We start from the raw sequence: 113508 nt of genomic DNA, 5'->3' as shown, positions 1-113508 counted from the left end.
CGATCGTCGTTGTGCCATAGATCTGCGCCACGCGGCTACCGTCCTTGAGCACGGCGTCATAGGCCCCAAGACGCATGGTGCCGCCCTTGTCGTCACTGACCTTGCGTTGCACCTTTTCGTTGCCTTGCACCCATTCCTTGAGGTGATAGACAACTGGCTCAAAGCGCCGCTTGCCCGCCTCGTGGTCGAATTCCTCTGATCCGGCATCCCTGAGGCCAGCCACATTGCGCGCGGCCTCAATCACCGCCATTTGCATGCCAAGACAAATGCCCAAATAGGGGATCTTGCGAGTTCGGGCGAATTCGGCAGCTTTGATCTTGCCTTCGGTGCCACGCTCACCAAAGCCGCCGGGCACCAGAATGGCATGAAAACCCTCAAGATGGGCGGCGGGGTCTTCGCGCTCGAAAATCTCGGCATCGACCCATTCCACGTTGACCTTGACCCGGTTAGCCATGCCGCCGTGAATGAGCGCCTCCTTGATCGACTTGTAGGCATCTTCCAATTGCACGTATTTGCCGACAATAGCGATATTTACTGCCCCATCGGTATTCTGGATACGGTCCACCACATCCAGCCACACCGTCAGGTCCGGTTTGGGCGCGGGGCTGATCTGAAACACGTCAAGCACCGCTTGATCCAGCCCTTCACGGTGATAGGCCAGCGGTGCCTCATAGATCGACTTGAGATCATAGGCCGCGACCACATGCTCTTTGCGGACGTTACAAAATAGTGCGATTTTCTCACGTTCCTTGTCCGGGATCGGCTGTTCCGAACGGCACACGAGAATGTCGGGCGCGATGCCGATGCTCTGGAGTTCCTTGACCGAGTGTTGCGTCGGTTTGGTCTTCAACTCGCCACTTGCCGCCAGATAGGGCAGAAGGGTGAGATGCATGAAAATACACTGTCCGCGCGGTCGGTCATGGCTGAACTGCCGGATCGCCTCAAAGAACGGCAGACCCTCGATATCGCCGACGGTGCCGCCGATCTCGCAGAGCATGAAATCGACCTCATCCTCGCCAGTGCTCAGGAATTCCTTGATTTCATTGGTGACATGCGGGACGACCTGTATCGTCTTGCCTAGATAATCGCCGCGGCGTTCTTTTTCCAGGACGTTCGAATAGATACGACCAGAGCTGACAGAGTCGCTGATCCGTGCCGGAACCCCGGTGAATCGCTCATAATGGCCAAGGTCGAGATCGGTCTCTGCGCCATCGTCGGTCACGAATACCTCGCCATGTTCAAACGGACTCATCGTGCCAGGATCAACATTGAGATAGGGGTCAAGTTTGCGCAATCGCACCGAAAACCCACGCGCCTGCAACAACGCCCCAAGGGCGGCCGAAGCCAGTCCCTTGCCAAGCGAAGACACAACGCCGCCCGTAATGAAAATATATCGTGCCATGCGCTGAGGCCCCCGTGTTTCTACGTGTTTGATGGTCGGTCAAAAACCCAGAGATGGCCTCAAAAGACCGCTCTGCCACGGGATTTAACCCTTACAGGATTCGCGAGGTTTGCGCAAGCCAACCGCTAGATGCTGTTGCGCGGCAATCTCCGCCCTCAAAGATTTGTGTCAGTCGGCAGTGGGCGTCAGCGGAGCCGTATCGCCGGATGGCGGCGGCAGGAGGCTGTCTGCATCCGGAAGTGCAGGCACAGACTGTTCTGTGGTGGGCGGTGAATCAGTCAACCGATCCAGCACCGAAACCCCAGCCGCGTTCTGTGCCGCAATGATGGTAAGTGTAATTGAGGTCACAATAAAGGATGCCGCGAGAATCCATGTCATCTTGCCCAGAGCCGTGGCCGCGGCGCGCCCCGTCATGGCCCCACCGCCACCGCCGCCCATCCCAAGTCCGCCGCCTTCGGAGCGTTGCAGCAGTACCACGCCAATCAGGGCGAGCGCCAAAAGAAGGTGGATGGTCAGGACGACATTTTCCATGGATCAGGGGGCCTACGCTTATGTCTCGATCTGCCGCTATCTATGCAATTCTGAGCCTGCCCGCAACCCGGCAATCGGCGCAGGTGCGTCTTATCATCATCATCGGCCATTTTGACGGATCGCTCAGCCGGTGGATCCCTCTCTCGTTCAGCGTGACGTGCCGCAGATGTCTGCATCCGTTCACAGCTTTGGACGAATTAGATGTTTCACCCGGCGCGTCCCCCCGCTATACCAACGCGCGGTTTGGACCAAATGCCGAGGGGTAAATCATGGCAAATGTCGTCGTCGTCGGGGCCCAATGGGGGGACGAGGGAAAAGGCAAGATCGTCGATTGGCTGAGTGAGCGCGCCGATGTGATCGCGCGGTTTCAGGGTGGCCATAACGCGGGCCATACCCTCGTGATCGACGGCAAGGTCTACAAGCTCAATGCGCTGCCCTCAGGCGTGGTGCGGGGCGGAAAGCTGAGCGTGATCGGCAATGGCGTGGTGCTGGACCCCTGGCATCTGATCAAGGAAATAGCGTCGATCCGCGAACTGGGTGTGACAATCACGCCGGAGACGTTGATGATCGCAGAGAATACACCCCTTATCCTGCCGATCCACGGCGAGTTGGACCGCGCCCGTGAAGAAGCCGCGAGCAAAGGCACCAAGATCGGCACAACCGGTCGCGGTATCGGGCCGGCCTATGAGGACAAGGTGGGTCGGCGGTCCGTTCGGGTGGCGGATCTGGCGGATGAGGCCACTTTGATCGCGCGGGTTGACCGCGCACTCCAACATCACGACCCGCTGCGTCGTGGTCTCGGGATCGCGCCGGTCGATCGCGAGGCCTTGATCGCGCAGCTCAAAGACATCGCACCGCAGATCCTTCCCTATGCCGCCCCCGTCTGGAGAGTGCTCAACGAGAACCGCCGCGCGGGCAAGCGTATCCTCTTCGAGGGGGCGCAGGGCGCGCTGTTGGATATTGATTTTGGCACCTATCCCTTTGTCACGTCATCCAATGTGATCGCCGGTCAGGCGGCCACGGGCGTGGGACTTGGACCGGGGGCGATTGATTACGTGCTGGGCATCGTCAAAGCCTATACGACGCGCGTGGGCGAGGGGCCGTTTCCAACCGAATTGCACGATGCGGATGGTCAGCGCCTTGGCGAGCGTGGGCATGAATTCGGCACGGTGACAGGACGCAAGCGGCGCTGCGGCTGGTTCGATGCCTGTCTTGTGCGTCAGACCTGCGTGACCTCGGGCGTCACCGGCATTGCGCTGACGAAGCTCGATGTGCTCGACGGGTTCGAGACGCTGAAAATCTGCGTCGGTTATGACCTCGACGGCACGCGGCTGGATTACCTGCCGACCGCCGCCGACCAACAGGCGCGCTGCACGCCCATTTACGAGGAACTGCCAGGTTGGTCGCAATCGACCGAGGGCGCGCGCAGTTGGGCCGACCTGCCCGCCGAGACGATCAAATACGTTCGTCGCGTTGAAGAGTTGATCGACTGCCCGGTTGCTCTACTTTCCACCTCACCCGAGCGCGAGGATACGATCCTCGTGACAGATCCTTTCGCGGATTGAGGAGACCCGATGCCACTCAGTTACAAGGCCCGGAAACGTTGGTCACTGGTCGTCTTGCTCATTGGCCTGCCAGCCTATGTGGTGGTAGCCGTGAGCCTAGTGAATTGGATGAACCGACCGTCGATCTGGGTGGAATTGCTGATCTATGTGGGGCTTGGCTTTCTTTGGATCGTGCCGCTCAAGCGCGTGTTCATCGGGGTGGGCCAGCCTGACCCAGACGCAGGCAAAGACTGAGCTTCGCCTTTCATCGTTCTGAAAATACTCAAAAAGACGGCGTCTGCCCCAGAGCAGGCGCCGTCTTTCTGATTTTAGCCGCGCATCCGCGCGCCATCCACGTCAAAGAGCGCTTCGGTGAGCATCGTCGCCCCATAACGCCGCCCGAGAATCCCGATCTCCGCACGCAAGCCTGGCTGCGCCTGTCCCGCAGGAATGAGCGCGAGTGCTATCGACTTGTCAGCGTGGTGCGAATAACCACCGGAGGTGCAGAACCCAGCCACCTCACCCGCGATCCAGACCGGTTCATAGCCGTTCACATCGGCATCCGTCGCCTCGACCTCAAAGGCCACCAGTTTGCGCGCGGCGCCCTTGGCACGTTCCGCTTCCGCCGCAGCGCGCCCGACGAAATCGGCGTTCTTGGTAAAGCTGATGAACCGGTCCATCCCGGTCTCGCCGGGGGTGTAATCGGGCGAGAATTCATTGAGCCAGGAGCCAAAGAAGCGATCCAGACGCAGCGACATCATCGCGCGCATGCCAAAGGGCTTCATCCCGTGGTTCTGTCCTTCGGCCCATAGCACATCCCAGAGCGCGCGCTGTGCCATCGGGTCGCAGAAAATCTCATATCCCAGATCGCCAGTGTAACTGACGCGCTGCACCAGGCAATCGGCCATGCCCACGGTCGCGTGTCGCACATCCATGAACCGCATCTCGCCCAGCGGATCGCGGGTGCAGGCCATCAGCACATCCCGTGCGCGTGGTCCTGCGATCTGAAACCCGTTGAGCCGATCCGAGACATTCTCGACCCTGACACCCTCTGCCTCGTTCTGCGCGAACCAGCGCATATGGACGGCTTGTGCACCGTAAGAGGCAGTGAGTTGGAAGCTCTCGTCATTGAGGCAAGACACCGTGAAATCGCCCCAGAGCCGCCCTTTGGGTGAGAGCATCGGGGTGAGCGAGAGACGACCCGGTTTGGGAATCCGCCCCGCCATGATCCGGTCGAGCCAGCCGCGTGCGTTAGGGCCGGAGACAAGGTACTTGCCAAAGTTATGCACCTCGTTGATGCCGACGGCCTCTCGCACGGCCTTGACCTCGCGGGCCGTGGCCTCCCATGCGTTGGAGCGGCGGAAGGATGGGGTCTCATAGCGCGGCTCGTCGCCGGTCGCGAAGTAATTGACCACCTCCAGCCCGTATTGCGCGCCCCAGACCGCGCCCATGCTGTCGAATACGTCGTACATGGGCGTCTGACGAAAGGGGCGGGCGGCGGGCAGCTCTTCGTTCGGGTAGCTGACGGAGAATCGTTTTTGATAGTTTTCAATGACTTTCGGGCGGGTATAGCCCGGCGTTATCCAGTCGCCAAAGCGGGCCACATCCATCGCGGTCACATCGCGTTCACATTCGCCCTCGATCATCCATTGCGCCAGCATCAGGCCCACACCGCCGCCTTGGGAAAATCCCGCCATGACGCCGCAGGCCGACCAATAGCCGCGCAAACCGGGAATGGGGCCAACCAGCGGATTGCCGTCGGGAGCAAAGGTGAACGGGCCGTGAATGACCGACTTGACGCCAGCCTGCTCCAGGACGGGGAACCGGCGGTAGGCAAATTCGATGCTGGCCTCGATTTTGTCGAGGTTGTCGGGCAAAAGCTCATGGCCAAAATCCCAAGGCGTGCCATCGACCGCCCAAGGTTTGCAGGGCTGCTCATAAAAGCCAATACAAAGTCCACGCCCCTCTTGGCGCAGATAGCTTTCGCCTGCCGGGTCCATGACGTGGGGGTGTTCGGTATCGCGACTGTAGATTTCGGGGATTTCGTCGGTAACGATATACTGATGTTCCATCGGGTGCAGCGGCAGGTAGACGCCCGCCATCGCCCCCACTTCGCGCGCCCAGAGACCGCCCGCGTTGACCACATGGTCCGTGTGGATCGTGCCCTTGTCCGTCACCACATCCCAGGTGCCATCTGCGCGTTGGTTGGTTCCGCGCACCATGCAATGCGTTTCGATCTGCGCGCCACCCATGCGCGCGGCCTTGGCATAGGCATGTGTGGTGCCGGACGGATCAAGATGGCCGTCAAGCGGATCGTAGAGCCCGCCCAGAATACCGTCGATATTGGTGACCGGGGCAATATTTGCGATCTCTTCGGGGGTCACGATATGGGTGTCGAGGCCCATGTAGCGATGCTTGGCGCGCTCGGCCAAGAGCATGTCGAACCGGTCGCGATTGTCCGCGAGCGTGACACCGCCGACATGGTGCAACCCGCAAGACATTCCGGTAATCTCTTCGAGTTCCTTGTAGAGGCGGATCGTATAGCCCTGAAGGGCAGCCATATTGGTGTCACCGTTGAGGGTGTGAAACCCGCCTGCGGCATGCCAAGTTGAGCCTGACGTTAATTCTGAGCGTTCCAGAAGCATCACATCGGACCAGCCGAGTTTGGTCAGGTGATAGAGCACGGAACAGCCGACGACACCGCCGCCGATCACGACCACACGGGTGCTGGTTTTCATTGAGAGCCTCCTGATGTTTTGCCAGAGCCTGCCCGCTACGCGTCAAAGATCATGTCTGTCAGCGACAAATTCTGACGTATTTGTGGTTCTGGTGCCCATTGAAACGTTGGCCATCGCGGTGTGGCGATTTTCAAAGAAAACTTGTGCCTCGTTTTATTACCGCGACAAAGTATGTCGGAAAATGGCATTCATCCGGAGCGGGGTCGCCGCAGTTTGTGCCGAAACTTGATCAAGGGACCCGCCATGAAGACCCATGCACAGGCCGTCGTGATCGGCGGCGGCGTTATCGGATGCTCGATTCTCTACCACCTGACCAAACTGGGTTGGACTGATGTCGTCCTGCTTGAACGCAACGAATTGACCAGCGGCAGCACATGGCATGCCGCCGCCAATATCCACGGGCTGCATGACAGCGCCAATATCAGCCGCCTGCAGCATTACACGATGAAGCTCTATAACGAGCTGGAGGCCGAGACCGGGCAAAGCTGTGGCGTGTTCCAGCCCGGCAGTCTCTACTTGGCGCAGACAGAGAATCGCGAGCATCAATTGCGACTTCAGGCGTCCAAGGCCAAGCTCTATGGCATGAACTTTCACGAGATTGGGCGGGATGAGGCCGAGCGGCTGCATCCGCTGGTGAATTTCGACGGCATCCGTTGCATTATGTACGAGCCGGATGGCGGCAATGTAGACCCGTCGGGTGTCACCAATGCCTATGCGGTGGGGGCGCGGCAGCGGGGTGCCGAAATTCATCGGTTCACGCCGGTGACGGGGACGGTGCCGCAACCGAACGGGTCTTGGATCGTTGAGACGCCCAAGGGCAATATCCATACACCGTGGGTGATCAATGCCGCCGGTCTCTGGGGGCGTGAGGTGGCCAAGCTGGCGGGGATCGAACTGCCGCTGCAACCGACCGAGCACCAGTATTTTGTGACCGAGATGATCGCTGAAATTGCCGGAATGGACCGGCGCTTGCCCTCGGTCGCGGATCGGGACGGGGAATATTACCTGCGACAAGAGGGCAAGGGCCTGCTGATCGGCGCCTATGAGCGCGATATGCGATTCTGGGCCGAAGAGGGCACGCCGCTTGATTTCGCGCATGATCTTTTCCCCGATGATCTGGAGCGGATCGAGGAAAACATGCTGCGTGCCATCGACCGGGTGCCGGTGGTGGGCACAGCGGGGATCAAGCGGGTGATCAACGGGCCGATGATCTGGTCGCCTGACAGCAACGTCATTCTTGGGCCGGTGCCCGAACTCAAGGGCTATTTCTGTTGCAACGGCATCATCCCCGGCTTTAGCCAATCGGCAGGCATGGGTTGGATGGTCGCCGAATGGCTGATCAACGGCGAGATGAAATACGACATGTTCGCCTGGGATGTTGCGCGCTTTGGCCTCTGGGCCAACAACCGCGATTTCGTCAAGGCCAAGGTGCGGGACCAATATGCGCATCGTTTCTCGATTCATTTCCCCAATGAAGAGCGCAGCGCCGGGCGTCCGCTGCGCACGCGGCCTGCTTATGAGATGCAAAAGGACATGGGCGCGGTCTTTGGTCTCAACTATGGTTGGGAACATCCGCTGTGGTTCTCGGATGCGCGCGGCACCGTGGATACCAACGGCTTTACCCGGCAGAATTGGTGGGCACCGGTGGGGTCGGAATGCAAGATGCTGCGCGAGCGGGCAGGGATTATCGACATTTCTAATTTCGCCAAGTACCGGGTCAAAGGGCCGGGGGCGGAGGATTGGCTGAACGCTGTCTTTGCAAACCGGATGCCCAAGGCGGTCGGGCGGTCATGCCTGACGCCGCTGATTGGCGTGCGGGGTGGAATCGCGGGGGATGCGACGGTGACGCGGCTTGCGGAGGATGAATTCTGGGTCATTTCCTCAGGCATGGCGGAACGCTATCACAAGCGGTTCTTTGATGCGGTGCCGTTGCCCGAGGGGACCACGTTTGAGAGCCTGACCGACATAGTCTGTGGTTTTAACGTGGCGGGGCCTCAATCGCGCGAGATGTTGCAACGGTTGACGAATGCCTCGCTGGCGACGGCGGATTTCCCGTTCATGGCAAGCCGCCGGATCGAGCTGGGCGGGGTCGCGTGCGTAGCCATTCGTGTGAGTTTCACCGGTGATCTAGGCTGGGAATTGCATTGCGCGGCTGAGGATCAGGCGCGGCTCTATGCGGCGCTGCTGGAAGCAGGGCGTGAGATAGGCGCGGGGCCAGTGGGCAGTCGGGCGCTGATGAGCCTGCGCATTGAGAAGGGTTATGGGTCCTGGAGTCGCGAATACAGCCCAGAGTACTGGCCGCAAGAAGCTGGGCTGGATGGTCTTTGCAAGATGGACAAAGCGTTCCTGAACAAGGCCGCGCTGCAGGAGGTGATCACGCAGGAGCCGCGCGAGCGACTGGTGATCCTGCATCTGAGTGAGGCGGATGTCACAGCGTCGAACGCGGATGCCACGGGCGGAGAGCCGATTTTCAAGGATGGCGTCGGTGTGGGCCGTGTGTCTTCGGGTGCCTACGGCTATTCCGTCGGCATGAGTCTCGCGCTTGGCTATGTCAAAGGGGGCGCAAGGCCTGGTGATGAGGTCGACGTCATGGTCTTGGGTCGACCGCACCGCGCGCGCATTCTGGATGCGGCTCCGTTTGATCCTGAGGGCACGCGCCTGCGCGCCTGAGGAGTCAGCCGTCGCCTTTGTCGGCGGCGGCCTCCTGGGCGGCCTTGAAGCGTTTAAGCTTGTCCAAAAGCAGTGCCCGCGCCTTGATATTGGCGCGGCGTACGCGAACAGCGGTCAAAAAAGCCTCTTCGGCCGTTTGCGAGGTGGCCCCGAGGATGTTTTGAATGTCGGTGATGATGGTCTCATCGCCCGTGGCCTCGATCGCCTTGATCACATCGCGTGCCAGTTCATCCGCCAGATCCTCGGTCACTCCCATGGGACAATCCTCAGCGCGTGTTCTCGGTCAGACGCCGTTTGACATAGGTGCTCACCGACCCGATCATCGTGTCCATATGCGGTTCCTTGAAGAAGTGATCCGCGCCGTCGACCTCTTGATGGGTGATGGTGATGCCATGCTGCTCATGCAGCTTGTTCACCAGCGTCTTGGTGTCCGCAGGCGGAGCAACCCTATCGTTGCTGCCATTGATAATCAGCCCGGAGGCCGGGCAGGGGGCAAGAAAGCTGAAATCATACATGTTGGCGGGCGGGCTGACCGAAATGAAGCCAGTGATTTCCGGCCGCCGCATCAAGAGTTGCATCCCGATCCATGCGCCAAAGGAAAAGCCCGCGACCCAACAATGTTTTGAATTGTTGTTCATTGATTGCAGGTAATCGAGCGCCGAAGCGGCATCGCTCAGCTCACCAACACCTTGATCATATTCGCCCTGACTGCGGCCTACGCCGCGGAAATTGAATCGCAACACGGTAAAGCCCATGTTGTAAAAGGCGTAATGCAGGTTATAGACAACCTTGTTGTTCATCGTGCCACCGAATTGTGGATGCGGATGCAGCACAATCGCAATGGGCGCGTCTTTTTCCTTTTGCGGGTGGTAGCGGCCTTCGAGCCGACCCTCGGGGCCGGGAAAGATAACCTCGGGCATGGGTTCCCTGTGTCCTCTTCATGGGTGAGTGCGATAATCTTGACGACTTCGCTCGGGCACCTTAGAACTGTTCTAAATTGTGATCCGGGCCAGGATGGCTCAGAGCGAGATAAGCCTTGCGCGGCGCAAGGTCAATCAGTTCGCGTAGGGGAAGATCAATGAAACTGAGCACAAAGGGGCGTTATGCCATGGTTGCACTGGTCGATATCGCCTTGCAACCGGCTGGGGCGGTCGTAACTCTAGGGGATGTTTCGCGACGGCAGGATATATCGCTGCCTTATCTAGAGCAGCTTTTTGTCAAACTTCGGCGCGCTGAACTTGTGACCTCGGTCCGGGGTCCGGGCGGCGGATATCGGTTGATGCGGCCTGCGTCGGAAATCCGGGTCTCGGATATTCTCGCGGCGGTGGATGAGACGATTGATGCGCTGCACAAGGGGGCAGGGGCCTCTGGTGGGGCGAGCGGATCGCGGGCGCAATCCATGGCCAATCGGTTGTGGGAAGGCCTGAGCGCACATGTCTATGTGTTTCTACACCAGACTCGTCTGAGCGATGTGGCGGGCAATTCGCTGGCCCCTTGTCCCGCCGTGCCGCACCTCTTTGCTGTGGTGGATGAGGATTGATTTCAAACCTGTGACGGCATTGCCGTCACAGACCCAGCGTATTTCACCAACAAGAATGGGCGATCATGCACAGGGTCTATCTCGATTACAATGCAACGGCTCCGCTGCGTCCCGAGGCGCGAGAGGCCATGATTGATGCCATGGAACTCCTCGGCAACCCCTCAAGTGTGCATGCTGAAGGACGTGCCGCCAAAGGGCTGGTGGAGCGTGCGCGTGCGCAGGTCGCGACAGCCTTTGGGGCCGATGGGGCGGATGTGATCTTTACGTCCGGAGCAACAGAAGCCGCGGCTCTTGCCTGTGCCGGGCGCACCCTGCACGGAAGTTTGGTCGAGCATGATGCGGTTGGCGCGTGGATCACTCCGGATTTGCCGGTGGATGCTGACGGGCGCGTCACCGTCCTTGATCCCGCGCAATCGGTGTTGCAATTGGCCAATTCTGAGACCGGCGTGGTCCAATCCCTGCCTGAGGGATTAGCGGTCAGCGACATGACCCAAGCCTTTGGGAGATTGCCCCTGGCCTTTAACTGGTCCGGCGCAGAAATGGCGCTTGTCTCCGCTCATAAGCTCGGGGGGCCAAAAGGGGTAGGCGCGTTGATCATCCGGCGTGGCACGGATCTGGCTGCGCAGATCCGCGGCGGAGGTCAGGAAATGGGCCGCAGAGCCGGTACTGAGAATGTAATCGGTATCGCCGGATTTGGCGCTGCGGCAGAGGCTTGCGGGCTTGATCTTGAAGACGGTCAATGGGCCCGGATTGAAAAACTTAGAAACATTCTAGAAAATACCATTGCAGAGTTTTCAAATGAGACTATTTTTGTCGGGAAAGCTGCCGCACGTTTGCCGAATACCAGTTGCTTTGTCACTCCGGGTTGGAAAGGCGAGACACAGGTCATGGCGATGGATCTAGCCGGATTTGCGATCTCTGCCGGGAGTGCATGTTCCAGTGGCAAGGTCAAATCCAGCCGGGTGCTGCGCGCGATGGGGTTTGACGAGGTCTTGGCGGGCTGCGCGATCCGCGTGTCGTTGGGGCCGCAGACGACAGAAGACGATATACTGCGCTTTGCCGAAGCTTGGCTGAAGCGACTGCAAAAGCATCGGGGCCGATTGGCCTGATACGGAAGGAGATGGGAATGGCTGCTTTGGATGACGTTCAGGTCAAGGACGGTGTTGATCGTGAAACCGTCGATGCGGTGCGCCAAGTTGGCGAAGCCTACAAGCATGGCTGGAACACCGATATCGAGATGGAATACGCGCCGCTTGGGTTGAACGAAGACATTGTTCGGCTGATCTCGTCCAAGAATGAAGAGCCCGAATGGATGACCGAGTGGCGGCTAGAAGCCTATCGTCGCTGGCTGACCAAGACCGAGCCGGAATGGGCCATGGTGGATTATCCCAAGATCGACTTTCAGGCGCAGTATTACTATGCGCGCCCCAAGTCGATGGAGGTAAAGCCCAAGTCGCTCGACGAGGTCGATCCCAAGTTGCTGGCCACCTATGAAAAGCTGGGTATTCCCCTGAAAGAGCAGATGATTCTTGCCGGAGTTGAAGGTGCTGAGGATGCGCCCGCCGAGGGCCGCAAAGTGGCGGTGGATGCGGTGTTCGACTCTGTGTCTGTTGGCACGACCTTTCAGGCGGAGCTGCGCCGCGCCGGGGTGATCTTCTGCTCGATCTCCGAGGCGATCCGCGAGCACCCCGAGTTGGTCAAGAAATACCTCGGATCCGTCGTGCCGGTCAGTGATAATTTCTACGCGACGCTGAATTCGGCGGTCTTTTCAGACGGTTCGTTTGTCTATGTGCCACCCGGCGTGCGCTGCCCGATGGAGCTAAGCACCTATTTCCGTATCAATGCCGAAAACACAGGCCAGTTCGAGCGGACGCTGATCATCGCCGACAAGGGCTCTTATGTGAGCTACCTCGAAGGCTGCACCGCGCCCAAGCGTGACGTGGCCCAGCTTCATGCCGCCGTGGTCGAGATCATCATCGAGGAAGACGCCGAGGTGAAATACTCCACGGTGCAAAACTGGTATCCGGGCGACGAGAACGGCAAGGGCGGGATCTACAACTTTGTAACCAAGCGTGCCGATTGCCGGGGCGACCGGGCCAAGGTGATGTGGACGCAGGTGGAAACCGGCAGCGCTGTCACATGGAAATACCCGTCCTGCATCCTGCGCGGCGATGACAGCCAGGGCGAATTCTATTCCATCGCCATCGCAAACAACTATCAGCAGGCCGATACCGGCACCAAGATGATCCATCTGGGCAAGAACACCCGCTCGCGCATCGTGTCCAAAGGGATCAGCGCAGGCCATGCGCAGAACACTTATCGCGGGCTGGTCAGCATGCACCCCAAGGCCAAGAACAGCCGCAACTATACGCAGTGCGACAGCCTGCTCATCGGCGATCAATGCGGGGCGCATACGGTGCCCTATATCGAGGTCAAGAACAACTCGAGCCGCGTCGAGCATGAGGCGACGACCTCGAAGGTGGACGACGACCAGATGTTCTATTGCCGTGCGCGTGGCATGGACGAGGAAGAGGCGGTGGCGCTCGTGGTCAACGGGTTCTGCAAGGACGTGTTGCAGGCGCTGCCGATGGAGTTTGCCATGGAGGCGCAGCAGTTGGTGGCGATTTCGCTGGAAGGAAGCGTGGGTTGACGCTCGCGTAAAGGACTTTTCGCCATGATCATCACCACCACCAACACCATCGAGGGCCGCAAGATCGTGGACTACCGCGGCATCGTCGTAGGAGAGGCGATCATGGGTGCCAATATCGTGCGCGATTTTTTTGCTCAGATCACCGATGTGGTCGGCGGTCGGTCTGACTCTTATGAGAGCAAGCTGCGCGAGGCGCGTGACGCGGCGTTGAGCGAGTTGGAAGAGCGCGCGGCAGGGCTTGGGGCCGATGCGGTGGTTGGCGTCGATCTCGATTATGAGGTGGTGGGCGACTCGATGCTGATGGTGTCGGCCAGTGGCACGGCGGTCGTGCTGGACTGATATGGCTGAGGCAGACACCATAGACAGGCCGGTTCTTACCCTGCCCGACGCCGAGGCTGCGCATCTGCGCGAGGTCTATGCGCGGGCAGACGTCATTCTCGAATATGGCTCCGGTGGATCGACCGTTGTCGCCGCCGAAATGCCAGGAAAGCGAGTCTTCTCGGTCGAGAGCGACGAAGAGTGGGCGAAGATGATGCGCGGGTGGTTCGCACAGAATCCACCCGCAAAGGACACGAACGTCGACGTTCTCTGGTCGGACATCGGTCCAACCAAGGAATGGGGATTCCCTCGGAATGCGAGCGGCTGGCGGCGCTATGCGCGCTACCCCCTCAAGGTCTGGGGCCTGCCAGAGTTTGTTCAGCCTGATGTGGTCTTGGTTGATGGTCGTTTTCGCACTGGCTGCGCTTTGGCAGCAGCACTAAGCACCACGAGACCGATCACGGTCCTGTTCGACGATTACACGCCGCGCAAGCACTATCACCGGGTTGAGGATCTGATTGGCGCCCCTCGACGGATTATCGGTCGAATGGCCGAATTCGAGGTAGAGCCGATGGTCCTCAAGCCCGAGATCTTGTTGACAATTATAGAGATGATGACACGGCCCTGATGCCGCCACGACATAGAGAAGGATGATAAAAATGTTGGAAATCAAAAACCTGCACGTCGATCTTGAAGAAGAGGACAAGACCATCCTCAAGGGTGTGAACCTGACCGTCGAGGCTGGCAAGGTGCATGCGATCATGGGGCCGAACGGCTCTGGCAAATCCACATTATCCTATGTTCTCTCGGGGCGCGATGGTTACAAGGTGACCCAAGGCAGCGCCACGCTCTCTGGCGTTGACTTGCTTGATATGGAGCCAGAAGAGCGCGCGGCGGCAGGGTTGTTTCTCGCATTCCAGTATCCGGTGGAAATCCCCGGCGTGGGCAACATGACCTTCTTGCGCACCGCCGTGAATGCGCAGCGCAAGGCGCGTGGCGAGGACGAGATGAGTGCAGCAGATTTCCTCAAACTTGTGCGGGAAAAGGCCAAAACCCTGCAGATCGACGCCGAGATGCTGAAACGCCCCGTCAATGTAGGCTTTTCCGGTGGTGAGAAAAAGCGAAATGAAATTCTCCAGATGGCCATGCTGGAGCCCAAGATGTGCATCTTGGACGAGACTGACTCGGGCTTGGATGTGGATGCGATGAAGCTGGTGGCGGACGGGGTGAACGCTCTGCGGGATGCCGGACGCGGTTTCCTTGTCATTACGCACTACCAGCGTCTGCTTGACCACATCAAACCGGACGTAGTTCACATCATGTCTGATGGCCGGATCATCAAGACAGGTGGCCCGGACCTCGCCCTTGAGGTAGAGCAGAACGGGTACGCCGACATTCTGTCGGAGGGCGTGTAATGGCTGCGCCGCAAGCAAAGCAGGACGTGGTTGAGGCGCGATTGAGTGCGTTGACCCTGCCGGAGGGGGGCAAGTGGATCACAACAGCCCGTGAGGCCGCTTTGCGGCGGTTGAGAACATTGGGATTGCCGGACCGCCGTGACGAATATTGGAAATTCACCCGACCCGACACACTGGTGCAAGCCAATGCGCCGGAAGCCGCCTTGTTACAAGGGGCCGAGGAACCAGAGGGTTTTGACGCGGTCAATCGCCTGAAACTGGTGTTTGTGGATGGGGTGTTCGATCCCAAGGCAAGTGATGATCTGGCACTCGACGGCGTGCGGATCGAGCGACTAAGTGAGGCTGCAAAAACCGATATCCATTGGGCGCGCGACCTCTATGGCGTTCTGGAAGAGCGCGGACAGAGCCCCGTTCCCCGTTCCCTCGCGGCATTCAACACGGCCTTTGCAAGTGATGGGATGCTGATCCATGTAACGGGTCGTCCGAGCAAGGCTATAAATCTGATTTATATCCATAAATCAAAGACTTCAGACGCGGTATTGCACCATGTGATCAAGCTGGAGACCGGAGCTGAGCTGACCATTCTTGAGAGTGGTCCGGCGGCGGCGCGGCTCAACAAGGTCATGGAAGTCGAGATCGCGGATGAGGCGACATTTCACCACATTTGCACCCAAGGCCGAGATCACGAGCGGCGCGCGGTCACGCATCTTTTTGCCCGGCTGGCGGCGCAGAGCACGTTCAAATCCTTTACCATGACAGCCAATGGAAAGATGACACGCAATGAATGCGTGATCGAACTGACCGGCGATGACGCTGTGGCCCATGTGGCGGGCGCTGCTATGGGGGATGGTGATTTTCATCAGGATGACACGGTGTTCGTCACCCATGATGCGCTGCGGTGTGAGAGCCGTCAGGTGTTCAAGAAAGTCTTGCGCAAGGGCGCGACCGGCGTATTTCAGGGTAAGATTCTGGTCAAACCGGGCGCGCAGAAAACCGATGGATATCAGATCAGCCAGGCGCTTTTGCTGGATGAGGACAGTCAGTTTCTAGCTAAACCAGAGCTGGAAATCTATGCTGACGATGTGGCCTGTTCGCATGGCTCGACCTCGGGCGCAATTGACGAGGACGCGCTCTATTATCTGCGTGCGAGGGGGATTCCAAAGTCATTGGCGACGGACCTGCTGACATTGTCGTTCTTGGCTGAAGCTGTTGAGGAAATCGAAGACGAGACCCTGCGTGAGGAAATCAACGGTCAGCTGGCTGGCTGGCTGGAGCGCAGGCGCCGCTGATGCCGGTCACAACAGACCTCGTCGCCACCTATCGCGGTCCACGCCGGGTGGTGCGGCGCTTGCTCGCCATGGGACCGCGTGAGGATCGCGCGCTGGTGATCTTGATCGCGGCCTGCGTTGTTGTGTTCGTTGCACAATGGCCGCGGCTGGCGCGCGAGGCACATTTCACAGGGCAGGAGTTGAACCCCATGTTGGGGGGTGCGTTGCTGGCGTGGATCTTCTTTGCGCCGCTCATTTTCTATGCTTTGGCGCTGATATGCCATGGCATTGCGCGGCTGTTTGGCGGTCGCGGTTCGGCCTATGATGCGCGGGTTGCGCTTTTCTGGGCGTTTCTGGCGGCAAGTCCTCTCATTCTTTTGCATGGGCTCGTGGCAGGATTTGTCGGGCCAGGACCGGGATTGCAGGCTGTTGGTCTCTTGTGGTTGCTGGTGTTCTTGTGGTTTTGGATGTCGGGTATGATCGAGGCGGGATGGAGCAAGGCATGACCCAGGCGCAATTCAAGGCGCTCTTGATAGAAACCCTGTTTCGCCCGCGTGACGCTGCGCGGGCGCTGATGGGTTTCGGGCTCCCGCAAAAGATCTTGTGGATGGCTTTGGTGCTGATGTCTGTGCTGAATGCCATCGTCTATTCCGTATCGTTGCGCCTCTCGCCTCCGACGGATCCCACCGCCGTGACGATCATGCCGCCTGCGTTCCATTCCCCCCTGCTCTTTACGCTTTTCTTGTTTGGGGCGCTCGCCATCACCGTATTTGCTCTGTTCTGGGTGGGTCGATCGCTTGGCGGCAAGGCGCGGATGGAGGATGTGCTGGTCTTGATCTGCTGGTTGCAGGTGCTGCGACTGATCCTGCAAATGGCGGTCGCCGTTCTTGTTTTGACTGTGCCTTCGGCTGCGGTTCTGTTGATCTTTCTGTCTTCAATCTGGGGGATCTACATTCTGATCGGCTTTGTCGATACCGCGCATCGCTATGATAACATGCTGAAATCTGCTGGTGTGATTGTACTCTCCATCGCCGCGATGGCGGTAGGATTGACCATTCTGCTAAGCTTTATCGGCGTGGCTGCAATGGGAGGAGCATGATATGCTCGATGTTGAAAAAATTCGTGCCGACTTCCCAATCCTTGGACGAGAAGTGAACGGCAAGCCATTGGTTTATCTCGACAATGGAGCATCTGCCCAAAAACCGCAGGTTGTCATAGATGCCGTCACCAAGGCGTATTCGATGGAATATGCCAATGTGCATCGCGGGCTACACTATCTGAGCAACCTCGCAACCGAGAAATACGAGGCGGTTCGTGGTATCGTCGCACGGTTTCTGGGTGTCGCGGATGAGGATCAGATCATTTTCAATTCTGGCACCACCGAGGGCATCAATATGGTCGCCTATGGTTGGGCCATGCCGCGGATGCAGCCCGGCGACGAGATTATTCTCAGCATTATGGAACATCACGCCAATATCGTGCCTTGGCATTTTCTGCGGGAACGGCAGGGGGTGGTGCTCAAATGGGTGGATGTGGATGCGCGCGGGGGACTTGATCCACAAAAGGTCATTGATGCCATCACGCCAAGAACAAAACTGATTGCAATTACACATCTTTCCAATGTGTTGGGGACCAAAGTTGATGTGAAGGCGATTTGCGATGCGGCGCATGCCCATGGCGTGCCGGTGCTCGTCGATGGCTCTCAGGCAGCGGTGCACATGCCCGTCAACCTCGATGAGATGGGCTGTGATTTCTATGCGATTACGGGCCACAAGCTCTATGGGCCGTCGGGCTCTGGCGCGATCTATGTGCACAAGGATCGTATGGCTGAAATGCGTCCCTTCATGGGGGGCGGTGACATGATCCGCGAGGTGACGCGCGACAGCGTGACCTATAACGATCCACCGATGAAGTTCGAGGCGGGAACGCCCGGTATCGTGCAGACCATCGGGCTTGGCGTGGCGCTTGAGTATATGATGGGCGTTGGGATGCATGCGATCAGCGCTCACGAGGATGATCTGAGCCGATATGCTCAAGAGCGCCTTGCGGGGCTCAACTGGATCAACGTCCAGGGTAGCATGCCGGACAAGGCCGCGATCTTCTCCTTCACAATGCAAGGGGCTGCGCATGCCCATGATATATCGACCATACTCGACAAGAAGGGGGTGGCTGTCCGTGCCGGCCAGCATTGTACAGGGCCACTGATGGAGCATCTTGGCGTGACAGCCACCTGCCGGGCCTCTTTTGCCATGTACAACACACGCGCCGAGGTCGACGTGTTGATCGAGGCGCTCGAACTGGCGCATGAGCTATTTGGCTGATTTTGCGATTGCGGGGCAGATCATGCCCCGCTATACCACCGCGCAAGTGGACCCATAGCTCAGCTGGATAGAGCGCTGCCCTCCGAAGGCAGAGGCCAGAGGTTCGAATCCTCTTGGGTCCGCCAGATCAAATCACCTCAAATCTCAACGAAACGGACCTTGCCGATATAAGGTAGGTTTCTATTTCGTTGTGCGTAATCAATGCCATAGCCGACGACAAACTCATCTGGGATTTCAAACCCGATCCAATCAGCGTGAATATCCGCTTCGCGGCGAGAAGGTTTGTCCAAGAGCGCGATGGTGCGGAGTTTGTGCGGTCTTCGGCTCTGGAGGAGGTGCAACACATGAAAGAGCGTGTGGCCCGTATCGACGATATCCTCGACCACCAGCACATCACGTGCTTCAATGTCACCTCGTAAGTCTTTGAGAATACGCACCTCTCTACTGCTTTCCATTGAATTTCCATAGGAGGATGTTTCGACGAAATCGACCTCTACCGGCAAATCCAGCTCTCGCACCAGATCGGCGATGAAGATGAAAGACCCGCGCAGCAGACCCACGACCACCAGTTTCTGCGTTCCCGCGAATTCTGCCTCGATCTCATGCGAAAGCGCCTCGATTCGGGCGGCTATGCTCTTGGCAGAAATCAGTTTATCGATAACATAGGCTTGCTGTGGCATGCGACCCTCTTGCACTTCTGGTCTTAGTCTAGGAAAAAGCGCGCCACTGTCACGCGGAAACCGGGGCCCAAATGCCATCACATTCAGAAAAACGTATTCTAAGCTACTCGGCCGATCAGATGTATGCCCTGGTTGCAGATGTGGCCAGCTACCCTCAGTTTCTGCCCTGGACCGCTGCGGCGCGCATCCGCAGCGTGCGGCCGCAAGATGATGGATCAGAAGTTATGGAAGCGGATTTGGTTATTAGTTTCAAGGTGTTCCGGGAGAAATTTGGTAGCCGAGTCGTGCTGTGGCCGCAAGATCGGCGGATCGAAACAGAGTATCTGGAGGGGCCGTTTCAACATATGCGCTCGAACTGGCAGTTTCGTGACGTGAAAGACGGTTGCGAGGTCAGTTTTGACGTTGATTTTGCGTTCAAGAACAGGTTGTTGCAGTCCGCGGCTGATCTATTTTTCTATGAGGCGATGAAGCGGATCGTGCGGGCCTTTGAGCAGCGGGCGGACGCGCTCTACGACAAAACATGAGGATTGAGGTCCAAGTTATTGAGATAAATAACTTAAGAGTAACTTTAAGGCGTGATCCCTCGCTCTTTCTCGGACCGTTTTGCGGCCTAAAGGGCCAAAATCGAGCGTTTCCGTGACTGTGTGACGCCCGGTCCTCGCGAGACCAAAGCAAACGCGACCTTCGGGCTTCTGCTCGGAACCGCCGGGGCCTGCGATTCCGGTAATCGAGAGTGCCAGTTGGGCCGCGCTATGGGAGAGGGCGCCTTCGGCCATTTCGCGTGCGACCTGTTCGGAGACGGCACCATAGGCCTCTAGCGTGGTTTGCGAGACATCCAGCATCTCTATTTTTGATATATTTGAATATGTTACAAAGCCACGTTCAACCACTGCGGATGAGCCGGGGATTTCAGTCAAAGCCGCTGCGACCATACCACCCGTACAGCTTTCGGCGGTGGTGATCATCAGGCCACGCTGTTGGGCTCGGTCGAGAATATCCTGTGCAATCAAAGCCCTAAGACCCCATGATAAAAGCCTGCGGCGAGCATGACGCAGAGTGCGGCGGCGAGGCCGGCGAGGATGTCGTCAAGCATCACGCCCAAGGCATCGTTGCGACGGTCGGCCCAGCCGATGGGGCCAAGTTTGGTGATGTCAAAGAAACGGAAGGCGAGGAAGGAAAAAAGAAAGCCGGGCCAAAGGCTTAGGAGATCCGCCCCAGCATGGGAGGCGCCAAGGGAGACCGGAAGGAACGCCAACCATTGACCTGCAACCTCGTCAATAACGATCTCCGATGGATCGTGGTTCAATTTTCCCTTTGTTTCCAGCGCAGTAGCCCACCATCCTATCAAGAAGGCGAGAATGACCCCTCCTGCAACGAACAGTGGGCCGCCTACAAGATGTAGAGCGAGTGCCACAGGCAAGGCCGCCAGTGATCCCCATGTTCCCGGTGCGGGACGCAGATGGCCAATGTAGAAAAACGTGCAAATCAAGTGGGTTAGGCGCATGTCTTGACCAATGTTACAACGGCTTGGGCGGCGATGCCTTCTTCGCGACCGGTGAAGCCCAAACGTTCGGATGTGGTCGCCTTGACGGAAATTCGGTCACTGGCGACCCCGGTGATCTCGGAGAGAGTGGCCTGCATCGCGGTGGCATGCGGGGTGATCTTGGGGTGCTCACAGACAAGAGTGACGTCTATATTATTGATTTTAAATCCACATTCATCAGCCAATGCAACGGCATGGCGTAGAAAGATGTGACTTTCTGCACCCTTCCATTGGGGGTCGCTTGGTGGGAAGTGACGACCGATATCGCCCTGCGCCAGACCACCATATATGGCGTCTGTGAGAGCATGAAGCCCCACATCCGCGTCAGAATGGCCTTGAAGCCCGCGGTCATGCGGAACCGGGACACCGCAGAGCATGCAATGGTCGCCGGGGCCGAAGCGGTGAACGTCGAATCCTGAACCGACTCTTATATCCATTTGATTTCCAAGTATTTTCTCTGCACGTGCAAAGTCGTGCGGGTGGGTGATCTTGAGATTATCCTCATGGCCCGCGACGATAGCAACCTTGAGTCCGGCGGCGCGCGCGACGGCTACGTCGTCTGCGGCATCCCCGTCGTAGGTGCGATGCGCGTCAAGTATGGCGGTGAATTCAAAGGCTTGCGGTGTTTGCGCCCGGTAAAGGCCGGTGCGGTCGCGGGTTCCGGTCACATATCCGTCCGCGCCGGTCCAGAGAGCATCGGTGATGGCGAGGGCCGGGGCCAGTCCGGGGGTTTCCGAGTGGCGCAATGTGTCCACCATGTACGTTATGTACGCGGCTTTTGTACAGCATCGCGCAACGTCGTGGATCAGCACATAGTCGGGCGGATTTGAGGCCAGCGCCTCTAACCCGTTTCTGACCGATTGCGTGCGGGTGTCGCCCCCGGTTGTGATGAAAATCCGTGGGTCCGGAGCGAGATGATGCAGATCGTCGGGATGAAGAACGACCACAATGCGGTCGATCCCTTGGGCCGCATGAAAGGCGTCGAGGGTCCAGTCAATGACGCGGCGGCCCAGAAGGGGCTGCCACTGTTTGGGGCTGTCCCCGCCGGCGCGAGTGCCCCGGCCTGCGGCGACGATGAGGGCGGCGGTTGTCATGCCTCTTGATTAGGCCGGGTTTTTGCCAAGCGCAATGGCTGAGCATACGCCTAAAAAATAGGCGACGACACGATGGGTGGCTGTTATTTAGGCCGCCAATCATTGTTTGAGGCAGAGTTCACAGGTAGAACTTCGGAATTGCACAAGGATTAGGCAGGGCATGCTGAGGATCGCGGACAGGCAGATTGCAACGCCGGTGTTTCTGGCCCCGATGGCGGGAATCACGGACCTGCCGTTTCGGACGGTGGTCGCGGGATTCGGAGCCGGTCTGGTGGTGAGCGAAATGGTCGCGAGTCAGGAGATGGTGCAGGCCAAACCCTCGGCACGCGGCAAGGCGGAGCTTGGGTTCGGGATCGAGAACACGTCGGTACAATTGGCGGGCTGTGACGCGCATTGGATGGCGGAAGCGGCGCGGGTCGTGGCGGATCAAGGTGCGCGGATCATCGACATCAATATGGGTTGCCCGGCCAAGAAGGTTGTGAGCGCTGCTGGGGCAGGGGCCTCTGGGTCGGCGCTGATGCGGGATATCGATCACGCGCTGCGGTTGATTGAGGCGGTGGTCGGGGCGGTCGATGTGCCGGTGACGCTCAAGACCCGTTTGGGATGGGATGAAGGCTGCTTGAATGCGGCGGAGCTGGCGAAGCGGGCAGAGGCGGCGGGTGTGGCGATGATCACGGTGCATGGGCGCACGCGGTGCCAGTTCTACCGCGGCGCGGCGGATTGGGCGATGATTTCAGATATTGTGCAGGCCGTTAACATTCCGGTCATCGCGAACGGCGATATTGTGGGAGTTGCAACGGCGCGCAGGGCCATGGCGCAATCGAATGCTGCGGGTGTGATGATTGGCCGGGGCGCGCGCGGGCGACCTTGGCTACTGGCGGAAGTTGCGGCGGCGATGGGGCATGGGACGGCCCCAGAGGTGCCGCGCGGTGCAGCGCTGGCGGATCTGGTGGCCGGGCATTACGAGGCGATGTTGGGCTTTTACGGCCGCGATTTGGGTTTGCGCGTCGCGCGCAAGCACCTCGGCTGGTATATGGAGGCGGCGGGCAGCGAACCGGAGATGCGCCGCGCGGTGTTGACGGCGGATCAGGCCAGCGTCGTTCTGGGCCTTTTGCCCGAGGCGATGGCAGCGGAGCCTGCTGCGCAAAGCGAAGACTGCGCTTCGAGGGCGGCGGCATGAGCATCGAGGACGCGTTCTGGATCTCGTTGCCGGTCCCGGCCCTGTTGCTCGATCATCAGGATCGGATCGTCGGGATCAATCCGGCGGCGGAAGGCTTTATGATGTCGTCGTCACGGGCGCTTGCGGGACAGCCGGTCTGGGACAAGCTGGCGGTCAATGCGCCGCTGGAAGAGGCGTTTGAACGGGCGCGGGTCAATGGCGCGCCGCTCTTTGTCAATGATGTGGATGTGGGCACCGGCGAGCGCGCGCCGATGCAGTGTAATTTGCAGGTGGCACCCTTGGCGGGCAGTCCGGGGCATATGATCATGCTGATCAGCCCGCGCGAGTTGGCTGGGCGCATGGTGCAGAACAGCAGCGTCAAGGCGGCGGCGAAATCCGCGATCGGCATGGCGGAAATGCTGGCGCATGAGATCAAGAACCCCCTTGCGGGGATCACCGGGGCGGCGCAGCTCTTGTCGATGACGCTGGGACCAGAGGATCTCGAACTGACCGATCTCATCGTGAGCGAGAGTCGCCGGATCGTGAGTCTGCTGGAGCGGGTCGAGCAGTTTGGCAATATCAGCGCACCCTCCATGCGCCCGGTCAATGTGCATGATGTGCTGGACCGGGCGCGGCGCTCTGCGATGCTGGGCTTTGCCGCGCATATGGCGCTGGTCGAGGATTATGACCCGTCGCTGCCGATGGCGCTCTGTGATGGGGATCAGTTGTTGCAGGTGGTGCTGAACCTCTTGAAGAATGCGGCCGAGGCGGCACGCGGGCGGCCCGGAACGATCCGGCTGCATACCTATTACGAGCAATCGCTGCGGGTGCGGCGGGGTGAGGGGGAGGGTAAGGCGCTGCCCCTTCAGATCGAGATCATCGACGATGGTCCCGGCCTGCCACCGGAGATTGCCGATCAGGTGTTTGACCCCTTTGTTTCGGGACGAGAGAACGGAACCGGATTGGGATTGGCGCTCGCGGCCAAGATCATTTCGGACCATGACGGATGGATCTCGGTCAATTCCGTGCCCGGGCGCACGGTGTTTCGCATCTCGTTGCAACGGGCAGCGGATGAACCCAAGGAGGCTTGACGATGGATGGCACGGTATTGGTCGCCGATGACGACCGCACGATCCGAACGGTTCTGACGCAGGCGCTGACACGGGCGGGATGCCGGGTGCATGCCACGTCGAGCCTGACGACGCTGATGCGGTGGATTGGCGAGGGCAAGGGCGATGTGGTCATTTCGGACGTGATGATGCCCGATGGCAATGGGCTCGAGATGCTGCCCAAGATCGCACAGGACCGGCCCGGCCTGCCGGTGATCGTGATCTCGGCGCAGAATACGATCATGACGGCGATCAAGGCGGCGGAGGCAGAAGCCTATGATTATCTGCCCAAGCCGTTTGATCTGCCTGATCTGATGAAGCGCACGGCGCGGGCGCTGGAGGCGCGGGCGCGCAGGCCCATTCGCGAGCACGAGGTGGAGCGGCCCGAGGAACTGCCGCTGATCGGTCGGACGCCAGCGATGCAGGCGCTCTACCGGGTGGTTGCGCGGATCATGAACACCGATCTGCCGGTGATGATCTGTGGCGAGTCGGGCACGGGAAAATCCCTGATTGCCAAGGCGATCCACGATTTCTCGGATCGTCGGACCTTGCCTTTTGTGACCGTGACACCGTCGGATTTGCGGGAATTGGATGGTCCGTCGCGGGTGATGGCGCGGGTCAAGGGGGGCACGATCGTTCTGGACGAGGTAACAGACCTGCCGCCCGAGGCACAGGGCCGGGTGGTGCGGATGATGGATGCGCCGGGCGATCATGTGCCGCGCTTCATGGCCACGAGCCGGGTGCCGCCGGGGCAGGCGCTGGACGAGGGCACGCTGCGTGAGGATCTCTATTACCGGCTGAGCGGGGCTGTGATCGACGTGCCGAACTTGCGGGCGCGGGTCGAGGATATTCCGCTCTTGGCCGAGCATTTTCTCGGGCGCGATGAGCGCGACGGGCAACCCGCACGGCATCTGTCGGAGCAAGCGGCGGAGTTGATGCGCGCCTATAGCTGGCCGGGGAATGTGCGGCAGTTGGAGAATGCCGTGCGGCGAATCGGGCTGACGGCGGTGACCGAGGAAATCAGCCGGGCCGAGGTCGAGGCCGTGCTGGGCAATCAGCCGCGGTCTGAGCCGGTGATGCGCGAAGGGCGCGGCGAGAGCCTGACCGCCTCGGTGGCGGGACATCTGCGACGGTATTTTGATCTGCATGGCGATGCTCTGCCGCCTGCGGGGCTCTATACGCGGATATTGCGCGAGATCGAGCTTCCGTTGATCGAGATTGCGCTGGATGCGACCGCTGGCAACCAAGCGAAATGTGCGGACCTCCTGGGTATCAACCGCAATACCTTGCGCAAGAAAATCACCGATCTGGATATTAACGTGACACGCCGCCGCAAGTTGATGTAAAACTGCAACAGGACTGTTGCTAAATGGGGCACGCGCGCCCCGACGGTCCATATGTTGCGGGGAAGCACAAGCGACCCCACGAGTGATGGGGGACGTGCGTGGTAACGCAGACACGCGGGATCAGAGGCAGGCGCCTGTCGTGGGAGGGGATCAACCGCCTGCGACGGCTGCAACGGTTGCAGAACTGGGCGACCCTGAGCCTTGTGCTTTTGGGTCCGGTGCTGGCGATGGCGACCTATCTGATGATGGGCCCGCTGGATCAGGGGAGCACATCAGATGGGCTGCGGCTCGTGCTGTTGTGCGACATGGTCTATGTCTTGATGGTGGCCGGATTGGTCATGCAGCGCGTGGCGCGCATGGTGGCCGCGCGGCGCAGTCGGTCGGCGGGGTCTCGGCTGCATCTGCGGCTGACGGGTGTGTTTGCGCTGATGGCGCTCTTGCCCACCATCACCGTGGCGGTGTTTGCCACCCTGTCGGTGAACATGGGGTTGGAAGCATGGTTTTCGGAGCGCGTTGGCCGGGTGGTGGACAGTTCTGTCGCAGCAGCCCAAGCCTATGAAGAGGAACATCGGCGCGATCTGGAAACCGATATTCGGGTTTTGGCGCGGGTGATCAATGCCACCAAACGCGCCGCTGTCTTTATGACCGATGGCGATATCCGTCAGGTTCTGTCCTCGGGGCAGCGCGAGATTCAGCGCGGTCTGCGCGAGGCCTTTGTGATAGATGGCACAGGGGAAATTCGGGCACGGGGCGAGCGATCCTATTTGTTCGACTTTGAAAAGCCGACTGAGGCGCAGATCAACGAGGCCTATGCGCAAGGCGTGGTGGTGATCCGCGATTGGGAGAATGACGAGTTTCGGGCCTTGATGCCGCTCGATGCCGTGCCGGACCGGTTGCTCTATGTGAGCCGGACGGTCGATGGCGCGATTCTGAACCTGTTGGATGAAACCAAGGAAACGGCGGCCTTTTACAAGCAGCGCGAGAGCGAGCGGGGGCGTGTTCTGTTTGAGTTCGGGCTGCTTTATCTCGGGTTTGCCGTGATCCTGATCCTGGCCGCCATCTGGCTTGGGATGTGGTTTGCCGAACGGTTGTCGCAGCCGGTGGGCCGGTTGACCTCGGCGGCACAACGGGTGGGCGAGGGGGATCTTGACACCCAGGTGCGCGAGGAGGAGGGCGACGATGAGATCGCGCAGTTGAGCACCTACTTCAACCAGATGACACGGCAGTTGAAGGGGCAGCGTGAGGCGCTCTTGACCAACACGCAGCAGATCGAGCGGCGGAGGCGGCTGTTTGACTCTGTGCTGGGGTCGGTTTCATCCGGGGTTGTCGGGCTGGATGCGCAGGGCCGCGTTACCTTTGTGAACCGCGCCGCCGAACGGCTGCTCGATTGGGGGGAGGATCAGCAATCCGTGGCCCTGAGTGCAGCGGTGCCGGAATTTGCGGCGCTGTTTGATCGGTTGCGCACGGTGCCCGGCGGATTTGTGCAGGAAGAGATCAAAGTCGCGCGCGGCGACCGGCAGGAGAACCTGCTGGTGCGCATGTCAACGCGGATCAGCGAAGAGGGCCGTCGCGAGGGCTATGTGGTGGCGTTCGACGATGTGACCGATCTGGTGGCGGCGCAGCGTATGGCCGCCTGGGGAGATGTGGCGCGGCGGATTGCGCATGAAATCAAGAACCCGCTGACGCCCATTCAATTGAGTGCCGAGCGGATCAAGCGCAAGTTCGCCAAACAGTTGCCGCCGGACGAGGCCGCGAGTCTTGAGCAATTGACGGATGTGGTGGTACGGCAGACCAATGATCTGCGCCGGATTGTGGATGAGTTTTCGAAGTTCGCGCGCATGCCGGAGCCTGTGACACAGCAGGAAAGCCTGACGCAGGTCTTGCGTGAGGTGGTTCTCTTGCAAGAGAGCGGGCAACCGGAGGTGCGCTTTGACGTGGCGCTGGAGACCGGGCCATTGCGGGCCGATATTGACGCGTCGATGATCGGGCAGGCGCTGACCAATCTGGTGAAGAATGCCGGCGAGGCGATTGAAAGCCTGCAAGAAAAGGGTGCGCCTGCGGGACATCGGCCAATGATCCGCATCGAGAGCAGGGTTGAGGATGGCAACGCCGTGATCCGCATTTCGGACAATGGGATCGGATTGCCGCTGGATCGCGCGCGGCTCTTTGAGCCTTATGTGACGACGCGGGATAAAGGCACCGGGCTGGGCCTGCCCATCGTGAAGAAAATCATCGAAGAGCATGGCGGGACGCTTGTGCTTGAGGATGCAGAGCCGTTTGAAGCGGGGGCACATGCCGGGGCGATGGCCGTGGTGCGGCTTCCGCTGGTGGCGGAAGAGCTTGTAGAGGCCAATCTGGCTGTTTGAGGGACCGATGAGTGATATTCTGATTGTCGATGACGAACGCGATATCCGGGAGCTGATTTCGGATATTCTGGAGGACGAGGGCTATAGCACCCGTCGGGCGGGCAATTCCGACGAGGCAATGGCGGCGATTGCGGCGGAGCAACCCGGTTTGCTGATCCTCGATATCTGGCTGAAGGACAGCCATATGGACGGGATCGACATTCTCAAGGCGGTCAAGCGTGATTATCCCGATGTGCCGGTGGTGATCATCTCTGGCCATGGCAATATCGAAATCGCGGTCGCGGCGATCAAGCAGGGGGCCTATGATTTCATCGAAAAGCCGTTCAACATCGACCAGTTGATGGTGGTGATCCGGCGCGGCATGGAAACCAGCCGGTTGCGGCGGGAGAATCAGGCCTTGAAGCGGCGGGAAACCGCACCGTCCGAGATGCTGGGCGAGGCCCCTGCGTTTCGCACGCTGATGGGGCAGTTGGACAAGGTCACGAAATCCAATGGGCGGGTGATGCTGTCAGGCCCCGCCGGTTCGGGCAAGGAACTGGCGGCGCGCTACATCCATGCCAACTCGGCGCGCGCCTCGGCCCCGTTTGTCACGGTTGGCTGCGCCTCGATTGCCTCGGATCGGATGGAAGAGGTGCTCTTTGGCCGCGAGAATGAAGAGGGCGGCGTGGTTCCGGGGCTGTTGGAAGAGGCCAACGGCGGGGTGATCTATTTTGACGAGGTCGCCGATATGCCGATGGGCACGCAGTCCAAGATCCTGCGGGTGCTGGTGGATCAGACCTTTTTGCGAGTGGGCGGCAGTGACAAGGTACAGGTCGATTTGCGGGTGATTTCTTCGACCAGCCGGGATCTGGAGGCGGAGATTGCCGCAGAGCGGTTTCGGCGCGAGCTCTATCACCGGCTGAATGTGGTGCCGATTGCGGTGCCGAGTCTGGAGGACCGGCGTGAGGATGTTCCGGCGCTGGCCGAGCATTTCATCGCGATGTTCCACAAGACCCAAGGGTTGACGCTGCGCGTGCTGAGCGAGGAGGCGGCGGCGCTGCTGCAGACGATGCGCTGGCCGGGCAATGTGCGGCAGTTGCGCAATGTGATCGAGCGGGTTCTGATTCTGGGCGAAGGCACGGGGCCGATTGTGGCGCGCGAGTTGCCAAGCGAGAGCGCCGGGGCGGTGGAAGAGGGCCGGGTGGTGCTGTCGGGGGCCGTTGCCACAATGGCGCTGCGCGAAGCGCGCGAGGCGTTTGAGCGCGAGTATCTGCTGACCCAGATCAACCGCTTTGGCGGCAATATCAGCCGGACGGCGGAATTCGTGGGCATGGAGCGCAGCGCCCTGCACCGCAAGCTGAAATCCCTTGGGATCGTGACCGGGGTAAAGGGAACGGGACGCGGCGATGAGGAGGAGGATGCGCAGGCATTTGGGTAGAATGTTCTGACCGGCAAGCTGTGTTTGGAATATTGTTCGGATTGTGTGACCGGGCCGGGATGTTGAGCGCTGCTTGACAGGCTGTCCGGGCCAAGCTCCTTATTTGCTCAAGATTAAGTGAAAGCCCGGTCTGATGCTTGTCGTTACTCTGGCACAAGCCTAGGTTCTGCGACAGGACAGCAAGGGGATACATCATGTTTGACATGTTCAGGAAATTGGGGTTGGCGGCGGCACTTGCGGTCGCACCTTTGACCGCCGTTGCACAGTTGGGGCCGCTCACGGACCCCGACGCCGTGGCACAAGCGCAGGCCACGCAAGAGGTGATCGTGCTGGATATCCGCACAGGCGCGGATTACGAGGTGGGCCACATTCCCGGAGCGCTTCCGGCGCCATACGGTCTCTTTCGGGGACCGGCGGAAAACCCCGGCGAGTTGGTCGCCGAGGCGGCCATGACAGACGTCTTGCGCAATCTTGGCGTGACCGAGGGCAGCCAGATTGTCGTGGTGCATCAAGGCAGCGATCAGACCGATTTCGGGGCTGCGGCGCGGGTCTATTGGACGTTGAAATCAAGCGGCATTCAGGATTTGGCAATCCTCAACGGGGGGATGAACGCCTGGCAACAGGCGGGCAAGCCGGTTGAAAAGGGTGCAGCCAAGACGATCACACCGAGCACGATCACGGTCACATATGACCCGACCTGGACGGCGACCCGCGAGGATGTGAAAGCCATTGTGGATGGCAAGGACAGTGCCGAGTTGATCGACGCACGGCCCGAAGCCTTTTGGAAGGGCGAAACCAAACATGCGGCAGCGGCCAAGCCCGGCACGCTGCCGCAGTCGCGGTATTTCACCCATGATCGTTGGTTCGGTCAGGATGAGCCCGCGTTGATCAAGCCGGACCTGATCCGGGAATTGGCCGCACAGAACGGGTTTGAGGCGGGTGACCGGCTGGTGTCCTTTTGCAACACCGGGCATTGGGCCGCGACCAACTGGTTCGCGCTGAGCGAAGTGGCAGGTATCGAAGGCGTGCGGATGTATCCGGAGTCTATGGTCGGTTGGTCGAACTCTGGCTATGAAATGGCCAATGTGCCTGGACTGTTCCAGAATCTGCTGAACAAGATCACCGGCAAATACTGACAGGAGTTCCGAACATGAGCCAAACCGCCTCTGCGTCCGCTCCGGGGATCCCATCGAGCCCCGGCACCCTGTCGCGTGCCGGGATGCTGGTGGCTGTGGGGGCGGTGGTTCTGGCGGTGGCCCTGCTGGCGGGGCCGCGCTTTGGTCTCTTGTTGCTGATCGGTCTCGGCTTTGGCCTGACGCTGGAGGGGTTCCGCTTTGGCTTTACCGGGCCGTGGCGGCGGATGATCCTCGAGCGGGACGCCTCGGGCCTTGTGGCGCAGCTCATCTGCATTGCCATTGTGGCCAGCGTCGCCTTTCCGCTCTTGGCGGCGAATGGCGCAGAGTTGAAGGGCGCGCATGCGCCTATCGGGCTGGCGATGATCGGCGGTGCATTTGTTTTCGGCGCAGCGATGCAGATCGTGATGGGCTGTGGATCCGGCACGCTGGTCAATGCCGGAAGCGGCAATGCGATAGGCGCCGTGGCGCTGCCATTCTTTGCGATTGGCAGTTTTGGGGGTGCCTATCACCTGACCTGGTGGACCAATCTTGGCAGTATGCCGGTGGTGGTGCTCAGCGGTGGGCAGGGGTTGGCACTCACGTTGATCGGATTGGCGGCGGTGGCTGGTCTGGCGCTCATGTTGGGCAAGCCCGGCTCGTATCGTCTGCCTGCACGCTATTGGGGCGCGATACTGGCGCTGGCGGGATTGGCGATCGTGCATCTGGTTGTCGCCGGTCAGCCCTGGGGCGTGGTCTATGGTCTGGGCCTCTGGGTGGCCAAGGTGGTGGTGGCTGTGGGGGGCGATCTGTCGGGATCGGCGTTCTGGTCGGCACCGGGCAATCAGGCACAGGTGGCCGCAAGTGTGCTGACGGATGTGACCTCGCTCACCGATTTCGGGTTGATTGCGGGGGCGGCGCTGATGGCATGGTGGCGTGCCGGTCTGGCCTCGCCGGTGGGCCTTCTGCCTGCGCGGGCCTGGGGTGCGGTGATCATCGCGGGGCTGGTGCTGGGCTATAGCTCAAGACTGGCGTTCGGCTGCAATATCGGGGCGTTCTTCAGCGGCATCGGCACCGGGTCCGCGCATGGCTGGGTGTGGTTTGTCGCGGCCTTTGCCGGGTCTTGGGTTGGCATCCGGCTGCGGCCCTCTCTGGGATTGGAGACGCGCAAATGATCCGGGCGCATGTAACAACGGCGGTATTGGTTCTTGTGGCGGGGTTCATTGCCTTTGACGCTGGGGCGTCAGACCCGCTCAATCCCTATGGCGCTGTGCCGATGCTGGCGCTTGGATCAGGGATGGCTGCGGCGGGGGCGCATTGCGCTGCCCCGCCGCCAAAGTAATCGCAACGCTCAGGACGATGCCCCGAGGAAGCGCATCGGATCGACACTATCGAACCCGTCGCGTACCTCGAAATGCAGGGCAGGCGTGCCGGTGCGGCGGATCTCGGCGAGTTTTTGACCGCGGGTGACGCTATCGCCCTTTTTCACGGTCAGAGCATCGACGTTGGAATAGACCGTCAGGAGCGAGCCTGCGTGTTTCACCACGATGATCGGTACACCATTCGTGTCCTCGGTTATCGCAGCGACTGTGCCCGCATCGGCCGCCACGACGGGTGCCCCAGGGGTGGCGGAGATGTCGATGCCGTCATTGCGGCCCTTGGAATACTCGCGGATGATGTCGCCGTTGACCGGGAAGGACATACGCGCCGCGGTGGTCGTGGTTTCGGTTTTACCCAAATCCGGGGCGGCGATGGTTTCAACGGGCGCAGCCTTGGGCGTGGTCTTTTCGTCTGGCAGGGGTTTGGAGGCGCTCGGCGGCGTCGGCGTGGGCGAGCCAGCACCCGGCCGCGTGACGGTGACGACATCGGCCTCATTGAACGGTTCGGTCTTCTCGCCCGGAAGGGCGACGGGGATCAGCAGGAACTGACCTTCACGGACCGAGAAGTCAGACCCAAGCCCGTTCCAATCGGCCAAGCTGCGGATCGAGACATTGTAGAGTCGCGCGATGGAAAAGGCGGTCTCTCCGCGCTCGACCTTGTGACGGACCGGCTCCGCGCCGACCTGTGCCGGGGCGGCGGTGCCGGGCGTTGCGGGCGGCAGTTCCGAGGTTGTGATAGTCTGGGAATCCGCACGGCGGATCGCGCCATCGGCGAGAGTGCCGATATCCACGCCCGGAGTGGTCTGAATCGGGCCGCCCAGCGGCTCTGCCACACGACCGGGTAGGGCGATGATCTCACCCGTGCGGAGCGGGTCGCCGGTTTGCATGCCGTTGAAGCGGGCCACTTCGCCGGGGTCGGCACCGATGCGGCGGGCGAGGCTGGCCAGAGTGTCACCGCGCTCGGCCACCGCAACTTGATAGCCGGGGTAGGAGATGATGCCGCGCGCATCCGGTTGCGGACGCGGGGCCGTCGCGTTGCGCGCGGCCTCTGCGGTGCTGGGCGCGTTGCCGAAGGCCCCGCGCACGTCGAGATCCAGCGGTTGGTCGCAGGCGGCAAGGGCCAAGGCCATGGTCGCCAGCAACGGTGCGGAGCGTGGGAATTTGCGCATCTCGATCATCCTCTTGAGTGGCCCCTTGTTGGCCGGGGCCTTGGTTACTGTGTCTCGCGCTCTACTCAGCCGTCGCGTCCCAGTCCCTCGATCAGAGGAACAAAGCGCACCGGGCGCAATTCGTCATAGTCAAATCCGGTCTCATGCCGGGTCACGCGGATCAGCCGTTGCACGGCATCGGACTGGCCCACGGGCACGACCATGATACCCCCGATTTTAAGCTGGGCCAATAGGGGGCCGGGCGGGTCTTCGGCGGCTGCGGTCACGATTATGCGGTCAAAGGGCGCCTGATCGGGCAAACCGAAGCTGCCATCGGCGGTCAGGGCCGTGATATTGGTCAGATCGAGGGCGCGAAAGATCTCTGATGCTTCGCTGACCAGTCGTTTGTGACGGTCGACGGTATAAACGCGGCGGGCCAACTGGCTCAGGATCGCTGCCTGATAGCCAGAACCGGTGCCAACCTCGAGCACCTTGTCGCGGCTGGAAACCTTGAGCGCCTGTGTCATCAGCCCCACCACCGAGGGCTGGCTGATGGTCTGGCCGCAGGCGATGGGCAACGGCATATCCTCATAGGCGCGTTCCGCGAAATAGCCACGGATGAAAGGGCCACGGTCGATCTGTTCCATTGCCGTGAGCACGCGCGCATCGGTCACGCCCTTGGAGCGCAGGGCAAAGAGAAACTGCATCTTGCGTTCGGCAATATGGTGATCGTCCTCGTCGGTCATTCGATCGCCCTGAGCGCCTCCAACGCGTCATGGGCGGTCAGGTCCGCACGCATGGGAGTGACCGAGATATACCCTTGAAGGTTCACATCGGCATCTGATCCGGGGCTGGTGGGTTCGTGCTGGGGGGCGCCCGTGACCCAGAGAAAGCGACGACCCGAGGGCGAGACATGCGGCTGCACCCCATAGCCCATATCGCGGCGAAAGCCCTGACGGGCGGCACGCAGGCCCTTGACCTCTGCGGCAGGTACGGGCGGGAAGTTGATGTTGTAGAAAATACCGTAATCGTCCTTGGTCCAGACACCCTTGTCCAGAAGGCGTTGCAGTGTGGGCAGGCCGTGCACGCGCGCGGCCTCGAATGTGTCGTCAAGATCGCGGTTGCCGGGGCCGTAATACTGGCTGAGCGCCACGGCGGGCACGCCCTGAAGCGCCGCCTCCATCGCGGCCCCGACGGTGCCGGAATAGACCGCGTTTTCGGCGGCATTGTTGCCGCGATTGACGCCAGAGAGCACGAGGTCCGGGCGGGCGTCCTTCATCACGTCATGCAGGCCCGCAAGGATGCAATCGGCGGGGCTGCCCTCGGCGGCAAAGCGGCGCGGGCCCATCTGTGCGATCATCATCGGGCGGGTGTAGGAAATGCAGTGACCAACGCCGGATTGCTCGAAGGCGGGGGCCACGGTCCAGACTTCACCAGTCTCACCGGCGAGGGCGGTGGCGATGTCGTGGAGCACGACAAGGCCGGGGGCATTGATGCCGTCGTCATTGGTGATCAGAATGCGCATCGGCCTGCCCCTTTTTCTGGCTTGGTCTCTGTCTAGCTGCCGAGGGCGCGCGCGGCAAGCACGGGACGCAGCTTAGATCAATTCTGCAAGCAGGCGCGCGGCCTCGTCGCGGGGAAGGGCCAAGGTCTCGCGGTCTTCGCCGGGGTGGAAGCGCGCGCGGGTGGCGGTGGGCATCGGATGGGGCGTGAGGATGTGCACACGCGGGCCGGTCTGCGCGGTCTCGGCCTGCCAAGAGCGGGCGAGGGCGATTTGCGCGGCTTTGGTGGCGCCATAGGCCGCATAGAATTTCTCGCCGGCGTGCGGATCGTCGAAAAAGATCGCTTGCCCGCTGGTGCCCAAGAGGGGCGCTATGAAGGGGATCAGAATCCCGGTGGCGGTCACGTTGCAGGCCACGGATTTGGACCAATCGCCCTCGGACAGATGCGCCACCGGGGTCAGGGGGGCGGCATGCACCGCCGCATGCACCCAAGTGGCAATCGCGCCCCAGCGGTCATGGATCGAGCGGCATAGCTGCGCCATCGCTCCAACATTCGTAACGTCCATCGGTGCCAGTGTCGCCTGACCGCCCGCCGCCTGAATGCGGTCATCGAGATCTTCGAGCGCGCCGGTGGTGCGGGCCACGGCAACGACGTGATGGGTTTTGGCCAGGGCCTCGGCCATGGCGGCACCCAGACCGCGCGACGCGCCGGTCACGAGAGCGATCGGGAGGGAGTTCTGAGTTTCCATGCGTAGGGAAATCCCACCAGTTGCGCGGCAATTCAAGGGCAATCGCTTGACTTTCTCGCACATGCAGCGAAAAAGTCATTTCAGAGACATAACAGAGGGACGCGACCAATGCGCGATACAGTTTTGACCAAGGCCGTGATCGGCCACGACACATTGCTCCGCAAGGCGGGGCTGGTTTTGGGCGGCTCTTTCCTGATTGCAGTGGCAGCTCAGATCAGCGTGCCGTTCTATCCGGTGCCGCTCACGCTTCAGACTTTGGCGATTCTGATGGTCGGTCTGACCTTTGGATCACGCCTCGGCGCGCTGACGCTGCTGGCCTATCTGGCCGAGGGAGCGATGGGCCTGCCGGTCTTTGCAGGTGGGTTGAACGGCGTGGCTCTGATGGGACCGACGGCCGGTTTCCTGTTTGGGTTTGTTGCCATGGCCTATCTTGCCGGTTTGGCCGTTGAGCGCGGCGTCGCGCGGGGCGTCGTGTCCACGGCGATTTGTGGCGTGGGGATTTCGGCGCTGCTCTATCTGCCGGGTCTGGCATGGCCTGCGGCGATGCTGGGCAAGAGCGCGGATGCGCTGTGGTCCGGTTGGATGGCCCCCTTCCTGCTGGGGGATGTGGTCAAGGCCGTTCTGGCGGCGATGATCGTCACCGGGGCAACCGCCCTGGTCCGCGCGCGCAAGGGCTGAACCAGCTCCAAAGCGTTGAAACAACGAACGCCGCTCCTGCATGGGAGCGGCGTTTTTCTGTGCGTCGTGGGGATCAGGAGGCGGGAAGGCTGAGCCGTTCGCTGCGCCCACCGTCGCGCGCGAGGATCAAGACCCCCTCACCGATGGCGGCGACTTTAGCGCTGCCAAGGTCGGTGCCAATTTTAACGGTGTGCACCGTGCGGCCGATACGCAAAAGCGCGCGGGCGTGGTCCGGGCCATGCAGGGTGCCAATCAGGGTCAGACGTGCGTCCGGCAGGGCCGCGCGATTGGTGGCGGCATCCAATGTGGCGGCGGGGGTTTCTGTGTGCTCTGTCACGCGTACCTCTTTGTGCAATGCTCAAAGGGGCGTCTAGACGGGTGCTGACGGGGGAGAAAGAGGGCGGGTTTGGTGTCGGCGGAGAGTTGCCGCAATGCAGCAACGCCGCGCAAAGACCCGCTCAGCCGCCTGAGTGACGGCTGAGCGGCGGGCTCTTATTCGGCGGCTTTCAGCTCGAAACCCTTGTCGATCATGTCGGACGGTGCAACGGGATATTCGCCGGAGAAACAGGCGTCGCAATATTGCGGGCATTTGGTGTTGCGCCCGCCTGCCTCGCCCACGGCACGATAGAGACCGTCGAGCGAGATGAACTTGAGACTGTTGACCTGCAAATGGTCGCGCATCTCGTCCTCGGACATGGTGGCGGCGAGCAGTTTTTCCCGCTGCGGTGTATCCACCCCGTAAAAGCAGGGCCACGCGGTAGGCGGCGAGGCAATGCGAAAGTGCACCTCGGCGGCCCCAGCATCGAGGATCATCTCTTTGATCTTGCGCGAGGTGGTGCCGCGCACGACGCTGTCATCCACGAGGATCACGCGCTTGCCCTCGATCAGGGCGCGGTTGACGTTGAGTTTGAGACGCACGCCCATGTTACGGATCTGTTCGGTGGGCTCGATAAAGGTGCGGCCCATGTATTGATTGCGGATGATTCCCATCGCAAAGGGAATGCCTGATTCGTGGCTGAAGCCGATGGCGGCTGGCGTGCCGCTGTCGGGCACGGGACAGACGAGATCGGCATCAACAGGGGCCTCGCGGGCCAGCTCTACACCGATCTGATGGCGGGTTTCATAGACCGAGCGGCCCCCGATGATCGAATCAGGACGCGAGAAATAGACATGTTCGAAGATGCAGAATCGCGAGGACTGGCGGCGAAAGGGAAAATGGCTCTCGACGCCACCCTTGGCCGAGATGACGACCATTTCACCCGGTTCGATTTCACGGACATGGCGCGCGCCGATGATGTCGAGCGCGCAGGTTTCCGAGCTGAGAATCCAGCCCTCTCCCAATTGACCCAAGACCAAGGGCCGCACGCCCAAGGGATCACGCACGCCAATCAACTTGGTGCGGGTCATGGCGACGATTGAAAACGCGCCTTCGACCCGACGCAGCGCATCCTCCATCCGTTCGGGGATATTGCGTTGGAGCGAGCGGGCCATGAGGTGAATGATGCATTCGGTGTCCGAGCTGGACTGAAAGATCGAGCCGCGCTCGATCAGTTCCTTGCGCAGCGCAATAGCGTTGGTGATGTTGCCGTTATGGGCAATTGCCGCACCGCCCATGGAAAATTCACCGAAAAAGGGCTGAACATCGCGGATCGCCGCCCCTTTGGAACCAGCCGTGGAGTAGCGGACATGGCCGATGGCCAGCGGGCCGGGCAGCCGTTCCATCAGCGACTGGCTGGTGAAATTATCGCGCACATACCCAAACCTGCGTTCTGAATTGAAGCCGAGTTCAGGATCGTGGCTGACGATGCCGCCAGCCTCTTGGCCGCGATGTTGCAGCGCGTGCAGGCCGAGGGCCACGAAATTTGCCGCATCGGTCAGACCGATTGCGCCGAAAATTCCGCATTCCTCCTTGAGTTTGTCATCATCGAAAGGGTGAGCGGGGGGCATTTGTTTGGGCAAAGCGGGCAGCTCCGAATCCGTGGATATCGCTTGGGCGTGTCATACGCCCTCAGGCCGGACATGTCACGAAACTATCACAGATAACGTTGGGACGCGATGCGGCCCGTTCCAGATCAGAAGCGCGAGAGAATGACACCTGCCCCGACCAAGAGCGCGGCCATCACGCGGGTCAGCGACAGATCCCTCGCGGCGATGCCGAAGGCACCGATGTAGTCGAGCACCATTGCGCCGACGATCTGTCCAAGGATCAGCGCCGCCGTGGTGGTGAGCACGCCCAGAACCGGCACGCTCCAGAGCGAGGCCCAGACAAAGAAAGCGCCAAGCAGGCCGCCCAGCAAAAGCCAGAGCGGGGCGAGGGCCGCGCGCCCAAAGGCGGCGCTGTCGCCAGAGAGGGCCACCAAGAGCACCAGCGCCACAAAGCCCACGCCAAAGGAAACAGCCGCCGCTGCAACGGAGCTTTCGATGGTGCGCCCAAGGGCCGCGTTGAGCGGCGCCTGAATGGCGATGGCCAGCCCGGCCACGGCCATCAGAATGAGGGCGAAAACCGGGCTTTGCGGCAGCATGTTTACTGCGGAGCCTCGCATTTGCCGATCAGATCCTCGTATTGCCGGGTGATCCAGCCCAACGCCTCGTCGGGGTTGCGATCCTCGATCTTGCCGGTCAGTTGTGAAAAGACCCGCGCCGAGCGGCTGTCGTCGATGATCTGGATGGATTGTGAGGAGATCACAGTCTGATAGACGAAATAAGCGATGGCGATGAGCAGCACACCGCGCGCTACGCCAAAGACAAAGCCAAGCCCTTGGTCAAGACCGCCCAGAACCGAGCGTTGCACCAGCGAGGAAAAGAGCGGCGTGATCAGCGAGGCGATGATGAGACCCACGGCAAAGACCACCGCGAACGCACCGATCATCGACAATTCACAGCTATCGGCGATGAATTCGCCAACCACCGGGATTTCCTTGACCAGCGGTTCCACCTGCGGCGCGAAGATAAAGGCGAGGAGGCCCGCCACGACCCAGCCCGCGATGGCCAGAGACTCGCGCACGAATCCGCGCGAATAGGCCAAGAGCGCCGAGAGCACGATGAAAAGCGCCACGACGCCGTCGATGATGGTAAAACCTTCCATATGCCTCTTCCTGTCCCGATAGACGCCTAACCTGCGCCGAATATGTCACCTACGAATGTGGTCAAATCCCCCATATGGGTGAGTTTGAGGCCACTGTCGCCCGCCGTCTTGCCACCCGACGGGGTGATCGCGGCTGTGAAACCAAGTTTTTGCGCTTCTTTCAACCTGTTTTCGGTCTGCCCCACCGGGCGCAGGGCCCCGGATAGGCTTATTTCGCCGAAAACGACCGTATCTGCCGGCAGGGCTTTGTCCTCGCGTGCGCTTAGAAGGGCGGCGGCGACCGCAAGATCGGCGGCGGGTTCGCTGATCTTGAGGCCACCCGCGACGTTGAGATAGACATCAAGCCCGGCAAAGGGGATGCCGCAGCGCGCCTCGAGCACTGCGAGAATCATCGCCAGACGCGCGCCGTCCCAGCCGACAACGGCGCGGCGCGGTTGAGCATGGGGCGTGGGCGCGACGAGCGCCTGCATTTCGACAAGCAAGGGCCGCGTACCCTCGATCCCCGAAAAGACAACCGAGCCGGGAGTGGGCGCGCCGCGCCCCGAGAGAAAGAGGGCAGAGGGGTTGGCAACCTCGGCCAGCCCCGCACCGGTCATCTCGAAGACGCCGATTTCATCGGCGGGGCCAAAACGGTTCTTGACGGACCGCAGGATGCGGAATTGATGCCCGCGCTCGCCCTCGAAATAGAGCACGCAATCAACCATGTGTTCGACCACGCGGGGGCCGGCGATCTGGCCGTCCTTGGTGACATGGCCGACGAGGATCACGGACGTGCCAAAGCGTTTGGCAAAACTGGTCAGTTCATGCGCCGCAGCGCGGACCTGAGACACGCTGCCGGGAGCAGCCTCGACCGTGTCGGACCAGACGGTCTGAATCGAGTCGATGATCACGAGATCGGGTTTCTCGGATTCGAGCGTGGTCAGGATGTCGCGCAGCGATGTGGCAGCGGCGAGTTTGACGGGGGCATTGCCCAAGCCAAGGCGCTGCGCGCGCATGCGGACCTGAGCGCTGGCCTCTTCGCCGGAGATGTAGAAGGTCTTGAGGCCAGCGCCCGCAAATTGGGCGGCGGCCTGCAAGAGCAGTGTGGATTTGCCGATACCCGGATCGCCGCCCACCAGAACCGCGCTGGCAGGCACAAGGCCGCCGCCCAGAACGCGGTCAAGCTCGCCGATGCCTGAGAGGGTGCGGGGCGGCGGGGCCTCTTCGGTCGAGAGGTCCGTGAGGGTGAGGGGTGTGCCGCGTTTGCCGCCCAGTGTCTTGCTCTTGGGGCCGGTCGAGAGCGGCGCTTCCTCGATGATGCTGTTCCATTCGCCGCAGGCGTCACAACGCCCCGACCAGCGGTTGTGAACCGCGCCGCAGGCCGTGCAGGTGAAGGTGCCGGGTTTTGCCATATGCGCCTGATGCCCCAAGCGGCGGGCGCGGTCAAATGCGAAACCTCTGGTGCGGTTATTCCGCCGCCTTTTGGGTGATGTCAATCACGGTGCCGTCGTGGCGCAGCATGTCTTCGAGCCCCAGTTCCGGCAGCATGTCGCGCAGGTCGTCGCGCAGACGTTGCAACTGGCTCGCAGCGACGCTTTCCTCTAGCTCGACCTCGTGGGACCAGTGTTTGAGTTCGCGGGTGATTTGCTTGGCCTGATCCAACCGGGCATTGAAGGCCTCGACCTCTTGCTGGCGCTGCGTGAGGAAGTTGCGGGCGCGGGCGATACGGTCGTCGGAATAGACCTGCGCCAATTCGCGGCTGATATGGGACATTTGCGCCGCCACCTCTAAGAGGTCCGGCTCTAGCGTGCCGAGATCGGGATGGTCGCGCAGGTAGGCGAGACGTTCGCGCACCGAGTCAAATTCCGACGAAAGGCGAAAGAGCCCGGCACGATCCGCCGCATGGGCTGCGTGATAGGCGCGGGCCACGTCCTGCATCCCGATGTTAAAGCGCCGGTGCGAGGTTTCGAGCGCCATGATGCGGGCGTTGGTCGGCAAGTAGACGCAGAGCAAAATCGCCAGAATCGTGAGGCCGATCTGCGCGAATTGGCCTGCGTTGTGATAGATCACGCCGCCAAAGCCCACGCTGAAATCGAGCCAGGGCAGGGCGCCCACGCTGGCGGCAATGGTGGCAGCGCTCAGGGTGAGCGCGCAGAGCAGAAGGGTCAAAAAGGCAATGCGTTGCAAAATGGACTGTGTCAGCAGCGCTGCGGATCTAAAATAGTCGGTCATGACTTCCCCCCTCGAAAGATCATTTCCAATATAAGCAAGTTTACGCCGATTGCTCGAAAGGCAAAGGATTAATTCAATCAATCCAGAGTCAAGTTTAGGGGAGTGTGGCGTGAGCGCTGCGCGATTGGTGCGAGGCTCTAGAGAATATCGGGGTGATTTTGAGGCGTGTGGCGCTGACCGAGGCTGATCGCCAGCGAGGCGAGGATGCAGGCGGTAAAGAGATAAAGACCCCAGGCCACCTCGACCCTCGCCAAGCCCACGCCTTTGACCACGATGATATAGAGCGCGATGAGGAAGATATCGGCCATGGCGAGTTTGCCCATGACATGCAGCGCGGGCAGGGCGCGCGGCGAGAGGAGGCCAAAGTGCAGGAGGGCGAGGCCGATCGTCTTGAGATAGGGGGCGAAGAGGGCAAAGACCGTGACCAGAAGGGCCAGGTACACGTCGCTCTGCCAGAGGGCTTGCAGGCCGGAGATGATGCTGATTTCGGAGAGGCCAAAGAGTGGCAGGTCGATGCCCGCGCGCATCAGGGGCGCAAACCAGGCGAGGGGGAAGAGCACCAGAAGTGCCAGATTTCCGTATCTCAGGGCTGCGCTCACCGCACCGCCTCGATCGGTCCCTCAGCCCTGCCGTGGATGAATTGATCCAGATAGGGATCGCCGGACTGGTCCATCTCGGACACCGGGCCGGTCCATTTGATCACGCCGTCATGCAGCATGGCGACATTGTCGGCGATGGCGCGCACGGAGGTCATATCGTGGGTGATGGTCATGGCGGTGGCGCCCATTTCGGTGACAATCTCGCGGATCAGGTCGTTGATCACGCCGGCCATGATGGGGTCTAGGCCCGTTGTGGGTTCGTCAAAGAAGATGATCTCGGGTTCGGCGGCGATGGCGCGGGCGAGGCCGACGCGCTTTTGCATGCCGCCCGAAAGCTCGGCGGGGAATTTATCGGCGACATCGGGTTTGAGGCCGACACGGCGCAGTTTCTCGATGGCGATTTCGCGGGCCTCGGACAGGGGCCGCTTGAGCGAGCCACGCAGCAGGCGGAAAGCGACGTTTTGCCAGACGGGCAGCGAGTCAAAGAGCGCGCCGCCCTGAAAGAGCATGCCGAAGCGGGCGAGAAAGGCGTCACGGTCGCCGCGTGTCACGTCCTGTCCGTCAAGCGTGATGGTGCCGCTGTCGGGGCGGACGAGGCCGAGGATACATTTCAGCGCCACGGATTTGCCGGTGCCCGAGCCGCCGATGATGACAAGCGAGGTGGCCGAGGGAATGGTGAGGTTCACGCCTCGCAGGACGCGGTTGGGACCGAAGGCTTTGTGGACGTTTTTAAGTTCGATCATGACGAGAAAAACACCTCTGTCAGGATGTAGTTGGAGGCGAGGATCAGCACGGAGGCAGCCACCACTGCGGATTTGGTGGCGCGGCCCACGCCCTGTGCGCCGCGGCCCGAGTTCATGCCGTAGTAGCAGCCCATCAGCGCCACGATAAAGCCGAAGGCAGCACCCTTGATCAGGCCCGAGACCACATCCCATGTTTCGAGAAAATCCATGGTGTTGTGCAGATAGGTGGCAGCGGAGAAATCGAGCCGTCCGACGCCCACCAGAAACCCGCCCATGATGCCGATCACATCGCCGACGCCCACCAGCACCGGCACCGCGAGGGTCGCGGCCAGCACGCGGGGCAGGGTGAGGTATTTCATCGGGTTGGTGGAGAGGGTGGTGAGCGCGTCGATCTGCTCTGTGACCTTCATCGTGCCGATCTCTGCGGCGATGGAAGAGGCCACGCGCGCGGCGACCATGAGGCCGCCAAGGACGGGACCAAGCTCTCGGGTGAGGCCAATCGCGACAATCGAGGGCACCACGGTTTCGGCGTTGAAGCGCGCGCCGCCGGCGTAGATCTGAAGCGCGAGCGCGCCGCCGGTGAAAAGCGCCGTCATGCCCACAACGGGCAGCGAGAGCCAGCCGATTTGCACCAGCGCATGCAAAAACTCGCGCCAGTAGAAGGGGGGCCGCGCCAGATGGCTGAGTGTATCACTGGCGAAAAGCGCAATCCGGCCCATAGATGCCAGCCCGTTCAGAACGGTGCGGCCAATGCTGGCCAGAAAGCCGAGAATAAAATTCATCCGCCGATATAGCGTCGCGTATAGCGCGCCCCCAATGAGGTCAGGATTTCGTAGCCGATGGTATCGGCGTGATCGGCCAGCGTGTCGATGCTCTGGTGTGGCCCGAGAAGTTGCAGGCTTTTGGGGTCATGGCCCAGATCGGTGATATCGACGCAGATCAGGTCCATCGAGATGCGGCCTGCGATGGGGCAGGGGATATCTTCGGCCCAGAGGCTGGTTTTCGGCCCCATGGCGCGCAGGATGCCATCGGCATAGCCCGCCGCCACCGTGGCGATGCGGGTCTCACGGGGGGCCGTAAAGCCGTTGGCATATCCAACTGTTTCTCCCGGTGCCAGATCGCGGCATTGGATCACGGGGATGTCGAGGGTGACGACGGCGCGCGCCTCTGCAAAGGGACGCCCGCCATAGAGGCCGATGCCGGGGCGGGCCAGATCGAAGTGATAGGCCGCATCCAGCAGGATGCCGCCGGTATTGGCAAGGCTGCGCGGCACATCAAGCCCGTCAGTCATCTCGCGGAAGGTGGCAAGCTGCTGCGGGTTCATCGCATGATCCGGCTCGTCGGCGCAGGCGAGGTGCGACATGATCAGGCGCGGATCCTGGGCCAAGGCGATGTCGCGCAGCGCGGCCCATTCGCCGGGTTCCATGCCGAGGCGGTTCATGCCGCTATCAAGCTGGATGCCGAAGGGGTGCCCCGGCAAGGATTCGACATGGCGGATCATCTGCTCAAGCGAATTGATCATCGGGGTCAGGTGCATGTCGCCGATCATATCCGCGTCACCGGGCATATGGCCGGAAAACACATAAATCGCAGGTCCGCTCCCGAGCGTGTCGCGCAGGGCTGCGCCTTCTTCGGCGACAGCGACAAAGAAGTGGCGGGCACCGGCGCGTGCGAGGCTGCGCGCCACCTTTGCTGCACCCAAGCCATAGGCATCCGCCTTGACCACGGCGGCGGTCTCGCCCGCTGTCATGGCATCCAAGGCGCGCCAATTGGCTGTGATGGCATCAAGGTCGACGGTAAGGAATGCAGTGCTCATAGGCCGGGTTTTGACAGGATGGGCGGGGGCGTCAAGGGGAAAGGCATGATTGGTTCCCGGTCATAGCCAAGGGGTCCGCGCCCATCGAGGCGCAAGCGACGCAAATCTCGCCGGGAGGTGGGCCGTCGGCGGATCAGAACCAGCTCTGAACGCCGCGCGCGGCACCCGATATGTCACGACCCACACCGTCGACAGTGGCACATCCGGCCAGCGTCGCAAGGAGGGCGAGTGCAATCAGTTTTCGCATGCTCATGCCTGTTTTATTGCTCTGTTTCGTTGCTTTTTGTTATTCGTTTGCCTCGAACCACCATACCTCGGGGAGAAAGCCAATGCCATCCCCATAGATCGGCAGCCTGTCGTCAGGGTATTTCAACTGTGACTTATGCGCAATACGACCCACGCTGTATTGATGGATCGGGATCACATAGCGCCCCGCCATAAGTACCCGGTCGAGCGCACGGGTGGCGGCGACGAATTCGGCGCGGTCGCGGGCGGTCAGCATGGCGCGGATCATCGCCTCGGCGGCGGGGGATTTCATGCCCATGAGATTGCGGCTGCCGGGTTGGTCGGCATAGTCGGCGCCCCAATAATAGGTCTGTTCATTGCCGGGGCTGAGCGACAGAGAGCGGCGCATCATGGTGAGGTCAAAGTCAAACTGCGCCTCGCGTTCGGCATATTGCGCCTTGTCGGTCATTTCGACCTTGAGCGTGATGCCGAGCCGCTCGAGGGCGCGGGCGTAGATATCCATCATGGCGCTTGCCTGTGCGATCAGACCGTCCTGTTGTAAAAGGACGGTGAGGGACAGGGGTGTCCCCTCTGCATTCACAAGCCGCCCATTCTGGACCTGCCAGCCCGCCTCGTTCAGCAGGTCCACCGCGCGGCGCAGGGCCGTGCGGTTGCGCGCGGTGCCGTCGCCGACGGGCAGGCTGTAGCCCTCAAGCGTGCCGGGCGGGAGAGTATCGGCCAAGGGGGTCAAGAGATCACGCACCCGGCCCGTGGCGGGGCCGTGATCCATCCCGAGTTCGGAGCCGGAGAAATAAGAGGTGATGCGCGGCTGGCGTCCGCCGGTCAGGGTGTCGTTGATATATTCGAAATTGAACGCGGTGATCAGCGCCTCGCGCACGCGCCAATCGTCCAGCGGGGGGCGGCGGGTGTTCATGACAAAGCCGGTCATGCCCGAGGGTTTGCCATGGGGGATTTCGCTTAGGGTTATCTCGCCGCGCGCAACAGCGGGAAAATCATACTGTGTGGCCCAAGCCTCGGCGTTGAATTCGCGCACGTAACTGACAAGCCCCGCCTTGAACGCCTCTTTCAGCACGGTGTCGTCGCCGTAGAATTCGATGCGGATTTCGTCGAAATTGTTGGTGCCGCGCCGCAGGGGTAGGTCGCGGCCCCAATAGTCGGGATTGCGTTTCAGGGTGACGTGACGGTTGATTTCGTAATCGCTGACCACATAGGGGCCGGTGCCGAGGGGAATGTCATCAATCCCGGCCTCTGTGATGTCGCGTCCCTCCCACTGGGATTTTTGCAGGATCGGGCGGAGACCGGCCAAGAGCGCCAATTCGCGATCATCTTCGGTGAAGGTCAGGCGCAGAGAGCGCGGGCCGGTTTGGGCGATGCTGTCCACCTTGGTCCAGAATCCGCGATAGCGCGGGTGGCCCGTGGTGCCGAGGGTCTCATAGGACCAAAGCACATCTTCGATGGTGACGGGGGTGCCATCCGAGAATCGGGCCTCGGGGCGCAGGGTGAATTCGACCCATCGGCGGTCGTCGTCCGTCTCGACCGATTCGGCCAAAAGACCGTAGAGCGTGAACGGTTCGTCCCAGGACCGACCCATCAGGGTCTCGTGGGTGAGGTCGGCCAGTTGCCACGGCGGATTGCCGCGCAGGATGAAGGGATTGAGCGAATCAAAGCCCCCCACGTTGCCGGTGACGACCGCGCCGCCCCTCGGTGCGTCCGGGTTGGCATAGGGGAGCGACACAAAATCAGGTGGGAGCGCCGGGGCGCCATACATAGCTATGCCATGCGCCGGGGCGGCACCCGCCTGAGAGGCCGTGCCAGCAAGGATGATCGCGGCCAATCCAGCCCTCAGGTGGCGGAAAAATTCTGATCTCATTTTGGCGACAATCCTCAATCATCTTTGTTTGTCTGGGCCGGACCCTAGAGAGGGATTCAAGGCTTTTCAAACTTTTAGCTTGGACAGTGGCGCAGGATTGCTTATAAAGGGGGCACTGCTCGATAGGTTTCTTGCCTGTATGAAACCTGCCTCAATAACTTAACGCCCGCTTCGTGCGGGCGTTTTTTTTGGTCTGCTCGCGAGAGCGTGATGGGTATTCCCGTGCAATTTGCAGATGCAGCACATATGCTGCGCGCGCAATGGTTATTGGGAGACAGAGCATGAGTGTCAAAGGTAAAACCGCCATCATCACGGGGTCAAACTCGGGCATCGGTCTGGGCATCGCTGAAGAACTGGCGCGGGCTGGTGTGAATATCGTGCTGAATTCCTTTACCGATTCGGAAGAGGATCACGCGCTGGCCAAGCGAATCGCCAAGGAGACCGGCGTCGATGTGCGCTATATTCAGGCCGACATGTCCAAGGGCGATCAATGCCGGGCCTTGATCGAAAAGGCGGGGCGCTGCGATATTCTGGTGAACAATGCCGGAATTCAGCATGTGGCGCCGATTGACGAGTTTCCGAGCGACAAATGGGATGCGATCATCGCGATCAACCTCAATTCCGCGTTTCACACCACCGCAGCCGCGCTGCCGATGATGCGCAAGGCGGGGTGGGGCAGGGTGATCAATATCGCCAGCGCCCATGGTCTGACCGCGAGCCCCTATAAATCCGCCTATGTGGCGGCCAAGCATGGCATTGTCGGTCTGACCAAGGTCACGGCGCTGGAAACCGCGAAAGAGCCGATCACGGCCAATGCGATCTGTCCGGGCTATGTGCTGACCCCGCTGGTAGAGGCGCAAATCCCGGATACGATGGAGAAATACGGCATGGGGCGTGAAGAGGTGATCGAGAAGGTCATGCTCGAGCGGCAACCGTCCAAGGAGTTCGCCACGACCGAACAATTGGGCGGCACGGCGTTGTTTTTGTGCTCGGATGCCGCGGCGCAGATCACCGGCACGACGATCAGCGTCGATGGAGGCTGGACAGCGCTCTGAGGGGAAGCCCCGGCTCAGGTTATGCCCCCGCGCGGATAGCACCGCAGGTGCCGCGCGGATCGCTGGGCCGTCCCGCGGCCTAGCGATTTTGAGAGGGAGCGCTTCCCTGAGAGGTCATACGGATTTGGCAGGCATTAAGTGGCAGCCACCTGTGTCGCTTCGCTAGTCCCCGGCCCAGCGACCGCGCGGCTCTGGGTATAGAGCCCCCCCTAATCCCCGGCTTTTTTGCGCGTTTCCTCGGATTTTTTCTGATCCGGATAGACCAGACCGGCAGAGATCACCAGTTTGGCCGCGTCCTCGATGCTCATCTCCAGCTCGATCACATCCTCGCGCGGGAAATACAGCAGAAAGCCAGAGGTGGGGTTGGGCGTGGTCGGCACGAAGACACTCAGAACCTCGCTGTCGGTCTGAGCCTTTTCGCTGATCTCGCCGCGCGCCTCGGTCGAGATAAAGCCGATGGCCCAAATCCCCTTGCGCGGATATTCGACAAGGCAGGCTTTTTCGAAGCTGCGTTCGGATTGGGCAAAGACCGTTTCGGCGATCTGTTTCACACCGGAATAGATGGAGCGCACCACCGGCATCCGGTTCACAAGCGATTCCGCGAAAAGGATCAGGGACCGCCCGATCAACCCCTTGGCGATCCAGCCCACAAGAACCGTGAAGATCAGGAAGATGATGACGCCGACACCGCGCAGGTTGATGCCGATATATTGCTCGGGCTGATACTGTGCCGGAATGAGGGGCAGCACGAAGCCATCGACCCAACCGATCAGCGTCCACATCAGCCAGACCGTCAGACCCACGGGGGCAATCACCACGAGCCCGGTCAGAAAGGATGCGCGCAGACCGCCCAAGCGTCTGGGTTTGCGCGGTGGAGGGGGCAGATCGTCAAAGGGTGTGTTCATCACGGTTCCATCACGCGGATCATGGGGATATCTAGGCACAATATTGCCTGCTCACAATGGGGCATCGGGCGCTGTCGAACGTCACGTTCAAAATACCGGACTGGGGCTTGTATCGGGCCAAGAGGGCAGGTATACGCGCGCCACTGAACCCCGCAGGTATGGGCGGGCTGACAGGGGAGACATCCCTGTCCGTCCACCGGTTGAAGCACCCGCTTCTCTTCCCATGCCGAGGCGAAAACCGGAAAAGGAAAACGAGACATGGCTCTTCCCGAGTTCACGATGCGTCAGTTGTTGGAAGCTGGCGTTCACTTTGGCCACCAGACGCAGCGCTGGAACCCCCGTATGGGCGAATTCATTTATGGCGCGCGCAATGGCATCCATATCATGGATCTGACGCAGACCGTGCCGCTGCTGGATGCGGCGCTGCATGCAATCCGCGAGACCGTTGCCAAGAATGGCCGCATTCTGTTCGTCGGCACCAAGCGTCAAGCCGCGCAGCCGATTGCCGAAGCTGCGGAAAAATGCGCTCAGTATTACATGAACCACCGCTGGCTCGGTGGCACGCTGACGAACTGGCAGACCGTGTCGAAATCGATTCAGCGTTTGAAGCAGATCGACGAGATGATGGAAGTCGGTGCTGAAGGCCTGACCAAGAAAGAGCGTCTTGGCATCGAGCGCGACCAGATCAAGCTTCAGGCGAGCCTGGGCGGTATTCGCGAAATGGGCGGCGTGCCGGACATGCTGTTCGTCATCGACGTCAAGAAAGAAGCGCTGGCCGTGGCTGAAGCCAACAAGCTGGGCATCCCGGTTGTCGGTATCGTTGACACCAACTGCTCGCCCGATGGCATCGACTATATCATCCCCGGCAACGACGACGCGGCGCGTGCCATTGCGCTCTATTGCGATCTGGTCAGCCGCGCGGCACTGGACGGCATGTCCGCCCAGTTGGGCGCGGCAGGCGTCGATATGGGTGCCTTGGAAGATGTGCCGGTCGAAGAAGCCTTGGCCGAAGTTGCCGAAGCCGAAAGCTGAAGCTGCGTCATGAAACTGACATGGGGGCAGGGGTATCCCGCCCCCAATCCCGAGACTGATTTGAGGAGAGCCGGTATGGCGATCACTGCTGCAATGGTTAAAGAACTGCGCGAGAGCACGGGCGCAGGCATGATGGACGCAAAGAAAGCGTTGACCGAAACCGATGGCGACATGGAAGCCGCTGTCGATTGGCTGCGCACCAAGGGGCTGGCCAAGGCTGCCAAGAAATCCGGCCGCACTGCGGCTGAGGGTCTTGTCGCGGTCAAGGTCGCGGGCGGCGTCGGTGTGGCGGTCGAGATCAACTCCGAGACCGACTTTGTTGCCAAGAACGCTGATTTTCAGGGCATGGTGGCTACGATTGCCGATGCCGCTGTCGGTGTGGCCGATGTGGAGGCCCTGAAGGCCGCCACAGTGAATGGCAAGGCCGTCGCTGATATCGTGACCGACAAGATCGCCACCATCGGCGAGAACATGGCGCTGCGCCGGATGGCCCGGATCGAAGGCGACGGTGTGGTGGCCTATGTCCACAATGCCGCAGCCGAGGGTATGGGCAAGATCGGCGTTCTCGTGGCCTTCAAGGGTGATGAGGGTTTTGCCCGCCAAGTGGCGATGCATGTTGCCGCAACCAACCCCGCCGCGCTGAACGAAGCGGTTCTGGACCCGGCGATTGTCGAGAAGGAACGTCAGGTTCAAATCGACATCGCGCGCGAATCGGGCAAGCCGGACGCTGTGATCGAGAAGATGATCGTGGGCCGCATGGCCAAGTTCATGGCAGAGGTGACGTTGATGGGTCAGTCCTTTGTGATGAACCCCGATCTGACCGTCGAGGCAGCAGCCAAGGACGCCGGCACCGAGATCATCGGTTTCGTGCGTCTGGAAGTGGGCGAAGGCATCGAGAAGAAAGAAGAAGATTTCGCCGCAGAAGTGGCCAAGGTCGCACAGGGCTAAGCTCTGGTGATATTCAACTATTAAGGGCATCCTTTGGGGTGCCCTTTTTCATTCGCGGCGGCGCCAAAATGAAACCGGTGCCACCCCGAGGGATGACACCGGTCTTGGATCGCGTCGTCTATTGGGGATGAAACGACGTTTAGATAGGCGCCGACCGTCAGTTCCGATCAATAAGAACCAACGGCCGACATCCGGCAGGACCGGAAAGGACGACGTCACCTGCTCAATAAAACAGGCTCCGCAATCCGAAGTGTTCCCAGGCAAATAGCCACCACTCACGGAACAGTGAGATCATGCTACGTAACGTCAACTCAGGAAAGTAAGGTATTCCATACCATCTGATATCTATCCGATTTTAATGAACTTTATTTCTCGAGAATGAAAATCTGATTCTGAAATGCAGCTTTTAGAACCGCCTGTGCCGTGGTTTCGACTGAGAGTGCATGACGCGCGAGGCGCAGGTGCTTTTCCACGGTGGCAGAGGTCAGGCCCATGATGATCGCGATATCCTGGACGGTCTTGCCGTCACCGACCCAACCGAGCACTTCGCGCTGTCGTGGTGTGAGGGCACGGCCCGGTGCGGTATAGGGCAGGGAGAGAATCCGAAGATGCGCCACATTATTGAGGGCGAGGATCTGTTCGCCACTCTTTTTCCAGAGCGCATCCACTTCTGATTGCATCATGCCTTTTTGTGCGGTGAGGGCGATGGCCCCTTTGGTGCGTGGGCTGAGGGATTTGAAACTGATGGAATAGCCTGCCGTGACACCGTGCGATTGGTTGAACTCGAACACCCGGCGCTCTTGCTTGGTCAGCGTCCCGCTGTCGATCATGTCGCGCAACACGGACCAAGAGCAGGCGCCGTCATTGTCGAGGGCCCAGCGGACCATCGGGGCATTGAAATACAAACCTTCGCCCACGAAGACATCCGTATACCTGGGACTGTGGTTCGTCAGCATGAGAAAATCGTCGGGGTCGCCCAGAGAGGTTGCGGTGCGATAGCGCGTGTAGCCGTAGATCAAACGATCAAAGCCATAGTCCGCCATGAACCGGGTGTGCAGATCCCAGAGTTCTTCGATAGATGCGGCATTCAACAGGGCATTGATGCTGGAGGCTTCTATCATCCGGGACTCTCCAGATGGCCAAGCAATGCGTCGAGTGCGAGGACATAGCCCCGCGCGCCAAAGCCGCAGATCACACCCACAGCCACGCGCGCAATGTAAGACTGGTGCCGAAACGCCTCGCGGGCGTGGACGTTGGAGAGATGCAGTTCAATCGTTGGAATGGCCACGGAGCTGATCGCATCCATCAGGGCGACGGAGGTATGGGTATAGGCTCCGGCGTTGAGGATAATTCCGTCATAGGTTCCGCGAGCCGCATGAATGGCGTCGAGCAGCGCACCTTCGTGATTGCTCTGGGCAAAGGCGACGGTGACACCGCGCTGAGCGGCGGCGGCTTGGCACATCGTTTCGATGTCTTTCAAGGTCGTGCGCCCGTAAACCTCAGGCTGCCGCGTCCCCAAAAGATTGAGGTTTGGTCCGTTCAAAAATAGAATTGCGGTCATGGCTTCGCTCCTGAGACCTTCTCTTAAACCGCAAATCCTTGGCCTGTCGAGACTTCTGTGGTCGTATCTCGTGGATCAAGCGGTAAGGCCGACCTTGGGACACCCTAGTGAACTTGACCTGACAAGGGAAGGTGTCGCAGAAAACTTACTCCTCACTGGGGTCGTGAATTAACATTTCTCGGTAACTAGATGTAATACTTGATTAAACTTTAACTTTAACACCGCTGCATGTGGCTTGGCTGCCACCTATAGGTTACATAATACTGATTATGCGATGCATGGGTGAGGGTAGTCAGGACCGGTTGCAGCGGTTCATGACGATCTGCATACGATGATCCGGACACGCGTAATGCCCCAAGAGCGGATCTTTGCAAGGGGCTTCGATCACTCTCAAGCTGAGCCAGGTGGCAAGCGCCGCAAAGACCACCCCACCCACGGCCTGTCCCAACAACACGCCTTGCGCCCCCCAGATCATTCCGAAGGCGATGGCAAAGGGCCAGATGCCCAACGTGTTGCGCGCCCAGTTGACCGATGTCGAATAGCCCGGATGCCCAAGGTTGTTGAACGAGGCGTTGGCGACAAAGATCGTGCCGTTGAAGAAAGACGCAAGGGCCAACGGCCCGAGGTACAGGTAAAGCAAGGTGCGCATCTCGCCGGTGGCATTGAACAGGTCCGCGATGGGAGCGCGGAAGACGAAGAGCAGCGCCGACATAGCGATCACGTAGAGGGCTAGAAATTTGAGTCCGTCAAAGAAGGTCTCTTGCACCCGATCCAGTCGCCCTGCCCCGAAGTTCTGTCCAAAGATCGGGCCAATCGCTCCGGAAAGCGCGAGAACGACTGAGAAAACCACTGGAATAAGGCGATTGATCACGGCCATGCCCGCGACGGCATCCGCGCCGTATTTTGCCATTTCCCGCGTTACGATGGCAGCCCCGACCGGGGTTGCGACGGTGGCCAGAACGGCAGGCACCGCAATCTTGATTGCGCCGCCGCAATCGCGCAGCACACATCCCAAATGCGGTTTGGAAAATGCGTTGTACCGGGACATGGCGAGACTGAGCGCCAGAACCATGGTCGCCACGCGTGCCACCACGGTCGCCAATGCCGCCCCCTCAAGCCCCATGCTGAGGCTGAATATCAGGATCGGGTCCATCACGAGATTGACGGCGGCACCCAAAAGCGCCGGATACATTGCGCCGCGTGCGTCGCCATAGGCCCGCAGCACGGCCACTGCGACCATGGAGAGGCCAGAAACAAAGGTTGTGGGCAGGATGATCCAGAGATAGCTGGCCGCCATATCGAGCATGGCCCCTTTGGCCCCGACAAGCCCGAGAATGTCGTCAATGAACGGCAAGGCCAGAAGCGGCAGAATGAGGCCAACACCGATGGCGATAACGGCCGTTGTGCTGGCATAATCGCGGGCGGCGGCACGATCCTCGCGCCCTTCTGCCTGTGCCACCAACGCGCCTGCGGCGATGGAGAGCCCGATATTGACCGCGCTGGCAAAGAACATGACCGTGCTGGCATAGCCTGCGGCAGCCGCCAATTCTTCGCGGCCCAGCATGGAAATGAAAAGGATATCAATAAGATCGACAGCGAAAATCGCCATCAATCCGATGCTCGAGGTGAAGGACATCACCGATATGTGCCGAAAAAGATTGCCTCGGGTAAAGCTGCCGCCGGTCTCGGTGAGGGCCATGTCATGCTCCTGTTACATCACGCATGCTGACATAAACGAACAATGACGCTCTGCAACTGGGGCAGGATCAACAAGTCTGTGTGCGTTTTTGCTCAGCGGCGGGCGGCAGCCAGATGCACCAGACGTGCCCCTGTCTCGTAATAGAGTGATTTCAGTGTGACGAAGTGTTCTGAGTGGCTGTCTACCACGGGAACTGGAAGACCGGTTTCATCGCCGCTCAGCAAAGCCTGAGCCGCCGCACGACCGAACACCGTGCCGGGACCGATGCCGCGGCCAGAGTATCCGAAAATGGCAAGCGCGCCCTGCCCCATGCGTTGAATGCGCGGCAAATGATCATAGGTCATGGCGATGCGCCCGGCCCAAGCATGCGCGATGTCGGCCCCTGCAAGACGCGGGAAAAGCTGTGCCAGTTTGCGACGGGCCCAGTCGGCGTGCAAAGCGACATCGCCACCCATACCGCCGAGGATCACGCGCCCTGCCTGATCGCGGCGTACCGACGTCATCACGAGGCCTGTGTCCCAACACCCCTCGCCTCCGGCCAGAATTTCACCTGCGCGATTGTCGCCAATTGGGGCAGTCGCCAGTTGGAAATACTGGACGATCGGCACATCGGGACGAGCCACATGGGTGATGGGGCGGTGATAGGCGTTGGTGGCGATGAGCAGATGCCGCGCGCGGAGTTTGCCGCCGGGGGTGGTGATGATCCATTGTCCGCTGCGGTGTTCGGCAGCAGTGACGGGGGTTCCTTCGCAGATCAGGGCACCGGCGGTCTGGGCGGCGCGGGCCAGGCCGCGCGCATAGGCGAGCGGCTGAATCGTGCCCGCGCGCGCATCATGGAGTGCGCCATAAAACCGATCTGTTCCCGTGCGTTGCACGGTTGTCTTCATGTCAATGAGGCGCACCGGGGCACCCCGCGCAGCCAGTTGGGCATGGCGCGACTCGAGGTCTGCCATGGCCTTGGGCGCATGCGCGAGATGCAGGGTTCCGTTGCGCGTGGGTTCGCAGGCGATGTCATGCTGCGCGATCAGGTCGAACACCAGCGAGGGCGCCTCGGCCAGCACGGCATTGAGATGCTCGCCTGCCTCTGCTCCCAGGATCTTGCACACCTCATCGGGAGGGAGCCAAAGGCCAGCATTGACAAGGCCCACATTGCGTCCAGAGCCGCCCTCGCCCACGGTTTCGGCCTCAAGGACCGCCACATCGGCCCCCTGCCCCGCGGCATAGAGCGCCGCCGACAGTCCGGTGAATCCCGCGCCGATAATTGCAAGGTCCACGCTGCGTTCGCCGTGCAGGGGCTGTGCGGCGAAGGTTTCACGCGAGTTGTCACGCCACAGATTTCCAAGGGCCGACATCGGTCAGAAGAAGGCCTGAAGCCCGGTCTGGGCGCGGCCCAGGATCAGGGCGTGGACGTCATGGGTGCCCTCGTACGTGTTCACGGTCTCGAGGTTGACCATATGCCTAATAACTTGAAATTCCTCTGAAATTCCGTTGCCGCCATGCATGTCGCGGGCGTGGCGGGCGATGTCCAGCGCCTTGCCGCAATTGTTGCGCTTGATCATCGAAATCATCTCGGGGGCGGCGTTGGCCTCGTCCATCAGGCGGCCGACGCGCAGGGCGGCTTGCAGGCCCAAGGTGATTTCGGTCTGCATATTGGCCAGTTTCAGCTGAAAGAGTTGGGTCTGGGCCAAGGGGCGGTTGAACTGCTTGCGGTCAAGGCCGTATTGCCGAGACGCGTGCCAGCAGAATTCCGCAGCCCCCATGACACCCCAAGCGATGCCGTAGCGGGCCCGGTTCAAACATCCAAAGGGGCCTTTAAGTCCTTGAACATTAGGGAGAAGTGACGATTCCGGCACCTCGACATTATCCATAACGATCTCACCGGTGACGGAGGCACGGAGCGAGAGTTTGCCGCCGACCTTGGGGGCACTCAGGCCCTTCATACCCTTCTCTAGCACGAAACCACGGATCTTGCCGTCATGTGCGTCGGACTTGGCCCAGATCACGAACACATCCGCGATAGGGCTATTTGATATCCACATCTTGGTGCCGGAGATGCGATACCCACTATCTGTGCGCACAGCACGGGTTTTCATACCAGCGGGATCGCTGCCTGCGTCCGGTTCTGTCAGGCCAAAACAGCCGATGAGATCGCCGCTGGCCAGACCGGGGAGATATTTGCGGCGCTGCTCTTCGGACCCGTAGGCGTAGATCGGATACATCACGAGCGAGGACTGCACGCTCATCATCGAGCGGTAACCCGAATCAACCCGCTCGATTTCGCGGGCGACGAGGCCATAGCTGACATAGTTCGAGCCGAGCCCGCCGTATTCCTCGGGGATGGTGGTGCCCAAAAGACCCATCTTCCCCATTTCCTTGAATATTTCGGGATCCACACGCTCTTCTCGGTAGGCGGCGATGACGCGTGGTTGCAGCACTTCTTGCGCGAAAGTGCGGGCGCTTGTGGCGATCATGCGCTCTTCTTCGGAGAGCTGGTCATTCAGACGGAAGGGGTCGGCCCAATCGAAAGAGTTAAGGTCCGGTGCATCCTTGGCGCGCAGCGTCGGCGTCTTGGCGTTCATGGCGGGCTCCTTATGAGTATTTTTACAGGTTGAGGGCAGGTTACACTGGCATAGTTGCGAAGAATAACGATAATTTCACATAGACATATGAGTAAACCGCAAGAATGACCCTGCCCCGCCGCTTTCTTCCGTCCATATCATCCTTGCGTGCGCTGGAGGCACTTGATCGTCTGGGCAGCGCCACTGCGGCAGCGGCGGAGCTCTCACAGACACAAAGTGCGGTCAGCAGGCAATTGAAAACATTGGAAGATCAGCTTGGTGTCGGGTTGATCGTGCGGCAGGGCCGTGGCATTCATCTGACTCCGGAAGCGGCGGATTATGCGGATAAAATCCGCGGCGCATTGCAGCAGATTGCACAGGCTTCGGTCAAGCTGACGGTCAATCCGGTGGGCGGCAGTCTGAGCCTTGCGATTCTGCCCACATTCGGGATGCGTTGGCTGGTGCCGCGACTGGCAGACTTTGCACGGCTGCATCCGGAGGTGACAATCAACCTGTCGACCCGGTTGAAGCCATTTAACTTTGTCACAGAACCCTTTGATGCAGCGATACATTTCGGGCATTCTGATTGGCTTGGCACTGAGGCTTTGCGCCTGCGGACGGAGCGGGTTGTTGCCGTGGCAACGCCCGAATTTCTAGCACGACAGGGACCCATTGAGAGTGCCGAGTCCCTCTTGCGTCTGCCGCTTTTACAGATTGAAACCCGGCCTTCTGCCTGGCCAACATGGTTCGAGGCTCAGGGGATTTTGGGGGCAAGGGTGTCGGGCACGATCTATGATCAATTTTCAACCATTACACAGGCGGCGTTGCATGGTCTGGGGGTCGCGCTCTTGCCGGATTATCTGGCCGAACAGGATCTGGCGACGGGGCGATTGGCAATAGCTTGGGGTGACAAGACGCTGATTTCAGGAGCTTATTACTTGGTTTGGCCCGTTCAGAACGGACGCGATCCGGCGCTACGCAAGTTTCGCGATTGGCTGGCGGGACAGGCCGAGGATGAGGACCTGTTACCGCGCTGAGCGACCGGGTGGGGAGATGGCTGATTTGGTGGGATGTACGATTGTGCGGAGTTTCCGTACGGCTTTAACGATTTGGAAAGCCTCAGCCCGCAAGATGAGGATGCGTGAGTCGTCCGGGGAATTGGACTGATCCCCCTACCCCGGTGCCGCGCGTGCCTTGGACTTGGAAACAGGAGGGCCAGAGGAGTCGAATAGTGCGTTCAGATGAAACCCGATTAACCGACGGTTGACAGGCGGTCCGCATGGACATGCTCTGACGCCGTCAGCCCCCCGCAAGCCCGCGGTCAGCCTAAGGCGTAGCCCGCGCCGCGCACGGTGCGCAGCGGGTCTTCGCCGCCATATTGGCAGAGCGCCTTGCGCAACCGGCCGATGTGGACATCGACGGTGCGGGTGTCGACATAGATGTCGCGACCCCAAACGCGGTCAAGGAGCTGCTCGCGAGACCAGACGCGGCCTGGCTTTTCCATGAAGGTGGACAGCAGGCGAAATTCGGTCGGGCCGAGTTTCAGCGGCTTTTCGCTGCGGGTCACGCGATGGGTTTCGGCATCGAGCACGATGTCGAGATATTCCAGTCGTTCGCCGACGGTTGCGGGGCGGGTGCGGCGCAGTTGGGCGCGGACGCGGGCCATGAGTTCGACCAGTGAATAAGGCTTGATCACATAGTCATCTGCTCCGGTCTCCAACCCGCGTACGCGGTCCACCTCTTCGGAGCGGGCCGAGAGCATGATGATCGGGATGCCGCGTGTTTCGGAGCGGGTCTTGAGTTGGCGGCAGACCTCGATGCCCGACACATTCGGCATCATCCAGTCAAGCACAATGATGTCGGGCGGCATCTCGGACACCATCAGGAGCGCCTCTTCGCCATTGCTGGCGGTGAGGACGTGAAAACCGTCGGCCTGAAGATTATAGCCGAGCACCTCACGCTGTGCTGGCTCGTCTTCGACGAGAAGGACGGTAGGCTGATCTGCGGACATCGGGCTTTCCTATCCTAGGCCTTGACCTTGGGGGCGAGATTGGGGTCGATGGACGTGTCGTCGCCCTTGGGGCGCGGATCCTCCGGAAAGGAGCCCGAGACGAGGTAGACCACCTGTTCTGCGATGGCCGTGACCAGATCACCCATGCGCTCGGTGTTCTTGGCAATGAAATGCAAATGCATGCAGGGCGTGATATTGCGCGGGTCCTCCATCATGAAGGTGAGGAATTCGCGAAAGATCGCATTATACATCTGATCGACATCCTGATCACGCCGGATCACCTCATTGGCAAGATCCATGTCGCGCTGGATATAGGCATCGAGCACATCCTTGAGCATTTCCTCAACTTCGCGCGCCATGCGGCGCAGCGCAGCGGGCGAGCCGTTGACAGCGGTCATCTGGCTGAGCACCGAGGTGCGCTTGGCCATGTTCTTGGCATAGTCGCCGATGCGCTCGAGGCTGGCGGAGATTTTGATCACGGTCAGGACAACCCGCAGGTCGCCGGCGGTGGGCGACCGCAAGGCCAGCACGCGGGCGGCCTCTTCGTTGATCTGCTCTTCGAGCGCGTCGATCGCCTTGTCGCGGCCGCGCACCTCTTCGGCAAGTTCATCGTCGCGGGATTCGAGCGAGCGGGCGGCATCGGAGATCGCGCGTTCGACCATGCCGCCCATCTTCATGATATGGGCCTGAATGGTCTCGAGGTCGCGGTCGAAGGAGGAGACGATGTGCTGATGGTCGGACATGGGGAGTTCCTTAGCCAATGCGCCCGGTGATGTAGCTCTCGGTGCGCTCATCCTTGGGGTTGGTGAAAATCTGGCCGGTGTCGCCGAATTCGACGAGATGACCCAAGTGGAAGAAGGCTGTTTTCTGGCTGACGCGGGCGGCCTGCTGCATCGAGTGGGTGACGATGACCACGGAAAACTCCTGGCGCAGCTCGTCGATCAGTTCCTCGACCTGCGCGGTGGCGATGGGATCGAGCGCCGAGCAGGGTTCGTCCATCAGGAGCACTTCGGGTGAGGTGGCCACGGCGCGTGCGATGCAGAGGCGCTGTTGCTGGCCCCCTGAGAGGCCGGTGCCGGGCTGATCGAGCCGGTCTTTGGCCTCGGTCCAGAGCGCGGCGCGGCGCAGGGACTTTTCGACGATCTCGTCAAGATCGGCTTTGGTGCGGGCAAGACCGTGGATACGTGGACCGTAAGCCACGTTGTCATAGATCGACTTGGGGAATGGGTTGGGTTTCTGGAACACCATGCCCACCTTGGCGCGCAATTGCACCGGATCGACCTTTTTGTCGTAGATGTCTTCGCCGTCGATGCGGATATCCCCCTCGACGCGGCAGATGTCGATGGTGTCATTCATCCGGTTGATGCAGCGCAGGAAGGTGGACTTGCCACAGCCCGACGGGCCGATGAAGGCGGTCACGGTCTTGTCGGCGATATCGACGTTCACGTCCTTGATGGCATGCGTATCGCCATAATAGACCTGCACATTGCGCGCGGCGATCTTGATGTCATTATTGCTCACTCTGGTCTCCGAGAGTTTTGGGGCGTCATACATGTGTCTATACCTTTGTTTACCAGCGGCGTTCAAACCGTCTGCGCAGAAGGATGGCAGCGATGTTCATCAGCACGAGGAAGACGAGCAGCACGATGATGGCCCCGGACGCGCGTTCGACAAAGGCCGGATCGCCGCGTTGGGTCCAGTTGTAGACCTGCACCGGTAGGGCGGCGGCAGGATCAAAGAAGCCCTCGGGCGGGCCGCCGGGGTATTCGCGCACAAAGGCCACCATGCCGATGAGGAGCAGCGGCGCGGTTTCGCCAAGCGCCTGTGCCAACCCGATGATTGCGCCGGTGAGGATACCGGGCATGGCGAGCGGCAGGACGTGGTGAAAGATCGCCTGCATCTTGGACGCGCCCACACCGAGCGCTGCATCGCGGATCGAGGGCGGCACGGATTTGAGCGCCGCACGGGTGGCGATGATGATGGTGGGCAGGGTCATCAGGGTCAACACGAGGCCACCCACGATAGGCGCTGATTGCGGCAGGCCCACCATATTGATGAAGATCGCAAGGCCAAGGATACCGAAGACGATGGAGGGCACCGCCGCGAGGTTGGAGATATTCACCTCGATGAGATCGGTCCAACGGTTCTTGGGGGCGAATTCCTCGAGATAGATGGAGGCCGCTACACCGAGCGGCAGCGCCAGCACCAAAACGATCAGCATCATGTAAATCGAGCCGATGATGGCCACGCCGAGACCGGCAGCCTCGGGGCGGGTGTCGGAGGCATCGGGCGCGGTGAAGAAGGCCCAGTTGAACTTGGTTGTGAGGATGCCCGCCTCTTTGAGTTGGTCCGCGAGTTGCAGTTGCTCGGGGGAGATGTTGCGGTCGAGGGCAGCGGTTTCCATGGTCACACGACCCTTGAAAAACCCGTCGATCCGGCCTGCTGCAAGAAGGTCGAATTGCACCGTTTCGCCGATCCTATCGGTGTTCGCCAGAACGAAGTCGCGCAAGGACGCAGGCGCCTCCTTGGAAATCAGCTCACCTGCGGCTTTGGCGTTGATGTCGGTCGCAGCCCCCACACGTTCGATGGCTGCTCCCATTGCGGCGTCGATCAGCGGCGCATAGCCAAAGGTGGACACTTTGGCGATATCTTCCGGGTTGCGGTTGCCGGTCTTGTCGAGTTTGGCGGGATCGAGATAGACCTCCAGCTCGATATAGGTCTGTTGAAAGGAGGACAGACCGCTGGCGAGGATCGAGGTCAGCAGGCCAACCAGAGACAGCAGGCCAATGGTGACCGCGACAAGGCCCATCATGCGGAACCGCGCCTCTTTGGCATTGCGTTGCTTGGTGCGGGCGTCCTGGGTTAGCAAGGACCCTTTGTGCGGGGCCGGGACGGCGTCTGAGGCGGTGAAATCGGTCATTCGTACTGCTCCCGGTATTTGCGCACGATCACAAGGGCGATGACATTGAGCCCAAGCGTGAAGACGAACAGGGTAAGGCCAAGGGCGAAGGCCACCAGCGTTTCGGGGCTGGCAAATTCAGTGTCGCCGGTCAACTGGCTCACGATCTTGACGGTGATTGTGGTCATCGCCTCGAAGGGGTTGAGGCCGAGTTTGGCCGCGGCCCCTGCCCCCATGACGACGATCATCGTCTCGCCGATGGCGCGGCTTGCCGCCAGAAGGATGGCCCCGACAACACCCGGCAAAGCCGCAGGCAGGATCACCTGTTTGATGGTTTCGGATTTGGTGGCCCCGAGGCCATAAGCCCCGTCCCGCATGGATTGCGGCACCGCGTTTATGATGTCATCCGAGAGCGACGAGACAAAGGGAATGAGCATGATCCCCATCACCAAACCGGCTGTCAGCACCGAGGACGAGGAGGAGCCAAGCCCAAGCGGTGAGGCCACATAGTCGCGCAGGAAGGGGCCGACGGTGATCAGGGCAAAGAGACCGTAAACGATGGTCGGGATGCCAGCCAGAACCTCGATCGCGGGTTTGGCGACGGCGCGCAGCGCTTTACTGGCATATTCCGCGAGATAGATGGCGATCATCAGGCCAATCGGCACAGCGACCAGCAGGGCCAGAAAGCTGACATAGAGCGTGCCCCACAAAAGTGGCAGGATGCCCAGATCCGAGCCGCCGCGAAATTGCGGGTTCCAGACGGTCGAAAAGAAGAAATCGCCGGCGGGATACATCTTGAAGAAATTGATGGTCTCGAAGAGAAGCGAGGCCACGATGCCCACGGTTGTGAGGATCGCCACCAGCGACGCGCCGATCAGCAGGGCCAGAACGAAGGTTTCCGAGGCGTTGCGGGCGCGCTGGTCGGGGTGGACGCGCAGCCATGACCAGACCAGCAGAGCGAGGGCCAAGCCAAGCACCGCCACGGTCATCAGGAAATGGCCGGAATTCTGCGACTTGCGCAGTTCCTTGGCCGCCTCAAACACCGGCACCGGCACGTCCGAACCAAGCGCCACGCCGACATTGCCGAGGCGGTTGCGGATATCGGTGAAATCAGCGCGCATGGCGTCAAGGTCGGCCTCGGACATTTGTCTGGCCGCCATCAGCGCATCGAGCCCTTCCGCGATGCGGCGGACATCGGCCATGACAAGGCTCTTGGCCCCGCCGTCGGGGATCACGCTGTCGGGGATCATCTGTCCGATCCGACCTTCGATCAGAAGCGGCTGCACAAAGAGCCACGTCAGCATCAAGAGAAGCGCAGGGACCGCAGTGAAGAGGGCAACGGCCTGACCGTAATAATTGGGCAGGGAATGCAATTTCTTGCCCGTGGCGTGTGAGGTTGCGAAGGCGCGCGCACGCCCCAAGAAAAAGCCCAGCCCGCCAAGGCCGAGCACGATCAGGATTATATAGCCGGTACTCATCTGCTCTCCGCCAAAAAGGGAGGGATGGCGCGGAGGTGCCACCCCTCGGAGGTCTTGGTTTAGTTCAGCACGCCCATGGGGACGCGGTTGGCAACCATTTCCTGAGTCTTGGCAAGCTCGGGGTCGGACACGAGGCCATAGGCCGAGAGCGGGCCATCGGGGCCTGCGATCTCGTCGGAGACGAAGAACTCGATGTATTCCTGCATGCCCGGGATCACATCAAGATGTGCGTTCTTGACGTAGAAGAACAGCGGACGCGACACCGGGTATTCGCCGGATGCGATGGTCTCGACCGAAGGCTCAATGCCGCCCATCGTGGCAACCTGAAGTTTGTCGGTGTTGTTCTGGTAGAACGAGAGACCAAAGACGCCGATGCCGTTCTTGTTGGCGTCAACGCGGGCCAGCGTTTCGGTGTAATCGCCGTCGATGTCGATCGACGCGCCATCGGTGCGCAGCGCCATGCAGGCCTTTTCAGCGGCTTTCTCGTCGCCGCCATTGGCCGCGAGATGCGCGTCATAGGTGCCGTTTTCTTCGCAACCGGCGATGATCACCTTTTCGTCGAACACTTCGCGGGTGCCGTGCTTGGTGCCGGGCACGAAAGCGAGGATTTCGTCGCCGGGCAGGTCGGCGCGCACGTCGGACCAGACCTTGTTGGTGTTGTCAGCCAGAGCGCCATCCTTGACGACCTGAGCCGCCAGCGCCGCGTGCCAATCCGCCGGGGTAAAGGCGTAGGACGGGCCGTTGATGTCGGACGCAAAGACGATGCCATCATAGCCGATGCGGACTTCCATGATCTCGGTCACGCCATTCGAGGCGCAGAGGTCGATATCCGACTGCTTGATGCGCGAGGAAGAGTTGGCGATATCGATGGTGTTCTCGCCGACGCCTTCGCAGAGTTTCTTGCGGCCAGCGCCCGACCCGCCGGATTCAACGACCGGGGTAGGGAATTCAAAATTTTCGCCAAAAGCTTCGGCGACGATGGCGGCATAGGGCAGCACGGTCGAGGAGCCAGCGATCTGGATGTTGTCACGGGCTGCGGCGGTGCCAGCAGCGAGGGCCGTCAGGGCCAGGGCGGAAACGGTGGATTTGAACAGCATGAGTTGCTCCTGAGTTCGGTTTCACGGGGCGCCCAGGCAGGGGCGACCTCGGGGCCAGCACTAGGCGAGATCCACAACGCTTTTGTTACATTTATGTAACTGTTTTATGACAGCGCGGGAAAGGCCGGGTTTCAGAAGGTTTTTTTACGCGCGCAGGGTTTGGCTAGGGTTCTTGTCGGTCCCATTGCGGCAGAATCACCGAAAACTCGGCGCCCTCACCCGGCGTGGAAGAGATTCGCAGCCGTCCCCGGTGGCGGTTGACGATATGTTTGACGATGGCGAGGCCAAGGCCGGTGCCCCCCATCTCGCGCGAGCGGTGGGTGTCGACCCGGTAGAACCGCTCGGTCAGGCGGGGGATATGCAGCGGGTCGATGCCGGGGCCCTGATCACGGACGCGCGCCACGATGGCCGGGGCGCGCAGGGTGGCATCGCGCGGGGTACGCTCCAGCGTGATTGTGATGTGGTTGCCCGTGCCGCCATATTTGATCGCGTTTTCAATCAGGTTGGTAAAGACCTGTTGCAACTGGTCGTCATTGCCGCGCACCACCATGCCTTCGGGTGGATCGAAACTGATGTCGCAGGCGCGGTCGCGCGCCAATGGGCGCAGCGCATGCAGAACCGATCCGATCACCTGCCCCAAGTTCACCTCGTCGCGCGGGCGCACGCGCTCTTCGCTCTCGACCCGGCTGAGTGACAGAAGATCGCGCACAAGGCGTTCCATCCGTGCCGCCTCGGATTGCATGATCCCGAGAAAGCGGTCGATGGCGGCCTGATCGTGGCGCGCAGGCCCTTGCAGCGTTTCGATGAAGCCCATGAGCGCGGTCAAAGGCGTGCGCAATTCATGGCTGACATTGGCCACGAAATCACGGCGCATCTGCGCGGCATGTTCGCGTTCGGTCAAATCCTCGAAACACACGAGCGTGCCGCGCGCATCCAGGGTTTCGACATAGCCCACATGCACCTGAAAGCTGCTGTCGCGCCCCGCCTCGGAGGTTTGATAGGTGATCTTGCGTGGCTGACGGTCGCGCAATGTCGCCTCGATCGCCTCGAGCACATCGGGCTGGCGGAGCGCGGTCAAAAGATGCCGCCCCTCGAGCCCCTGCCCCAAGAGGTCGCGCGCGCCCTGATTGGCGGCAAGGATGCGATCCTGCGGCCCGACCAGAAAGGCAGCAAGCGGGATGCCTGCGAGAACGGTGGCCAGACCCTGCATCGCGTGTCAGAGCGCCGTGAGGCCGGTGCGATACCGGCGCAGGTTCTGTTGATAATGCAAGGCCGTGGCGCGCAGGGCCGCAATCGCGGCCGCGTCCAGACTGCGCACCACCCGTCCCGGCGCGCCCATCACGAGGCTGCCTTCGGGGATTTCCTTGCCCTCGGTGATCAAGGCACCTGCGCCAATCAGGCTGTTGCGCCCGATGCGTGCGCCGTTGAGCACCGTGGCCCCCATGCCGATCAGCACATTTTCCTCCAGAATACAGCCATGAAGCATCGCCTTGTGCCCGATGGTGCAGCCCGGCCCGATGAGGAGCGGATAGCCCATATCTGTGTGCAGGACGCAGTTTTCCTGCACATTGCTGCCAGCGCCGACGCGGATTTCCTCATTGTCGCCGCGCAGGGTGCAGCCGAACCAGATCGAGGCCAGATCCTCGATCACCACCTTGCCGATCACGTTCGCATCGGGGGCGATCCATGTGTTTTCGGCAATCTGCGGCGCGTGGCCGTCGAGCGTGTAGATCGTCATTGCATCTCCTCGAATTCGGTTTGCAGCGCGCGTACATGGGCGGTCAGGCCCGGCTGCTGGCTGCGGCGCAGGCGCGTGGCCTCGATGATGGTCTTGAGCCGCGCCTCGGTGGTGTCGAGATCGTCATTCACCAGCACGAAATCATAGCCGTCCCAATGGCTGATCTCATCCCAGCTTTTCTCCATCCGTTTGGCGATCACCTCGGGCGTGTCCTGCCCGCGCGTCTCAAGCCTGCGGTGCAATTCGCGGATCGAGGGGGGCAGCAGAAAGATCGAGAGCGTATGTGCGCCAAGCGCCGAGTTGCGGATCTGCTGCGCGCCTTGCCAGTCGATATCAAAGAGCACGTCACGCCCGCCATCAATCGCCGCCTGCACCGGGCCACGCGGGCTGCCGTAGAAATTGCCGAACACATGCGCATGTTCCAGCATTTCTCCGGCCGCCACATCCTGCTTGAAGCGCGACTGTGACATGAAATGATAATCCTGCCCGTCCACCTCGCCGGGGCGCGGGGCACGGGTCGTGGCCGAGACCGAAAAGGCTATCGTGGGATCCCAGTCGCGCAGCCGCCGCGAGAGGGTGGATTTGCCAGCACCCGAGGGCGAGGACAGAATGATCAAGAGACCCCTGCGATTGCTCATTCTATGCCCTGCCCTTTTTCTTGGTGCAAATACTCAAATCCTGCGCTGACCGCGCGCGCGTCATTCGACATTCTGCACCTGTTCGCGCATCTGGTCGATCACGGTCTTGAGGTTGAGACCGATCTCGGTCAGCCCGGTATGCTGCGCCTTGGAGCAGAGCGTGTTGGCCTCTCGGTTGAATTCCTGTGTGAGAAAGTCGATCTTGCGTCCGAGCGGCGAACCGGCATCGAGCAAGCTCCGCGTCGCTGTGATATGGGCGGTCAGGCGGTCCAACTCTTCGGTCACGTCCAGTTTGACCGCGAGCAGGCCCAGTTCCTGAGCAAGGCGGGCGGGATCAAGGTCGGGCATCGCGTCACGCAGGCGCGACAGGGCATTCTGATGCGCGCGGGCGACATCGGCGCTGCGGCTCTCGAGCAAGGAGCGCGCCGCCGTTGTCAGGCGGGAAATCTCGTCCAGTTGGGCACGCAGCACCTGCGCAAGTGCCGCACCCTCTGAAGCGCGCATGGCGAGGAAATCGTTGAGCACGGGGTCGAAATCCGCAAGGAGCGCCGCGCAGAGCGCGCTGGTGTCGCTCTCGCCCGCACCTGCCTCGAGCACGCCGCGCAGGGACAGGATATCGGCGGCGGTGCCGGGGCCGAGCGACAGGCCGCAGGCCATGGCGCGGTCTTCGACCAGGGCCATGGCGCGCAGCACATCCTCGAGCCGGTCGGGATTCACCGCCATCTGGCCGCTGGCATCCTCGCTGGTGACACGCAGGCTCAGCGCCACATTGCCGCGTGTCAAGGCCTGACCCAGCCTTGCCCGGAGGGCTGGCTCCAACCCGTCGATCCAGTCGGGCACGCGCAGGCGCAGGTCCAACCCCTTGCCATTGACGCCGCGCAATTCCCAAACCCAGCTATGGCCCATATGCGCGCCCTTGGCCGTCGCGAAAGCGGTCATCGAATGGATCATGCCTTGGGTCGTCCTTGGATCGTGCCGGTTTGCCCCGTCCTAGTGCGTGGTCTGGCGGCTGGCAAGTCTCGGCTGTGGCCTTGGGGGGTGAGTGGTTAACCAAGCACAGCGATTTTTAAACAAATTCCCGGAAACTTGTGTCAGTTTGAAGCAAGCGCGCGGTGTCTCAGGTGCGGATTAAACCGGATCAGGGATGTTGGCGCGGGTGGTTTCAGGCGTTGGGAGGTGAGGTGTATTATGCCGGATGACAGGACGATTTTGCAGGTGCCGGGCGCATCACACGGTTTGCAGGCGCGGCAAGAGGCGGATTTACGGGCACTTTGCAGCTATTGGGAGGGGCTTTGTCAGCGCAACAGCGTGCCGCGCCGGTCAGACATCGACCCGCGCCGGATCAGCGGGCTGTTGTCCAATGCCTTTATCGCCGAGCGGATCGCACCGGGTGTGACGCGGCTGCGCATCGCGGGGATTCATCTGAATGCCCTGATGGGTATGGAAGTGCGGGGCATGCCGCTCACGAGTTTCATTGCGCCCGCGGCGCGTGAGGCCTTTGCGCTCGCGCTGGTCGATCTCTTTGAGCGGCCCGCGCGGTTGGAGTTGGATCTGCATGCCAGAGCGGGATTGGGGCGGCCCGAGATAACGGGGCGGATGATCCTGTTGCCGTTGCGCAGCGATCTGGGGGATGTGTCTCGCGCATTGGGCTGTCTGGTGACGCAAGGCGAGATCGGGCGCGCCTCGCGGCGGTTCGAGGTGGAGGCGGTTCGGGTGCTGCCGATTGGAACGGTTGCGCCGGAAATGAAGCCCTTTGCCGCCTTACCGGGCGGGCTGCGCGACGAGGGGCGCGGGCGCGGTATGAGCCGGGGGCGGGATTATCTGCGCGTGGTGAAGTAGGAACACCTGGGGATGGGTCTTGAGCCGACATTGACCCCCAAAGCGCCCACGCGCGGAGCAAAGGCGCGGAGCGTAGCCGCGCGGTCGCTGGGCCGTCTCGCGGCCCAGCGACCGCGCGGCTTACCCTTGAGATGAACGTCAGCAACAGACCAACCGCAACAGGGTTATTCCCTGCTGCGATCAGTCCGTTTATCAGCCCGCCTCGGCCTGACGGCGCTCAAGGCGCAGGGATTTGAGTTCCTCGGCCACAAGGAAGGCCAATTCCAGCGACTGGCTGGCATTGAGGCGCGGGTCGCAGGCGGTGTGATAGCGGGCCGAGAGGTTTTCGTCAGAGAGCGCACGCATGCCGCCGGTGCATTCGGTCACGTCCTGACCGGTCATCTCGAAATGCACGCCGCCGGGGATGGTAGCCTCGGATTTGTGGATCGCGAAGAACTCGCGCACCTCGCGCAGCACGGAATCGAAGGGCCGTGTTTTGTAGCCTGTCGCCGATTTGATCGTGTTGCCATGCATCGGGTCGCAAACCCAGAGCACATTGGCCCCCTCTTGTTCGACCGTGCGGATCAGGCGCGGCAGGTTGTCACCGACCTTGCCCGCGCCGAAGCGCGCGATGAGCGTCAGGCGCCCGGCCTCATTGCTCGGGTTCAGCGTGGCCAACAGCCGCTTGAGATCCTCGGAGGTCATGGTCGGGCCGCATTTGAGGCCGATCGGGTTCTGCACGCCGCGCAGGAATTCGACATGCGCACCGTCGGGTTGACGGGTGCGGTCACCGATCCAGAGCATATGCCCCGAGCCTGCCAGCCATTTGCCGGAGGTGGAATCAAGCCGACAGAGGGCCTCTTCGTATTCCAGCAAAAGCCCCTCATGCGAGGTGTAGAAATCCACCGTCTTGAGGGTATGGGCACTGTCGCTGTCGATGCCTGCCGCCTTCATGAAGTCGAGCGCGTCGGAGATGTGATTGGCCATCTCGCGGTATTTCGCGGCTTTTTCGCTCTCGGTGAAGCCAAGCGTCCAGGCATGCACCTGATGCACGTCGGCATAGCCACCTGTTGAAAAAGCGCGCAGCAGGTTCAGCGTGGCAGCCGCCTGCGTATAGGCCTGCAACATCTTTTCCGGATTGGGGATGCGCGATTCCGGCGTGAAGGCCAGTTCGTTGATGATGTCACCCCGGTAGCTGGGCAGTTCCACGCCATCAATGACCTCGGTGGGTGCCGAGCGCGGCTTGGCGAATTGACCGGCCATGCGGCCAACCTTGACCACCGGCACCTTGGCCCCATAGGTCAGCACCATCGCCATTTGCAGCATCACCTTGAAGGTGTCGCGGATCGCATCGGCCGAGAACTGATCGAAGGCCTCGGCGCAGTCGCCGCCTTGAAGCAAGAACGCCTCGCCGCGTGCGGCAGCCCCCAAAGCGCGCTTGAGGCGGCGCGCCTCGCCGGCGAAAACCAGCGGCGGATATTGTGTCAGACGGGCCTCGACACCGGCCAGAGCGGCGGCATCGGTATAGTCAGGCATCTGCACCCGCGGTTTCGCGCGCCAGCCTGTTTTCTGCCATTCCGTCATTGTCGTCACTCCGCTTGATCGTATTCTGAGCCTTGTCCTTAACAAAGGCAGGGACGAGAGGCCATATGAAACGCGCAGGAATTGGCCGCAAAATAGCAGGGCCTCTCTTGTCAATCCAGACAGTTTCATGACAGACCCGATAAGGGCCATTGCGCCGGGGATTCGGATGAGTATGACGTCAGAGGCCACAAGAATCGAGGTCAAGGCACCCAAAGCGCCGAAACGCTTTGTGTTTGTGCTGCTCGATAACTTTACACTTCTCAGCTTTGCGTCGGCGATTGAATGTCTGCGTATTGCCAATCGTATGGCGGAAGAAGAGCTCTACAGTTGGGCGCTCAGTGGCGATTCCCAAGAGGTCATCACCTGCTCTGCCGGTGTCCGGTTTTATCTTGATTTTCCGCTGGCAGAGTTGAACCGGGACGATGTGGTATTGGTCTGTGGTGGTGTCGATGTGCAGGCCGCCGCAACCAAGCGCATGTTGAACTGGCTGCGCCGCGAGGCGCGCAAAGGGTTGCGTATGGGCGGGCTCTGCACGGCGGCCTATGTTCTGGCCAAGGCCGGGTTGCTGGATGGCAAGCGCGCCACGATCCATTGGGAAAACCACGACAGTTTCATCGAGGAATTCGAGGACGTGCATCTGACCAAGTCGGTCTTTGTGATCGACGGCAACCGGATGACCACGGCGGGCGGCACCTCTTCCATTGACCTGATGCTGAATATCATTGCCGATGATCACGGCGAGAAGCTGGCCAATGCGGTGGCGGATCAGCAGATTTACAGCTCGATCCGCACCGATCAGGACACGCAGCGTTTGAGCGTGCCGACACGGATCGGCGTGCGCCATCCCAAGCTGAGCCAAGTGATCCAGATGATGGAGAGCAATATCGAGGAGCCGATCAGCCCGGCGGTTCTGGCACGCGAAGTCGGCATGTCGACACGGCAGCTCGAGCGGTTGTTCCGGCGGTATCTGAGCCGCAGCCCCAAGCGGTATTACATGGAATTGCGTCTGCAAAAGGCGCGCAATCTGTTGATGCAGACCGATATGACGGTGATCAACGTGGCGCTGGCCTGTGGCTTTGCCTCGCCGTCGCATTTCTCGAAATGCTACCGGGCGCATTACAACACGACGCCCTATCGCGAGCGTGGGGCGCATTCGTCGCGGCTGTCGGTGTGACAGGGTGCCGCTTTCTTGAAAAGAATGCGGTCCAGGTCATTGCGAGAGCCGGTAGGCCGCGCCCTGCCCCACGCTGAGAAACCAGATCGAGCCATCCGGAGCCTCTCGGATGTCACGGACGCGGCGGGTATCAGAGGATTTGAGGCGCTCGACCTCTGTGAGCTGCGCGCCATCCAAGCGTGAGATCATGTCGAATTTCAATGAGCCTACGAATATGTCGCCGCGCCAGTCGGGGAACATGTCACCGGTGTAGATCATCATGCCCGAGGGCGCGATGGAGGGGTCCCAGTAATGGGCGGGTTGTTCCATGCCGGGTTTTTGCGTGCCTTCCCCGATCTTTAGCCCAGAGTAGTGACGTCCGTAGGAGATCACGGGCCAGCCATAATTGGCCCCTTTGGCGATGCGATTGACCTCATCGCCGCCGCGCGCGCCGTGTTCCACGACCCAAAGGTCGCCCTTGGCATCCAGCGCCGCGCCTTGCGGATTGCGGTGGCCATAGGACCAGATTTCGGGCTCTGCGCCTTTCGTTTGGGTGAAAGGATTATCGGCAGGGATGCGACCGTCACGGGCGATGCGAATGACCGACCCGTTCTGGCGGGCCAGATCCTGCGCCGAGGTGTCATCGCCCCGGTCACCGATGGTGGCGTAGAGCATCCCGTCGCGCCCCTCGACCAGCCGCGAGCCGAAGTGACGACCGCCGGAGGAGCCGGGTTCCAGTTCGAAAATCACCGTCCAATCGGTCAGGCGATCCGCGCCCGGTGCAAGGCGGGCATGGGCGATGGCGGTTCCTTGGCCGCCCTGCTGGGGTTTGGAATAGGTGAAATAAAGCTGACGCGTCCGGGCAAAGTCGCGCGGCACGAGGATGTCAAGCAAGCCCCCCTGCCCGCGTGTGGCTATTTGGGCCACGCCGGTGATTTCGCTGCGTTGGCCGTCCTGCACACGCAGCAGGCGACCGCCCTTTTCGGTGATCAGCACGCCACCCTCTGGTAGAAAGCCTATTGCCCAAGGCTCCGAGAGCCGGTCGACCATCTTGGTCACGGTGAGGTTGCCGGCGCTGCTCTCAAACGCGTGGGCGGGGGTGAGGGCGAGGGTGAGCGCGAGGATCAGGGGGGTAAGACGCAACATGATGTCTCCTTTCCCCTTAAAGATAGGAAGGTCAGGCGCGTTTGCCAGCAATCTGCGCGATGCCCAGCACATCCAGAACGCGCGCCTCGATATCAGAGGCGTTGAGGCGCGCCACGGCATACATATCCTCAGCGCTGGCCTGATCTATGAACGTGTCAGGCAGCACCATGGAGCGGAACTTGAAGCCGCGATCAAACACCTGAGCTTCGGCCAAGAAGTGACTGACATGGCTTGCAAATCCGCCGATTGCACCCTCTTCTATGGTGATCAGCGCCTCGTGGTTCTGCACGAGATCGAGAATCAGTTTCTCATCAAGTGGTTTGGCAAAGCGGGCGTCGGCGATGGTCGGCGTGATCCCGCGCGCGCGCAGGGATTCAGACGCCTTGAGCACCTCGGCGAGCCGGGTGCCGAAGGACAGGATGGCGACGCGCGCGCCCGTCTGAATGATGCGCCCCTTGCCGATTTCCAGCGCTTCGCCACGTTCGGGCATGGTTACACCCATCCCCTCGCCGCGCGGATAGCGGAAGGCAATCGGCCCCTCGTCATGCGCCACTGCAGTGGCGACCATATGGACAAGCTCTGCCTCATCGGCGGCGGCCATGACCACGAAACCGGGCAGATTGGCGAGAAAGGCGGTGTCAAACGCGCCCGCGTGGGTGGCACCGTCTGCGCCCACAAGCCCGGCACGGTCGATGGCAAACCGCACCGGAAGGCGCTGAATCGCCACATCATGAACGACCTGATCGTAACCACGTTGCAGAAAGGTCGAGTAGAGCGCGCAGAAGGGTTTCATCCCCCCCGCCGCCAGACCGGCCGAGAAGGTCACGGCGTGCTGTTCGGCGATGCCCACATCAAAGAGCCGCGACGGATAGCGTTCGGCAAAGAGATTGAGGCCCGTGCCATCGGGCATGGCGGCGGTCACGGCGCAGATTTTGTCATCCTGACCGGCGTGAGCCAGCAGCGCCTTGGCAAAGACGGAGGTGTAGCTGGGCGCATTGGAGGGCGATTTGCGCTGTTCTCCGGTGAGCACGTCGAATTTGGCGGTGGCATGGCCGCCGTCGCGGGCGCGCTCGGCGGGTCCGTAGCCCTTGCCCTTTTTGGTCAGGACGTGAATCAGGATCGGACCATTGGCGCGGGCCTTGACGGTGCGCAGGACGGGGAGCAGTTGGTGCAGGTCGTGGCCGTCGATGGGGCCGAGATAGCTGAAGCCAAGTTCTTCAAAGAGCGTGCCACCGACCGTCAACCCCTTGAGCATGTCCTTGGCGCGGCGCGCGCCCTCTTGAAAGGGGGGCGGCAGAAGAGAAATCGCCCCCTTGGCGGCGGCCTTGAAATCCTGAAACGGCTCACCCGCGTAGAGGCGTGAGAGATAGGAGGAAAGCGCGCCCACCGGCGGTGCGATGGACATCTCATTGTCGTTGAGGATGACGATCAGGCGCTTCTTGAGATGGCCTGCGTTGTTCATCGCCTCAAAGGCCATGCCCGCCGACATCGCCCCGTCGCCGATCACCGCGATGGAATCGCCAAGGCCCGAGGGGCAGTTGCCGCCCAGATCACGCGCCACGGCAAAGCCCAAGGCGGCGCTGATCGAGGTCGAGCTATGGGCCGCGCCAAAGGGATCGTAGGGGGATTCCGAGCGTTTGGTGAAGCCCGAGAGCCCGTCCTTTTGCCGCAGGGTGCGGATACGGTCACGCCGCCCGGTCAGGATCTTGTGCGGGTAGCATTGGTGCGAGACATCCCAAATGATCTTGTCCCGCGGGGCGTCAAACACCGCGTGCAGGGCGACGGTGAGTTCGACCACGCCCAGGCCCGCGCCCAGATGCCCGCCGGTTTCCGACACGGCCGAGATGGTTTCCGAACGCAATTCATGCGCCAGTTGCACCAGTTGGGGATCGGACAGCCGTTTGAGATCCGCAGGGCTGGCTGTCTGATCGAGCAAAGGTGTTTTCGGGCGGTCGGACATCATGCCCCTCCGTGGGGAAATTTCAGCACATTCTAGCTTTGGCGCGAGATAACGAAGCGGGCAAGGTCGCGCAAGGCACCCGCGCGCGCCCCGTAGCAAGATAGCGCGTCGCAAGCCTCTTCAACAAGGCTTGTCGCGCGGGTGCGGGCGCCCTCAAGACCGAGCAGCGAGACAAAGGTGGCCTTGCCCGCCGCGGCATCCTTGCCCACCGCCTTGCCTGCGGCGGCGGCATCGCCGGTCACGTCGATCACATCGTCCTGAATCTGAAAGGCGAGGCCAAGCGCGCGGGCGTAGGTGCTGAGGGGGGCACTGTCGGCCATGGCCATGCGCGCGCCTGCTGTGGCGGACCAGAGAATGAGCGCGCCGGTCTTGCCCGCCTGCAGGGTGGTGATCTCATCCAAGCTGAGCGGCGTTGTGGCGGTCTCGGCGGCGATGTCGAGCGCCTGACCCAGCACCATCCCCTGCCCGCCTGCGGCGCGGGCGAGGGTCAGTGTGAGGTCAGCGCGCACCGCAGCCGGGCCGCAGTCGGGATGCGCCACCAGCTCAAACGCCAGCGATTGCAGCGCGTCGCCCACGAGGATCGCGGTCGCCTCGTCCCATTTGACATGCACGGTGGGCTGACCCCGGCGCAGGGCGTCATTGTCCATGGCGGGCAGATCGTCATGGACGAGGGAATAGGCATGGAGTGCCTCGATGGCGGTGGCGGGCCAAAGCGCAGATGTCTCAGGCACCGCATGCAGCCGCGCGCTTTCCATCACCAGAAAGCCCCGGATGCGTTTGCCGCCTTGCGTGGCGTAGCGCATGCCCTCGGCCACGGGGCCGGTGCCAAAGGCGGCCAGAACGCGGGTCAGATGCGTTTGGATGACCTCGGCCTCGGCGGCAAGTCGCGCCTGCATCTGCGTCAGAGGCCGTCGACGGGCTTGGTGCCGGTGGGCTGGCCGTCGGCGTCGAGGGTGATGGCGGCGACTTTTTCCTCGGCTTCTTTCAGTTTTTCCTCGCAGCGTTTCTTGAGTTTGGCGCCGCGTTCATAGAGCGTGATCGACTCGTCCAGCGCCACATCGCCCCGTTCGAGGCGCCCGACGACCTGCTCCAGCTCTTTCATTGCCTGTTCAAAGGTCATCTCGGAGGGGGGGGTATCGGTCATGGCTGCGTCCTTCTGCGCGGGAATTCAGCACCGATCATAGGGCTGTGCGGCGAGGGGTGCAATTCGGTTGACGCCCCGGTGCGGCTGGGGGACAGTCGAGCCATGTCAGAGCCTGCCGCCCCCCTGCCTGATCTTGATGTGCTTGGCCGCGTGGATGCGCGCCTGCGGGCCCTTGTGACGGCGCATCCCGAGGTGGCGGGGCTCGATATTTCCGAGGTGCTGCGGATCGTGCCGGAGAAGCGCGCGGTGCTTGCTGGGCGCTTGGACGGGCGCGCGGTGGTGGCGCGGCTGGTGGAGCCGAAATATTCCGAAGCGTTGGCCAAGGAATGGGCCGAATTGCAACGCATCTGGCCGCATATGCAGACCGGGCGGTATTGCGTGGCAGAGCCGATCCTGCACCTGCCCGATGCGGGGTTGATGGTGATCGAACGGGTCGAAGGCGACCCCTTGCTGGAACATCTGTGGCAGCAAGATGTCGGCGCGCGCGCGCAGCATCTGCGCCCCGTCGCCGAGTGGCTGCGCCAATACACGGAGGTCAGCGAAAGCTGGCAGGAGGGCAATGCGACCGGGTGGTTGGCCAGAGTGGAGCGGGCAGCGGGCACACAGCCCTTTGCGCGGCTACGGCGGATCGAGGCGGCGATTCTGACGCATCTGCGCAGCATGACGCGGGCCTTGGAGGGCGCAGATTGGCGGGTGGCGATCAGCCATGGCGACTATCACCCGAACAACCTTATTCTGGGATCTGACCGGCTGACGGGGATTGACACTGGCGGCTCGGGGCGGATGCCCGTCTGCAAGGATATTGCACGGTTTCTGGTGCATATGGGTCGACGCGGCATGATCCCGTCCGGGCGGCGCTATCTGGGGGTGGATGCGGAGGGTCTTGAGGTCTTTGCCGACGTGTTCGCCTTGACCGAAATCGAGCGGTGGCTGTGGCTGCCGTTCTTTATCGGGGTGGAGGCCCTCATTCGGGTAGAGAACCGCACGCTCAAATCCAGCCGAATCCGGCGCGCGGAAGAGATGTATGCCCTCTTGCTCGAGGATCTGGCGGCGCGGTAAGCGGCCGTCAGGCGGGGCGTGTGATCAAGGCCTCTTCAAGGTCAGCAATGCGGGCGAGAAGAGGTGTGGTGAGCGCCTGCACCTCAGCGGCGCTGTGGCGTGGGGTGATATGTTGCGGGCAGTTCCAGTCGAAGCCTTCGACCGTGATCAGAAACCCCCGCTCGATCCGGGCGCGGTAATCGGGCATTTCCAGTTGTGCGAGTGTTGCCTGATCCTCGGGGTCGATGACGCGGGCGCGGCCAAAGAGTTTCAGCCGGGTGCGGTTAGGGTAGTCCATGAAAAACATCGACACGCGATCGTCCGTGCTCAGGTTGCCGAGGCTGATATATTGGCGATTGCCGCGAAAATCGGCAAAACCCAGCGTGCGGCTGTCCAGCACGCGCATAAAGCCAAGCGGGCCGCCGCGATGCTGGATATAGGGCCAGCCGGTTTCGGTGACCGTGGCCATGTAGAATGAGTCACGCACCGCGATGAAACCGGCCTCGTGTTCGGTCAGGTGCTGGTTCACCGCATCGGGCTGATGCTGCATTCGCGCGTAGGATGTGCGGCTGCCTTGCAACTCTTGCAGTTTTATGACCGATGGGGTGAAGGCGATATCGGCGAAATGATGGGGCATGGCATCCTCTGAGGTCAAAGGCCTAGATCGGACAGGCCGGGGTGATCGGCGGGGCGTGGTCCCTGTGGCCAGTGGAATTTGCGGGCGCTCTCTTGGATTGGTTGATCATTGATGCTGGCAAAGCGGAGGCGCATGAGGCCTGCCTCGTCGAAGTCCCAATTCTCATTGCCATGGCTGCGAAACCAGTTGCCGGCATCGTCGCGCCATTCATAGGCAAAGCGCACGGCGATGCGCGTGTCGGCAAAGGCCCAAAGCTCCTTGATCAGGCGATAGTCGAGTTCGCGGGTCCACTTGCGTGTCAGAAAGACCTTGATCTCGTCCCGGCCCACGGGGAATTCGGCGCGGTTGCGCCAGCGGCTGTCGGGTGTGTAGGCCAGCGCAACACGTTCGGGATCGCGGCTGTTCCAGCCATCCTCGGCCATGCGGACCTTTTGGGTGGCGGTGGCATGGGTGAAAGGCGGAAGGGGCGGACGGGTGTCTTGGGTCATAGGGCTCTCCGATCGGGGGATGTGACGCGGCGGAGGGCCGCGCCACAAGACTGTTTCAGGCGGCAGTGCGCAAGGCAACCGTTGGAAAGTCAATCTCGACCTGCGTGGCCTTGCCCAAGAGGTTGGTAAAGATGTTCATCGCGACATGGGTGATGATCTCGATGATCTCGGCGTCGGAATGTTCCGCTGCGCGCAGGGCGGCGAATTCGCTTTGGCTGACTTGTCCGGAATGTTCGACGAGCGCGCGGGCGAAGGTGAGCGCTGCCTCGGCCTTGGCATCCGCCGAGCGGCCTGCGCGGTTGGCCAGCATCTCATCCGCATCCAGCCCTGCCTTGCGGCCAATCGCGGTATGGGCGGAGACGCAATACTGACAGCCGTTCTGCTCGGCCACGGCAAGAGCGATGCGTTCGCGGGTCAAGGGATCGAGCACCCCTGCCCCGGCTATGCCATGCAGACCGAGAAAGGCCTGAAGCGCCGCAGGGGAATTGGCGAGAACCCGGATGAAATTGGGCACCATGCCAAGCGCGGAGTGCACCGCGTCTAGCAGCGCCTTGGCGTCTCCGGTGGCGGTTTGCGGGTCGATGACGGATACACGGGCCATATTGCGGCGTCCTTTTGTCTGAGGGGCAATGCGATCCTGCATTGCATGGCGGTAATTTGGTGCAGATTGGCATTTGAAAGAATAGATGAAATGTGGAATACTTTATTTCTCTGGGAGTAATAATTTATGAACCGCTTGCATGAGATCGAAGTCTTTATCGCCGTGGCGGAGGCAGGCAGTTTTGCGCGGGCCGCAACGCGGTTGCGTCTGTCGCCGCCTGCGGTGACACGGGCCGTAGCCGCACTTGAGGATCGGCTGGGTGCGAGGGTGTTCAATCGCACCACGCGCAGCGTCACGATCACCGACGTCGGTCGGCGGTTTCTGGAATCGGCGCGGCGCGTTGTCAGTGATCTGGAGAGTGCGGAGCGCGAGGCGCTGGGAGAGGCCGCCACGCCGCAGGGCCATCTGACGGTCACGGCCTCGGTCACATTCGGGCGGGCGGCGCTGGCGCCGCTGGTCTGCGAATTTCTGGCGCTGTATCCGCGTGTGACCGTGTCGGTGCTTTTGCTCGACCGGGTGGTCAATCTGGTCGAGGAAGGGGTCGATGTCGCGGCGCGTATCGGGCCGCTGCCGGATTCCGGCCTGATGGCCCGCAAGGTCGGGACCGTTCACAGGATTCTGGTGGCGAGTCCGGCGTATCTTGTGGCGCGCGGCGTGCCGATGACCCCGGCGGACCTGCGGGACCATGCGGTGGTGGGATTTACCGGGTTGATGCCAAATCGCGAGTGGCGCTATGTCAACGGCTCGAAAGTCGGGTCCGTGGCGCTGCATCCGCGTTTTGAGATCAATGATGCCGCGACGGCGATCGAAGCGGCTGTGCTGGGGCACGGCATTACGATTGCGCTATCCTATATGGTGGCCGATCTGATCCACGCGGGCCGGTTGGTGCCGGTGTTGCAAGCCTATACCCTGCCACCGCAGCCGGTGCATCTGGTCTATCCCGAGACGCGGTTGGTTGCGCCCAAGATCCGCGCCTTTCTCGATTTTGCGGCTCCGCGTCTGAAGGCGAGTTTGCACGATCTCACCCTGCGCGACGCGGGTGCGTAGTGCTTTTTCGGGCTCGCAAACATATCCGCATGAGATCAGAGGAAGAGAAAATCGTCCGAGGTGAGTTGCGCCGCCGTGATCCCCTCAACGAGGATCGTGTTGCCGTTCACGGTCATTTCCGCGCCCGCCGCCGTGTCGACGATACCCAAAGCCTCGACAAACCCGGCAATTCCGTTGCCGTTGTTGCTAATGTTTGCCTCGCCCGTTGCCGGATTGACGATCCGGATGAACAGGCGGTCGACGCCATCTTTGAAATCGGGGATCACGTCGCGCTCACCGTTGAAAAAGGCGGAGAAGACGAATTGATCTGCGCCTGCGCCGCCCATCATAAGATCGTTGCCAGCCCCGCCGTTGATCGTATCGTCGCCGGTGCCGCCGTCGATCAGATCGTCACGGCCACCCCCGGCCAGAAAATCATTGCCGTCGCCGCCCAAGATGTCGTCACCGCCCTCGCCGCCGCCCACGTTGTCGTGACCTGCCCCCGCGTTGATCGTATCACGACCTGCGCCGCCGCCGATGTCGTCATCGTCGCCGTTGCCGAAGATCAGGTCGTTGCCAAAGCTGCCCGAGATGCTGTCATTGCCAGCCCCGCCCGCAAGCATGTCGTTGCCGGCGCCACCTGCAACCACGTCATTGCCATTGCCGCCCAAAGCGCTGTCGTCGCCAAAGCCCGCGCCGATCACATCGTCGCCCTCACCGCCGTCGATCGTATCGTTGCCCGGACCGCCGCCTATGAAATCTCTACCCGGACCCGCATCGACCAGATCATCCCCGTCCGAGGCTGCAATGGAATCATTGCCACCGCCGCCCTCGAGATGGTCGTGCCCAAGGCCGCCCGACAACATGTCTGCACCCGCCTGACCGAGCAGCGTGTCGTTGTGATCGGTGCCGATGAGCGTACTGCCTTGAGCAAGGGCAACGGCAAAAACATCGGGGTCGTCCAGAATTTCCACCATGACATCAGCCACGCGCAGCCTCTGGTCGGAGAACTCGATCCATTCCACGCCGATCAGTTCATCTGTGCCAAGCGCGGAGACGACCCTTAGCCCTTCGCTCGTGAGGCTGAACGCGGCCGAGGCGCGTGTGATCGTGTCGAAAACTGCCACATCATCGCCGAGATCACCCCAGATCACGTCATCGCCTGCGCCCCCGTCAAGCAGATCATCGCCCGCGCCGCCAAGAAGGGTATCATCGCCCTGCCCACCGTTGAGGATGAAACGCGGTGTGAGAATTTGCGTATGGTGCGTCTCTTCGCCGGGTATGTCTCCGAGGCTGAGAGCGTCATCCCCTGTGACGACCGACACGACCCGGCGCGCGGTGCCGATGCTGGCAGCGATGCCATCGGTCACAGCCTCGACGTTCAAATAGACCAGTGACCAAGCCTGCATGGTGAGCAGAAAAGCGTCCAGATCTTGGGCACTGACGAGATCTATCAGGTCTGTCTCGATCACGACCTGGGCCGCCGCTTCATCCTGGCCACCTGCCCCGCCGTCCCAAAGTTCGGACCAAGACACCCGGTAAAGGGTATCCGCCGGATCACGCACGGCGCTGAAATCCAGCGTCAGGGCGTTTTCGGTTCCGCTGCGTTCCGAGAGGATGAACAAGGTTTGCGGGCCGGCCTCAAATCCGTGGATCGACACATTGCCTGCGTCCCGAAAGTCCAACGATGGTGTCATGCCGATCGTCTGGGTCAGTTGGGAATAGGCCTCACCTGCGGTTGTGAGATGGCCACGACAGAAACAGACCAAAGTCACCGAGCGGCTGAAATCGAACAAGGACGGCCAAAAGTGCGCGACAGTGACATCATGTGTCACCATTTCGTAGAACATATCGACATTCAACGCGGCCTGTTGGAGACCACGGTTGTTGCCGTAGTCAACCTCAGTGGTTCGACGCACGTTCCATTCGGTGATGTAAAAGTCCAGCTCCGGCAGGGTCTGATCCCGTCCTACGAGGGTGTCGCGCCAGAATTGCATTTGGCTGAAGCCGAATTGCTCTTGGGTGTCGGCGGCATCGAACCCGCCGTCGAGGTAATAATGTTCGCTCACCCCGTCGATGGCATTCGCGGCTTCGGATGTGTCAATGGAAAGAAGGGCCCCGTTGCCCTCCTTGACGGGTGTGGTGTCCTGAGCAAAGGCCGAGAGGATGGCGATGTTCTGTGAGCGGGCCGTGCCCTGAGAGGGAACAACCACCTGTGTGAGCTGATCGACGGGAGGCATACCCACACCACCGATTTGCTGTGGGTCATAGACGAATCCCGTGGTCGCATCGACGTAAAGGGTCCCATCGCCATTGGGCGAAAAAAGACCGGCCGAACTGAGGGTCTGAACCACGATATCCGGTTGATCGGCGCGGTGAAGGCCAAGATCAAGCAAGGTGTTTTCGATTGTCTGGGATACGGCAGCGGCCAGATTGCCGTATTCCTGCGCCGCCATCCGTCCCGATGCCCAGAATTCGTTGCCGATTTCGAAGGCATCGATTGTCACGCCCATAGCCGTGGCTTCTTGTACCGCCATGGCGACGAAATCCGCCACATCCGCGAGATAGTCGGCGGACAGAATGCGGGTTCCGTAGGTCCCGGCCAAGAGCGCCTCGCCCGCCGATTGCGTGAACCCGACCGAGGTGGGAATGACAAGCGTCGTGCTCGTGCCAAGTGAGGCGGCCAGGTCCATGAAGTCGGAAAACGCGATCAAATCCAGATCGCCGGAGTTCTCGTAGGATCCGACCATCCGGTTATGGCTTCCGCCCGCGATATCCGAAATGTCGAAATGGGTTTCGGTGATCGTGCCGCCGGGATACCTGAGATTGGTGATTCCGGCCTCGCCAAACCGGTCAAGGACGTCCTGCCGTAAGGATACATCCGTGGTAAGCGTGAGATTGGCGCCAAACATCTCTGAGGAGATTTCGGTCCTTGACGTCTCATCTGTTTGGTCAACAATATGCAGCATTGATCGGAGTCCGTCCAGACGTAGACTTGGAAAGTATTTCGAAAAAACAAAGGTCTATTGGTTAATTTGCCCTGTGTCTCAGATGCTCGTGCAAGAACCGTGCAAAGTTTTTGGGAAACGGAAGGAATTACTCTGGGAAATCAGAATACTACTTTAAGGAGAGTTGTCTAGAAGTCTTCTCTAATGGCGTGAGTGGATTCTGACGCGCATTTCCAGGTCTCAGCCACTGTGGCGGCACATCGTGGCCATGGCCTCTGGACCATCCGGATTTGACCGGATGACGCGGGCGATAGCGGTCTTTTGCCGCTTTCAGGCCCCCTTGGGCGATTTTCATGTCGAAACGTCCGCATTTAATCTCTATGAGGGCGTCAAATCGGTAAACAGACCCTATTTTTGCAAGAACGGAAGTCCCAATGACGGCATATGCGCGTGGCAACCCCAGCCCTGAATACCTCGACATGGTTGCCATGTACGAGACGCTGCATACCGAAGGCGAAAGTATCGCCAAGAAATCTGGCAAGGATACATTTCCGGGCAAGATGCTGATCCGGCACACGCCGGGCATCAAGGAGATGATCGACCGGACGGGCGCGCGCAGTATTCTCGACTATGGGGCAGGCAAAGGTGCTGGCTATGAGCAGCGCAACATCGCCCTGTCGAATGGCGACACGGCCAGCAGCATTCAGGACTATTGGGGGATCAGCGACATCCGCTGTTACGATCCGGGGCATGAGCCGTTCAAGGATCTGCCCGATAGCCAATATGACGGCGTGATCTGCACCGATGTTCTGGAGCATATCACCACACCGGATGTGCCGTGGATCGTGGACGAGATGTTCAGCTATGCGCGCAAGTTTCTCTATGCCAATGTCGCGTGCTACCCGGCGGTCAAGGTGCTGCCCAACGGACAGAATGTGCATTGCACGGTCAAATCACCGGATTGGTGGGCCGGGTTGTTTCATGCCATTGCGATGCGGCACACGGATGTGTCGTTCCGGCTCATCACCTCGACGGCAACCGGGCGGAAGAAGAAGTTCGGCTTCGCCAAGAACCGTAAGAAGGCGTATCAAACGGTCGAACGGATGGCGTGACCCGGTCGGCTGGCCGGGGAACGCGCAGGGATCATGAGTGGTGTTTCAATGAAATACAGACCCGAAGTTGATGGTCTGCGCGCGGTCGCGATTCTGCCGGTGGTGCTCTATCACGCGGGCAGCCCGTGGTTTCCCGGCGGGTTCGTTGGCGTGGATGTGTTCTTTGTCATCTCGGGCTATCTGATCACCTCGATCATCCTGGCCGAGCGTGCGGCGGGCCACTTTACGTTGGCCGGGTTCTATGGCCGCCGCATCCGGCGTATCTTTCCGGCGCTCTTTGCGATGATGGGGATCAGCTATCCGATCGCATGGCTGCTGCTCGACCCATCGGCAATGGCCGAGTTTTCCAGCAGTATCGCGGCCTCGACCGTGTTTTTCGCCAATGTCTATTTCCTTGAGGTCAGCGGCTATTTTGCGACGGCGGCGGAATTCAAGCCGCTTTTGCACAATTGGAGCCTGTCGGTCGAAGAGCAGTTTTACTTGATCTTTCCGATGGCGGTGCTGTTGACATGGCGTGCCGGGTCAAAGTGGCAGGTCCGCATTTTCATCGCGGTGGCGCTTCTCAGCCTTGCCCTTGCGCAATGGCAGATCGCGCGCGGCAATGAAGCGCGCGCGTTTTTCCTGCTCTATGCGCGTCTGTGGGAGCTGATGGTGGGCGTTGTCATCGCCTATTGGCTGGCCACGCCGCAAGGGGCAGCCCTGCGCGAGAGCGGCCGGTGGCGTCACGGCGCGCTTTTGGGTTTGGCGCTCATTCTCTGGGCGGTGTTCACCTTTGACACTGAAACGAAATTTCCGGGGCTGGCGGCACTCTTGCCCTGCGTTGGCGCGGCTCTGGTCATCGCCTGTGCCAAGGGGCAGAGTCTGTCGGGCCGCCTGCTTGGCTGGCGTCCGGTCGTCTTTGTCGGGCTGGTCAGCTATTCGCTCTATCTCTGGCATGTGCCGGCGCTGGTCTTTACCCGTATTGGAACCGGGCGCGACGACCTTGGGCTCATGCTCAGTGCCTGTGCGCTCGCCTTTGTCCTTGCCTGCCTAAGTTGGCGCTATGTTGAACGACCGTTTCGGCGCATGCGCGCGCTGCCGCCCCTGCGCCTGTTTGGCACGGCGGCCGTGTGCATGGCGGTGCTGGGCGGTCTGGGCCTTTGGGGGCAGGAAACCGACGGGTTTCGCGCGCATTACCTTGCCAACCGGCTCGATCCCGTGACGCGCGCCAATTATGAGCGGTTTAGCCCGACCGCCACCCGCGCGCGCGTGGCCGATGACGGCTGTCGCTTTCGCGACGAAGAGATCAAGGATGAGTTCGGCACGCGGTTGCAGGACTGCGCCGCACGGCATGGGCCGGGAATTTTCATCCTTGGGGACTCTCATGCCGAGAATGTCTATAACGCCCTGCGCAGCACCAAGCAGTTCCCGTTTCTTGTGGCCCTCACGCGCGGCGGCTGCAGACCCTATAAATACAAGCCCGAATGCTCTTATGAGGCGGCGATCCCGTTTCTGGAGGCGCATCGCGACGCCGTGGCACAGGTGGTTTTTCATGTCTCCGGCTCGCATTACATTCTCGATCACCGCAACGAAGGTGACACTGACGCGGCGTTTGAGCCGGGCACCGAGGCGCGGATTGCTGACGAGAATATTACCCTCACCTCGGCCTATCTGGCGCGCTTGCCCAAGGGGCTTGATGTGCTCTGGCTTGGCCCCTTTGCCGAGGCGCGGGTGGACCTGAGCAACCCTGGTAATTACAGCCCCGAGCGGCTGCGCTTCAACCCGGTGGCGCTGGCGCATTTTGAGGCGTTGGAGGGGCGGCTCAGGGCCGAGACCGAGGGGCAGAGCGCCTATCGCTATGTCTCGCTGTTGGAGGCGCTCGCATTCGATCAAGACACGCTGTTACAGGGCGATTGCCTGACCTTTTGGGACGTGGATCATTTCAGCCCCTGCGGCGAACGCCTGTTCGGTCCGACCATCGCCGATCTGGTGCAGGGCAAGGCTCTGCTCACGCAGTCACGCTTTTGATATGGCAAATCGGATGTAGAATGAGTAAGCGACCCTCGAAACCGGTCACACTGCGACCGCCCGGCGTGAAACCGGCAGAAAAGGCCCAAGCCCATGCGTGACACTCTCCGCCTGCTGCGCGCCTCCTTTCCCGAGGCCAGCAAGGTCGTCTGGCGCAAGGCCAGTCGGCGCCTGCTCAAGCTCAAGATGGATATGAAAGGTGCGGGTCAAGACGAGCGCATCCGCGCTGAACGCCAGATGCGCGGCCGCGAGCAATTCGCCAGCCTGCAACGCGCCGATGCCGTGGTTGTGTCCTTTGGCAAGAGCGGGCGCACATGGCTGCGGGTGATGATCTCGCGGCTCTATCAACAGGTCTATGATCTGCCCGAGGATATTCTGATCGGGTTCGACAATTTTCACAACATGGACCGACGCGCGCCGCGGCTGTTCTTTACCCATGACAATTACATCGGCGATTTCACTGGCCATACCGACAGCAAGGCGGATTTCTACGACAAACAAGTTCTCTTGATGATGCGCGACCCGCGCGATGTGGCGGTGTCACAGTTCTTTCAGTGGCGGTTTCGTATGCCCTCTGAAAAAAAGCTGCTCAACGAATATCCGGCCCATGGGGATGACACCTCGATCTATGATTTCGTGCTGCATGAGGGTGGTGGCCTGCCCAAGATCATCGACTTCATGAATATCTGGGCGCGGGAAATGGACAAGATGCGCGCGCTCTGTCTCATCCGCTATGAGGATATGCGCGCCAATCCCCAGACGGTGCTGACCGAGGTCGCGCAGTTTCTGGAGATTCCCGCCGATGCCGCCGTGATCCAAGAGGCGGTGGATTATGCGGATTTCGAGAATATGAAGAAGAAAGAGGCCGACAGCAGTTTCCGCCTGAGTGGCGCGCGCGTCGCCCCTGGCGACAAGAGCAATCCCGACAGCTACAAGACCCGGCGCGCCAAGGTGGGCGGCTATCGCGACTATTTCGACGATGCGCAGGTGGCGGTGATCGACGCGCTGGTCGAGGCGCGGCTGGACCCGGTTTACCGCTATGGCGTGACGACCAAAGCGGACAAACCGGCGGAATGAGTCAGTCCGAGACACCACCCCGGATCTGGCGGGTTCTGGGGGACAAGCGCGGTGACAATGCTCAGGTCGAGATTGTCGCCGAGGCGTTGGCCCGGGACCGCGGCTGGGTGTCGGACCTGCGGCATCTGGAGATGTTGCCGCAATTCGTGGTCGGCAAGCCGCGCGTGGGGCCGACGCTCTATCACATTGATCAGAGCCTGAGTGATCCGATCGAGCCGCCCTGGCCCGATCTGATCCTGACACGTGGCCGACGCCCCGCCAATGTGGCGCTCTGGATCAAGAAGCAATCGGGCGGGCGGGCGCGGATCGTGCTGGTGGGCAAGCCTGCGGGCTGGTTCTCGCATCAGATGGCGCAGTTCGATCTGATCGTCACGAGTTCCGAGACCCTGCCTGCGCCGTTCGACAACGTCATGCAGATTGATCTGCCGCTGATGAAGATCAGTGAAGCGCGGCTAGAGGCCGGGCGCAAAGCGTGGCAAGCGCGGCTGGACACCCTGCCCCGTCCTTTGGTGGTGTTTCTCATTGGCGGGCCGACCAGCCCCTTTGTCTATAATGCCGAGATGGAGGCGCGGTTGCGCGCGCGCATGGCGCAGGTGCTGGCCGAGGGCGGCACGCCCTATATCGTTGGCTCACGGCGCACGCCAAAGGGGTTTCTGGACCGCGTAACGGCGGGCCTGTCCGACGGGGTGCAGCGCTTTGACTGGAGCCAGCCGGACAGTGAAAACCCCTATACCGGCCTGCTTGCCCTTGCCGATCGGTTTGTAGTGACCGGCGACAGCATTTCGATGCTGGTCGAGGTGGCGCGTCTGGGCAAAGCGTTGGAAATCGTGGCCCTGCCCTATGGCGGCTTGGGCAAGCTTGATGATCTGCGCAGGCGGGCGGCGGCGTGGATGTTTCAGGCGCGCCGCAACGAGGGGCCGGGCGAGGCGCTGCGTCTTGCACTCGCGCGCGGGCTTTACCACATGCGGTTGCTACAGCAGACCCGGCATTTCCCCGGCTTTCATCAAATCCTGATTGATCGCGGTTTGGCCTCATGGATGGGCGAGCCAAGCGCGGGCATCGGCGACCATCCGGCCCTGTCGGCAACGGATGGCGATGTGGCGCGCATCCTTGCGCGGATTGATCCGCTCTTGTCGGGGCGTTGACATGAGCAAGACCAGCGGCGCGACCCGCATTTGTATGATCAGCAACCCAACGAGCGGCAATAACCGCAAATGGCAGGTGGATATTGAGGCGCGGCTGGCGGCCTATCCGCAGGTCGCGCATCACGTTACCCGCTCTCCACAAGAGGCCGAGGCGCTTGTGCCGGACCTGGCCGCAGCACAGCCCGATGTGGTGGTGATCAACGGTGGCGACGGCACGATTGCCGCTGCCTTGGGCATGATCCTGACGCATTGGCCGCGTGACAGCCTGCCGCTGATCATCATCCTGCCCGGCGGCACCGCGAATATGACGGCAGGGGATATTGGCACCGCCTCGTCGCACCGCCGGGCGTTGAAGCGGTTTTTTCGCTGGCTGGATCGCGGCGCGCCGCTGTCAGGCGACATTCGCACGCGCCACATCATGCGGGTGACGGGGGCGGCGGATGGCCATATCCGCCACGGCATGTTTCTGGGAACCGGGGCGATCATGCAGGCCACGCGGTTTGCCCATAAGAACGTGCATTCGCGCGGGCTGGGCGGTGAGATCAGCCTTGGGATTATCCTCATCCGCTCGGTCTGGGGGTTGATCCGCCAAGACCCGCGGTTCTATCAGCCCACCCATGTTGCCATGACGGTGCAGAGCGGGACGGGTGCGGATGTCACGCGCGACACAGCCCCGATGCTGATCCTTGTGGCCAGCACGCTGGGGCGGCTTTTCCTCGGCATTCGGCCCTTTTGGGCCAAGGACGCGGCGCCCATTGGTCTGACGGCGATCCGGGGCGGTGCGCGACGGTTTGCCCGCGCCTTTCCGTCGGTGTTGCGCGGGCGTCCCAACCGGCATGTGACGGCAGAAAACGGCTATGAGAGCTTTCGCGGCGAGCGGATCGAATTGTGCTTTGACGGCGAGCTGAACCTTGATGGCGAGCTTTTCGCCACTTCCGGGACCGATGTGCCGCTCGTGATCCGCGCCGAAGGGCCAATCCGGTTCTTGCGGCCTCGGTAGGGCAACGCTTGTTTGCTGCCGCGCGGGGGACGTATAACCAGACATGAGATGTCGCATGCAAATCAAGCCAGGTCCATGACAGGCCAACAGCCCACCGCCGATTACCCGACGCCGGATGGCCCGACGCTGGAGACCTCTGCGCCGCTGCGCGCCTTGATGGTCGCATTGGAGACCCGGTTTGGCGATGGTCTTCAGGCGGTGATCCTCTATGGATCGTGTCTGCGCAGCACCGATCTGCTGGACGGGCTGGTCGATTTCTATGTGCTGGTCGAGACCACGCCCAAGGCGGAACCGAACCTCTGGCTAAGGCTCGGAGGGCGTCTGTTGCCGCCCAATGTCTATTACCTTGAGACCCCCTTGGGCACTGAGACCGTACGCTGCAAATATGCCGTTCTCAGCCTTGGGCAGTTTGAGCGCGGCACCGGTCCCGGCTGGTTTCAATCCTACCTCTGGGGACGGTTTGCGCAGCCGGTCAAACCGGTCTGGTGCCGCTCGGCAATGATAGAGCAACGGCTGCATGCGGCGTTCCTGCGCGCGGGGGAAACCCTCTTGCGGCGGGCGATCCCGGCCTTGCCGCCGCAAGGACCGCTGGAGGCCTTGTGGCAAGGCGCTCTGGCGCTCAGCTACGCCACCGAATTGCGGGCGGAACGGCAAGGGCGTGCGGCGGAGCTGGCAGGACATGGCCGCGCCTTCTTCGAGGCCATGACGCTGGCGTTGGAGCCGCGATTGGCGGACGTGTTGCACGTGGAGGACCGGGGCGGCAGTCTGATCTATCAGAGCCACGCATCGGGGCGGGCGCGCCGTCTGGCCCCATTCCTCTGGGCGGTGCGCCGGGTGCAGGGTAAGGCGCTGTCGGTCGCGCGGTTGATCAAGGGGCTTTTCACTTTTGAGGGCGGGCTGGATTATCTGGCCTGGAAGCTCTCACGCCATTCCGGGCAGGTGGTCGAGATCCCCGACAAGGTCCGGCGCAGGCCTTTGATCTATATCTGGGGATTCATGCGCCAGCTCTATCGGCGTGGTGTGTTTCGCTAGACCTGCCATTCATGAGCAAAAACCCGCGTATTGACGCGAGCTATGTTTCAAAGGTGTCGGTCCAGAGGGTCAAACCATGATCCAGATCAAATACATGACAATTTTAATTGTGTTTCTGGACATGGCGTCTCTGGAAAAAGTCATGTATAGAGCCGCTCAGAACAAAAAACCGAGGTTGCGGATCCCCTATCATGAAACACGCAGTATTCATTCAGACGAACCACAAGCAAATCGTCGGCGCGATTGTCGCAGAACATGCGCTACGCCGCTATTCCACCAACAACGACAAGTTTGACGTGCATATCGTCAACAGCCGTGACTACCCGTTCTTCATGGCCCGTGAAGGTCAGGAATACATGCGCGACGGCGTCAAGCGTGTCTGGCTGAATGAGGATCTTCAGTCCTTTACGCCGACCCGCTTTATGCCGCCTGAGTTGATGGGCTATGACGGCCGCGCCGTGGTCATCGACCCCGATGTCTTTGCCTGTGCCGATATCTGGGACCTGCTGAGCCGCGACATGAAGGGCAAGGCCGTGATGGCGCGCATGCGTTCTGGCACCAAGGGTCTCATCGACAAGGCCTATGCCAGCTCGGTGATGCTGCTGGATTGTGCCAAGCTGAAGCATTGGAAGGTCGAAGAGCAGTTCAACGCCATGTTTGACGGCGACCACGATTATTCCCGTTGGATCGGTCTGCGCAACGAAGACCCCACGACGCTGGAGTTCATCGAAAACGAGTGGAACGATTTCGACAAATTCACCACCGACACCAAGATGCTGCACACCACGCGCCGCAAGACGCAGCCGTGGAAGACTGGCCTTCCGGTGGATTGGCGCCCCGCAGAGCGGTTCCGTCTGTTCCCGCCAGCCGCCTGGATTTTGCGCCTGCGTCGCAAAATTTTCGGGGAATACGGCCTGATGGGCAATTACAAAGTGCATCCCGACAAGAACCAGGAGAATTTCTTTTGGGGTCTGGTCAAGGAATGCGTCGAGCAAGGCAAGCTGACGGAAGAGTTCCTGCGCAAGGAAATGGAAGACAACCACGTGCGCCACGACGCTCTCGAAGTCATCGCGCGTGTGCCGAGCCTGCCCGCCGCCCCGGCGCATCCGTTGAGCACCGGTGATCTGGCCAAGGCAGCCTGAGCAAAAGTCTGGCGCGGCTTCGGGCTGCGCCTATGAGAAAAGCGCGCGAATTCTAACCGCCGCATCCTGCGCTCCGCCCGAAAGGTCGGAGCGCATTTTTTCTGTCCATGTCTCGCCTTGAGCGATGAGATCGGGGGCTTCGGAAAGCCATCGCGCTTGATTATCCCGGACCAGAGCCGCTTGGATACGCGAGATGTCGCGGCGCATGCGTCGCGGGGCAAAGCGCATCGCAAGCGCGTGGCTCAGCGGTTTGGGACGCAAATTATGCGGATGCGACCACCAGCCCCCCTGCGGATCGCCGGGGTCAAAAAGATAGAGCGGACGGTCGAGGCTTGCGGCCTCTGCCAGCATCGACATGCTCTCGCCGGTGACGACGAACCGATCCGCGAGCCCGAGATAGGTGGCATAGGGATTGGGAGCCTTGGTGTCACGATCATGCCACCAATAGGTCTGAGCGGGCACGTCGAGGGTGGCGACGACCGCCTCGGCCACGGCGCGGGGGGTGCGGGGGCTGCCGCTCACCAGTGCTGTGCCGCCGGTCTGACGCAGCAGCCGGTTCACGCCCTCGGCCAGATGCCGCCCTTTGTCCGGGGTAAAGACAAACGGGCCGCTGTCGCCGCCGATCAAAACGGCTGTAAAGGGGCGTGGCAGATGCGCGAACTGCGGGGTTCCCTCTGCTGCGGCGCGGTCCACCGTCGCCCGGGTGAATTGGTGCATCGGCAGCGGATTGATCAGAACATTGGCGCAAGGGTCCAGAAAATATTGCGGCGTGCTGACGATAAGATCGTAACACGCCAGCGGTGCCCACGGGCGACCAATATGCACCAGCCGCGTTTTGCCCCCCGACTGGTGCTTGATCCAGCGTGCCACCGGCTCGTTGCGGCGCCCGGCGCTGATGACCAAATCCGGCCAAGGCGGGGTGAGCGGGCTAGACGAGGTCCGGTCGATGCCAAGCAGAGTGGATCCCAGCAGAAGATGTGGCAGGAGTTCCCAACTCCGGGCCAGGATCGTCTTGCGCTCAAAGGGCCACCCCAAGGCCTCGGCCAAGGCCAGCACTTGCGTGTTGTCGCCCGCTTTGCGCCCCAAGAGACACCAGACCACAGGCTGTAGAGATGCGGTGTTGCGATCCAAAGACATCTTCCCTCTTTTTGGGTGATGCGGCCCGAGCCATGACACAGAATAGCCTCTGGCGCACCTGCGGACAAAATTACCCATACAAAGACCGAGCGATACCCTCTATGAGCAACGCACGAAACCCTGATCCCTGACTAGATTGCCTGAATATGACCAATACATCCTACCGAGAGATATGGGAGGTGGCCTCGCGTCACCTGACGCTCACTGCCCTCTTCTTCTGGCCCAAAGCCAAGAAGATCGCCCTGGAACGCCGCCTGCGTGGCAAACAGGAATTTGCCAAGCTGCAAGCGGCGGATTGGGCGCTGGTGTCTTGGGGCAAGAGCGGGCGGACGTGGTTCCGGGTCATGCTGTCGCGGTTCTATCAACTGCATTTCGGTCTCGAGACCGACTATATGCTGGAATTCGACAATTTCCATCGGCTCAACCCGAATGCACCCAAGGTTCTGTTTAGTCATAACAATTATATCCGGGATTATGTCGGCCAATGGGATAATCTGGAGTACTACAAAGGCAAGAAGCTGGTGCTTTTGGTGCGCGATCCGCGGGATGTGGCGGTGTCGCAATATTTCCAATGGCGGTATCGCATGCTGCCCCGGAAAAAGGTGCTGAACGCCTATCCGCCGCATGGCACCGACGTCGAGATTTTCGATTTCGTCTGCAATCCTGCGTGTGGCATCCCGCGCATTGTCGAGGCGTTCAACGTCTGGGCCCGCTCGGTGCCAGAATTAGGGGATAACGTGCTGGTCGTGCGCTATGAGGATTTGCGCAGCGATCCGGCGGAGGTGTTGCGCCAAGTGGTCAGCTTTACCGGGATTGATCCCAGCCCCGATGATCTCGAAGCGGCCAAGGACTATGCCGCCTATGAGAACATGAAAAAGCGCGAAGCGACGAGTGATGGCATGCGTGGCAGTGGTCAGCGGGTCAAGCCGGGCGATGAAAGCAACCCCGACTCCTTCAAGGTGCGGCGCGGCAAGGTGGGTGGCTATCGCGACTATTTCACGCCCGAGCAATTGCTGGTGGTGGATGCGATGGTCGAAGACGTCCTTGATCCGGTGTTCGGGTACACTGGGGGCTGACGGGGACGTTGGTCCCAAGCGATAAGCCATGTGGTGCGCGCCCGGCGGGTCGGACGGGCGCTTCGCGCCTTGATTCCGCGCTTTGGGCATTGCGGCTCATGTCAGCAACAGGCCCGTCTCACTCTCTGGTCTCGGTTCACGCGTCGGAGTGTTTCGCCGAGGCTTCCTGGCTGTAGCGCTGCACCAGAACGTAGTCGGACACGGAATCGACGTCCACCGAGGCATGGGCATAGGGTAGGATCACGACGCCGATGCGCACCCCGACCCTGCGGGACAGCCCGGCGAGCGCCCGGTCAAGGCTGAGCCAGCCCAGTCGGTAGCGCAGCAGCGCCCAGAGACCGAGGAGGCGGATCACCACAAGTGGCTTTTTGCGCTCCTGCTCTACCTGTTTCCAAAAGTCGGCCACGCGGCGCCCGTCTTCGGTCATGAAGGCGAAGAGATTGCAACCGCAATAGCCACCGTCACGAAAGCGCAGAACGGTCTTTTTCAGGTCAGGATAGGTCTCGCGGACCAGATCATAGGGGGCCAGACCGATCACCACATCGCAGCCGCTTGTCGCACTGTCGCGGCAGAAGTGATCGACGATTTCATCGGTCAGCAAGGGATGGTCGGCGGTGGTGATCAAGACCGGCTGATCTCCGGGAAAGCGGCTGAGCATCTGATGGGCGCTGGTGCTGGGTGAGACCCCGGAGGCTGTCCAGTCCACCACGCGCCGTTCAATGAGACCGGCCAGCCCGGCATCGCTCTGGACACATGCCTCTGTCGGGCCGCTGAGATGGATTGAGGCGACGTGGGTTGACGCCTCGAGCGCGTTGATCACGCGCCGGATCATCGGGGTTCCGTCGATGTCGAGCAGCGCCTTGCAGGCCACGCCTGTTTCGTCACGCAGGGCGTCACGGTCTGCCCGTTCGCCCGCAAGGATTACGGAAGCAAAATCTTTCACGGTCTTACTTTCTCAGCGACTTGCTGTCTTGTTCGGTTCTCGGACCGTCTAAAGCGGTTTCTGGTACACGCGATACCGCTTGTAGATCGTGCTACCGATCGCCTCGATGATGTGTCGCATGCCATGATTATCCTCGAGTATCCAGCCCATCTCGACCGATGTGACGTTTCGTTGCTGCATCGCCTTGCGCACGGCTTCGATCACCAGAAAGGCCAGCGTCGGCCCGAGGCGCGCGTTCTGGTATTCCTTGCGCACGCCCATCAGCGCGACGCGCGCGCTCTTGGGGCCGCGCACCTTGAGCCGCCACAGCAGTTTTGCCCAGCCAAACGGCAGGAGCCTGCCGCGCAGATCACCGATCAGCTCGTTGAGATTGGGAAAGGCGGTGATAAAGGCCACCGGGCGCCCGTCGATTTCGGCGAACTGGATGTAATCGTCGGACAGCAGGAAGGAGAGAACCTTGGCTGTCTCGGCGAATTCCTCCTTGGTGAAGGGCACGAATCCCCAATTGTCCGACCATGCATCGTTGAAGATGTCACGCATCGCTTCGTAATCCGCCACCTTCGCCTTGCTGTTGAGGGGGCGGATGGTCACCGTGCGGCTGGCGCGCGTCGCCAGTTTCGTCATCACCTCGGGAGCCACGAAATCGGGGCGCACCTTGTAAGTCAGAAGATCCTTGATCGCGTTGAACCCCTGTTCCTCGATCCGGGCTTTGTAATAGGGCCGCGCATGTCCCATCATCACAAAGGGTGGATCGTCGAAATTTTCGACCAGAAGGCCGAGGTCTTCGTTGATCGACAGATTATAAGGACCGCGCAGGAACGAGGCCCCCTGCCCGCGCAACCAGGTTTGCGCAGTCTCAAAGAGCGCAGCAAAGACCGCCGCGTCATCAATCGCCTCGAGCATTCCGAAATAGCCGATCTTGCCGCCACCAATTTCCTCGGGCTGGAGGTGGTCAAGCTGTGCGGTGATCCGTCCAACGGGCGCGCCGTCACGATACGCCACCCAGCACGCAACCTCGCAATGGGCAAAGAGGGGTTTGTTTTCAAAGACACGTTGCTTTTGTTCAAAGATCAGCGGCGCAATCCAGGCCGGATCGTCTGCGTAGATACGTTCGGGGAGATGCAGAAAGTCCCGTACTGTTTGACCGTTCTTGGCCTCGACCAAGCGGATTTGACCGCGATCGGAGGATGCTACTGACATGAAGTGCCTTTCTCGCCGTGACGGGGCCCCGCCGCTGAGGCGCGCGGATGGCTGATACCAGATATCGTGAGGCTGTCCACGCACCACAAGGGACACAACCAGAACCTGCGTTGTGCCGTCATCCATGTCCCAAGAGGCAAAGCGACTGAACGATCCTTGGAAACTGCTTGCAATTCCGGCACCTAGCCTCAAATAACATCATAAGTATCCACACTGAATAAGAAGAAGTCGAGTCTCATTGGCCAAATTCATTCTTGCAAATGCGTATCGTGACAAGGTGTTCAATAATGTTGTCGCTCGGAACACGCTGTGGTTCATCGACCTTGTCGTTGTATCCGCTGTCATGGGGCTATTCAGAGCGATTCCAGTGGCTTGGGCATCTGCCATTGGCGCAAGGCTCGGCCTGATCTTTGGCAGGATCCTCAATCGGCGCAATCTGGATGTGCGCGCGAACCTGACTCTGGCGCTGCCGGACAAGTCGTCGGCAGAGATCGAGAAGATTGCCAATGAGGTCTGGGCGAATGCGGGTGCCGTGCTGGCGGAGTACCCCAATCTGCACAAGATCAGCGACCCCCGGCGGAATCGCATCGAGGTCGAGGTTCTTGAGCAAATTCCCGCCTATTCCCTGCCTGACCAACCCGCCGTTTTTGTCTCCGCGCATTTGGCCAATTGGGAGGTCATGGCGACTGCGATTGCACGTTTGGATATGCGCCCCTGTGCGATGTATGCGCCGCTGTCCAATCCGTGGCTGGACCGCATGATGCTGTCCTATCGCAAGGCGTTGGGCTGTGAATTGGTGTCGCGGGACGAGGGGCTGCGGGCCTTCATTGATGCTCTGAAAGAGGGCCGCTCGCCGATAATGCTCACGGATCGGCGCGTTGACGGGGGAAAACCGATCCAATTCTTTGGCGAGGAACGAGATACATCGCTTCTGCCGGCGAAGCTTGCTTTGCGCTTTGGCGTGCCTTTGGTGCCGGTTCAGGCCGAACGGTTGCCGGGCGCGCGGTTTCGCGTGCGGTTTCACCCCCCCCTATACCCCAGTGACCCAACCCTTGACCGCGACAATCAGGCTGTTGACCTCGCGCGTCAGATCAACGAAAAGTTCGAGCAGTGGATAACTGCAAGGCCCGGAGAATGGCTTTGCACGAGCAAAATCTGGCCGTCTTCTGTTCTTCGGACAAAAACCGACATATATAGAGACGTATAAAGTCGGCGCATATCAGGAGTGCCCCCCATGTTAAATCACCAACCCAGTCGGACTCATCGTGTCGATGAGTCGGTGCGCCTGTTCGAGAACCCGATTCTTGAAAAGTTGAGCCATGTCCATCCGATCGTTCCCCTGCTTGTCTGGGGACCGGTCGCGGTCTGGCTTTTGGTGCGCGCGGTTAGCGTGCATGGAATCGGGCTGAGCGGCATGGTGGTGATTGGTATTGCCGGGCTCGTGACCTGGACGCTGGCCGAATATCTGCTGCATCGTTATCTGTTCCATTTCGAGGCCAAGACCGATATGGGGCGCCGGTTTCTCTATCTCTTTCACGGCGTGCATCATGACACGCCGCAGGACAAGACTCGCCTTTTGATGCCGCCTGCGGGCGCGCTGCCGATCATCGCGGTTCTCTACCTCATGTTCTACATGATCCTGCCCTACCCTTGGGCTGAACCGTTCACCGGGTTCTTCATCATCGGCTATCTGGTCTATGACTATATCCACTATGCCACGCATCATTTCCCGATGCGGCACCCGGCGCTGAAATTCCTCAAGCATTACCACATGCGGCACCATTTTTCGGATGATGCCGGCCGCTATGGGGTCAGCTCGCCGCTCTGGGATATGATCTTTCGCACCTATCCGACCAAGCCGGAACGCACCGAACGGAACTAGGCACAAGCGAAATCCGCGCCGACAGTCCGGGAACGGGTATTGCCATGGCTAAATTCTTTCTCACGCCAAAGGGGCTGATCGCGCGGTTTCCCTGGGTTCAGACCCCGGCTTGGATGCTTGAGGCGGGCGTGTTCTACCTCTTGCTCGGCTTTGCGCGGGTGCTGCCCTATCGGTTTGTCGCGGCGAGCTTTTCGCGGGCTTTGGGGTGGTTCGGCTATCGCAACGCGCAAAAGCGCCGCACCGTGGGGCGCAACCTGTCGCATGTTTTGCCAGATGCCAGCGAGGCAGAGCGCGACGCGGTGATGCGCTCTATCTTTCGCTCGACGGGGCTGGCGGCGGCGGAATTGTTCCTGCTGGAACGGTTGTGGCAGCAGCGTGCGGAGAGGCTGGAATTTGCAATTCATCCCGACGCGCTGGACATCATCGAACGCAAGGAGGCGATTGTGTTTGCAACCGCGCATGTCAGCGCTTGGCAGCTTTGCAATCTGATCGGGCGCGAGAAAGACCTGACCATCTCGGTCATCTACTCGCCCGAGCCAAACCCCTGGCTGCATGGTTTTTTCCTGTCGCTGCGCCGCGCCTTTGGGGGGCCGCTGGTCCCCAGTGCAGGCGGCGCACGTGAACTTTTGCATGAATTGGCGGCGGGCCGGTCGGTTGGCGCGGCCTTTGACACGCGCATTGACCAAGGCGAATTGGTGCCCTTTTTTGGCACGCCGACGCCCACCAGCACGCTGCCCGCCATGCTGGCACTGCGCGGCTATCCGCTCTTGCCGATCCGGGCTGTGCGCCTGCCCGATGCCCGCTTTCGGATCGACGTTCTGGCACCGCTGCGCCCGGCCGATCCCGATTTGCCGCGCAAAGAGCGAATTATCGACATGACCCATCGCCTCAACCTGATTTTTGAGGGGTGGATACGCGACTATCCCGGCGAATGGATCTGCATGAAACGTCGCTGGGCCAAGACCCGCGCCACCGATCCGCAGTCACCCGATGCCTGAACCGGAGCAAAGCCCGCGTGTCTGGGTGCTGGATGCCTACCGCTCTGGCGAGAAAACGCAGGTGCGTGCCTTGGCGCAGGGGCTTGGATGGCCCTATGAGATCAAGAGCCTGACCTATCGCAAGTTTGAGATGCGGACCAATCTGTTGCGCGGCAGCGATCTGCGTGGCGTGGATCTGCCCAACTCGGACGCCCTTGCGCCGCCTTGGCCCGATCTTGTGATTTCCATGGGCATGCGCAACGAACCTGTCGCGCGCTGGATCAGGGACCAGTCGGGCGACCGCACGCGGCTGGTGTTTCTGGGGCGGCTCTGGGCCGATCCCGCGCGGTTCGATCTGGTGATCACCACGCCGCAATACCGGGTTCCAGACCGGCCCAATGTCCTGCGCAACGCCCTGCCCCTGCATCCGCTTGGTCCGGCCCGGCTCGACGCGGCGCGCGCGCAGTGGGCACCAAAACTGGCGCATCTGCCGCGACCTTACCTTACGCTGAACATCGGCGGGCCAAGCGGCCCCTATGCCTTTGGGACGCGCGCCTCTGCGCGGCTTATACGCGATACTTTGGCCTTGGCGCAGGCGCGGGGTGGATCGCTGCTTGTCAGTTCCAGCGCGCGCACCCCGCCTGAGGCCATCACCGCCTTTGCCGCGCAAACCGACGTGCCGATGCAGCTTTATCGCTTTCGGCCCAACGATCCGGACAATCCCTATCTTGGTTTTCTCGCCGTTGCGGATGAGATCATCGTGACCGCCGACAGTATTTCGATGCTGTCCGAGGCTTATGCGACGGGCAAGCCCGTGCATATGTTCGATCTGGGGGCTGGCGCGCTCAGCATGCGACACGATGCGTTGATGGCGATTGGAGAGCCAGCGCAGGCGCGTGCCTTGGCGCGGCAGGACCATGACCGCCCGGACCTGAGCCTTGGCGCGCTAGCTTATCGTGCGCTGATGCGCTGGGGCTGGAAACATCTGTCGCGCGATATCAGCCAGATGCACCTGCGGTTGGTGCAATCGGGCCGGATGCGTTGGCTGGGTGAGCCGCAGGGCGCGGCGCAGACGACGCCACCGTCCAGCGACATGGCGCGCGCGGTAGCGCGGGTGAACGCGCTCTTTGGGCGCGATTAGGCGTCCTCAACCCCGACTTGAGCCCCGTCTTGTGCCCCCGTCTTGCGCACCGTCACAGGTTCCAGCCGATGCACGATATCGGCGGCATCCGACAGGCTGCTGTTATGGGTGATGACGAGGATCGTGAGCTGTTCGCGCAGGCCGCGCAACGTTTCGATGATGGCGGCCTCACTCTCTGGATCAAGCGCGCTCGTGGCCTCGTCAAGGATCAGAAGTTGCGGTTCGTTGATGAGGGCGCGGGCGATGGCGACCCGTTGACGTTGACCGCCCGATAGCCGCCCCCCCCGCTCGCCCACGACCGTGTGAACGCCCTCGGGCAATTCGCAGACGAACTCCCAAGCGCCGGCTTTTCTCAACGCCTCTTCGACCCGCATCTCGGAAATCCGGGGGTCGCCGAGCGACACATTGTGGAGGATGCTGTCATGGAGCAGGACAGTCTCTTGGGGGACATATCCGACCATACGCCGCCACGCCTTGAGGTCGATGTCCTCAAAGGCCACACCGTCGATGGTGATCTCGCCGCTTTCAGGCCGGAGGAGGCCGATGACAAGATCAATGATCGTGGTCTTGCCCGATCCTGACGGGCCCACCAGCGTTGTCATCTGATGCGCGGGAATCTCCACATCGAGACCCGAGAGCACGGTGTTGCCGTCATAGGAAAACGCGATGTCACGCAATACGATACCTTGGGTCAGCGCGGGGGTGGCGTGGCCGCCCAGATGCTCTTGTTCCGCCTCGGCGCGTCGGTTGGTGTCGATCAGCGACCAATAGGCACTCTCGCTCTGCACCATCTTTTGATACTGCTTTTGCACCTTGCCCAGAAAATTATAGCCGCGCCCCAGCGTCACCGCCAGCATCAGCACAATGGCGAAATCCATCGACAGCACCCCAAGCGCCAGATAGACGCCAAAGGCAATGACCATGATGAACATCAGGTCCTGACCAGAGTTGAGCGCGGCGCTGGCCAGAACCTGACGGCGCAGCGCCTTGTTGAGGCGGTTGGTCTCGTTCTTGAGCAATTCATCCACCAAGTGTTCGCGCGCCATCGCCTTGAGCGGTTTCACCGATTGCAGTGTGTCGGTCAGATGCGACATGAGCGAGACCATGAGCTCGGTCTGTTTCTTGCCCGCCTTGCGGGTCATGCGCACCAGAAAATGCGACAGGCCAATGATCACGATGCCGCCAATCAGGCTGAGCAGAGTCGCTTGCCACGAGATCACCACCGCGACCGAGGTATAGACCAGCGCCTGAATGAAAAAGGTGAGCGCGGTTGCGCCATTCATATAGGCATCGGCCGCGCGCTGTGCCTCGGTGGCCAGCGTGTTGGCCAGCTTGCCCGCCGGCTGATGCAGAAAGAAATGCCAGCGGCTGCGCATCATGTTGCGCAGGATTTGCAGGCGCAGGTCGGTGGCGACACGGGCCGCCGTATAACCCACCTGCCGCTGTGCGATCAAAAGCAGCACCGCCTTGAACGTAGCCGCCACCACGATCAGGATCAGCAGCGCCCCCAGCGTGACGGGAATCCCGGCCCAAGCGAGCACATCAAGCACGACCTGTTCCAACTGTCCCGGCGGTTCTGCCAAGCTGCCCGAGGGATCGGTGTTGAGCACGATCTTGAGCATCGGAAGCATCGCCGACAGCCCCAAACCTTCGGCAAGGCCCGAAAAGAACAGCGCCAGCACCATGAGGAAACTGGCCATCGGATAGGCGCGAAAGAGGTTCAACATCAGGCGCATAGGAAGTCTTTCATGGTCTTGCAAGACAGCTTGCGCATGGGTGCGCCGGTCTCTTGTGGTGGAAGCGCGCGCAGGGCGCTTGCCGCATTGGAGGCGTGGGGTGTCATCACGGCGCGCATGCTGCATGGGCGCGCGCCAGTGTCAACTGGGTGCGGTGCCTCGCTGCCATCTCTGCAGCGCGTGTCGCGTGCCGTGCCGTGACGTCAATCACCCAACCCCCGGACATGGGCGTGAGGTGGTAGAGGTGATAGGCCGCCGCTTCGGGAGAGAGGGACGAGGCCGAGGGCACGCCGATGACCGCTGCCGCCCCATCGCGTGTCGCAAGCGTCTGGTGATGGGTGCGGTGGCTATGACCATGCAGCACCAGTTCCACGCCCTCTGCCTGAAGCAGCCGGCGCAACGCGGCCCCATCCCGCAAAGCCTTGCGCGCCGATACCGTGCCATCGAGCGGCGGGTGATGGATCATCATCACCCGGCAGAGGCCCTCGTCACGCGCCGCCCGCAGCAGATGCGCAAGCCGCGCCAATTGCGCCGGACCGACCGCGCCGCTGGCAAAGGCCGGGGGGGTGGCCACGGCGCTCGATACGCCGATCAGGGCAAGCATCCCCCGCCGCCGCATATACGGAAAGGCGTCAGACGCATGGGCCGTCACGGGTGCGGCATCGCCCTGCCAATAGGGGTGCCACTGGGCCGCGCCCGCCTCCCATGCGCCCCGGATGAGCGCGTCGTGATTGCCAGGGATGACCATGACGCGCGCCGGATCACCCAAGCTCTCAAGCCAGCGGCGCGCGGCGCGATACTCGCTCTCCAGCCCAAGGTTGGTCAGATCCCCCGTCACCGCGATGAGGTCTGGCGCATGACGCTGCATATCCGCGATTAGCGCCGCTAGGATTTCTGGCCGGTGATGATGGCGGCGTTTGCGGTGCCACGACAAGAGGCTCAGCGCGCGCTTGTTCAGCACCGCGCGCCATGGCACCGGCCCCGTCAGCGGCAGATGCGGGTCCGACAGATGCGCCAGCGTGATACCCGCGCCTGTCTCTGGGTCGGATCGCACCTGCCCTGTCATGTGTCTGATGTCCGTCTGCGGTTGGACGTGCCGGGCATGGCCCGGCCCGCCGATTTACTGCGCCGCCGTGCTCTGGCCGGTACGGGTGGCCGCCTCGGGTGCGACCGTCTTGAACGCCGCGATGATGGCGTCGATTTGGTCAAAGCTATGCGCCGCACTCAGGCTGCACCGCAAGAGCGCGGCCCCTTCGGGTGCGGCAGGTGGCAGCACGAGGTTGACGTAAACGCCATGCTCCATCAGCGCATTCCAGATCCGCGCGCCTTCCTCGCGCGAGGGCACGCGCACGGCTATGACCGGGGACACGGGCGCGGCCAACTCATAGCCCGCCGCATTCAGCCCGTCATGCAGGCGCGTGGCATTGGCCCAGAGATTGGCCTTGAGTTCGGGCCGCGTGCGGATCGCCTCTAGGGCGGCGGTGGCAGCACCGATGCTCGCTGGGCTGGGCGACGCGGTAAAGATATAGGGGCGGCTGCCATAGCGCAGCAATTGCAACTCGGGATGGCGGCTCACGCAGAAGCCGCCCAGCGACGCGAGGCTCTTGGAGAAGGTGCCGGTGATGAAATCCACCTGATCGAGAATTCCCGCCTCTTCGCAGAGGCCCAAGCCACGGTCCCCGTAGACGCCAAAGGAATGGGCCTCATCGACCATGAACCACGCGCCATATTCCTTGGCGATGGCGCACAGCTCGGCCAGCGGGGCGGTATCGCCCAACATGCTGTAGAGGCCTTCGGCGATCACCAGCGCGCCCTTGGCCTCATCCCCAAGACGCCGCAACCGCTTGCGCAGATCCTCGGGGTCATTGTGGCGGAAGGCAAGGAAATCGGCACCGCTGATGCGGCACCCGTCATAGATGCAGGCATGGCTATGGCTATCCAGCACGACCTTGTCACCGGGGCGCAGGACGCCCATCAAGAGGCCCAGATTGGTCTGATAGCCGGTCGAGAACACCATGGCCGAGGGCACGCCGTAGAACTCTGCAAAGGACCGCTCGAGCGCGGCATGGCAGGCAAAGCTGCCATTGGCCATGCGCGACCCGGTGGTGCCACTGCCCTGCTCGTGCAGCGCGGCACTGGCCGCCGCCAGCACCGCCGGATCAAAGGTCAGGCCAAGATAGTTGTTGGTGCCTACAAGGATGGTCGGGCGACCCGCAATCATCGCCTCGGTTGAGGACAGGATGCGCTCCATCACAATCCGGGTGGGATCGGCCTCTTCGGCCCCCAATGCGTCACGAAGGTGCGCCAGTTCGGCAAAGCGGTCTGAAATGCTCATGATTTTTTCTCCACAAGCAGTTTGATCTGATCGGCGAGGTTCTGGACCGTATCGACATTGGCCATCATGTTCAGAGGGAAACTGATATCAAAGGTGTCTTCCACCTCCATCAGCAATTCCATCATGTTGACGGAATCGAGGCTCATGTCGGCAACAAGACTGGTTTGCGCAGTCAACTCACCGGATTTCACGGGAAACTTCGACAGGCGCTCGAACAGCACGTCGAGGATTTCCTGTTCTAGGTCTTGGGTCTCATGTGACATTGCTTATGCCCCTATCAGATTTCAACGGCGTCCCGCGCAGGATCGAGGATAGCCCATTTTCCAGAGAAATCAGCGGCTGCCACCCGGTGTCGCGGCTGATTTCGGTGTTGTCGCACACCCAATCGGGGTGGCGTAACTCATTGACCTTGCCCGGCGTCAGCATCGGCATATACCCGAACAGGCGCGAGGCAAGCAGATTGATCCCGGCGACGGATCTCAGAACGTGCTCTGGTATTCTCAGACGCCAGCCGGGTCCACGCCCTGCCACCCGTTCGACAATCGCCGCGATCTCGTCCCAGCCATAGCCCGCCTCATGCCCGTCGTGGAGTTCATAGGTACCCTGTGCCGGGCTGTCCAGAAGTTTGACAATCGCTTGCGCAAGGTCATCCACATGCAAGAGCGAGGCGCGCGCGCCGGGGACGCCCGGCAGTGGCACGATGCCGCGCGCCATGGTCTGAAAGAGCGGCACAAGTTCGCGATCCTCTGGGCCATAAATCGCAGGCGGGCGCAGAATCGCCGCGGTGAACGCCGCGCCGGAGGCCGCCTTGGCCAGCCGCTCTTCGCCCGTGCGCTTGCTGGTTGCATAGGGCGAGAGCTGCGGTTCGCGGGCGGCAAGCGAGGATATCAGGATCACCCGGCGCAGCCCAGCCGCCTGCGCGGCCTCTGCCACATGGGTCACGCCATCGGCGTTCACGCCCAGAAAATCCGTCAAATCGCGCCCGCGCACTTTGCCTGCCACGTGAATGACCGCGTGCGCACCATCCATGAGCCGCAGCAGCGCCGCCCTGTCCGAAAGGCCGCCTGTCACAGTCTCAAGCTTGGGATGCGAAAGACCAACGCCCTGACGATGCACCAGCGCGCGCACCGGGCGCCCCGCCTCAAGCAATTGTCCGATCAGGGCGCGTCCGACAAAGCCGGACGCGCCCGTAACGGCCACCGGGCCGGTCATGCGATGTAACGGGCCTGCGGCATCGTCTCTTCAACGGGCAGGGTCCCGACAGGGTCCGGCGTATGCTGGACCTTGGCGGCCTGACGTCGACCGAGGTAATCAAGGCGCGCCCGCGCCCGTGCCAGCTTGCCCGAGGACGTGCGCGGCAAGGTGCGGGTCGGCACCAGTTCGATGACGCAATCTATGCCATATTCAGACCGCACCAGCGAGGCGATGGTTTTGATCAGGCGCGCACGCTTGATCTCGTCACGCTCACGGCATTGCAAAACGATCACTGCCGTTTCCTGCTGATCTTTCTCGGATGGCACCGAGAAGGCGGCCGCATCGGTATAGTTGATGCCCGGCTGCGTCTTGGCCAGATACTCCAGATCCTCGGGCCAGATGTTGCGGCCGTGGATGATGATCATGTCCTTCTGGCGTCCGGTCACGAACAACCTGCCATTCGCCAGATAGCCAATGTCGCCCGTATCGAGCCAGCCATCTGCGCTCAGACATTCGCGGGTGATCGCCTCTTCCTGAAAATAGTGGCTCATCACGCTGGGGCCGCGCAGGTTGATCACGCCAGCCTGACGCTCTGACAGGTCATTGCCATGCTCGTCGCGGATCGCAATTTCAAACGTGGGCAGCAGCGCGCCGCAATCCACATAACGAGCGACGCGGCGTTTGGATTTCTGCGCCTCTTCCGGGTCGAGCGGCTTGGCGATGCTGTCTTCCTGCATGGTTTCGGCATCGACATAGTCGATCTTGAGTTCCTCATCGAGCCCGGCAAAGCTGATGCCCAGCGAACATTCGGCCATGCCATAACAGGGCAGGAACGCGGTCGATTTAAAACCCGACGGTGCCAGCGCCTCGGCAAAGCGCTTGAGCGGCTCGGGATTGATCATCTCGGCACCGACACAGGCCACGCGCAGCGCGCTGAGATCCCATTGTTCGGCATCGCTCTGGCGCACACGCATGGCGGCAAGGTCATAGCCAAACGGCGGGCCAGAGGTGATCGTGGTGCGGTTGGCCGACATCATTTCCAGCCATTTGCGGGGGCGCATGGCGAAATCCTGCGTGCCCAGGAAATCAACCGATCTCTGGGTAGCCATCGGCATCATGATAAAGGCGACGAGGCCCATGTCATGGTAAAACGGCAACCAAGATCCAAAGCGGTCCTGCTCGGTCATCTTGAGACCGTTGGTGGACATATCGTTGATATTGGCGAGCACCGTTGTGTGGTCAATGACGACGCCACGCGGAAATCGGGTGCTGCCCGACGTGTATTGAATATAGGCGATGCTCTCGGGCGACACGGTCGGCAGCTCGTTTGTCGAGGGCGTCAGGCGCTCAAAATCATCCGGGGTTCCGACAAAGGTAAGGTCAGCACCGGTGGTGGCTTCTTCGAGAAAGCTCATCCATTCGGTCGGGGCCATCGCCACGGATGCACCGCAATTCTCGATCAGTCCGCGCAGTTGTGCGACATAACCCGCATGACCGCCGATATGCATGGTCGCCGGAAGAGGCACAGGAACAAGCCCGGCATACTGGCAGGCCCAGAAGAAGCGCACGAAATGCGGCGAGGTTTCGGCCACCAGACCAACCCGCCCCCCCGGCTCAAGCCCAAGCCCGATCAGGCGACGCGCGAGCGCGATCACCTCGACCTGCAAATCGGCATAGGTGGAGCTTGCGTAAAGTTCGCCACGCGCATTGTAGAAGTTGACGCCCGTGTCGCCCTTGGCGGCATAGTCGAGCGCCGCGATCAACGTCGTGAAGTCTCCGCGCCGTAACGCGAGGCTGTGCGAACTGCCTGTCGCCTGCATCTCAATTTTCCTTATTTCGCTTCCGACTGCTGTCGGTTTGCCCTCTTTGATGACAGTTATATGGCATCTGGCGGTCTCCTGACACAAGCTGGCGTTTCTGGTCAAGAGAGTGACCGAACGTGTGTCGGGCCAGTTTGACCGCGAAGATGGCCCCTTTGCATCTGTCGCGGGTCGTCGGAAATGCGCGTCTGATGACCGTCTTCCTCAACGGGTTCCCAAAAGGCGCAGGCGGATAGACCGGCTCTGCGGATCAGCGCCCAAGCGCACCGCCAAGGACCATCCGATCATGGTCAAGTTCACAGCGGACTGTCATGCGGCGGCAAGCCGGACCGGACAGATCACCCTGTGCTGGAACTCTCTCGGCGCGATGGAACAAGATTTACTATTAAGTGTTTTAAAGCAATTGCTTAGACATGTTTCATGCTGAAGTGCCATCGCTGTCCGCCTGAGGGCCACAGCCTTGGGGTGGGCCTCATCGACCACGGAACGAGAGACAATGAACGGACTCAGAACCGCTCAGTCTAGAGCCCGCCGCCCTAATCTCTGTTCGCAGCCTGTTCTGGAGAGGACCGGACACCCTCTGCAACGACATGCGCGCGGGCCATGATAGAGCCGCCGAAAATGACGCGAGCCGTGGGCAAAACAACATAGGCAACAAGTTGCCCCTGATGTCACATTTGGTTTCCAAGCCGTAACATAAACACTAGATACGCGAGGCTTGAGGCGTTGTGCTCGGAATAACACGCTCTGGACGCCGCGAAATGCGAAGCGAAAGAATCCCGCCTGTTACCCCGGAATACGCCCCGGACGGCCGTAAAGAAGGAGCCTGCCGCTCAGATCTCCGCGCGACCTTTGAGCGGGCCTTTGCATGAAACCGGGTCTCTCTGCATCCTGAGAACGATGGCATCGTGGCTGGTCTGACACGGGCATGTAACGCGCCCGCCTCACCTCAGAGGCCGCTCCGAAAGTGGCCGCTGTGAAGGATGCCGGATCTGCCGATTGAGGACCGAACATCGCGGGCTGTCCTCATCGAGACCAGCCTTGAACTTTGACTGCCCAAGCAAATTCGATGCGGCCACAAATACCCGAGTATGTGGCCAAATGGCGGAGGGAATGGGCCTGAAATCCTACCTTCTTTTGTGGATTCAAACAGGGTCATTGTTACCGCCTCCTCCGCATTCCAATTCAATTGTTTTTCTCATTCTAAGGCTACTGCCAGATGAGTCGAACCAATCTCAGCAAGGATAAAAGTGTTATCCTTTATCTAGCTTCGCGGTGCTGTTCGATTGAATGGTCACTCATCACGATCCGGAGTCGTCGAGCGCCACCGTCATAGGCGTAACCTTGACCCAAACTGACCGAAAGCGGCTCGACAGATATGTCTGTTATGCTGAACAAGGTCGTTGTTAGGTGCGATGCATGAAGTCTCACGGCCCGATCCATCCATATTCGAGCGATCAGGCGATCATAGATGATGCTCGGAGCGCGAAACACTTGATCCGACTATGCGATCAGGCGATGTTGCCTTCAAACGACATGCCACTCGGGGAATGTCGGGTGATCCGTCTCAAAACTTTCCCAAAGTCTGAAGGAACCCGCAGCAGATGAAGCCGATCAACCCTCAGGACCGCCGCATCGCCAATATTCACCAGGCCAACTTCACACCCTTCGTTTACCCCGACGGCGTTGCTCTTGGCGATGCGGTCCTGCAGCTTGACGACAGCCGCGCATTGGGAACCGGCTTTCACGTATACCGCATGCCGCCGGGCATGCGCACGCGCGGGCATCGCCACAACGGCCACGAACAGTTTCTAATTCTGGAAGGCGAGCTGCACGAAAACGATGGCACCATTCTGCGCGCAGGTGATCTGGTCTTTTACCGAGATGGCACCGAACACGACTCCTTCACCCCAAACGGTTGTCTGTTGGCCGTCCACATCGCTGCCGAGGAAACGCCGATCGAGTCACTCTGACAGGCGGCCATACCGATCAGAACGATCACGCGTCTTGATTTGACCATGGCAACGCTTGTCTAAATGTTTGGTCCCGCAGCTTGTTCCTGTTGCGCTGGATCTAAGCCAGTACTTTCCAACTTTGCGCGACCCACCATCGCCGAGCCGCTGCCGCTGGCAGTGGCGTGCCGCGCCTCTATAGGAGATACATCATTCCGTACATTGCTATTAAACTACCCAACTAATGGACTAAAATCCTTTGGTCCTCGTGAAATCTGCATAAACATATCACAGCGGCTGGACCACTTCAGACGGGGCATTCCACCACCGAAAGGCTGCGGGTGTAGCGCATTTGGGGACGAGGATATGGTCAGTTCCCTAAAGCCGCTTTGCGAACCGTACCAGATCGGAAAGATCGAGCGGATAATGATCCGGCTCATTGATAAGGCAGTCCTTGTCGAACGTGGCACCGGGCTTGGCAATGCAGGGATCCGGAGCCCAAGCTCCGTCCGCAAAGGGCCTGAGGAAACTGTCTGAACAGAGCCGCAGCATCCCGCCGAACACCTCCATCAGCAGAGCGGACCCAAGCGGCCCGTAGTGCGCGCCGCCGGAAGAAATCTCGCTCTCCCGCAGAAGGTAATAGAACAGCGGGGTGTGTTTTGAGAGATCCTTGCCGCTCTTATGCAGGACAGCCCCCACCCGCTTCCAGCCATGCACATCGTCCAACATCAGGTCCGCGACATCCAGCGGATATCCCTTGGCCTTTAACTCTTTCGCGATGTCCTGACCGGACGCCACGCCTAAAGCCGAGGCCCGCATGAGATTACGGAACGCAAGAGCGCGGTCGTTCGGATTGCGGCTGCCGACAATTGGCAGATTCATCAATTCGTCCGCGAAGGCCGGATCGAACGCCTTCGACATATGCGGCACAACGCAGGGGCTAAGGTGCAGGAGGAAACTCCAGTCGGGCACAAGGTCTTCTGGCAGCGCGGTGAAACCCAACGTTCCGAAAGTTTCGTCGAAAAGCTGGACCTCCTGGTTGGCTGCGTTGAGCGCGTATCGATCGCGCACCATTGTATGTCCCACCCTGTAAGCTGCGGTCGAAAACTCCACCGGCATTGGTAGCTTGCCATGTTTGTCCAGCCCGTAGCATAGAGGAAACTTGGCTTTCGGATTGCATAACTTGGCGGCCGCGTAGGCAAAGATTTCCGGGTCGCAGATGCGCTTGAGAAAGTCAAACAGTACGACGAACTGGTAGTGATACCGCGTCTCGCGCTGTGCCTCTTCGAACCGGCGCCAGCCCTTCTGGGCGATGTCGCGCTGATAGACGCGTTCATCAAAGATCCGGTTGTGAAGCTGATGCATGGCGAGCTGAATCTGGGCGATGAAGATGTTCTCGTCGTTTCGCGGATCACCGATCAGCGCCGTTCCGCCAGGGGAGCGGGGTAAATCATAGCCGTTGGCTGCTACTCCCAGATGATCACCGCTGTAGATGTGCGGGCTGCCCTCGGGGCCGAACCCATAGACGCAGTCCAAATCGAGACTAGCAGAGCGCACGTTACCGAGTTCTTCGGCCACGAATTTGTGGACATCATTCTTCTGCGGGCTTCCGTCAGCTGGTCGAAGAGCACTGGACACATCCAGCGTCACGTCATGATCGACGAACTGGGCAAAGAAAATATAGCCCACAGGAACTTTCGAGTCCGGCGAGACGCTATCGAAATCGTGCATCACCCCGCCAGGGCCGCCGATTGCGGCGGCCTCCTCTTCAGTAATTACAAGCGGCTGAAGTTGCGGGAAAAGGTGGGAAAACTTGCCCACTGCGATGTGCGAACATCCGCGGGCCTTGGTGACTCCATGATGACAGGGGGTGGGGGAGGTCATGTATTCTTCTCCTAAATATTGATTAAAATGCAGGCTTTTAATTAAGTCTTATCAGAAGGAGAGTAATCCCAACTGAGTTCTAGTCAAGAGGGAGTTGCCGTAGCGTAAGGTAAGCAGCGGCTTTCCGCGACCTGCTCACACTCGCCTGACGTATGCCAAAAGGTGAGCCGCCAATTTAATCTTCGACGAAGCCCTACTTTCAAGTGCGTTGATGACCAGTCGAGCTACCTCTTTTCTCTTCGAGAACGCATTGGCGTCGACAATAAACAGGCACTCCGAAACATGGTCTGGCCTATCTCAGCAGGAAATTTAAGGGTTCCAGACAATTTGTCTTATCGTTGCTCATCTCGCGTTCCCACAGTCTTTTCAAAATAGTGAAAGCTAGTGATGTCCGGGCGAGCCGCGATGCCCTTGATCAAGGTGAGCAAGGGAGTTTCGCCGAGGGGGTAGTCCGTGCGGATGGGTCCGGCAGCCTTGAGCGCGGAATACTGCCCGTCGTCGTAGAAGGCCGCGAGCAAAAGGTCGTCATCGCTCTGGAATGGGCCGCGCGTAGCGCGCAGGCGTTTGATCGCAGGCGGCACCAGAAGGCCGGGGCGTTCGGTGATCGGCTCCTGACCACGGGTGATCTTGTCATAGAGGTTTGGATCAATCGGGCCCGCAATCTCGCCATAACCGCCGCGCACGTAGAGCCGCACCTCATCGGGGACGGATTCGTAGCGCGGCCTGCCCTGATCGCGCCCCATAACGTTGAGGATCGCTTGCGTCACGATGTATTGGGCAAAGGGGCTGACGATGATCGGATAACCCAGATCCTCGCGGACATGCCACGCCTCTTCGAGAATGTCGTTGAGCCGTCCCTGAAGCCCCATGCTCTCGAGTTGATAGGCAAGGTTGGAGACCATGCCCCCGGGGCATTGGTGACAGAAGTGGAACTCGTCGTATTCCCGCACCTCGCCCACCGGCTTGCCTTCGACCTCGGCGATGAAGGCCAGACGTTCGGCCACCTCCTCGATCGGGCCAAGGTCGATATCCACCTCAAAGCCACGCCGACGCAGATTGCGGGTGACAGTCTCGGTCGGGCTGTGGCTGACGCCATTGGCGAGGGTTGAGGTGGCGGTATGCACCACATCGACACCATGCTCGACCGCCTGCAAGACGACGTAGGGGGCGAGGCCAGAGTTGCAATGCGTGTGGATCTGCAACGGCATGTTGCCCATCACCGTCTTGAGCGCGGGCACCAGCGTGGCGATACGCTCGGGTCGCAAGAGGCCGCTGGCATCCTTGAGAAAGATGCCATCGACACCGAGGGCCATCAGCTCTTTGGCTTTCTTTCGGTAATAGGCGTCGGTGTGAACCGGGCTGAAGGTATAGACCAGCCCGCCCACCACATGCAGGCCATGTTGCTTGGCTGCCCGAACGGGGATTTCGAGATTGCGCATGTCGTTGAGCGCGTCATAGGGGGTGTGATAGCGCATCCCGTTGGCTGCAAAGCGCTCTGCCGCCAGTTCTACGATGTCATCGGGAAAGAACTCGAAGGTAAAGAGGCTCTGGCCGCGCGTGTGGATGATGAGCGGGGTTTCGGTGATCCATTGATTGAGGATACGCATCCGCACCCATGGGTCTTCGCGCAGGTAGCGCACGCAGACGTCGAACACGGCCCCGCCGACGAGGTCGATCGCCTCGAACCCGGCGCGGTTCAGCCGGGGAGCGATGTCCTGCATCATGGCGGTGGTCATGCGCGTGGCCCAGAGGCATTGATGCGCGTCGCGCAGGGTGACGTCTACCAGACGGATGGTACGGCTCATTTTTCCCCCTCAAAGACCTGCGGCAAGAAGCGTTCCTCGACCCATTTCGTGTGAATCCTGCTCGCCGCGAAATCCGGGTCGTGGACCAGCGCACGGTGCAGGTCGATGGTGGTGTCGATCCCCTCGACCTTGAAGGCGGCGAGCGCTGCGCGGGCGCGGCTCAGGGCGTGGGCGCGGTCCGTGCCATGAACGATAAGCTTGGCCAACATCGAATCGTAATAGGGCTGCACCGTGCTGCCTGTGGCGACAAAGCCGTCCACCCGGATGCCCGGCCCGCGCGGCGGCTCCCATGTCGTGATCCGTCCCGGTGAGGGGCGGAAATCATGCCGGAACGATTCGGCGTTGATGCGAAACTCGATGGCATGGCCACAGTCGGCAGGGGGTGGACCAACCGACAGCGACTCGCCGCGTGCGATGCGGAATTGTTCGGCCACCAGATCCGCGCCGGTCAGCATCTCGGACACGGGATGCTCGACCTGAATCCGCGTGTTCATCTCGATGAAGAAATACTCTCGGGTGTCGGCATCAAAGATGAATTCGACCGTCCCGGCGCCGCGATAGTTCACACCCGCGGCCAGCCGAAGGGCGCTGTCCTGAATATGCGCGCGTTCCGTTGGGGTGAGGATGGGCGATGGGGCCTCTTCCAGCAATTTCTGATGCCGCCGCTGCACGGTGCAATCGCGTTCGCCCACATGCACGGCGTGCCCGGTGCCATCGCCAAAGACCTGCACCTCGATATGCCGGACATTCGCGATGAACCGTTCGAGATAGACCGACGCATCGCCGAAGGCCTGCTGCGCCTCGCGGCTGGCCTGTGAGAAGAGCGCCGCGAATTCCGAGCGGGATCGGGCGATTCTCATGCCGCGGCCGCCCCCGCCCGCGCTGGCCTTGATCAGGATGGGAAAGCCGATGTCGTCAAGAAGATGCTCCAGTTGGGTGGGATCATTGACAACACCGTCAGAGCCGCGCACGACCGGGACGCCGAATTTGATCGCGGTGGCGCGGGCCGCGGCCTTGTCCCCCATCAGGCGGATGGTTTGCGCCTCTGGGCCGATGAAGATCAGCCCCTCGGCGGCACAACGCTCTGCGAAATCGGCATTTTCGGCCAGAAACCCGTAGCCGGGATAGATCGCATCGCAGCCCGTGGCGCAGGCGACATGCAAGAGCGCATCGACATTGAGGTAGCTTTGGGAACTGGGCGCAGGGCCGATGCACACCGCCTCGGACCCCGCCCAGACATGGGGCGACGCCGCATCCGGCGCGGCAAAGACCGCCACCGATCTAATGCCAAGCGCGTTGCAGGCCCGCACCGCCCGCAACGCGATTTCGCCTCTGTTCGCAATCAGGACTTTCTTCACGGTGATCCCGGTCCTTGTGCTGCCATGTTCCCTAGCCTCACAAAATTTGAAAAATTGGCAAGCAAAATTTCATCTTGTAAAATTTTTCATTCCGGATTTTGATAATATGAAGATTCTGCTCTATGAGGACCCTGCATGACCGCTCCGCTCAACCTGTCCAATCCGATCGGCGACCGCTCGAGCGTTTCGCAAAAGACCTTTGCCGTGATGGAATGTGTCGGGTCATCGGGGCGCCCGCTGACAACCTCTGAAATCGCAGTGCTGCTCGACATGCCGACACCGACGGTGCATCGGATCGTGCATCAACTGGATATGGATGGGCTTTTGGTGCAGGAGGCGGGCAGCCGTGGGTATGTGCCCGGCCCGCGCCTCTTCAACTTTGCGCTCAATGTGTTCCAGACGGCGGTGCGGCACGGCTCCAAGCATGCGATCCTCGAGCGGCTGTCGGCGGCGACCGGCGAGACCTGCAACTTTGGTATCATTTCCGGCGGGGCCTTGCTCTATGCCGACCGGGTCGAGGCCTCTTGGCCCTTTGGCCTGCGCTACGAGGTGGGGTCGCGCGTGCCGCTGCATTGCACCTCGATGGGCAAGATGCTGTTGGCGCATCAACCCAAGCGGCGGCGCGAGCATCTGCTGTCCCTGTCGGATCTGCATGCCTACACTGCCACGACCATGACCGACTTGACCGTGCTCGAAGAGCAGTTCGCCCAGATCCGGACGCAAGGCTATTCGCTCGACAATCAGGAGTTTCTGGCCGGTGTGATCTGTGCCGCCGTTCCGGTTCGGGATGCTCGGGGCAAGGTTTGCGCGGCGGTGGCCGTATCTGCCCCGCAGGCGCGCATGCCGATGAGCCTTGCGATCCGGCACATCCCACGACTTCTGGAGGCGGCTGACGAGATTTCATCAGCCTGGGCGATGGACGAGGCCGAAGCAGGTGAGGATGGACATGCCCGGATTTAAGGAAATCGGCGAGATACTGAGCATTATCGACTCGTCCTCCTGTGACGAGGTTGTGCTTGAAACCCAGGACATCAAGCTCGTCGTGCGCCGAAGAGGGACGGGGCATGGAGAGGCGAGCGCCGCAGCGGCCCCGGTTGCCCCGGCGGCTCAGCCCGCGCCAACGGGAGCCAAGGCGCAGGCCG

The 113508-nt window shown here is 61.0% G+C and carries 108 protein-coding genes and 1 tRNA gene (1 of these 109 only partly in view); 47 read left to right on the top strand and 62 right to left on the bottom strand.

Going from position 1 to position 113508, the window contains the following annotated elements:
- Together VR71_RS15775 and secG are read right to left on the bottom strand one after the other, a co-directional pair.
- On the bottom strand, window positions 1-1402 hold the 5' portion of the coding sequence (locus VR71_RS15775) for a CTP synthase (protein WP_045685719.1). 242 nt of this gene lie to the left of the window's left edge; 1402 of the gene's 1644 nt are visible here — the first part of the coding sequence; the start codon lies at window positions 1400-1402; its stop codon lies off the left edge, out of view.
- 168 nt (window positions 1403-1570) lie between these two features.
- Window positions 1571-1933, bottom strand: coding sequence for a preprotein translocase subunit SecG (secG, locus tag VR71_RS15770; RefSeq protein ID WP_009818926.1), 363 nt, complete (start codon window positions 1931-1933; stop codon window positions 1571-1573).
- A 269-nt stretch (window positions 1934-2202) separates the two neighbouring features.
- On the opposite strand from secG, the gene VR71_RS15760 reads away from it, so the two are divergent.
- Both VR71_RS15760 and VR71_RS15755 read left to right on the top strand, forming a co-directional pair.
- Window positions 2203-3498 (top strand): adenylosuccinate synthase, encoded by a 1296-nt coding sequence (locus tag VR71_RS15760; protein WP_045685717.1) that lies wholly within the window; start codon window positions 2203-2205, stop codon window positions 3496-3498.
- Between the two features lie 9 nt (window positions 3499-3507).
- Window positions 3508-3732 carry a DUF2842 domain-containing protein gene (locus VR71_RS15755; RefSeq protein ID WP_045685716.1) on the top strand — a complete coding sequence of 75 codons (225 nt, stop codon included), beginning with the start codon at window positions 3508-3510 and terminating at the stop codon, window positions 3730-3732.
- A gap of 74 nt (window positions 3733-3806) precedes the next feature.
- On the opposite strand, the gene VR71_RS15750 is transcribed toward VR71_RS15755, so the two are convergent.
- A complete protein-coding gene (locus tag VR71_RS15750) occupies window positions 3807-6215 on the bottom strand; it encodes an FAD-dependent oxidoreductase (protein WP_045685715.1) in 2409 nt (802 codons plus the stop codon).
- Between the two features lie 243 nt (window positions 6216-6458).
- Here VR71_RS15750 and VR71_RS15745 point away from each other — a divergent pair, with 243 nt between their 5' ends.
- Entirely contained in the window at window positions 6459-8885 is a 2427-nt protein-coding gene (locus tag VR71_RS15745) for an FAD-dependent oxidoreductase (protein ID WP_045685713.1), read from the top strand.
- A gap of 4 nt (window positions 8886-8889) precedes the next feature.
- Here the strand turns inward: VR71_RS15745 and VR71_RS15740 are convergent, their stop codons facing one another.
- Both VR71_RS15740 and VR71_RS15735 read right to left on the bottom strand, forming a co-directional pair.
- Window positions 8890-9141 (bottom strand): hypothetical protein, encoded by a 252-nt coding sequence (locus VR71_RS15740; RefSeq protein ID WP_009818920.1) that lies wholly within the window; start codon window positions 9139-9141, stop codon window positions 8890-8892.
- Window positions 9142-9151: 10 nt separating this feature from the next.
- The gene (locus VR71_RS15735) at window positions 9152-9805 is read right to left on the bottom strand and encodes an alpha/beta hydrolase (protein WP_009818919.1); all 654 of its coding nucleotides are present in this window, start codon (window positions 9803-9805) and stop codon (window positions 9152-9154) included.
- 158 nt (window positions 9806-9963) lie between these two features.
- On the opposite strand from VR71_RS15735, the gene VR71_RS15730 reads away from it, so the two are divergent.
- From VR71_RS15730 to VR71_RS15680, 11 genes are all read left to right on the top strand, one after another.
- Window positions 9964-10425, top strand: a complete 462-nt coding sequence (locus VR71_RS15730; protein WP_009818918.1) for an Rrf2 family transcriptional regulator — start codon at window positions 9964-9966, stop codon at window positions 10423-10425.
- Between the two features lie 65 nt (window positions 10426-10490).
- A complete protein-coding gene (locus VR71_RS15725) occupies window positions 10491-11534 on the top strand; it encodes a cysteine desulfurase family protein (protein ID WP_009818917.1) in 1044 nt (347 codons plus the stop codon).
- Window positions 11535-11551: 17 nt separating this feature from the next.
- On the top strand, window positions 11552-13075 hold the full coding sequence (sufB, locus tag VR71_RS15720; protein ID WP_009818916.1) for a Fe-S cluster assembly protein SufB: 1524 nt from the start codon (window positions 11552-11554) through the stop codon (window positions 13073-13075).
- A gap of 24 nt (window positions 13076-13099) precedes the next feature.
- Window positions 13100-13414, top strand: a complete 315-nt coding sequence (locus tag VR71_RS15715) for a heavy metal-binding domain-containing protein (RefSeq protein ID WP_009818915.1) — start codon at window positions 13100-13102, stop codon at window positions 13412-13414.
- Between the two features lies 1 nt (window position 13415).
- Entirely contained in the window at window positions 13416-14021 is a 606-nt protein-coding gene (locus tag VR71_RS15710; RefSeq protein WP_009818914.1) for a hypothetical protein, read from the top strand.
- A 31-nt stretch (window positions 14022-14052) separates the two neighbouring features.
- On the top strand, window positions 14053-14808 hold the full coding sequence (gene sufC / locus VR71_RS15705; RefSeq protein WP_045685710.1) for a Fe-S cluster assembly ATPase SufC: 756 nt from the start codon (window positions 14053-14055) through the stop codon (window positions 14806-14808).
- Window positions 14808-16097 carry a Fe-S cluster assembly protein SufD gene (gene sufD, locus VR71_RS15700; protein ID WP_009818912.1) on the top strand — a complete coding sequence of 430 codons (1290 nt, stop codon included), beginning with the start codon at window positions 14808-14810 and terminating at the stop codon, window positions 16095-16097. Before sufC ends, sufD begins: the two co-directional genes overlap by 1 nt.
- A complete protein-coding gene (locus VR71_RS15695) occupies window positions 16097-16582 on the top strand; it encodes a YIP1 family protein (RefSeq protein WP_045685708.1) in 486 nt (161 codons plus the stop codon). The genes sufD and VR71_RS15695 overlap by 1 nt, the downstream gene beginning before the upstream one ends.
- Window positions 16579-17175 carry a Yip1 family protein gene (locus VR71_RS15690; RefSeq protein ID WP_296430463.1) on the top strand — a complete coding sequence of 199 codons (597 nt, stop codon included), beginning with the start codon at window positions 16579-16581 and terminating at the stop codon, window positions 17173-17175. The genes VR71_RS15695 and VR71_RS15690 overlap by 4 nt, the downstream gene beginning before the upstream one ends.
- Before the next feature lies 1 nt (window position 17176).
- Complete coding sequence (locus tag VR71_RS15685; RefSeq protein ID WP_045685703.1) at window positions 17177-18397, top strand: cysteine desulfurase; 1221 nt, start codon at window positions 17177-17179, stop codon at window positions 18395-18397.
- 48 nt (window positions 18398-18445) lie between these two features.
- Window positions 18446-18522 (top strand) — tRNA-Arg (locus VR71_RS15680).
- A 12-nt stretch (window positions 18523-18534) separates the two neighbouring features.
- On the opposite strand, the gene hpt is transcribed toward VR71_RS15680, so the two are convergent.
- The gene (gene hpt / locus VR71_RS15675) at window positions 18535-19077 is read right to left on the bottom strand and encodes a hypoxanthine phosphoribosyltransferase (protein ID WP_045685701.1); all 543 of its coding nucleotides are present in this window, start codon (window positions 19075-19077) and stop codon (window positions 18535-18537) included.
- 71 nt (window positions 19078-19148) lie between these two features.
- Between hpt and VR71_RS15670 the strand changes: the two genes are divergently transcribed.
- Window positions 19149-19601, top strand: a complete 453-nt coding sequence (locus VR71_RS15670) for a type II toxin-antitoxin system RatA family toxin (RefSeq protein WP_045685700.1) — start codon at window positions 19149-19151, stop codon at window positions 19599-19601.
- Between the two features lie 15 nt (window positions 19602-19616).
- On the opposite strand, the gene VR71_RS15665 is transcribed toward VR71_RS15670, so the two are convergent.
- Genes VR71_RS15665 through VR71_RS15655 form a run of 3 tightly spaced genes read right to left on the bottom strand, consistent with a single transcriptional unit; the run spans window position 19617 to window position 21714 of the window.
- Complete coding sequence (locus VR71_RS15665) at window positions 19617-20087, bottom strand: CinA family protein (RefSeq protein WP_045685698.1); 471 nt, start codon at window positions 20085-20087, stop codon at window positions 19617-19619.
- Entirely contained in the window at window positions 20084-20581 is a 498-nt protein-coding gene (locus VR71_RS15660; RefSeq protein WP_045685695.1) for a phosphatidylglycerophosphatase A, read from the bottom strand. The genes VR71_RS15665 and VR71_RS15660 overlap by 4 nt, the downstream gene beginning before the upstream one ends.
- Complete coding sequence (locus tag VR71_RS15655) at window positions 20572-21714, bottom strand: bifunctional 2-C-methyl-D-erythritol 4-phosphate cytidylyltransferase/2-C-methyl-D-erythritol 2,4-cyclodiphosphate synthase (RefSeq protein WP_045685693.1); 1143 nt, start codon at window positions 21712-21714, stop codon at window positions 20572-20574. Before VR71_RS15655 ends, VR71_RS15660 begins: the two co-directional genes overlap by 10 nt.
- Before the next feature lie 160 nt (window positions 21715-21874).
- Here VR71_RS15655 and dusB point away from each other — a divergent pair, with 160 nt between their 5' ends.
- From dusB to VR71_RS25130, 8 genes are all read left to right on the top strand, one after another.
- Window positions 21875-22894, top strand: coding sequence for a tRNA dihydrouridine synthase DusB (gene dusB / locus VR71_RS15650; RefSeq protein WP_045685691.1), 1020 nt, complete (start codon window positions 21875-21877; stop codon window positions 22892-22894).
- On the top strand, window positions 22891-23964 hold the full coding sequence (locus VR71_RS15645) for an ATP-binding protein (protein ID WP_009818902.1): 1074 nt from the start codon (window positions 22891-22893) through the stop codon (window positions 23962-23964). The genes dusB and VR71_RS15645 overlap by 4 nt, the downstream gene beginning before the upstream one ends.
- 2 nt (window positions 23965-23966) lie before the next feature.
- Window positions 23967-25328 (top strand): response regulator, encoded by a 1362-nt coding sequence (locus VR71_RS15640; protein WP_009818901.1) that lies wholly within the window; start codon window positions 23967-23969, stop codon window positions 25326-25328.
- Window positions 25329-25426: 98 nt separating this feature from the next.
- Window positions 25427-27694 (top strand): ATP-binding protein, encoded by a 2268-nt coding sequence (locus tag VR71_RS15635; RefSeq protein ID WP_367118661.1) that lies wholly within the window; start codon window positions 25427-25429, stop codon window positions 27692-27694.
- 7 nt (window positions 27695-27701) lie between these two features.
- Window positions 27702-29111, top strand: a complete 1410-nt coding sequence (locus VR71_RS15630) for a sigma-54 dependent transcriptional regulator (RefSeq protein WP_009818899.1) — start codon at window positions 27702-27704, stop codon at window positions 29109-29111.
- 194 nt (window positions 29112-29305) lie between these two features.
- Complete coding sequence (locus tag VR71_RS15625) at window positions 29306-30247, top strand: sulfurtransferase (protein WP_045685688.1); 942 nt, start codon at window positions 29306-29308, stop codon at window positions 30245-30247.
- Window positions 30248-30261: 14 nt separating this feature from the next.
- Window positions 30262-31398 (top strand): YeeE/YedE family protein, encoded by a 1137-nt coding sequence (locus VR71_RS15620; RefSeq protein ID WP_045685686.1) that lies wholly within the window; start codon window positions 30262-30264, stop codon window positions 31396-31398.
- Entirely contained in the window at window positions 31395-31565 is a 171-nt protein-coding gene (locus VR71_RS25130) for a hypothetical protein (RefSeq protein ID WP_009818896.1), read from the top strand. Before VR71_RS15620 ends, VR71_RS25130 begins: the two co-directional genes overlap by 4 nt.
- A gap of 9 nt (window positions 31566-31574) precedes the next feature.
- On the opposite strand, the gene VR71_RS15615 is transcribed toward VR71_RS25130, so the two are convergent.
- The 4 genes from VR71_RS15615 to VR71_RS15600 form a co-directional block, all read right to left on the bottom strand.
- Window positions 31575-32780, bottom strand: coding sequence for a M23 family metallopeptidase (locus VR71_RS15615; RefSeq protein WP_045685684.1), 1206 nt, complete (start codon window positions 32778-32780; stop codon window positions 31575-31577).
- A gap of 56 nt (window positions 32781-32836) precedes the next feature.
- On the bottom strand, window positions 32837-33496 hold the full coding sequence (locus VR71_RS15610) for a protein-L-isoaspartate(D-aspartate) O-methyltransferase (RefSeq protein WP_045685681.1): 660 nt from the start codon (window positions 33494-33496) through the stop codon (window positions 32837-32839).
- On the bottom strand, window positions 33493-34275 hold the full coding sequence (gene surE, locus VR71_RS15605) for a 5'/3'-nucleotidase SurE (RefSeq protein ID WP_045685679.1): 783 nt from the start codon (window positions 34273-34275) through the stop codon (window positions 33493-33495). The genes VR71_RS15610 and surE overlap by 4 nt, the downstream gene beginning before the upstream one ends.
- Before the next feature lie 72 nt (window positions 34276-34347).
- Window positions 34348-35001, bottom strand: coding sequence for an SDR family oxidoreductase (locus VR71_RS15600; protein ID WP_045685677.1), 654 nt, complete (start codon window positions 34999-35001; stop codon window positions 34348-34350).
- Between the two features lie 108 nt (window positions 35002-35109).
- Between VR71_RS15600 and VR71_RS15595 the strand changes: the two genes are divergently transcribed.
- Entirely contained in the window at window positions 35110-35679 is a 570-nt protein-coding gene (locus VR71_RS15595) for a biotin transporter BioY (protein ID WP_009818891.1), read from the top strand.
- 73 nt (window positions 35680-35752) lie between these two features.
- Here the strand turns inward: VR71_RS15595 and VR71_RS15590 are convergent, their stop codons facing one another.
- The 12 genes from VR71_RS15590 to VR71_RS15540 form a co-directional block, all read right to left on the bottom strand.
- Window positions 35753-36016, bottom strand: coding sequence for a hypothetical protein (locus VR71_RS15590; protein ID WP_045685675.1), 264 nt, complete (start codon window positions 36014-36016; stop codon window positions 35753-35755).
- A gap of 155 nt (window positions 36017-36171) precedes the next feature.
- Window positions 36172-37626: an amidophosphoribosyltransferase gene (gene purF / locus VR71_RS15585; RefSeq protein ID WP_009818889.1), complete on the bottom strand. Its 1455-nt coding sequence runs from the start codon at window positions 37624-37626 to the stop codon at window positions 36172-36174.
- A gap of 125 nt (window positions 37627-37751) precedes the next feature.
- A complete protein-coding gene (locus VR71_RS15580) occupies window positions 37752-38201 on the bottom strand; it encodes a DMT family transporter (protein ID WP_009818888.1) in 450 nt (149 codons plus the stop codon).
- A gap of 2 nt (window positions 38202-38203) precedes the next feature.
- Window positions 38204-38764, bottom strand: a complete 561-nt coding sequence (locus tag VR71_RS15575; RefSeq protein WP_009818887.1) for a CvpA family protein — start codon at window positions 38762-38764, stop codon at window positions 38204-38206.
- Between the two features lie 26 nt (window positions 38765-38790).
- The gene (gene radA, locus VR71_RS15570) at window positions 38791-40155 is read right to left on the bottom strand and encodes a DNA repair protein RadA (protein WP_009818886.1); all 1365 of its coding nucleotides are present in this window, start codon (window positions 40153-40155) and stop codon (window positions 38791-38793) included.
- Between the two features lie 55 nt (window positions 40156-40210).
- Window positions 40211-40975 carry a hypothetical protein gene (locus VR71_RS15565; protein ID WP_045685672.1) on the bottom strand — a complete coding sequence of 255 codons (765 nt, stop codon included), beginning with the start codon at window positions 40973-40975 and terminating at the stop codon, window positions 40211-40213.
- A 137-nt stretch (window positions 40976-41112) separates the two neighbouring features.
- Window positions 41113-41574, bottom strand: coding sequence for a paraquat-inducible protein A (locus VR71_RS15560; protein ID WP_045685670.1), 462 nt, complete (start codon window positions 41572-41574; stop codon window positions 41113-41115).
- On the bottom strand, window positions 41571-42317 hold the full coding sequence (locus tag VR71_RS15555; RefSeq protein WP_045685668.1) for an ABC transporter ATP-binding protein: 747 nt from the start codon (window positions 42315-42317) through the stop codon (window positions 41571-41573). Before VR71_RS15555 ends, VR71_RS15560 begins: the two co-directional genes overlap by 4 nt.
- Entirely contained in the window at window positions 42314-43099 is a 786-nt protein-coding gene (locus tag VR71_RS15550) for an ABC transporter permease (protein WP_009818882.1), read from the bottom strand. Before VR71_RS15550 ends, VR71_RS15555 begins: the two co-directional genes overlap by 4 nt.
- Window positions 43096-44133 (bottom strand): alanine racemase, encoded by a 1038-nt coding sequence (alr, locus tag VR71_RS15545; RefSeq protein ID WP_045685666.1) that lies wholly within the window; start codon window positions 44131-44133, stop codon window positions 43096-43098. Before alr ends, VR71_RS15550 begins: the two co-directional genes overlap by 4 nt.
- 133 nt (window positions 44134-44266) lie before the next feature.
- On the bottom strand, window positions 44267-44380 hold the full coding sequence (locus tag VR71_RS25125; RefSeq protein ID WP_157046626.1) for an entericidin EcnA/B family protein: 114 nt from the start codon (window positions 44378-44380) through the stop codon (window positions 44267-44269).
- Window positions 44381-44419: 39 nt separating this feature from the next.
- Complete coding sequence (locus VR71_RS15540; RefSeq protein ID WP_045685664.1) at window positions 44420-46249, bottom strand: extracellular solute-binding protein; 1830 nt, start codon at window positions 46247-46249, stop codon at window positions 44420-44422.
- A 281-nt stretch (window positions 46250-46530) separates the two neighbouring features.
- Here VR71_RS15540 and VR71_RS15535 point away from each other — a divergent pair, with 281 nt between their 5' ends.
- On the top strand, window positions 46531-47304 hold the full coding sequence (locus VR71_RS15535; RefSeq protein ID WP_045685662.1) for a 3-hydroxybutyrate dehydrogenase: 774 nt from the start codon (window positions 46531-46533) through the stop codon (window positions 47302-47304).
- Window positions 47305-47513: 209 nt separating this feature from the next.
- Here VR71_RS15535 and VR71_RS15530 read toward each other — a convergent pair whose 3' ends face one another.
- Window positions 47514-48209 carry a DUF502 domain-containing protein gene (locus VR71_RS15530; RefSeq protein ID WP_045685660.1) on the bottom strand — a complete coding sequence of 232 codons (696 nt, stop codon included), beginning with the start codon at window positions 48207-48209 and terminating at the stop codon, window positions 47514-47516.
- A gap of 258 nt (window positions 48210-48467) precedes the next feature.
- On the opposite strand from VR71_RS15530, the gene rpsB reads away from it, so the two are divergent.
- The gene (gene rpsB / locus VR71_RS15525) at window positions 48468-49241 is read left to right on the top strand and encodes a 30S ribosomal protein S2 (RefSeq protein ID WP_040650670.1); all 774 of its coding nucleotides are present in this window, start codon (window positions 48468-48470) and stop codon (window positions 49239-49241) included.
- A gap of 75 nt (window positions 49242-49316) precedes the next feature.
- On the top strand, window positions 49317-50189 hold the full coding sequence (tsf, locus tag VR71_RS15520; protein ID WP_009818876.1) for a translation elongation factor Ts: 873 nt from the start codon (window positions 49317-49319) through the stop codon (window positions 50187-50189).
- A 365-nt stretch (window positions 50190-50554) separates the two neighbouring features.
- On the opposite strand, the gene VR71_RS15515 is transcribed toward tsf, so the two are convergent.
- From VR71_RS15515 to VR71_RS15495, 5 genes are all read right to left on the bottom strand, one after another.
- Entirely contained in the window at window positions 50555-51310 is a 756-nt protein-coding gene (locus tag VR71_RS15515; RefSeq protein WP_045685657.1) for a LuxR family transcriptional regulator, read from the bottom strand.
- A complete protein-coding gene (gene aroQ / locus VR71_RS15510) occupies window positions 51307-51750 on the bottom strand; it encodes a type II 3-dehydroquinate dehydratase (RefSeq protein ID WP_009818874.1) in 444 nt (147 codons plus the stop codon). Before aroQ ends, VR71_RS15515 begins: the two co-directional genes overlap by 4 nt.
- Before the next feature lie 292 nt (window positions 51751-52042).
- Window positions 52043-53449 carry an MATE family efflux transporter gene (locus VR71_RS15505; protein ID WP_009818872.1) on the bottom strand — a complete coding sequence of 469 codons (1407 nt, stop codon included), beginning with the start codon at window positions 53447-53449 and terminating at the stop codon, window positions 52043-52045.
- A 92-nt stretch (window positions 53450-53541) separates the two neighbouring features.
- Window positions 53542-54801 carry an FAD-binding oxidoreductase gene (locus tag VR71_RS15500; protein ID WP_045685655.1) on the bottom strand — a complete coding sequence of 420 codons (1260 nt, stop codon included), beginning with the start codon at window positions 54799-54801 and terminating at the stop codon, window positions 53542-53544.
- Between the two features lie 3 nt (window positions 54802-54804).
- Window positions 54805-56028, bottom strand: a complete 1224-nt coding sequence (locus VR71_RS15495; RefSeq protein ID WP_045685653.1) for an acyl-CoA dehydrogenase — start codon at window positions 56026-56028, stop codon at window positions 54805-54807.
- Window positions 56029-56132: 104 nt separating this feature from the next.
- Between VR71_RS15495 and VR71_RS15490 the strand changes: the two genes are divergently transcribed.
- Window positions 56133-57044, top strand: coding sequence for a LysR substrate-binding domain-containing protein (locus VR71_RS15490; RefSeq protein ID WP_045685651.1), 912 nt, complete (start codon window positions 56133-56135; stop codon window positions 57042-57044).
- Window positions 57045-57328: 284 nt separating this feature from the next.
- On the opposite strand, the gene phoB is transcribed toward VR71_RS15490, so the two are convergent.
- From phoB to VR71_RS15440, 10 genes are all read right to left on the bottom strand, one after another.
- Entirely contained in the window at window positions 57329-58018 is a 690-nt protein-coding gene (gene phoB / locus VR71_RS15485; protein WP_009818868.1) for a phosphate regulon transcriptional regulator PhoB, read from the bottom strand.
- Window positions 58019-58032: 14 nt separating this feature from the next.
- Window positions 58033-58761, bottom strand: a complete 729-nt coding sequence (gene phoU / locus VR71_RS15480) for a phosphate signaling complex protein PhoU (protein ID WP_009818867.1) — start codon at window positions 58759-58761, stop codon at window positions 58033-58035.
- Between the two features lie 10 nt (window positions 58762-58771).
- The gene (gene pstB, locus VR71_RS15475) at window positions 58772-59572 is read right to left on the bottom strand and encodes a phosphate ABC transporter ATP-binding protein PstB (protein ID WP_009818866.1); all 801 of its coding nucleotides are present in this window, start codon (window positions 59570-59572) and stop codon (window positions 58772-58774) included.
- 16 nt (window positions 59573-59588) lie between these two features.
- Window positions 59589-60938: a phosphate ABC transporter permease PstA gene (pstA, locus tag VR71_RS15470; protein WP_045685649.1), complete on the bottom strand. Its 1350-nt coding sequence runs from the start codon at window positions 60936-60938 to the stop codon at window positions 59589-59591.
- Window positions 60935-62395, bottom strand: a complete 1461-nt coding sequence (gene pstC / locus VR71_RS15465) for a phosphate ABC transporter permease subunit PstC (RefSeq protein ID WP_009818864.1) — start codon at window positions 62393-62395, stop codon at window positions 60935-60937. Before pstC ends, pstA begins: the two co-directional genes overlap by 4 nt.
- A gap of 59 nt (window positions 62396-62454) precedes the next feature.
- Window positions 62455-63492 carry a substrate-binding domain-containing protein gene (locus VR71_RS15460; RefSeq protein ID WP_045685647.1) on the bottom strand — a complete coding sequence of 346 codons (1038 nt, stop codon included), beginning with the start codon at window positions 63490-63492 and terminating at the stop codon, window positions 62455-62457.
- 163 nt (window positions 63493-63655) lie between these two features.
- Window positions 63656-64702 carry an ATP-binding protein gene (locus VR71_RS15455; protein ID WP_009818862.1) on the bottom strand — a complete coding sequence of 349 codons (1047 nt, stop codon included), beginning with the start codon at window positions 64700-64702 and terminating at the stop codon, window positions 63656-63658.
- A gap of 6 nt (window positions 64703-64708) precedes the next feature.
- On the bottom strand, window positions 64709-65230 hold the full coding sequence (locus tag VR71_RS15450; RefSeq protein WP_045685645.1) for a gamma carbonic anhydrase family protein: 522 nt from the start codon (window positions 65228-65230) through the stop codon (window positions 64709-64711).
- On the bottom strand, window positions 65227-65868 hold the full coding sequence (gene gmk / locus VR71_RS15445; protein ID WP_045685643.1) for a guanylate kinase: 642 nt from the start codon (window positions 65866-65868) through the stop codon (window positions 65227-65229). The genes VR71_RS15450 and gmk overlap by 4 nt, the downstream gene beginning before the upstream one ends.
- A 60-nt stretch (window positions 65869-65928) precedes the next feature.
- Window positions 65929-66819 carry a YicC/YloC family endoribonuclease gene (locus VR71_RS15440; protein ID WP_045685640.1) on the bottom strand — a complete coding sequence of 297 codons (891 nt, stop codon included), beginning with the start codon at window positions 66817-66819 and terminating at the stop codon, window positions 65929-65931.
- A gap of 237 nt (window positions 66820-67056) precedes the next feature.
- Between VR71_RS15440 and VR71_RS15435 the strand changes: the two genes are divergently transcribed.
- On the top strand, window positions 67057-67707 hold the full coding sequence (locus tag VR71_RS15435) for a PAS domain-containing protein (RefSeq protein WP_045685639.1): 651 nt from the start codon (window positions 67057-67059) through the stop codon (window positions 67705-67707).
- Window positions 67708-67899: 192 nt separating this feature from the next.
- On the opposite strand, the gene VR71_RS15430 is transcribed toward VR71_RS15435, so the two are convergent.
- Window positions 67900-69270, bottom strand: a complete 1371-nt coding sequence (locus tag VR71_RS15430; protein ID WP_045685638.1) for a class II 3-deoxy-7-phosphoheptulonate synthase — start codon at window positions 69268-69270, stop codon at window positions 67900-67902.
- 172 nt (window positions 69271-69442) lie between these two features.
- Between VR71_RS15430 and VR71_RS15425 the strand changes: the two genes are divergently transcribed.
- Window positions 69443-70444 carry a GlxA family transcriptional regulator gene (locus VR71_RS15425; protein WP_045685771.1) on the top strand — a complete coding sequence of 334 codons (1002 nt, stop codon included), beginning with the start codon at window positions 69443-69445 and terminating at the stop codon, window positions 70442-70444.
- 36 nt (window positions 70445-70480) lie between these two features.
- Here VR71_RS15425 and VR71_RS15420 read toward each other — a convergent pair whose 3' ends face one another.
- The 4 genes from VR71_RS15420 to VR71_RS15405 are packed head-to-tail and all read right to left on the bottom strand — an operon-like array spanning window position 70481 to window position 74673.
- Complete coding sequence (locus VR71_RS15420) at window positions 70481-71569, bottom strand: PQQ-dependent sugar dehydrogenase (protein WP_045685637.1); 1089 nt, start codon at window positions 71567-71569, stop codon at window positions 70481-70483.
- A 31-nt stretch (window positions 71570-71600) separates the two neighbouring features.
- Entirely contained in the window at window positions 71601-73529 is a 1929-nt protein-coding gene (dxs, locus tag VR71_RS15415) for a 1-deoxy-D-xylulose-5-phosphate synthase (RefSeq protein WP_045685770.1), read from the bottom strand.
- Window positions 73530-73561: 32 nt separating this feature from the next.
- Window positions 73562-74425 carry a polyprenyl synthetase family protein gene (locus tag VR71_RS15410; protein ID WP_045685635.1) on the bottom strand — a complete coding sequence of 288 codons (864 nt, stop codon included), beginning with the start codon at window positions 74423-74425 and terminating at the stop codon, window positions 73562-73564.
- Window positions 74426-74430: 5 nt separating this feature from the next.
- The gene (locus VR71_RS15405) at window positions 74431-74673 is read right to left on the bottom strand and encodes an exodeoxyribonuclease VII small subunit (RefSeq protein ID WP_045685634.1); all 243 of its coding nucleotides are present in this window, start codon (window positions 74671-74673) and stop codon (window positions 74431-74433) included.
- Window positions 74674-74775: 102 nt separating this feature from the next.
- Between VR71_RS15405 and VR71_RS15400 the strand changes: the two genes are divergently transcribed.
- The gene (locus VR71_RS15400; RefSeq protein WP_009818851.1) at window positions 74776-75732 is read left to right on the top strand and encodes a phosphotransferase; all 957 of its coding nucleotides are present in this window, start codon (window positions 74776-74778) and stop codon (window positions 75730-75732) included.
- 7 nt (window positions 75733-75739) lie between these two features.
- On the opposite strand, the gene VR71_RS15395 is transcribed toward VR71_RS15400, so the two are convergent.
- Genes VR71_RS15395 through VR71_RS15385 form a run of 3 tightly spaced genes read right to left on the bottom strand, consistent with a single transcriptional unit; the run spans window position 75740 to window position 77437 of the window.
- Window positions 75740-76348 carry a pyridoxamine 5'-phosphate oxidase family protein gene (locus VR71_RS15395; protein WP_045685632.1) on the bottom strand — a complete coding sequence of 203 codons (609 nt, stop codon included), beginning with the start codon at window positions 76346-76348 and terminating at the stop codon, window positions 75740-75742.
- Between the two features lie 14 nt (window positions 76349-76362).
- Entirely contained in the window at window positions 76363-76836 is a 474-nt protein-coding gene (locus VR71_RS15390) for a nuclear transport factor 2 family protein (RefSeq protein ID WP_045685630.1), read from the bottom strand.
- Window positions 76837-76891: 55 nt separating this feature from the next.
- Window positions 76892-77437, bottom strand: a complete 546-nt coding sequence (locus tag VR71_RS15385) for a carboxymuconolactone decarboxylase family protein (protein ID WP_040651614.1) — start codon at window positions 77435-77437, stop codon at window positions 76892-76894.
- Window positions 77438-77563: 126 nt separating this feature from the next.
- Between VR71_RS15385 and VR71_RS15380 the strand changes: the two genes are divergently transcribed.
- Window positions 77564-78484, top strand: coding sequence for a LysR substrate-binding domain-containing protein (locus VR71_RS15380; protein WP_045685628.1), 921 nt, complete (start codon window positions 77564-77566; stop codon window positions 78482-78484).
- 35 nt (window positions 78485-78519) lie between these two features.
- Here VR71_RS15380 and VR71_RS15375 read toward each other — a convergent pair whose 3' ends face one another.
- Window positions 78520-81432 carry a calcium-binding protein gene (locus VR71_RS15375; protein ID WP_045685626.1) on the bottom strand — a complete coding sequence of 971 codons (2913 nt, stop codon included), beginning with the start codon at window positions 81430-81432 and terminating at the stop codon, window positions 78520-78522.
- Between the two features lie 413 nt (window positions 81433-81845).
- Here VR71_RS15375 and VR71_RS15370 point away from each other — a divergent pair, with 413 nt between their 5' ends.
- The 7 genes from VR71_RS15370 (at window position 81846) to VR71_RS15340 (ending at window position 89926) form a co-directional block, all read left to right on the top strand.
- Entirely contained in the window at window positions 81846-82523 is a 678-nt protein-coding gene (locus VR71_RS15370; RefSeq protein ID WP_045685624.1) for a class I SAM-dependent methyltransferase, read from the top strand.
- A gap of 48 nt (window positions 82524-82571) precedes the next feature.
- Entirely contained in the window at window positions 82572-84530 is a 1959-nt protein-coding gene (locus VR71_RS15365) for an acyltransferase family protein (RefSeq protein WP_045685621.1), read from the top strand.
- Between the two features lie 93 nt (window positions 84531-84623).
- Window positions 84624-85607, top strand: a complete 984-nt coding sequence (locus VR71_RS15360; protein ID WP_009818843.1) for a sulfotransferase domain-containing protein — start codon at window positions 84624-84626, stop codon at window positions 85605-85607.
- A complete protein-coding gene (locus tag VR71_RS15355; RefSeq protein ID WP_045685619.1) occupies window positions 85604-86752 on the top strand; it encodes an ELM1/GtrOC1 family putative glycosyltransferase in 1149 nt (382 codons plus the stop codon). Before VR71_RS15360 ends, VR71_RS15355 begins: the two co-directional genes overlap by 4 nt.
- A 1-nt stretch (window position 86753) precedes the next feature.
- Window positions 86754-87752, top strand: a complete 999-nt coding sequence (locus VR71_RS15350; protein ID WP_045685616.1) for a diacylglycerol kinase family protein — start codon at window positions 86754-86756, stop codon at window positions 87750-87752.
- 75 nt (window positions 87753-87827) lie between these two features.
- Window positions 87828-88784 (top strand): hypothetical protein, encoded by a 957-nt coding sequence (locus VR71_RS15345; RefSeq protein WP_045685613.1) that lies wholly within the window; start codon window positions 87828-87830, stop codon window positions 88782-88784.
- A gap of 191 nt (window positions 88785-88975) precedes the next feature.
- Window positions 88976-89926, top strand: a complete 951-nt coding sequence (locus VR71_RS15340) for a hypothetical protein (RefSeq protein ID WP_045685611.1) — start codon at window positions 88976-88978, stop codon at window positions 89924-89926.
- Window positions 89927-89956: 30 nt separating this feature from the next.
- Here VR71_RS15340 and VR71_RS15335 read toward each other — a convergent pair whose 3' ends face one another.
- A complete protein-coding gene (locus VR71_RS15335; RefSeq protein ID WP_045685608.1) occupies window positions 89957-91063 on the bottom strand; it encodes an ELM1/GtrOC1 family putative glycosyltransferase in 1107 nt (368 codons plus the stop codon).
- A 146-nt stretch (window positions 91064-91209) separates the two neighbouring features.
- On the opposite strand from VR71_RS15335, the gene VR71_RS15330 reads away from it, so the two are divergent.
- Window positions 91210-92139, top strand: a complete 930-nt coding sequence (locus VR71_RS15330) for a sulfotransferase domain-containing protein (protein WP_009818837.1) — start codon at window positions 91210-91212, stop codon at window positions 92137-92139.
- 136 nt (window positions 92140-92275) lie between these two features.
- On the opposite strand, the gene VR71_RS15325 is transcribed toward VR71_RS15330, so the two are convergent.
- A complete protein-coding gene (locus VR71_RS15325; protein ID WP_045685606.1) occupies window positions 92276-93082 on the bottom strand; it encodes a nucleotidyltransferase family protein in 807 nt (268 codons plus the stop codon).
- A 48-nt stretch (window positions 93083-93130) separates the two neighbouring features.
- Window positions 93131-94282, bottom strand: coding sequence for a GNAT family N-acetyltransferase (locus VR71_RS15320; protein WP_045685604.1), 1152 nt, complete (start codon window positions 94280-94282; stop codon window positions 93131-93133).
- 238 nt (window positions 94283-94520) lie between these two features.
- Between VR71_RS15320 and VR71_RS15315 the strand changes: the two genes are divergently transcribed.
- Genes VR71_RS15315 through VR71_RS15300 form a run of 4 tightly spaced genes read left to right on the top strand, consistent with a single transcriptional unit; the run spans window position 94521 to window position 98282 of the window.
- On the top strand, window positions 94521-95489 hold the full coding sequence (locus VR71_RS15315; protein WP_009818834.1) for a lysophospholipid acyltransferase family protein: 969 nt from the start codon (window positions 94521-94523) through the stop codon (window positions 95487-95489).
- Between the two features lie 27 nt (window positions 95490-95516).
- Window positions 95517-96164: a sterol desaturase family protein gene (locus tag VR71_RS15310; protein WP_040650665.1), complete on the top strand. Its 648-nt coding sequence runs from the start codon at window positions 95517-95519 to the stop codon at window positions 96162-96164.
- Window positions 96165-96208: 44 nt separating this feature from the next.
- Window positions 96209-97162 (top strand): lysophospholipid acyltransferase family protein, encoded by a 954-nt coding sequence (locus VR71_RS15305; protein ID WP_045685602.1) that lies wholly within the window; start codon window positions 96209-96211, stop codon window positions 97160-97162.
- Window positions 97155-98282, top strand: a complete 1128-nt coding sequence (locus tag VR71_RS15300; RefSeq protein ID WP_045685600.1) for an ELM1/GtrOC1 family putative glycosyltransferase — start codon at window positions 97155-97157, stop codon at window positions 98280-98282. Before VR71_RS15305 ends, VR71_RS15300 begins: the two co-directional genes overlap by 8 nt.
- Here VR71_RS15300 and VR71_RS15295 read toward each other — a convergent pair.
- The 6 genes from VR71_RS15295 to VR71_RS15270 form a co-directional block, all read right to left on the bottom strand.
- Window positions 98279-100018: an ABC transporter ATP-binding protein gene (locus tag VR71_RS15295; RefSeq protein WP_045685598.1), complete on the bottom strand. Its 1740-nt coding sequence runs from the start codon at window positions 100016-100018 to the stop codon at window positions 98279-98281. The two genes, VR71_RS15300 and VR71_RS15295, sit on opposite strands and share 4 nt — an antisense overlap.
- Window positions 100019-100124: 106 nt before the next feature.
- Window positions 100125-101084: a metallophosphoesterase gene (locus tag VR71_RS15290; RefSeq protein WP_045685596.1), complete on the bottom strand. Its 960-nt coding sequence runs from the start codon at window positions 101082-101084 to the stop codon at window positions 100125-100127.
- Between the two features lie 54 nt (window positions 101085-101138).
- Window positions 101139-102353 (bottom strand): aminotransferase class I/II-fold pyridoxal phosphate-dependent enzyme, encoded by a 1215-nt coding sequence (locus tag VR71_RS15285; RefSeq protein ID WP_045685594.1) that lies wholly within the window; start codon window positions 102351-102353, stop codon window positions 101139-101141.
- On the bottom strand, window positions 102350-102616 hold the full coding sequence (locus tag VR71_RS15280; protein WP_009818826.1) for an acyl carrier protein: 267 nt from the start codon (window positions 102614-102616) through the stop codon (window positions 102350-102352). The genes VR71_RS15285 and VR71_RS15280 overlap by 4 nt, the downstream gene beginning before the upstream one ends.
- Complete coding sequence (locus tag VR71_RS15275) at window positions 102606-103565, bottom strand: NAD(P)-dependent oxidoreductase (RefSeq protein WP_045685592.1); 960 nt, start codon at window positions 103563-103565, stop codon at window positions 102606-102608. Before VR71_RS15275 ends, VR71_RS15280 begins: the two co-directional genes overlap by 11 nt.
- Complete coding sequence (locus VR71_RS15270; RefSeq protein WP_045685590.1) at window positions 103562-105367, bottom strand: fatty acyl-AMP ligase; 1806 nt, start codon at window positions 105365-105367, stop codon at window positions 103562-103564. Before VR71_RS15270 ends, VR71_RS15275 begins: the two co-directional genes overlap by 4 nt.
- A 1604-nt stretch (window positions 105368-106971) precedes the next feature.
- On the opposite strand from VR71_RS15270, the gene VR71_RS15265 reads away from it, so the two are divergent.
- Complete coding sequence (locus tag VR71_RS15265) at window positions 106972-107340, top strand: cupin domain-containing protein (RefSeq protein WP_009818823.1); 369 nt, start codon at window positions 106972-106974, stop codon at window positions 107338-107340.
- A gap of 357 nt (window positions 107341-107697) precedes the next feature.
- On the opposite strand, the gene VR71_RS15260 is transcribed toward VR71_RS15265, so the two are convergent.
- The 3 genes from VR71_RS15260 to VR71_RS15250 form a co-directional block, all read right to left on the bottom strand.
- A complete protein-coding gene (locus VR71_RS15260) occupies window positions 107698-109203 on the bottom strand; it encodes a heme peroxidase family protein (protein WP_009818821.1) in 1506 nt (501 codons plus the stop codon).
- A 332-nt stretch (window positions 109204-109535) separates the two neighbouring features.
- Window positions 109536-111008: a pyruvate carboxylase subunit B gene (locus VR71_RS15255; protein WP_045685588.1), complete on the bottom strand. Its 1473-nt coding sequence runs from the start codon at window positions 111006-111008 to the stop codon at window positions 109536-109538.
- Complete coding sequence (locus VR71_RS15250) at window positions 111005-112366, bottom strand: acetyl/propionyl/methylcrotonyl-CoA carboxylase subunit alpha (RefSeq protein WP_296430462.1); 1362 nt, start codon at window positions 112364-112366, stop codon at window positions 111005-111007. The genes VR71_RS15255 and VR71_RS15250 overlap by 4 nt, the downstream gene beginning before the upstream one ends.
- A gap of 135 nt (window positions 112367-112501) precedes the next feature.
- Between VR71_RS15250 and VR71_RS15245 the strand changes: the two genes are divergently transcribed.
- Together VR71_RS15245 and VR71_RS15240 are read left to right on the top strand one after the other, a co-directional pair.
- A complete protein-coding gene (locus VR71_RS15245) occupies window positions 112502-113326 on the top strand; it encodes an IclR family transcriptional regulator (protein WP_045685584.1) in 825 nt (274 codons plus the stop codon).
- A partial coding sequence (locus tag VR71_RS15240) for a hypothetical protein (protein ID WP_045685582.1) occupies window positions 113313-113508 on the top strand: 196 nt, incomplete at its 3' end. The genes VR71_RS15245 and VR71_RS15240, both read left to right, overlap by 14 nt.

The organism is Roseovarius sp. BRH_c41, from assembly GCF_000961715.1.
In the GTDB taxonomy this organism is placed as follows: domain Bacteria; phylum Pseudomonadota; class Alphaproteobacteria; order Rhodobacterales; family Rhodobacteraceae; genus Roseovarius.
This window is presented reverse-complemented; position numbering and strand designations above follow the sequence as displayed.

Bases quoted from the DNA above. Each gene is read 5' to 3' on its own strand.
- VR71_RS15420 (WP_045685637.1), bottom strand. From the start codon at position 71,569: ATGTTGCGTCTTACCCCCCTGATCCTCGCGCTCACCCTCGCCCTCACC.
- VR71_RS15435 (WP_045685639.1), top strand. From the start codon at position 67,057: ATGCCGGATGACAGGACGATTTTGCAGGTGCCGGGCGCATCACACGGT.
- VR71_RS25125 (WP_157046626.1), bottom strand. From the start codon at position 44,380: ATGCGAAAACTGATTGCACTCGCCCTCCTTGCGACGCTGGCCGGATGT.
- VR71_RS15365 (WP_045685621.1), top strand. From the start codon at position 82,572: ATGAAATACAGACCCGAAGTTGATGGTCTGCGCGCGGTCGCGATTCTG.
- alr (WP_045685666.1), bottom strand. From the start codon at position 44,133: ATGAGCACTGCATTCCTTACCGTCGACCTTGATGCCATCACAGCCAAT.
- secG (WP_009818926.1), bottom strand. From the start codon at position 1,933: ATGGAAAATGTCGTCCTGACCATCCACCTTCTTTTGGCGCTCGCCCTG.
- VR71_RS15385 (WP_040651614.1), bottom strand. From the start codon at position 77,437: ATGGCCCGTGTATCCGTCATCGACCCGCAAACCGCCACCGGAGACGCC.
- VR71_RS15750 (WP_045685715.1), bottom strand. From the start codon at position 6,215: ATGAAAACCAGCACCCGTGTGGTCGTGATCGGCGGCGGTGTCGTCGGC.
- VR71_RS15305 (WP_045685602.1), top strand. From the start codon at position 96,209: ATGGCTAAATTCTTTCTCACGCCAAAGGGGCTGATCGCGCGGTTTCCC.
- VR71_RS15410 (WP_045685635.1), bottom strand. From the start codon at position 74,425: ATGCAGGCGCGACTTGCCGCCGAGGCCGAGGTCATCCAAACGCATCTG.
- VR71_RS15425 (WP_045685771.1), top strand. From the start codon at position 69,443: ATGACGTCAGAGGCCACAAGAATCGAGGTCAAGGCACCCAAAGCGCCG.
- VR71_RS15640 (WP_009818901.1), top strand. From the start codon at position 23,967: ATGGATGGCACGGTATTGGTCGCCGATGACGACCGCACGATCCGAACG.
- VR71_RS15275 (WP_045685592.1), bottom strand. From the start codon at position 103,565: ATGACCGGCCCGGTGGCCGTTACGGGCGCGTCCGGCTTTGTCGGACGC.
- VR71_RS15540 (WP_045685664.1), bottom strand. From the start codon at position 46,249: ATGAGATCAGAATTTTTCCGCCACCTGAGGGCTGGATTGGCCGCGATC.
- phoU (WP_009818867.1), bottom strand. From the start codon at position 58,761: ATGTCCGACCATCAGCACATCGTCTCCTCCTTCGACCGCGACCTCGAG.
- VR71_RS15725 (WP_009818917.1), top strand. From the start codon at position 10,491: ATGCACAGGGTCTATCTCGATTACAATGCAACGGCTCCGCTGCGTCCC.
- VR71_RS15670 (WP_045685700.1), top strand. From the start codon at position 19,149: ATGCCATCACATTCAGAAAAACGTATTCTAAGCTACTCGGCCGATCAG.
- VR71_RS15455 (WP_009818862.1), bottom strand. From the start codon at position 64,702: ATGCAGGGTCTGGCCACCGTTCTCGCAGGCATCCCGCTTGCTGCCTTT.
- VR71_RS15575 (WP_009818887.1), bottom strand. From the start codon at position 38,764: ATGGAAGGTTTTACCATCATCGACGGCGTCGTGGCGCTTTTCATCGTG.
- VR71_RS15555 (WP_045685668.1), bottom strand. From the start codon at position 42,317: ATGATCGAACTTAAAAACGTCCACAAAGCCTTCGGTCCCAACCGCGTC.
- VR71_RS15625 (WP_045685688.1), top strand. From the start codon at position 29,306: ATGTTTGACATGTTCAGGAAATTGGGGTTGGCGGCGGCACTTGCGGTC.
- VR71_RS15375 (WP_045685626.1), bottom strand. From the start codon at position 81,432: ATGCTGCATATTGTTGACCAAACAGATGAGACGTCAAGGACCGAAATC.
- VR71_RS15350 (WP_045685616.1), top strand. From the start codon at position 86,754: ATGAGCAAGACCAGCGGCGCGACCCGCATTTGTATGATCAGCAACCCA.
- VR71_RS15330 (WP_009818837.1), top strand. From the start codon at position 91,210: ATGACCAATACATCCTACCGAGAGATATGGGAGGTGGCCTCGCGTCAC.
- VR71_RS15335 (WP_045685608.1), bottom strand. From the start codon at position 91,063: ATGTCTTTGGATCGCAACACCGCATCTCTACAGCCTGTGGTCTGGTGT.
- pstC (WP_009818864.1), bottom strand. From the start codon at position 62,395: ATGAGTACCGGCTATATAATCCTGATCGTGCTCGGCCTTGGCGGGCTG.
- VR71_RS15730 (WP_009818918.1), top strand. From the start codon at position 9,964: ATGAAACTGAGCACAAAGGGGCGTTATGCCATGGTTGCACTGGTCGAT.
- VR71_RS15610 (WP_045685681.1), bottom strand. From the start codon at position 33,496: ATGACCGACGAGGACGATCACCATATTGCCGAACGCAAGATGCAGTTT.
- surE (WP_045685679.1), bottom strand. From the start codon at position 34,275: ATGCGCATTCTGATCACCAATGACGACGGCATCAATGCCCCCGGCCTT.
- VR71_RS15320 (WP_045685604.1), bottom strand. From the start codon at position 94,282: ATGTCAGTAGCATCCTCCGATCGCGGTCAAATCCGCTTGGTCGAGGCC.
- VR71_RS15515 (WP_045685657.1), bottom strand. From the start codon at position 51,310: ATGATAGAAGCCTCCAGCATCAATGCCCTGTTGAATGCCGCATCTATC.
- VR71_RS15430 (WP_045685638.1), bottom strand. From the start codon at position 69,270: ATGACGGAATGGCAGAAAACAGGCTGGCGCGCGAAACCGCGGGTGCAG.
- VR71_RS15645 (WP_009818902.1), top strand. From the start codon at position 22,891: ATGAGCATCGAGGACGCGTTCTGGATCTCGTTGCCGGTCCCGGCCCTG.
- VR71_RS15400 (WP_009818851.1), top strand. From the start codon at position 74,776: ATGTCAGAGCCTGCCGCCCCCCTGCCTGATCTTGATGTGCTTGGCCGC.
- VR71_RS15535 (WP_045685662.1), top strand. From the start codon at position 46,531: ATGAGTGTCAAAGGTAAAACCGCCATCATCACGGGGTCAAACTCGGGC.
- VR71_RS15595 (WP_009818891.1), top strand. From the start codon at position 35,110: ATGCGCGATACAGTTTTGACCAAGGCCGTGATCGGCCACGACACATTG.
- VR71_RS15715 (WP_009818915.1), top strand. From the start codon at position 13,100: ATGATCATCACCACCACCAACACCATCGAGGGCCGCAAGATCGTGGAC.
- pstB (WP_009818866.1), bottom strand. From the start codon at position 59,572: ATGTATGACGCCCCAAAACTCTCGGAGACCAGAGTGAGCAATAATGAC.
- VR71_RS15550 (WP_009818882.1), bottom strand. From the start codon at position 43,099: ATGAATTTTATTCTCGGCTTTCTGGCCAGCATTGGCCGCACCGTTCTG.
- pstA (WP_045685649.1), bottom strand. From the start codon at position 60,938: ATGACCGATTTCACCGCCTCAGACGCCGTCCCGGCCCCGCACAAAGGG.
- VR71_RS15255 (WP_045685588.1), bottom strand. From the start codon at position 111,008: ATGAGCCGTACCATCCGTCTGGTAGACGTCACCCTGCGCGACGCGCAT.
- VR71_RS15695 (WP_045685708.1), top strand. From the start codon at position 16,097: ATGCCGGTCACAACAGACCTCGTCGCCACCTATCGCGGTCCACGCCGG.
- VR71_RS15340 (WP_045685611.1), top strand. From the start codon at position 88,976: ATGAAACACGCAGTATTCATTCAGACGAACCACAAGCAAATCGTCGGC.
- VR71_RS15530 (WP_045685660.1), bottom strand. From the start codon at position 48,209: ATGAACACACCCTTTGACGATCTGCCCCCTCCACCGCGCAAACCCAGA.
- VR71_RS15755 (WP_045685716.1), top strand. From the start codon at position 3,508: ATGCCACTCAGTTACAAGGCCCGGAAACGTTGGTCACTGGTCGTCTTG.
- VR71_RS15395 (WP_045685632.1), bottom strand. From the start codon at position 76,348: ATGCCCCATCATTTCGCCGATATCGCCTTCACCCCATCGGTCATAAAA.
- VR71_RS15660 (WP_045685695.1), bottom strand. From the start codon at position 20,581: ATGCGCCTAACCCACTTGATTTGCACGTTTTTCTACATTGGCCATCTG.
- VR71_RS15460 (WP_045685647.1), bottom strand. From the start codon at position 63,492: ATGCTGTTCAAATCCACCGTTTCCGCCCTGGCCCTGACGGCCCTCGCT.
- VR71_RS15580 (WP_009818888.1), bottom strand. From the start codon at position 38,201: ATGCTGCCGCAAAGCCCGGTTTTCGCCCTCATTCTGATGGCCGTGGCC.
- VR71_RS15280 (WP_009818826.1), bottom strand. From the start codon at position 102,616: ATGTCACATGAGACCCAAGACCTAGAACAGGAAATCCTCGACGTGCTG.
- VR71_RS15490 (WP_045685651.1), top strand. From the start codon at position 56,133: ATGACCCTGCCCCGCCGCTTTCTTCCGTCCATATCATCCTTGCGTGCG.
- VR71_RS15450 (WP_045685645.1), bottom strand. From the start codon at position 65,230: ATGACGATCTACACGCTCGACGGCCACGCGCCGCAGATTGCCGAAAAC.
- VR71_RS15345 (WP_045685613.1), top strand. From the start codon at position 87,828: ATGACAGGCCAACAGCCCACCGCCGATTACCCGACGCCGGATGGCCCG.
- purF (WP_009818889.1), bottom strand. From the start codon at position 37,626: ATGCCCCCCGCTCACCCTTTCGATGATGACAAACTCAAGGAGGAATGC.
- tsf (WP_009818876.1), top strand. From the start codon at position 49,317: ATGGCGATCACTGCTGCAATGGTTAAAGAACTGCGCGAGAGCACGGGC.
- aroQ (WP_009818874.1), bottom strand. From the start codon at position 51,750: ATGACCGCAATTCTATTTTTGAACGGACCAAACCTCAATCTTTTGGGG.
- VR71_RS15270 (WP_045685590.1), bottom strand. From the start codon at position 105,367: ATGCAGGCGACAGGCAGTTCGCACAGCCTCGCGTTACGGCGCGGAGAC.
- VR71_RS15505 (WP_009818872.1), bottom strand. From the start codon at position 53,449: ATGGCCCTCACCGAGACCGGCGGCAGCTTTACCCGAGGCAATCTTTTT.
- dusB (WP_045685691.1), top strand. From the start codon at position 21,875: ATGCTGAGGATCGCGGACAGGCAGATTGCAACGCCGGTGTTTCTGGCC.
- VR71_RS15745 (WP_045685713.1), top strand. From the start codon at position 6,459: ATGAAGACCCATGCACAGGCCGTCGTGATCGGCGGCGGCGTTATCGGA.
- dxs (WP_045685770.1), bottom strand. From the start codon at position 73,529: ATGTCCGACCGCCCGAAAACACCTTTGCTCGATCAGACAGCCAGCCCT.
- VR71_RS15360 (WP_009818843.1), top strand. From the start codon at position 84,624: ATGCGTGACACTCTCCGCCTGCTGCGCGCCTCCTTTCCCGAGGCCAGC.
- VR71_RS15760 (WP_045685717.1), top strand. From the start codon at position 2,203: ATGGCAAATGTCGTCGTCGTCGGGGCCCAATGGGGGGACGAGGGAAAA.
- VR71_RS15685 (WP_045685703.1), top strand. From the start codon at position 17,177: ATGCTCGATGTTGAAAAAATTCGTGCCGACTTCCCAATCCTTGGACGA.
- radA (WP_009818886.1), bottom strand. From the start codon at position 40,155: ATGGCAAAACCCGGCACCTTCACCTGCACGGCCTGCGGCGCGGTTCAC.
- VR71_RS15285 (WP_045685594.1), bottom strand. From the start codon at position 102,353: ATGAGCATTTCAGACCGCTTTGCCGAACTGGCGCACCTTCGTGACGCA.
- phoB (WP_009818868.1), bottom strand. From the start codon at position 58,018: ATGTCCGCAGATCAGCCTACCGTCCTTCTCGTCGAAGACGAGCCAGCA.
- VR71_RS15300 (WP_045685600.1), top strand. From the start codon at position 97,155: ATGCCTGAACCGGAGCAAAGCCCGCGTGTCTGGGTGCTGGATGCCTAC.
- VR71_RS15565 (WP_045685672.1), bottom strand. From the start codon at position 40,975: ATGACCGACTATTTTAGATCCGCAGCGCTGCTGACACAGTCCATTTTG.
- gmk (WP_045685643.1), bottom strand. From the start codon at position 65,868: ATGAGCAATCGCAGGGGTCTCTTGATCATTCTGTCCTCGCCCTCGGGT.
- sufB (WP_009818916.1), top strand. From the start codon at position 11,552: ATGGCTGCTTTGGATGACGTTCAGGTCAAGGACGGTGTTGATCGTGAA.
- rpsB (WP_040650670.1), top strand. From the start codon at position 48,468: ATGGCTCTTCCCGAGTTCACGATGCGTCAGTTGTTGGAAGCTGGCGTT.
- VR71_RS15495 (WP_045685653.1), bottom strand. From the start codon at position 56,028: ATGAACGCCAAGACGCCGACGCTGCGCGCCAAGGATGCACCGGACCTT.
- VR71_RS15245 (WP_045685584.1), top strand. From the start codon at position 112,502: ATGACCGCTCCGCTCAACCTGTCCAATCCGATCGGCGACCGCTCGAGC.
- sufD (WP_009818912.1), top strand. From the start codon at position 14,808: ATGGCTGCGCCGCAAGCAAAGCAGGACGTGGTTGAGGCGCGATTGAGT.
- VR71_RS15290 (WP_045685596.1), bottom strand. From the start codon at position 101,084: ATGACAGGGCAGGTGCGATCCGACCCAGAGACAGGCGCGGGTATCACG.
- VR71_RS15690 (WP_296430463.1), top strand. From the start codon at position 16,579: ATGACCCAGGCGCAATTCAAGGCGCTCTTGATAGAAACCCTGTTTCGC.
- VR71_RS15735 (WP_009818919.1), bottom strand. From the start codon at position 9,805: ATGCCCGAGGTTATCTTTCCCGGCCCCGAGGGTCGGCTCGAAGGCCGC.
- VR71_RS15710 (WP_009818914.1), top strand. From the start codon at position 13,416: ATGGCTGAGGCAGACACCATAGACAGGCCGGTTCTTACCCTGCCCGAC.
- VR71_RS15295 (WP_045685598.1), bottom strand. From the start codon at position 100,018: ATGCGCCTGATGTTGAACCTCTTTCGCGCCTATCCGATGGCCAGTTTC.
- VR71_RS15630 (WP_009818899.1), top strand. From the start codon at position 27,702: ATGAGTGATATTCTGATTGTCGATGACGAACGCGATATCCGGGAGCTG.
- sufC (WP_045685710.1), top strand. From the start codon at position 14,053: ATGTTGGAAATCAAAAACCTGCACGTCGATCTTGAAGAAGAGGACAAG.
- VR71_RS15615 (WP_045685684.1), bottom strand. From the start codon at position 32,780: ATGATCGAGATGCGCAAATTCCCACGCTCCGCACCGTTGCTGGCGACC.
- VR71_RS15260 (WP_009818821.1), bottom strand. From the start codon at position 109,203: ATGACCTCCCCCACCCCCTGTCATCATGGAGTCACCAAGGCCCGCGGA.
- VR71_RS15265 (WP_009818823.1), top strand. From the start codon at position 106,972: ATGAAGCCGATCAACCCTCAGGACCGCCGCATCGCCAATATTCACCAG.
- VR71_RS15440 (WP_045685640.1), bottom strand. From the start codon at position 66,819: ATGATCCATTCGATGACCGCTTTCGCGACGGCCAAGGGCGCGCATATG.
- VR71_RS15380 (WP_045685628.1), top strand. From the start codon at position 77,564: ATGAACCGCTTGCATGAGATCGAAGTCTTTATCGCCGTGGCGGAGGCA.
- VR71_RS15390 (WP_045685630.1), bottom strand. From the start codon at position 76,836: ATGACCCAAGACACCCGTCCGCCCCTTCCGCCTTTCACCCATGCCACC.
- VR71_RS15600 (WP_045685677.1), bottom strand. From the start codon at position 35,001: ATGGAAACTCAGAACTCCCTCCCGATCGCTCTCGTGACCGGCGCGTCG.
- VR71_RS15655 (WP_045685693.1), bottom strand. From the start codon at position 21,714: ATGACAACCGCCGCCCTCATCGTCGCCGCAGGCCGGGGCACTCGCGCC.
- VR71_RS15500 (WP_045685655.1), bottom strand. From the start codon at position 54,801: ATGTCGGCCCTTGGAAATCTGTGGCGTGACAACTCGCGTGAAACCTTC.
- hpt (WP_045685701.1), bottom strand. From the start codon at position 19,077: ATGCCACAGCAAGCCTATGTTATCGATAAACTGATTTCTGCCAAGAGC.
- VR71_RS15405 (WP_045685634.1), bottom strand. From the start codon at position 74,673: ATGACCGATACCCCCCCCTCCGAGATGACCTTTGAACAGGCAATGAAA.
- VR71_RS15740 (WP_009818920.1), bottom strand. From the start codon at position 9,141: ATGGGAGTGACCGAGGATCTGGCGGATGAACTGGCACGCGATGTGATC.
- VR71_RS15620 (WP_045685686.1), top strand. From the start codon at position 30,262: ATGAGCCAAACCGCCTCTGCGTCCGCTCCGGGGATCCCATCGAGCCCC.
- VR71_RS25130 (WP_009818896.1), top strand. From the start codon at position 31,395: ATGATCCGGGCGCATGTAACAACGGCGGTATTGGTTCTTGTGGCGGGG.
- VR71_RS15310 (WP_040650665.1), top strand. From the start codon at position 95,517: ATGTTAAATCACCAACCCAGTCGGACTCATCGTGTCGATGAGTCGGTG.
- VR71_RS15355 (WP_045685619.1), top strand. From the start codon at position 85,604: ATGAGTCAGTCCGAGACACCACCCCGGATCTGGCGGGTTCTGGGGGAC.
- VR71_RS15370 (WP_045685624.1), top strand. From the start codon at position 81,846: ATGACGGCATATGCGCGTGGCAACCCCAGCCCTGAATACCTCGACATG.